The 115,343-nt window shown below is 33.3% G+C and carries 86 protein-coding genes and 1 tRNA gene (2 of these 87 only partly in view); 59 read left to right on the top strand and 28 right to left on the bottom strand.

The window, feature by feature from the left end; translation table 11 throughout:
• The 25 genes from HM992_RS01480 to HM992_RS01360 form a co-directional block, all read left to right on the top strand.
• Window positions 1–294 carry the 3' portion of a hypothetical protein gene (locus HM992_RS01480; RefSeq protein WP_178986759.1) on the top strand. 156 nt of this gene lie to the left of the window's left edge, so the window shows 294 of its 450 coding nt (coding positions 157–450); the start codon falls outside the window, past its left edge; its stop codon occupies window positions 292–294.
• Between the two features lie 3 nt (window positions 295–297).
• On the top strand, window positions 298–1,122 hold the full coding sequence (locus HM992_RS01475; protein ID WP_179318357.1) for a DUF4412 domain-containing protein: 825 nt from the start codon (window positions 298–300) through the stop codon (window positions 1,120–1,122).
• A 27-nt stretch (window positions 1,123–1,149) separates the two neighbouring features.
• Window positions 1,150–1,800 (top strand): hypothetical protein, encoded by a 651-nt coding sequence (locus HM992_RS01470; protein WP_179318355.1) that lies wholly within the window; start codon window positions 1,150–1,152, stop codon window positions 1,798–1,800.
• Between the two features lie 109 nt (window positions 1,801–1,909).
• Window positions 1,910–2,506, top strand: a complete 597-nt coding sequence (locus tag HM992_RS01465; RefSeq protein ID WP_179318353.1) for a hypothetical protein — start codon at window positions 1,910–1,912, stop codon at window positions 2,504–2,506.
• A 79-nt stretch (window positions 2,507–2,585) separates the two neighbouring features.
• Complete coding sequence (locus HM992_RS01460) at window positions 2,586–2,939, top strand: hypothetical protein (RefSeq protein ID WP_179318351.1); 354 nt, start codon at window positions 2,586–2,588, stop codon at window positions 2,937–2,939.
• 84 nt (window positions 2,940–3,023) lie between these two features.
• Window positions 3,024–5,870, top strand: a complete 2,847-nt coding sequence (locus HM992_RS01455; protein WP_179318349.1) for a T9SS type A sorting domain-containing protein — start codon at window positions 3,024–3,026, stop codon at window positions 5,868–5,870.
• Window positions 5,871–5,881: 11 nt separating this feature from the next.
• Window positions 5,882–9,685 carry a DUF7619 domain-containing protein gene (locus HM992_RS01450; RefSeq protein WP_179318347.1) on the top strand — a complete coding sequence of 1,268 codons (3,804 nt, stop codon included), beginning with the start codon at window positions 5,882–5,884 and terminating at the stop codon, window positions 9,683–9,685.
• Between the two features lie 5 nt (window positions 9,686–9,690).
• A complete protein-coding gene (locus HM992_RS01445; protein ID WP_179318345.1) occupies window positions 9,691–10,386 on the top strand; it encodes a hypothetical protein in 696 nt (231 codons plus the stop codon).
• 62 nt (window positions 10,387–10,448) lie between these two features.
• Window positions 10,449–10,808: an MmcQ/YjbR family DNA-binding protein gene (locus HM992_RS01440; RefSeq protein WP_179318343.1), complete on the top strand. Its 360-nt coding sequence runs from the start codon at window positions 10,449–10,451 to the stop codon at window positions 10,806–10,808.
• 126 nt (window positions 10,809–10,934) lie between these two features.
• Window positions 10,935–11,345 carry a response regulator gene (locus HM992_RS01435; RefSeq protein WP_179318341.1) on the top strand — a complete coding sequence of 137 codons (411 nt, stop codon included), beginning with the start codon at window positions 10,935–10,937 and terminating at the stop codon, window positions 11,343–11,345.
• The gene (locus tag HM992_RS01430) at window positions 11,345–11,884 is read left to right on the top strand and encodes a heme NO-binding domain-containing protein (protein WP_179318339.1); all 540 of its coding nucleotides are present in this window, start codon (window positions 11,345–11,347) and stop codon (window positions 11,882–11,884) included. Before HM992_RS01435 ends, HM992_RS01430 begins: the two co-directional genes overlap by 1 nt.
• Window positions 11,884–14,226 carry a PAS domain-containing sensor histidine kinase gene (locus tag HM992_RS01425; RefSeq protein WP_179318338.1) on the top strand — a complete coding sequence of 781 codons (2,343 nt, stop codon included), beginning with the start codon at window positions 11,884–11,886 and terminating at the stop codon, window positions 14,224–14,226. Before HM992_RS01430 ends, HM992_RS01425 begins: the two co-directional genes overlap by 1 nt.
• Before the next feature lie 2 nt (window positions 14,227–14,228).
• Window positions 14,229–15,362, top strand: a complete 1,134-nt coding sequence (locus tag HM992_RS01420; RefSeq protein WP_179318336.1) for an FIST signal transduction protein — start codon at window positions 14,229–14,231, stop codon at window positions 15,360–15,362.
• Complete coding sequence (locus tag HM992_RS01415) at window positions 15,362–16,426, top strand: sensor histidine kinase (RefSeq protein WP_179318334.1); 1,065 nt, start codon at window positions 15,362–15,364, stop codon at window positions 16,424–16,426. Before HM992_RS01420 ends, HM992_RS01415 begins: the two co-directional genes overlap by 1 nt.
• Window positions 16,413–16,730 (top strand): Hpt domain-containing protein, encoded by a 318-nt coding sequence (locus HM992_RS01410; protein ID WP_179318332.1) that lies wholly within the window; start codon window positions 16,413–16,415, stop codon window positions 16,728–16,730. Before HM992_RS01415 ends, HM992_RS01410 begins: the two co-directional genes overlap by 14 nt.
• A gap of 10 nt (window positions 16,731–16,740) precedes the next feature.
• Window positions 16,741–17,457: a LytR/AlgR family response regulator transcription factor gene (locus tag HM992_RS01405; protein WP_179318330.1), complete on the top strand. Its 717-nt coding sequence runs from the start codon at window positions 16,741–16,743 to the stop codon at window positions 17,455–17,457.
• Between the two features lie 353 nt (window positions 17,458–17,810).
• The gene (locus tag HM992_RS01400) at window positions 17,811–20,411 is read left to right on the top strand and encodes a T9SS type A sorting domain-containing protein (RefSeq protein ID WP_179318329.1); all 2,601 of its coding nucleotides are present in this window, start codon (window positions 17,811–17,813) and stop codon (window positions 20,409–20,411) included.
• A gap of 336 nt (window positions 20,412–20,747) precedes the next feature.
• Entirely contained in the window at window positions 20,748–21,284 is a 537-nt protein-coding gene (locus HM992_RS01395; protein WP_179318327.1) for a hypothetical protein, read from the top strand.
• Between the two features lie 193 nt (window positions 21,285–21,477).
• Complete coding sequence (locus HM992_RS01390) at window positions 21,478–21,843, top strand: transposase (protein WP_013869214.1); 366 nt, start codon at window positions 21,478–21,480, stop codon at window positions 21,841–21,843.
• Window positions 21,844–21,848: 5 nt separating this feature from the next.
• Entirely contained in the window at window positions 21,849–22,700 is an 852-nt protein-coding gene (locus HM992_RS01385) for an IS3 family transposase (protein WP_179321011.1), read from the top strand.
• Between the two features lie 145 nt (window positions 22,701–22,845).
• Window positions 22,846–23,814, top strand: coding sequence for a YHYH protein (locus HM992_RS01380; RefSeq protein WP_179318325.1), 969 nt, complete (start codon window positions 22,846–22,848; stop codon window positions 23,812–23,814).
• 26 nt (window positions 23,815–23,840) lie between these two features.
• Window positions 23,841–24,419: a hypothetical protein gene (locus HM992_RS01375; protein WP_179318323.1), complete on the top strand. Its 579-nt coding sequence runs from the start codon at window positions 23,841–23,843 to the stop codon at window positions 24,417–24,419.
• A 300-nt stretch (window positions 24,420–24,719) separates the two neighbouring features.
• Complete coding sequence (locus tag HM992_RS01370; protein ID WP_179318321.1) at window positions 24,720–25,265, top strand: HNH endonuclease; 546 nt, start codon at window positions 24,720–24,722, stop codon at window positions 25,263–25,265.
• Window positions 25,266–25,407: 142 nt separating this feature from the next.
• The gene (locus HM992_RS01365; RefSeq protein WP_179318319.1) at window positions 25,408–25,821 is read left to right on the top strand and encodes a hypothetical protein; all 414 of its coding nucleotides are present in this window, start codon (window positions 25,408–25,410) and stop codon (window positions 25,819–25,821) included.
• 104 nt (window positions 25,822–25,925) lie between these two features.
• Window positions 25,926–28,088 (top strand): hypothetical protein, encoded by a 2,163-nt coding sequence (locus HM992_RS01360; protein ID WP_179318317.1) that lies wholly within the window; start codon window positions 25,926–25,928, stop codon window positions 28,086–28,088.
• Between the two features lie 174 nt (window positions 28,089–28,262).
• Here HM992_RS01360 and HM992_RS01355 read toward each other — a convergent pair whose 3' ends face one another.
• The gene (locus tag HM992_RS01355) at window positions 28,263–30,305 is read right to left on the bottom strand and encodes a tetratricopeptide repeat protein (protein ID WP_179318315.1); all 2,043 of its coding nucleotides are present in this window, start codon (window positions 30,303–30,305) and stop codon (window positions 28,263–28,265) included.
• A 148-nt stretch (window positions 30,306–30,453) separates the two neighbouring features.
• Here HM992_RS01355 and HM992_RS01350 point away from each other — a divergent pair, with 148 nt between their 5' ends.
• Both HM992_RS01350 and HM992_RS01345 read left to right on the top strand, forming a co-directional pair.
• Complete coding sequence (locus HM992_RS01350; protein ID WP_179318313.1) at window positions 30,454–31,716, top strand: oligosaccharide flippase family protein; 1,263 nt, start codon at window positions 30,454–30,456, stop codon at window positions 31,714–31,716.
• A gap of 109 nt (window positions 31,717–31,825) precedes the next feature.
• On the top strand, window positions 31,826–33,052 hold the full coding sequence (locus HM992_RS01345; RefSeq protein ID WP_179318311.1) for a glycosyltransferase: 1,227 nt from the start codon (window positions 31,826–31,828) through the stop codon (window positions 33,050–33,052).
• Here the strand turns inward: HM992_RS01345 and HM992_RS01340 are convergent.
• The 3 genes from HM992_RS01340 to HM992_RS01330 are packed head-to-tail and all read right to left on the bottom strand — an operon-like array spanning window position 33,021 to window position 38,859.
• The gene (locus HM992_RS01340; protein WP_179318309.1) at window positions 33,021–34,559 is read right to left on the bottom strand and encodes a glycoside hydrolase family 2 TIM barrel-domain containing protein; all 1,539 of its coding nucleotides are present in this window, start codon (window positions 34,557–34,559) and stop codon (window positions 33,021–33,023) included. The genes HM992_RS01345 and HM992_RS01340 overlap by 32 nt on opposite strands.
• Window positions 34,553–35,770 (bottom strand): hypothetical protein, encoded by a 1,218-nt coding sequence (locus HM992_RS01335; protein ID WP_179318307.1) that lies wholly within the window; start codon window positions 35,768–35,770, stop codon window positions 34,553–34,555. The genes HM992_RS01340 and HM992_RS01335 overlap by 7 nt, the downstream gene beginning before the upstream one ends.
• Window positions 35,770–38,859, bottom strand: a complete 3,090-nt coding sequence (locus tag HM992_RS01330; protein WP_179318306.1) for a hypothetical protein — start codon at window positions 38,857–38,859, stop codon at window positions 35,770–35,772. Before HM992_RS01330 ends, HM992_RS01335 begins: the two co-directional genes overlap by 1 nt.
• 183 nt (window positions 38,860–39,042) lie before the next feature.
• On the opposite strand from HM992_RS01330, the gene HM992_RS01325 reads away from it, so the two are divergent.
• The 5 genes from HM992_RS01325 to HM992_RS01305 all read left to right on the top strand — a co-directional run bounded on the left by HM992_RS01325 (window position 39,043) and on the right by HM992_RS01305 (window position 43,089).
• The gene (locus HM992_RS01325) at window positions 39,043–40,227 is read left to right on the top strand and encodes a response regulator (protein WP_179318304.1); all 1,185 of its coding nucleotides are present in this window, start codon (window positions 39,043–39,045) and stop codon (window positions 40,225–40,227) included.
• 27 nt (window positions 40,228–40,254) lie between these two features.
• Complete coding sequence (locus tag HM992_RS01320) at window positions 40,255–40,740, top strand: glycosyltransferase (RefSeq protein ID WP_179318302.1); 486 nt, start codon at window positions 40,255–40,257, stop codon at window positions 40,738–40,740.
• A gap of 11 nt (window positions 40,741–40,751) precedes the next feature.
• Complete coding sequence (locus HM992_RS01315) at window positions 40,752–41,717, top strand: type I phosphomannose isomerase catalytic subunit (RefSeq protein ID WP_179318300.1); 966 nt, start codon at window positions 40,752–40,754, stop codon at window positions 41,715–41,717.
• A gap of 89 nt (window positions 41,718–41,806) precedes the next feature.
• Window positions 41,807–42,382: a PhnA domain-containing protein gene (locus tag HM992_RS01310; protein ID WP_178983238.1), complete on the top strand. Its 576-nt coding sequence runs from the start codon at window positions 41,807–41,809 to the stop codon at window positions 42,380–42,382.
• A 410-nt stretch (window positions 42,383–42,792) separates the two neighbouring features.
• Window positions 42,793–43,089 (top strand): STAS domain-containing protein, encoded by a 297-nt coding sequence (locus HM992_RS01305; protein WP_178983239.1) that lies wholly within the window; start codon window positions 42,793–42,795, stop codon window positions 43,087–43,089.
• 105 nt (window positions 43,090–43,194) lie between these two features.
• Here the strand turns inward: HM992_RS01305 and HM992_RS01300 are convergent, their stop codons facing one another.
• From HM992_RS01300 to HM992_RS01280, 5 genes are all read right to left on the bottom strand, one after another.
• Complete coding sequence (locus tag HM992_RS01300) at window positions 43,195–43,662, bottom strand: YybH family protein (protein ID WP_179318298.1); 468 nt, start codon at window positions 43,660–43,662, stop codon at window positions 43,195–43,197.
• Window positions 43,663–43,706: 44 nt separating this feature from the next.
• Complete coding sequence (locus tag HM992_RS01295) at window positions 43,707–44,807, bottom strand: DUF4407 domain-containing protein (protein ID WP_179318296.1); 1,101 nt, start codon at window positions 44,805–44,807, stop codon at window positions 43,707–43,709.
• A gap of 154 nt (window positions 44,808–44,961) precedes the next feature.
• Complete coding sequence (locus tag HM992_RS01290) at window positions 44,962–47,694, bottom strand: M56 family metallopeptidase (protein ID WP_179318294.1); 2,733 nt, start codon at window positions 47,692–47,694, stop codon at window positions 44,962–44,964.
• Between the two features lie 2 nt (window positions 47,695–47,696).
• Window positions 47,697–48,062 carry a BlaI/MecI/CopY family transcriptional regulator gene (locus HM992_RS01285; protein ID WP_179318292.1) on the bottom strand — a complete coding sequence of 122 codons (366 nt, stop codon included), beginning with the start codon at window positions 48,060–48,062 and terminating at the stop codon, window positions 47,697–47,699.
• Window positions 48,063–48,255: 193 nt separating this feature from the next.
• Complete coding sequence (locus HM992_RS01280; protein WP_179318290.1) at window positions 48,256–49,644, bottom strand: dipeptidase; 1,389 nt, start codon at window positions 49,642–49,644, stop codon at window positions 48,256–48,258.
• Between the two features lie 153 nt (window positions 49,645–49,797).
• On the opposite strand from HM992_RS01280, the gene HM992_RS01275 reads away from it, so the two are divergent.
• Window positions 49,798–49,879, top strand: a tRNA-Leu gene (locus tag HM992_RS01275).
• 214 nt (window positions 49,880–50,093) lie between these two features.
• Here HM992_RS01275 and HM992_RS01270 read toward each other — a convergent pair.
• From HM992_RS01270 to HM992_RS01260, 3 genes are read right to left on the bottom strand one after another with little or no spacing between them, the layout of a single operon-like run.
• Entirely contained in the window at window positions 50,094–53,759 is a 3,666-nt protein-coding gene (locus tag HM992_RS01270) for a metallophosphoesterase (RefSeq protein WP_179318289.1), read from the bottom strand.
• Between the two features lie 14 nt (window positions 53,760–53,773).
• Window positions 53,774–56,110, bottom strand: a complete 2,337-nt coding sequence (locus tag HM992_RS01265) for a hypothetical protein (RefSeq protein WP_195806594.1) — start codon at window positions 56,108–56,110, stop codon at window positions 53,774–53,776.
• Between the two features lie 16 nt (window positions 56,111–56,126).
• Window positions 56,127–57,293, bottom strand: a complete 1,167-nt coding sequence (locus HM992_RS01260; RefSeq protein ID WP_178983246.1) for a Pycsar system effector family protein — start codon at window positions 57,291–57,293, stop codon at window positions 56,127–56,129.
• A 458-nt stretch (window positions 57,294–57,751) separates the two neighbouring features.
• On the opposite strand from HM992_RS01260, the gene HM992_RS01255 reads away from it, so the two are divergent.
• Window positions 57,752–58,957 (top strand): MFS transporter, encoded by a 1,206-nt coding sequence (locus HM992_RS01255; protein ID WP_179318287.1) that lies wholly within the window; start codon window positions 57,752–57,754, stop codon window positions 58,955–58,957.
• Window positions 58,958–59,454: 497 nt separating this feature from the next.
• Complete coding sequence (locus tag HM992_RS01250) at window positions 59,455–59,643, top strand: hypothetical protein (RefSeq protein ID WP_178983248.1); 189 nt, start codon at window positions 59,455–59,457, stop codon at window positions 59,641–59,643.
• Window positions 59,644–59,721: 78 nt separating this feature from the next.
• On the opposite strand, the gene HM992_RS01245 is transcribed toward HM992_RS01250, so the two are convergent.
• From HM992_RS01245 to HM992_RS01225, 5 genes are all read right to left on the bottom strand, one after another.
• Window positions 59,722–62,616, bottom strand: a complete 2,895-nt coding sequence (locus HM992_RS01245) for an alpha-amylase family glycosyl hydrolase (RefSeq protein ID WP_179318285.1) — start codon at window positions 62,614–62,616, stop codon at window positions 59,722–59,724.
• 65 nt (window positions 62,617–62,681) lie between these two features.
• Window positions 62,682–64,478: a SusE domain-containing protein gene (locus HM992_RS01240; RefSeq protein WP_179318283.1), complete on the bottom strand. Its 1,797-nt coding sequence runs from the start codon at window positions 64,476–64,478 to the stop codon at window positions 62,682–62,684.
• A gap of 12 nt (window positions 64,479–64,490) precedes the next feature.
• Window positions 64,491–65,633: a SusE domain-containing protein gene (locus HM992_RS01235; protein WP_179318281.1), complete on the bottom strand. Its 1,143-nt coding sequence runs from the start codon at window positions 65,631–65,633 to the stop codon at window positions 64,491–64,493.
• Window positions 65,634–65,644: 11 nt separating this feature from the next.
• Window positions 65,645–67,243: a RagB/SusD family nutrient uptake outer membrane protein gene (locus HM992_RS01230; protein WP_179318279.1), complete on the bottom strand. Its 1,599-nt coding sequence runs from the start codon at window positions 67,241–67,243 to the stop codon at window positions 65,645–65,647.
• 5 nt (window positions 67,244–67,248) lie between these two features.
• Window positions 67,249–70,146, bottom strand: a complete 2,898-nt coding sequence (locus HM992_RS01225) for a SusC/RagA family TonB-linked outer membrane protein (RefSeq protein WP_179318277.1) — start codon at window positions 70,144–70,146, stop codon at window positions 67,249–67,251.
• Between the two features lie 270 nt (window positions 70,147–70,416).
• On the opposite strand from HM992_RS01225, the gene HM992_RS01220 reads away from it, so the two are divergent.
• The 16 genes from HM992_RS01220 (at window position 70,417) to HM992_RS01145 (ending at window position 94,181) form a co-directional block, all read left to right on the top strand.
• Window positions 70,417–71,463, top strand: coding sequence for a LacI family DNA-binding transcriptional regulator (locus HM992_RS01220; protein ID WP_178983254.1), 1,047 nt, complete (start codon window positions 70,417–70,419; stop codon window positions 71,461–71,463).
• Between the two features lie 134 nt (window positions 71,464–71,597).
• Window positions 71,598–72,956, top strand: a complete 1,359-nt coding sequence (locus HM992_RS01215; protein WP_179318275.1) for an MFS transporter — start codon at window positions 71,598–71,600, stop codon at window positions 72,954–72,956.
• A gap of 4 nt (window positions 72,957–72,960) precedes the next feature.
• On the top strand, window positions 72,961–73,617 hold the full coding sequence (pgmB, locus tag HM992_RS01210) for a beta-phosphoglucomutase (protein WP_179318274.1): 657 nt from the start codon (window positions 72,961–72,963) through the stop codon (window positions 73,615–73,617).
• A 45-nt stretch (window positions 73,618–73,662) separates the two neighbouring features.
• Window positions 73,663–75,969: a glycoside hydrolase family 65 protein gene (locus HM992_RS01205; protein ID WP_179318272.1), complete on the top strand. Its 2,307-nt coding sequence runs from the start codon at window positions 73,663–73,665 to the stop codon at window positions 75,967–75,969.
• 180 nt (window positions 75,970–76,149) lie between these two features.
• On the top strand, window positions 76,150–78,090 hold the full coding sequence (locus tag HM992_RS01200) for a glycoside hydrolase family 13 protein (RefSeq protein ID WP_179318270.1): 1,941 nt from the start codon (window positions 76,150–76,152) through the stop codon (window positions 78,088–78,090).
• Between the two features lie 79 nt (window positions 78,091–78,169).
• Window positions 78,170–80,608, top strand: coding sequence for a TIM-barrel domain-containing protein (locus HM992_RS01195; RefSeq protein ID WP_179318268.1), 2,439 nt, complete (start codon window positions 78,170–78,172; stop codon window positions 80,606–80,608).
• Window positions 80,609–80,612: 4 nt separating this feature from the next.
• Entirely contained in the window at window positions 80,613–82,493 is a 1,881-nt protein-coding gene (locus HM992_RS01190; protein WP_179318266.1) for an alpha-amylase family glycosyl hydrolase, read from the top strand.
• 166 nt (window positions 82,494–82,659) lie between these two features.
• Complete coding sequence (locus HM992_RS01185) at window positions 82,660–84,336, top strand: alpha-amylase family glycosyl hydrolase (protein ID WP_179318264.1); 1,677 nt, start codon at window positions 82,660–82,662, stop codon at window positions 84,334–84,336.
• 60 nt (window positions 84,337–84,396) lie between these two features.
• Entirely contained in the window at window positions 84,397–86,517 is a 2,121-nt protein-coding gene (locus HM992_RS01180; RefSeq protein WP_179318263.1) for a glycoside hydrolase family 97 protein, read from the top strand.
• A 248-nt stretch (window positions 86,518–86,765) separates the two neighbouring features.
• Window positions 86,766–88,328: a protein adenylyltransferase SelO gene (locus tag HM992_RS01175; RefSeq protein WP_179318261.1), complete on the top strand. Its 1,563-nt coding sequence runs from the start codon at window positions 86,766–86,768 to the stop codon at window positions 88,326–88,328.
• Window positions 88,329–88,350: 22 nt separating this feature from the next.
• Complete coding sequence (locus HM992_RS01170; protein ID WP_179318259.1) at window positions 88,351–89,076, top strand: flavodoxin family protein; 726 nt, start codon at window positions 88,351–88,353, stop codon at window positions 89,074–89,076.
• Between the two features lie 60 nt (window positions 89,077–89,136).
• Window positions 89,137–89,418, top strand: a complete 282-nt coding sequence (locus HM992_RS01165; protein ID WP_178983266.1) for a DUF427 domain-containing protein — start codon at window positions 89,137–89,139, stop codon at window positions 89,416–89,418.
• Window positions 89,419–89,427: 9 nt separating this feature from the next.
• The gene (locus tag HM992_RS01160; protein ID WP_179318257.1) at window positions 89,428–90,645 is read left to right on the top strand and encodes a bifunctional alpha/beta hydrolase/OsmC family protein; all 1,218 of its coding nucleotides are present in this window, start codon (window positions 89,428–89,430) and stop codon (window positions 90,643–90,645) included.
• 15 nt (window positions 90,646–90,660) lie between these two features.
• A complete protein-coding gene (egtB, locus tag HM992_RS01155; RefSeq protein ID WP_179321009.1) occupies window positions 90,661–91,818 on the top strand; it encodes an ergothioneine biosynthesis protein EgtB in 1,158 nt (385 codons plus the stop codon).
• Window positions 91,819–92,757, top strand: coding sequence for an L-histidine N(alpha)-methyltransferase (locus HM992_RS01150; RefSeq protein WP_179318255.1), 939 nt, complete (start codon window positions 91,819–91,821; stop codon window positions 92,755–92,757).
• Window positions 92,758–92,867: 110 nt separating this feature from the next.
• Window positions 92,868–94,181 (top strand): DUF2254 domain-containing protein, encoded by a 1,314-nt coding sequence (locus tag HM992_RS01145; RefSeq protein ID WP_317167537.1) that lies wholly within the window; start codon window positions 92,868–92,870, stop codon window positions 94,179–94,181.
• A gap of 4 nt (window positions 94,182–94,185) precedes the next feature.
• Here HM992_RS01145 and HM992_RS01140 read toward each other — a convergent pair whose 3' ends face one another.
• Window positions 94,186–94,995 (bottom strand): SdiA-regulated domain-containing protein, encoded by an 810-nt coding sequence (locus HM992_RS01140; protein WP_179318253.1) that lies wholly within the window; start codon window positions 94,993–94,995, stop codon window positions 94,186–94,188.
• 84 nt (window positions 94,996–95,079) lie between these two features.
• Here HM992_RS01140 and HM992_RS01135 point away from each other — a divergent pair, with 84 nt between their 5' ends.
• Entirely contained in the window at window positions 95,080–96,297 is a 1,218-nt protein-coding gene (locus HM992_RS01135) for a BaiN/RdsA family NAD(P)/FAD-dependent oxidoreductase (protein ID WP_179318252.1), read from the top strand.
• Here the strand turns inward: HM992_RS01135 and HM992_RS01130 are convergent.
• Window positions 96,264–98,537 carry a hybrid sensor histidine kinase/response regulator gene (locus tag HM992_RS01130; RefSeq protein ID WP_179318251.1) on the bottom strand — a complete coding sequence of 758 codons (2,274 nt, stop codon included), beginning with the start codon at window positions 98,535–98,537 and terminating at the stop codon, window positions 96,264–96,266. The two genes, HM992_RS01135 and HM992_RS01130, sit on opposite strands and share 34 nt — an antisense overlap.
• Window positions 98,538–98,727: 190 nt before the next feature.
• On the opposite strand from HM992_RS01130, the gene HM992_RS01125 reads away from it, so the two are divergent.
• From HM992_RS01125 to HM992_RS01100, 6 genes are all read left to right on the top strand, one after another.
• On the top strand, window positions 98,728–99,261 hold the full coding sequence (locus HM992_RS01125; RefSeq protein WP_178983272.1) for a DUF1697 domain-containing protein: 534 nt from the start codon (window positions 98,728–98,730) through the stop codon (window positions 99,259–99,261).
• Between the two features lie 6 nt (window positions 99,262–99,267).
• The gene (locus HM992_RS01120; protein WP_179318250.1) at window positions 99,268–100,371 is read left to right on the top strand and encodes a diphosphomevalonate/mevalonate 3,5-bisphosphate decarboxylase family protein; all 1,104 of its coding nucleotides are present in this window, start codon (window positions 99,268–99,270) and stop codon (window positions 100,369–100,371) included.
• 40 nt (window positions 100,372–100,411) lie between these two features.
• Window positions 100,412–101,341: a mevalonate kinase family protein gene (locus tag HM992_RS01115; protein WP_178983274.1), complete on the top strand. Its 930-nt coding sequence runs from the start codon at window positions 100,412–100,414 to the stop codon at window positions 101,339–101,341.
• A gap of 65 nt (window positions 101,342–101,406) precedes the next feature.
• A complete protein-coding gene (locus tag HM992_RS01110) occupies window positions 101,407–102,309 on the top strand; it encodes a geranylgeranylglycerol-phosphate geranylgeranyltransferase (protein ID WP_179318249.1) in 903 nt (300 codons plus the stop codon).
• A 108-nt stretch (window positions 102,310–102,417) separates the two neighbouring features.
• Complete coding sequence (locus HM992_RS01105; RefSeq protein ID WP_178983276.1) at window positions 102,418–103,278, top strand: pseudouridine synthase; 861 nt, start codon at window positions 102,418–102,420, stop codon at window positions 103,276–103,278.
• Between the two features lie 127 nt (window positions 103,279–103,405).
• Window positions 103,406–103,786: a hypothetical protein gene (locus tag HM992_RS01100; protein WP_178983277.1), complete on the top strand. Its 381-nt coding sequence runs from the start codon at window positions 103,406–103,408 to the stop codon at window positions 103,784–103,786.
• 726 nt (window positions 103,787–104,512) lie between these two features.
• On the opposite strand, the gene HM992_RS01095 is transcribed toward HM992_RS01100, so the two are convergent.
• The 9 genes from HM992_RS01095 to HM992_RS01055 all read right to left on the bottom strand — a co-directional run bounded on the left by HM992_RS01095 (window position 104,513) and on the right by HM992_RS01055 (window position 114,381).
• Window positions 104,513–105,409 (bottom strand): hypothetical protein, encoded by an 897-nt coding sequence (locus HM992_RS01095; protein ID WP_179318248.1) that lies wholly within the window; start codon window positions 105,407–105,409, stop codon window positions 104,513–104,515.
• A gap of 129 nt (window positions 105,410–105,538) precedes the next feature.
• The gene (locus tag HM992_RS01090) at window positions 105,539–106,057 is read right to left on the bottom strand and encodes a hypothetical protein (protein WP_179318247.1); all 519 of its coding nucleotides are present in this window, start codon (window positions 106,055–106,057) and stop codon (window positions 105,539–105,541) included.
• Window positions 106,058–106,096: 39 nt separating this feature from the next.
• Window positions 106,097–107,329 carry a hypothetical protein gene (locus HM992_RS01085; RefSeq protein ID WP_179318246.1) on the bottom strand — a complete coding sequence of 411 codons (1,233 nt, stop codon included), beginning with the start codon at window positions 107,327–107,329 and terminating at the stop codon, window positions 106,097–106,099.
• A gap of 167 nt (window positions 107,330–107,496) precedes the next feature.
• Complete coding sequence (locus tag HM992_RS01080; RefSeq protein WP_178983281.1) at window positions 107,497–107,970, bottom strand: hypothetical protein; 474 nt, start codon at window positions 107,968–107,970, stop codon at window positions 107,497–107,499.
• A 93-nt stretch (window positions 107,971–108,063) separates the two neighbouring features.
• Complete coding sequence (locus tag HM992_RS01075) at window positions 108,064–108,618, bottom strand: outer membrane beta-barrel protein (protein WP_178983282.1); 555 nt, start codon at window positions 108,616–108,618, stop codon at window positions 108,064–108,066.
• 22 nt (window positions 108,619–108,640) lie between these two features.
• Window positions 108,641–109,933 carry an OmpA family protein gene (locus tag HM992_RS01070; RefSeq protein ID WP_179318245.1) on the bottom strand — a complete coding sequence of 431 codons (1,293 nt, stop codon included), beginning with the start codon at window positions 109,931–109,933 and terminating at the stop codon, window positions 108,641–108,643.
• Between the two features lie 238 nt (window positions 109,934–110,171).
• Entirely contained in the window at window positions 110,172–110,921 is a 750-nt protein-coding gene (locus HM992_RS01065; RefSeq protein WP_179318243.1) for a LytR/AlgR family response regulator transcription factor, read from the bottom strand.
• A complete protein-coding gene (locus HM992_RS01060) occupies window positions 110,914–112,893 on the bottom strand; it encodes a tetratricopeptide repeat-containing sensor histidine kinase (protein WP_179318241.1) in 1,980 nt (659 codons plus the stop codon). The genes HM992_RS01065 and HM992_RS01060 overlap by 8 nt, the downstream gene beginning before the upstream one ends.
• A 564-nt stretch (window positions 112,894–113,457) precedes the next feature.
• Window positions 113,458–114,381, bottom strand: coding sequence for an AraC family transcriptional regulator (locus tag HM992_RS01055; RefSeq protein ID WP_317167536.1), 924 nt, complete (start codon window positions 114,379–114,381; stop codon window positions 113,458–113,460).
• 71 nt (window positions 114,382–114,452) lie between these two features.
• On the opposite strand from HM992_RS01055, the gene HM992_RS01050 reads away from it, so the two are divergent.
• Window positions 114,453–115,343, top strand: the 5' portion of a protein-coding gene (locus HM992_RS01050; protein WP_178983286.1) for a succinate CoA transferase. It continues 624 nt past the right edge of the window; 891 of the gene's 1,515 nt are visible here — the first part of the coding sequence; its start codon is at window positions 114,453–114,455; the stop codon falls past the right edge of the window.

Here is a 115,343-nt window from a genome sequence, read left to right as displayed (position 1 = left end):
TCTAAAGCGCTCATTAAAAAATATCCAAAAAGTAAATTCTTTCTTGGTTTGTTAAATGGTAAATACAAGATTGAAGACAATTTAATTAAACCTAATAAAGGAGCTGTATTAACGATGTACACTAGTAAAAAAGCAATTCCGGGAGATATGTTCATTCCTGGTGACATGTTTTTGCCAGGAGATCAATTTCTGCCTGGAGATCAATTTCAACCAAGACGTTCCTTTAGTATTAATAAATCAAAATTTAAAGTAAAAAAAATCAATGTGTCCACACTAATTTTTAAGACAGAATAACCTATGAAAACTCAAAATAAACACTTAGGAACAATACGTTTAATTCTTGTTTTGGTGCTTGTGGTCTTTTTAATGCCAAATGCCAATGCTCAATTTTTTAAAAAGCTAAAAAACCGCGTAGAGGAAAAAGTAGAAAATGCAGTTATTGAAAAAGCGGCTAATAAAGCTTCTGAAAAAGCTACAAAATCTATGGATAAGGCTTTTGATACTAATCCTTTTGGCGGCAGCAAAGAAAAAGCAGATGCGTCGCTAGTTGCCGACTCTTATGATTTTACTTGGAAATATTCATTGAAAATGACGACCAAAGAAGGCGAAATGGTTTTTGATTATTATTTAAAACCTGGCGCTTCTTATTTTGGATTTACTACTGCAGTCATGGAAAGTATGTTTACAGTTATGGATAATGAGAACAAGGTAACAGTAATGTTCATGGAATCCGAAGGCAATAATATAGGTATGGTAAACCAAATGCCAGAGTTAGATATTGAAGAAGAAAATAACGAATTAGACCAATTTAAATTTGAAGTGCTACCAGAAAAAACAGTAAATGGTTTTAACTGCAAAGGAGTTAAAGCTACTAATGAGGAGTATGAAATGGTCATGTATTTCACTAACGAAACTGAAGTGAGTTTTGATGATATTTTCAAAAACAAAACCACTAAAATACCAGCACAGCTTAAAGATTATTTTGATCCTAATGAGAAAACACTAATGATTTCTATGGATATGCAAAATTTAAAAAAGAAACAAGAAAGCGCAACGATGGAGTGTATTGGCTTGGAGGACGTGAAACGGAACATGGAAAAGTCGGATTATAAATTCATGTAAAAAAGTGAAAAATTTAAAACATCATCTATGAGAACAGGTCCTAATATATTGAAAACACTATTGCCACTAACGCTTATGATCGTTTTTATGACGTCTTGTAAGGAAGATTCAAAATCTTCTGGTACAACTGAATCTAAGGTTGTTGAGGGATTGTTGAATGAAGTGACTGGTAAAAATGAAAATATAAATGATAAATATGCTGAACTACGTAAAGAACTAGGTACAAAAACACCATTAACGAATAATCAACTAATTGAAGCATTCCCAAGAAGATTAAAAAATCTAAGTATAGATAGGTCAGAAGAACATAAGCTTGAACCTAAAATTATTGGAAGTCAAAACGTTGCAGGACATTTTGGAGATGATACTATAAGAATTGAAATTTTAGACGCAGCTGGCCAGAAAGCTGTTGGTGCGATTATACCTTTAAAAATGTTAGAGCTTAATAAAATAACTTCAGAGAGCAACAACACCATAAGGTATTCAAAAAAAGAGCGAAACGGCATATTAACCTTTGGAACTGATCGCGATGAAAATACTAAAGCAGATTTTCAATCTGAACTGAGATTTCTCTACAACAACCGGTTTTATGTAACGCTAGAAGGCAAAGCCATGGACACTAATGCACTTTGGGATGCCATGGGAATTGAAAATCTACAGAAGTTTAAAAATTTATAGCAATAGGTGAAACCTGTTGTTTATAGTCATTCAGTAGGTTTAAAAATAGAAGTCGGAAGGATAGTTTTCGATTAATTAATAATAAAAAGACAACTCATAAAATTATCTCATGGTCAAATTTCTAAAGAAGCATAAAACGAAAATTGTAAAGACCAATTTACTAATTCTATTGATTTCTATGATGGCATTCGCCTGTAATAGTAAAGATAATAAGGTGGATAGCGCTCAAAATAAGATAGTAGCAAAAAATGAAAACCCTATAAAAAAGGCTGTAGTTGATTCCCCTTGTGAATTGGTTTCATTGCATGAAATAAAAAGCATGTTTGCCATTGAAGAATATCCTATAGAACTGAAGGACGTAGTTTACACCTATCCAACTTGTATTTATAAATGGGAAGACGAAAAGGTGACTACATCAAGATCATTTGGAGGTCAAGAATTTAAAACGGCGAAGCCTAGTGAAGTTTTAGTTGTGATGGTAAAAAAGGCTAACGAAACCATGTTTAAGCAATCCACATCAGTTTACAAACAGCCTCAAGAAATTCCTAATTTAGGAGCTTTGGCAGTTTGGGATTCTAGGATGTCTCAGTTGACGTTTCTTTCAAACCATTATATGTTTCATGTACATGTTAAAGTATCTAATGACGACCATGATAACAAACAAAAAGCCATAGCGGTTGCTCAACTTATTATTGGAAAAATCTAGAAATAAATAATAGAAATCAATTTATAAAATAACAATATCACCTTCAAGTTTTAGAAAAACAATTAAAACCATAAACCAAATGAAAACTCAAAAACACATGACACGTTCAAACACTTTATTAATCACTTTACTCATAACTTTTATCGGAGTAACGGGTTGCGGTGGCTCAGACGATGATGGCAACTTTAATAATACGGATTGTAATGATTGGACGGAACACTATTTAGCTCAAGCCAATGCATATTCGGCAGCATCTAACGCTTATGCTACCGATCCAACCTTAGCCAATTGCCAAAATTATAAATCTGCTGGCTTAAATTTTATAGATGCCTTAGAAGATGTTATCGATTGTGTCCCAAATGCCAATAGAGAAGGGTTTTTGGCAGATATAGAGCAATATAGAGATGAAATTAATACGACGGACTGCAATTAAATAACGGCTTTCCAACAGTCTGATTTTTCTAAATAAACCAGACCGTTTAAAAAAAGAATTACATAACCAATACAATCTTTTATCATGAAAAAACAACTACTAATTCTGGCTTTTATTCAGCTTTCATTTATGTCATTTTCACAAACTACCTATACGGTTAACAGCTCAGCGGATTTGCCAGATATTAATCTCAACGATTCATTTTGTGGAGACTCCCAAGGTAACTGTACGTTGCGTGCAGCCATTCAAAACGCCAATAAAACAAGTAATAAAGATAGTATAGAATTTGATATTTCTGGAAATGCACCATTTGTGATTACGGTTACAGATGTATTACCTCCTATAGAACAACCACTTATTATAGACGGTAGAACACAATTAGATTATATCAACTCACCAATAATTGAAATCGACGGTAGTAACTTGCCGTTAGGTAAAAGTGGTTTGCAACTCATTGGTACTTCTACAGGAAGTGAAATTTACGGTCTAAGCATTGGCGGCTTTAAACGAATATTAGAATATCCATATAGTTTTGGTTTTGGCGTTTATTCAAATACAGGTGATCATATTTTTCAATCCAATTATATAGGGATTAAACCCGATGGTACCACTATTAATACTAATACTGGAGGTGGTTTGTATTTTAATAATACGGGAGGAAATGTGATTGGAGGCACGGAGCCTAATCAAGGCAATGTCATATCAGGAAATGGAGTAGGTGGACTCACTTTTGAAGGGTCTGAAACAAATTCGGCTGCAACAAATAATCTTGTTCAAGGCAATTTAATAGGTACGGATGCCTCCGGAACCTTAAATAAAGGAAATCGTTTTAATGTTCAGTTTTTAGATGCACCCAATAATATATTAGGAGGAAATTCTGCGGGAGCTCGTAATATTATTTCTGGGAGTAGTGCATCTGATGATAACACTGTAGGAACGGGAGTAGCGCTTTCAGGGTCCGAGTCTTATGGTAATTTAATTATAGGAAATTATATAGGTACAGATATTACAGGAACGGAAACTATTTCTAATGTTAGAGCTGGTGTTATGGTATTATTTGGAGCAAATAATAATAGTATTGGAACAGACGAAGTAGGTGAGGGAAATATAATCTCAGGCAATGGACAATACGGCATTTATTTTCAAGGAAACACAGCGGGACCTGTGGTTTCTAATAGTATAAAAGGCAATTATATAGGTGTAGATGTTACAGGTAACTCAGCATTGCCAAATCAAATAGGCATTATGATGCTTACAGGTGAGAATAACAATAATACTATTGGTGGAACAACAGCCAATGCTAAAAATGTGATTTCAGGAAACTCAGTAGATGGAATTACTATTATTAGTGGTGAAAATAATCAAATTCTAGGGAATTATATTGGCACAAATGCTTCAGGTACATCAGCAGTAGCTAATTATGCGGGTATTTATTTACAAGATAGTAATAATAGCATTGGTGGATCAGAAGTGGGTTCTAGAAATATTATTTCTGGTAACTCTATTGGAATAGAGATTTCAGAAAGCACATCGAGTGGGTCTATAGTGCAAGGGAATTATATAGGTTTAAACGCCTCAGGTGATGATGCCATTGGCAATGTTACAGGAATATCTTTATCAACGTCATCAACCAATAGTGTTATTGGTGGAACAGACCTTTTAGAAGGAAATATCATCTCAGGAAACAGCAATATTGGATTGTCTCTTTCGGGAACATCACACACCATTCAGAATAATTATATAGGCTTAAATCCTGCAGGAAATGGAGTCATAAAAAATGCAACGGAAGGATTAAGATTGTCTGGGACTTTAACAGGAACCCTAGTATTAGAAAACACAATTTCTGGTAATGGCACAATTTCAAGTCAATCTAAGAATGTCAACTTCCATGGAGCCAATGACGTTCATTTTATGAGTAATAAGGTAGGGACTTTACCAGATGGAAATACCGACGTCACAAATATTGGAGTTGGTATTTTATTGAATAACAGTAGTAACAACATTATTGGAGGAAGTACCTCTAATGAAGGGAATACTATTGGAGGTCATAATTTGAGTGGAATAAATGTATTCTTTGCCTCAAACAACAACACTTTTGGTTATAATCATATTGGTGCTGGTTTAGATGGAATTACCAATATTGGAAACGGTCTTCATGGGATTTCAATTACAGGTGCAAATACAGGTAATACAATTACAAATAATATCATAACAAACAACCAAAAAGGAGTTGAGCTAAGTCCTATTTTAGGTGTTTCTACTCAAGTAACAATTTCTGAGAATAGTATGTTTAACAATTCGGTTTTAGGAATTGATTTGATCGGCACCACAGAAAATGATGTGGAGGATGCAGATACCGGAGTTAACAATCTTCAAAACACACCAGAAATCAGTGCGATTGTAGATTTAGGTGACGATGCTTTAGAGGTGACATATTCAGTTCCGAGTCCTATAACGAATTCTGTTTATCCTATGGTGATTGAATTTTTTGGAGCAACAAATGGTCAGGGGAAATTTTTCATTGAGGCAGACAACTATCTTGAACCAGGAAATAAAACCGTTACATTAAACCTTCCTACCGGATATGATGTGGATGATTACCTCAATATTGTAGCAACAGCTACTGATGCGAACGGAAACACGTCAGAATTTGGAATTTCCACAGACTCTACATTGTCTATAGTGCAGTTGGCAGATGATACATTCAAACTATATCCAAACCCAGTTTCTGACCGGTTGTTTATTCAATCACCAGCTTCAGGAAGCTATGATTTAGAGTTGGTAAATACTTTGGGGCAGGTGATTTTAAGTCAAAAAAATAATAAGGCTTCAATAGAATTAGAGGTTTCAAAGTTAACTAATGGACTTTATTTTATGAATATTTCATCTGAAAGCGGCAATTCTGAAACCATAAAATTTATTAAAAAATAAATACACTAGCCATGAAATCAAAATTACTTATCAGTATAGGCTTATGTCTTCTAGTTAATGTTTTAGAAGCACAAGTGCAAAAAGTAGAAACTTACCTCGTAGGTACAAAAGTGACCTATTATCCTAACCAATGTGGCAATACGATAGCTGAGGCTCAGGGCAAAGTCACTTTTTGTGACAGTCAGAATAACTTGGGAGTGGTAGAAGCCAGTTACGGGCTTAATTATAGAGCTATTAGAAAAATGGTCCCTAATTACTATAACGATGACGAAGTGTTTGTAACACAAGCGGGAATTTCAATAAAAAAAACCGATGGTACTTGGCAAAACATTCCAAACTTTGTGATACCAAGAACAACAACTAATTCTGCAGACGCTAGAAGAGCAGTTATAGACCATACAGGGAAATTATTCTTTTTTCATGGGTTTAATTTTGGTTTGCATTATTTAGACCTAACCACGAATACATTTCATTTATTATCCTATGATACAGCAACTGGTGGAAGCGTGAGTAATTACACCAATTCATTTGCTTATGATAGTAGTACAAACACCACTTATATTGTTGCAGTATCTGGTGGATCTTATAAAATTTATAAACATGAAAACGATACCTTAAGTCTTCTCGGAAATTTACCAACAACGGTTACTGGAGAAAATAGTGAAAGCACGCTACTCTTTGCTAATGATGCCTTGTATTATGGAACCACTACAGGCTTATATAAATTAAATAAAAGCACGATTGCCATAGAGGAATCCTACTTAACGGATACATCTCAATATATTGTAAATGTACAGGACGTTGCTGATGATGGAAATGGAAATCTATGGTTGGCAAATTTAACAGGTACAAATGGTGTTATATATAAATTTAATATGGCAACTGAAGCTATTGCTGCGTTTCAATTAGCAAAAACACCAACACAAAATTATTCTTTTAACAATTTAGACATTGATAATAATGGAAAGGTTTGGGCAACAGCTCATAATTTATCCGGTTTTGTGGAATTAGAACCTGATGAAACCAATCCTATTTGGACTATAAGAACCTTAGACGATATGGCCGCTTTAGGTTTTAAAATGACCTATTCACCTTCAGAAGTATATAAATACAATAACAAGATTTATATTATGACGACTAGTAATACGTCATCTTCAGCCGATATTAATTACGAAGCTATTGTTGATGATAATGGAGTTTGGATTGGTATAACTGACGACGAGCCCAACAACCTTTCTGATAAAATGTTGAATAGATATTATTTTGCTTATCCAGATGCTGATGGTATGTGGTTTTACGACTATTATGATGGAGGCATATTGAGTTACGTTTCAAACACAGACGAGTTTAGAAAACAATATAATCTGGGAGGGACAAGCTCTTTCATTTTAGATGTTGATGGCAATCCAATAATCAATTACCAAACATTGAAAAAAGTGTATATGCCTTATGTAGCAAATTTACCAAGTCATGGCTCTAGTGCAATTACCCAATATCATAGATACAAAGATCAGATTTGGATGTTTAGTAATTCGGCTAGAAAAATTTTTGTTTATAAATATAATCAGTTGATACAAACATTTAATTTAGATGAAACTACTTATAGTAATTGGTACGATTTTACACCAGATATTAATGGTAATGCTTTTTTCGCAAAAAATGTGGGAAGTGGAATTGAATTTAAAAAGTTCGATACTACGACGCAAACCACAACAACTTTTATAAGTACCGTTAGTTTAGGAAGTGTTAAAGAATTAATACCATTACCAAATGGTAATGTCGCTGTTATTTGTTCAAGCGGTATCTTTTTGTTTGATGGAACAACATTAAAAAATATTGGTGTCAATGACTTTTCTGCATTATATAATATTGTTGCAGGAGTTTCAGACATTAATGGGAAGATTTGGATGTTAACCAATGATTCTGCTCGGTTGATTAGCATTGAAAACCCAGAAGATTCAACTCCTGTTTTTTCATCCATTCAAATAGAAGGTGGTTCAGGATTGATTCCATACAATTCTTTTTACAGACCAAAAGTATTGGCAATTGATGCCAATGGCGCATTTTGGTCGCATGCGTCCACCAAATGGATGAAAATCACAACCGATAATACAGCACCACAGTTTTTAAATGAGGGAGTCACTTATGGTATTACAGGAAATGTATATATGGACATCAATGAAAACAATCAATTTGATGTTGATGAAGGCTATCCGAATCAAAAATTAGCTTTAAAAACAAGTACAGGAGCCATTTATGAACTGTACACACGTGCAGATGGAAGCTATTATTTTCCTTATTTTGAAGGCATAGGAACTTATGATATTACGCTTCCTGTGTTAAGTCCATATGTAGTTGCACCAGAGCGTCAACGTATCTCAAATGTAACCGATTTAAATGCCGACACAAATGTTACTGATATTCAGCTTCAGCCGAAAAACATAGAATCACTTTTAATAAAATCATCAGCAAAACAAGGAGCTTGGGCATTTACACGTTCCAATTTCGAAAACACGTTTACCACGGCCATAGGGAATTTGTCTTATACTAAAGCATTTAATAATGTTGACTTTGATTTTGTCTTTTTCAATATCGAAGAAGGTACTAATAATATATTACCTGCAATTGATGAGGTAAAAATAACACGATTACAACCCTTACAACCGTTTCATATTATAGATAATCTCACCATTGAGCCTAGAAGCCATAAGTGGACACCTAATGTAGATCCAAGTACCTATTCTTCGACCATTTTATCTTTAACTCCAGTTATAACTACAGTTGCCGATACTACAAAAGTGTCTTTCACTTTGCCACAAATAAGCCCATTAGACACGTATGTGCTTGAAATTAAAACCGAATTATTTACACCAGCCAACAATGGGGCTGTGGTGAGTTATGGAGTAGGAAAAACGGCTAGTGATGATTTTGGTGATGGTTCACCAGAAATGAATGTTGTGGAGCTCATTCCAAGAGAGCCTGATGGAGGGCAAGGTTTGCCAGAGTTAGGTGGGCCTTATAGAACACCTGAAGAAATTTATGAAGAGCCACCATACGAGGAAAGAAAAGATATCTATTCCGACGGTCCTTACAATACACCAATCCGTTCTTCTTACGATCCTAATGATAAATTGGTAAATCCTGGGGTGCCAGATGCTATTAATGAAATTCCTTTATACGAAAAATGGTTGACGTATACCATACGTTTTCAAAATGAAGGTAATTTTTCAGCAAAAGATGTTTTTGTAGTAGATTCCTTAGATCAGAAATTTGATAAATATTCATTAACCCTGTTAGAGAGCTCACATCCATTATCTATCGAAACCATAAAATCGGGTGATGAGAATATTGTAAAATTCAACTTTAACGATATTTATTTAGACTACACGGCCAATGATGAATTGGCAAGTCAAGGCTATATAAAATACATGATTAAAGCCAAAGATGATGTTGTTGTCGATGATATTATGGAAAACAGAGCAGCAATTTATTTTGATCAGAATGAGCCTATTATTACCAATTTAACTCAAAACAAATATGTTGAGGTCGTACTAAATGTCAATCAATTTGATAGCGATAATCATAGCGTAAAATTATGGCCAAACCCTGTAGATACAATGGTAAATATTAAATTAACAGAAGCACTTCCGTTTCGTGTTAGTGTCCATAATTTATTAGGTCAAGAGGTACAATCCAATACTAACTTTAAAACAAATCATTTGTTGGATGTGTCAGCTTTAAATACAGGAATTTACCTTTTAACGGCAACTACTGAAAACGGAGATGCTCAATCTATAAAATTCATTAAAAACTAAACTTTATGAAAAACGTACTCTTATGTATTATTAGCATTTTGGTATTCAATTTTGCACAATCTCAAAGCCAGCCGAAAATTGAAGACTATCCCTTTGGAAGTTTAGATGTTGATGTTATGGTACTGCCTTTTGGTATGGAACAGCCTATAAAAATAGGAAGCATGTCAAAATCTGGAGACATAAAATTTGATATTCCTCAAGAGCTTCCTCAATTATCAAAAGAAACGGAAGACAATTTTATGAACGATGTGGCTTATACGCTTTTTGATGTTTGCGATATTAACATGGTTTCTGGAAATGACAATATTAAATCCGTTGAAACCGGAGCGCTTTCACTTTGGACAAAAGACAAGCGTTATGTTGGTGTCATTTTTACAGTTTCGGATGAGAAGCTCTTGCCGTGGATAGAAGATCCAGGTTATAATGAGCCTATTTTAGGATCGTATTTTGAATTGATTTATGTAGCTTCACCTTTTAATTATAAAGGAGAATGTACACAAACACGAATGCTAGACAGCGGTGATGCGGAAATTATATTTAGCTATGATCTCGACTTAAAAGCCGGTTTTAACTTCATTGAATATAAAATAGATCATATTTATAAAACCGACCCTAATGTCATGGCCTCTTTCCCAGATAAAATTTCGGTAACCAACGTCGAAGCCATTCCAAATAGTAAATGGATAGGAAAGTATTTTTAAGACACTATAAAATTCAGTAATTTTAAACACGTTCAACCCCTAAATTTTGAGCGTGTTTTTTTATGAATATAGAGGAGTACAGAAATTACTGTTTAAGCAAGAAAGAAGTCACCGAACATTTTCCTTTTGATGAAGATACGCTTGTGTTTAAAGTTTTAGGCAAGATGTTTGCTCTAGCGTCGTTAAAGCGTTGGGAAAATGGCGAAGCTTTTATTAACTTAAAATGTGATCCAGAATATGCTCAAGAATTAAGAGCAGAATACGAGAATATAAAACCAGGTTACCATATGCACAAAAAGCAATGGAACAGCGTATATGTACATTCTGGAGAGCTCTCTCCAAAACTCATAACAGATTTAATAGACCATTCTTACGATATGGTGGTGAAAGGACTCCCAAAGAAATTGAGAGAAACCTTGTAAAATGGCTTTTCCATTCGTCGACACTTATCGACCATCCGTCTATACTAAATAGCGCTCAACCGAATTATAAAATGCAATCTCGTCAATTGATTTATCTTGCCATGATACATATAAATTTAGTTGTAAATGAAAACCCTCAATATTTTACTTATAGAAGATGATATGATTGAAGTGATGAAGCTTAATAGAGCTTCAAGTTCACTTCAATTAAATCAAAATATTACAGAAGCCAATAATGGTGAAGAAGCTTTAAGTTTACTTGAAAATAAAGATAGTTTACCCGATATTATATTGTTAGATTTAAACATGCCAAAAATTAGTGGTATTGAGTTTTTAAAGATTTTAAAAGCAGACGATAGATTAAGATATATTCCTACTATTATATTAACCACTTCAAATAATCAAAGAGATTTATTAGAGTGTTATAAAATAGGGATTGCTGGTTATGTCTTAAAACCATTAAAATACGAGGATTATGTTTCTAAAATCGAAAAATTATTGTCATATTGGAGTATTAACGAATTAATTACCGCATAATGAAAGGAATCGTATTTACGGAATTTTTAGATCTTGTAGAGGAGAAGTTTGGCTTAGAAATGGTGGATAGAATTATTTCAAGTTCTGAGCTAGAATCCGAAGGAGTTTATACGTCTGTTGGTACGTATAGCTTTTCTGAAATGTTGCAATTACTGCAGCATCTTAGTGAAAATACAGGAATTTCAATAGATAATCTACTTTTAGTATATGCAGAGCACTTTTTTAATGTGATAGAAAATAGTTACCCTGGGCTTTTGGCAACTTATAAAGATCCAATAGAGATGATTTCATCAATAGAAAATCATATTCATGTTGAGGTTAGGAAAATTTATCCAGATGCAGAGTTACCAACGTTTGAAGTCATAGAGAAAACAGAGAACTCATTAATAATGGACTATAAATCGAGCAGAGCTATGCATCACTTTGGACTCGGTTTAATGAATAAAACATTCGAGCACTTCAATTCTACGGCAACGATAGATTTAGAAAAAATAAAAGAAGACGGCACCCAAGTACGATTTACTATTACTAAAAATTAATGAGCCAAGAGCAAGTAGATATACTAAAAAGAGCGCTAGAAAGAGAAAGGAAAGCGAGAAAAGCCGCTGAGAAAATTCTTGAAGAAAAATCAAGAGAGCTCTATTTTACTTCACAACGATTAGAAAGTCTTCTAGATGAAAAGTCCTCTCAACTGCAAGGGGTTTTCGAAAATATTATTGATGCTTTTGTGCTAATGGAAATTAATGGTACCATTTTAAAATTCAATGATGCTGCCACCAAATTATTTGGTTACGATATTAAAAATGATGCTGTTAATGTTTTAAGTCTGGTTCATAAAGATGATTACCAGTATGCCATGGCCTCTTTTGAACAACTTAGAACAAAAGGCTACTTTAAAAACTACGAAGCGAGAATTTACACAAAATCTAAAGAGGTTAAATGGGTACATATCAATGCGAGTTTAGTGTATGATAGAGATAATAAACCCATTGCAGCCCAAGGAATTGTTAGAGATATTACTCAAGAAAAAGCCTTAAAAGAAGAGTTAGAAGAACAAAAAAATCAGTTGAGTATTATTATTAATAACTCACCGATTGGAATCTCACTTTCCAAAACCGGCTACTCAGGTTTACTGCAAATTAATCAGTCATTAATTGATATGTTGGGGTATTCTTCAGAGGAACTCAAAACAATGCGAATTCAAGATATTACGCATCCCGATGATGAAGAAAGGTCTAAAAAAGCAAGGACACAATTAGTTAATGGAGATATTGATAAGTTTCGCTTAGAAAAACGATACATTAAAAAAGATGGTAGCATTTTTTGGGCAAAGACCAATGTTACTGCGGTAAGAAATAGTTCTGGAGCTATCGACTATCAAGTAGCAACTATCGAAGATGTCTCAAAAGAACGCGAAGCCAAAGAAAAATTAATTGAGTCCGAAAATAGATTAGCCACACTAGTTTTAAATCTAGATAGCGGTATTATTTTAGAAGATGAAAATAGAAAAGTGGTACTTACCAATAATAAGTTTTGCGAGCTTTTAAATTTTGATAGACCTGTTGAAGAAATTTATGGTATGGATTGTTCTGATGCTGCACAACAAAATAAAGTGCTCTTTAAAAATCCAGAAGCATTTGTAGAACGAATGAATGCCATTGATGAAGCAAAAGTTGAGGTTATAGGCGATGAGTTAGAGATGCAAGATGGTAGAATTTTAGAGCGAAATTACCTGCCTATTATCATTGGAGAACAATCAAAAGGATTTCTATGGACCTTTACAGACGTTACTTTAAAGCGGACTTACCGTAAACGTTTAGAAGCCCAAAAGCAAAAATATTATAGCATTATTGCCAACATGAATTTAGGATTGGTAGAGGTAGATATCGACGAGAAAATTCTAATGGTGAATCAGAGTTTTACTGAAATGTCAGGTTACGATGAGGCTGAATTGTTAGGGCAATATGCGAGCACTATATTTAATACCGAAGAAGCAAAGGATACTATTGCTAGTGAAAACGAAAAGCGAAAACGAGGCGAATCTAATTCTTACGAAGTTAAAGTTAAAACTAAAACCGGAGACGAAAAGTATTGGTTTGTCAGTGGCGCACCAAACTATGATATGAATGGAAGTGTCGTTGGGTCTATAGGTGTTCATATCGATATAACAGCATTAAAAACCTTAGAGCTTCAAAAAGAAAAATTACTACTAAAATTAGAACGAAGTAATGACGAACTTCAAGAATATGCGCACATTGTTTCTCACGATTTAAAATCACCATTACGAAGTATTGATGCTTTGGTAAGCTGGTTAAAAGAAGACAATAAAGGGAAGTTAGACGATATGAGTATGCGCAACTTTGAACTCATTGAAGCCACACTCGAAAAGATGGAACAGTTGATTTCTGATGTGCTCGATTACTCAAGTGTTGGCACTGAATCAAATCAAAAAGAAGCGGTTGATTTAGAAAAGAAACTGAGCAATATTCTATCTATGCTTTACGTGCCAGAGCATATTCAAATTAAGGTTTTAAAACCACTACCAACCGTACAAGGAGATGCTACCAAGTTGCAGCAGTTGTTTCAAAATTTAATTAGTAATGCCATTAAATTTATTGATAAAGAGGAAGGAAAGATTAGCATAGATTTCGATGATTTAAAAAGTCATTACAAATTCTCAATTACAGACAATGGTATGGGCATTGAGAAAAAATACCATGATAAAATTTTTAAAATCTTCCACGCTTTAAATAAAAGTAAGGATTCTACAGGAATAGGATTATCTATTGTTAAGAAAATTGTGGACTTACATGAAGGTCAAATATGGCTAGAAAGTGAACCAAAAGTTGGCACCACATTTTACTTTACCCTTAAAAAATAACGATGAAAACAGTACAATTAGTTAAACACGCCAATGAAGATTGGGTATATATTGGTGAAAATCAAAAATTACAAAATCCTTTGGTTATCGTTTTTGGGAATCGACTTTTGTTAGAATCGACTTCTATTTATGAAGAGATTAAGGCATTATTTCCAGATGGACATATTGTTTTTGGTTCGGCTTGTGCTGAAATTTCTTCAAATACAGTGAATGAAAATAGCATAACGATAACGGCTATCGAATTTGAGAGAAGTCAATTTACCATTAAGACCAGTAATGTCCTTAATACCGATTTAGACAGCTTTAAAACCGGAAATGATTTAATTCAACAGTTTCCAGAAGACGGTTTAAAATATGTATTTGTTGTTTCGGAAGGGAGTTTTATCAACGGAAGCCAGTTGACCAAAGGCATGAGTGCACCTAGTAATAATAATCTTTTAATTACAGGGGGTTTGTGTGGTGATGACACCCGATTTGAAAAAACCTTAGCGTCCTATAACGAAAATCCTAAAGAAGGCGAGTTGGTTGCTATTGGTTTTTATGGCGACTCTTTAGAAATTACATTCTCTATTCATGGTGGATGGACGCCTTTTGGACCCGAAAGAACCGTAACAAAATCAGAAGGCAACGTGCTTTATGAATTAGATGGCCAGCCAGCTTTAGATTTATATAAAACCTATTTGGGAGATAAAGCCAAGGATTTACCTGGTGCTGCTTTATTGTATCCGTTAAATGTGAAATCTACAGGCGATGAACAATCTATTGTACGTTCTATTTTAAATATAAATGAAGACGACAACGCCGTTATTTTAGCAGGTGATATAAAAGAAAATTCTAAAGTGCAATTAATGATGACTAATGTCGATAATATTGCAAATGCCTCAGAGCGTGCTGCGAGACAGGCCTTAGAATTTAGAAAAAATAAACCCGACATTGCTTTTTTAGTCAGTTGTATTGGTCGTAAGTTAGTTTTAGACCAGCGTGTAGAAGAAGAAATTGATGAGGTCATAGAAATTTTAGGCGAAGGCACAACGGTAACTGGGTTTTATTCTTACGGAGAAATAGCACCTTTTCATGGAGAAACTGCTTGCCAATTGCACAACCAAACTATGACGATAACATTAATAAGTGAATAATGAATTCGTTATTAAAGCGGCAAATACGAAAATATTTAAGTGAAGATTTAAAAGCGAATAAAGACTTAGAAAAATTTCTTTCTGCGGTGGATAGTTCTTACGATAATTTTGATGAACAATCGTCCATGATTCAAAGAGCCATGTCTATCAGCTCTGACGAATTATATGCGGCAAATAAAAAATTACAAAACGAAGCTAAAGAACAAAAAGAACTTATAGATAAATTAAAAGACGTTATTAATACTCTAAAGTTTTATAATCTTAAGGATGATGAAAAAGCAGATGCCGTACAGTTAACGGGCTCTGAATTGGTTGATTTTATTGATGATCAAACCAAAGAAATCATTGAGATGAATAAACAAAAGGAATCGCTTTTAAATGAACTTGCGCATCAGAATCAAGAGCTTAGTGATTATGCGCACATGGTTTCCCACGATTTAAAATCCCCTTTACGAAGTATAGATACTTTGACGGCTTGGTTAAAAGCCGATTATAAAGATGCTTTTGATGCGCATGGCGAAAACACACTGAATCTTATTAGAACGAATGTCGAAAAAATGGACACCTTAATTAACGGTATCTTAGAATATTCGACCATTGGCAAAGATCAGATGGAAGTTTACGATGTGGATTTGAATAAGTTGGTCGATAATATTTTAAGCATCATTCAAGTTCCTAGACATATAAAAGTGACAAGGACAGATTTACCCATTATTAAAGGAGATAAACACCGATTACAACAATTATTTCAAAATTTAATAGGAAATGCTATTGCTTACAATGATAAAGACCAAGGTACGGTAGACGTAAGCTTTGCAGATAAAGGTGAGTTTTGGGAATTTCAGATTAAAGATAACGGCAAAGGTATTGAAGATATCTACTTTGAGAAAATCTTTAAAACATTCGAAAAGCTTGAAAACAATATAGAATCGACTGGAATTGGTTTATCTATCGTTAAAAAAATTGTAGATTTATATGGTGGTAAAATCTGGCTAAACTCAAAAATAAATGAGGGTACTACTTTTTACTTCACATTAAAAAAACAACCTCATGGAGCAGCCTAATTTATCGTATATTCATAGTATGTCTGAAGGAGACAAAGCCTTTGAACAAAAGTTAATTGCTATTATAAATGCAGAGTTTCCAGAAGAAAAGAAGGAGTACTTTAAAAATCTTGCCGCTAAAAACTACAAACTTACTGCAGGAAACGTTCATAAACTTAAACATAAAATTAGTATTTTAGGCCTTGAGAAAAGTTATGAGACTGCAGTAGCATTCGAAACTAATTTACTAGAAGGCAGTACAACACTTCAAGACGAATTCGAATCTATTCTAACGACCATGACTAATTATTTACAACAGTTATAATTAGGAACGCATGAATTGTATTATTATTGATGATGAGGCTACAGCAAGAGCAATCATAGGGCAGCTGTGCTCTAACGTAGATAGCTTAACTGTTTTAGAAGAATTTCCTAATGCCATGCAAGCCATAAAATATTTAAATCAGAATGAAATTGATTTAATATTTTTGGACATTCATATGCCCGATTTTACCGGCTTCGATTTTATTGAAACTTTAAAAAATCCACCAAAAATAATTCTAACCACTTCAGATCCTAATTTTGCGATTCAGGCGTTTGAGTACGATTGTATTGTGGACTATCTAGTAAAACCCATAACACCAGCACGTTTTCAAAAAGCCATTCAAAAAGCGGAAGCAACACCCAATAAATCTTCTCATACTGATGAGTCGTCTTCAGAAAAAGTAGAAAGCAGTTCTGGTAACGATTTGTATGTGAATATTGATAGACGTTTAATAAAAATTGATATTCCAAGTATTTATCTGGTAGAAGCAAAGGGAGATTATATTCATGTGAAAACTGAAGATAAAAATTACACGGTGCATTCAACCTTAAAAAAGATAGCCGATAAACTTCCTGATAATATCTTTTTAAAAGTACATCGTTCTTACATTATTAATGTCGATAAAATTATTGATATCGAAGATAATAGTGTGCTAATAAAGAAAGATGTTATTCCTGTGAGTCGTTCTAACCGACCAGAACTTATGAAACGTTTAAACTTGCTGTAATCTTAATAGTTACAGATTTTAAATAACCATTGGTCGTCACAAAAACGTCATCCGACGACCTTAAGATTTCAGTCAACGAAATAATAAAATTATATAAACAATAGTCCATAATTTTGACCCATGTTCATCAGATACGTGGTTAATAAATGATGATTAATTGATGGTTTAGTTTTAAGAGCAAAAGAGCAATCCTTTGCTCTTTTTTTATGCTCATTTTTTTGAAAAACACCATAAAAACCACTCGTCGATAGTAAATAGCAAACCAACGTGCTAGCGTTTGTAACAATCGAAAAATAAAATTTAAGGGAGCTTAATCCTTTAATTTTGTTTCAGAATCTAATAAGAAACAGAATATGAAAACTTTTTACACTTTTAAAAATCAATTACTTCTTATCGTTTTAGCGGTATTTAGTTTGAATAGTCAAGCACAAGATATTCCTTTTGATTGCGATTATAATGCTTATTTATTTCAGTATAATGATGTCTATGCAATTGATTTAGCATCTGGTAACTCGTATATGGTAGCAGAAGATATTATGCCAGGTAATATTAATGGTACAGCCTATAACCCTGCCGATGGTTTTATTTGGGGGTATTTAAAGTCTCCGTCAAAAACAATTGTTAAAATTGGTAAAAACTTTTCAACCACATCGTATTATATAGATGAATTATCTGATGGTAGCAAGTATATCGGTGATATTAGTGCTGATGGTATTTATTATTTAAAAGGTGGTGGTGCATCGTATTTTAAAATAGATTTAAACCCAGAATCAGAAAACTATACGCAATACCAATCCACTGCGACCTTATCTCAGAATATTACTATTCACGATTGGGCATTTAATGCTGTAGATGGTCAATTATATGCCGTAGAAAAAACAAGTAATATTCTATACCGTATTAATCCAGAAACAAGTGCGGTTACCGCTTTAGGTGTCGTACCAATCTTATCGGGATTATCATATACTTATGGAGCGGTATACTTTGATAATGAAGGTCGTTTCTATGTTTCGGCTAACGAAACGGGAACTATATATGCAATACAAGCCGTTCAAGATTTAACAGGACTAAATGTGATTGATGCTAATTTATTCGCTTTCGGACCGTCTAGTTCTAGTAATGATGGAGCACGTTGCCCAACAGCACCAGTATTACAAGAAATTTGTGATAACGGGATTGATGATGATGGCGACGGACTTATAGATTGTGAAGATCCTTCATGTTCTGGTTTTGGAATGTGTGATGTGATTGAAGCACCAACATCGAGTTCAAATTCTGGTGGATTAGAAAGTAACAGCAGATTGTCTGAGCAAATTAATGCACGTAACTTTAAAAGAGCAAAAACAGGGTATAAATTTAATGCGGCAAAAGCACCTAAAGTAAGACGTAGTCTTACGTATGCTAGCAAAAATGCTAATTCTAGTTTTACATTACAAGATTTTGTGCCATTGACAAGTATTAATGAAGATGAAGCTGTTGAAGCATCACCATCAGATTTAATAGGTATTACGAATGCGACTGAAATTTACGCAGTAGATTACTTAAAAAACAATAGTGCTGTGGCTTCAGTTTTAGCTTTAAAAACAGAAAACGGTGTTTACGAACATACCAAATACATTTGCGACCGTTTGTTAGGAGCCGAATTAATTTCAGTATCTACCATAGATATCAACGAACAACAATTTATTAAATCTATAATTAAAAATGCAGATGGCACCTATGAATTTGTATTAAGCCTATCTGCCAAAGTGGTGAATAATGATGCTAATTTTGCTGTAGAGAGCCATTGGAATTTAGACCAATACGAAGCCGATGTGACCTTCTATAATTTCCAGATTTGGTCTAATACCATCGATGATTTATATACGCTAGGACAAGAAGTGTTAAACTTATTAGACATTCAAAAACCTATTGAAAGTTATAACAACTCAACACCACCAACTGTGTTTGTGAGAAAAGGAAGTTATACCAATGGAGGTTTAGATTTACAGATCATTAATACCAATGCTACAGAGAGCGTGACTTTAGACGCAGGTTACCGCAACACGGAAACAGAGGATTTTGATAATCTTAACGCAACTATCGATTTAAACGGAAACTATATTACCAACATCAGAGTTGATACTGGAAGCCTTTTTGATATCGGGTTTAGAATTGGAGATGGTATGGCAACACCAGATGATTTATTTATGTCTGATGGCCCTTGGGGAGTTGATGATTCTCAAGACGGAACTGAGGTTAGCTTATACAATGTGACGAGCAATGACTTTGATTTTGAAAACACAGATTACCCGATAGAACGTAATGTAGAATTAAATGCAACAACCAATACTTATGTTGGGGTCTACAGAGCATTAACACCACGCTTTAAGGCTGTAGATGTTACCGATTATAACAGTTTTAAATTTAGTGCAAGTGGTACAGGAAATCTTGAAATCACATTTGTAAAAGAGAGTATAACCGATTGGGAAGCGCAGTATAAAACAACGGTGGCTTTGACCAACGCCCAGCAAGAGTTTACCATTAATATTGAAGACTTACAAAACAACACCACGAGTGCAGCTAACTTAAATGATGTCGTTACCTTAGTCTTTACTATGGTGTCAGATGATGGCACAACAGCATCTAAAGTATTAGATTTGAGAAATATCCGTTTCTCACAAACTAGTGCGTTATCGGTGAGCGATTACCAACAAGATGTTGCTACGCTGACGGCGTATCCTAATCCAATGACCACGCAGACGACAATACAGTTTACTGCAAATCAAAGTGAAACTGTACAGTTTGTAATGTACGATCAGTTAGGGAAGCAAGTTTATAAGCAATCTTATAGCGCTGTAACAGGAAAAAACAATATAGAAGTGACACGAAATCAGCTAACTTCAGGCTTATATTTCTGTAGAATTATAAGTAGTCAGTTTAACTATGATACGTTTAAATTAATTATTAAATAACCCTTAGATTTAATAGTTCGGCATTAGGCAAAAGCGAAAGCTTTTGCCTTTTGTTTTTTGTGGTGGTTTGGTTTTTATTGGTATATTTAGGAATCAAGTTTCATTTAAATTAGTATTTTACATGAATTTGAAACAATTAAAAAAAACCGCATATATAAGAAGGATATAGACAATTGATTATATCTAATTGTTGGCAAACATTTGATGAAAAAATCGCATTCAAACATATTGATAATACTAATTCTATTTCTTAGTTGTAATAACAATGAAAATATTGAATTGAATTGTACTTCTTCATTGAATTACATTGAGAGAAATGGGAAAGTCGATAGCACTATGATTGATTATATTAAAAAAGATTATTCCAGAACTTACAATATTGAATTTATTTCCAAAAATGATACATTATTCGCTTTTGGCTCAACTTTAGAAGAAAATAATAAGAATTATCGTTTGGGACCTAATTTAACTTCTAAGATACGTTCGAATTTTGAGTTAAATTGTACTAAAAAAATTATAATTCATCAGAATGAAATTAAATATTCATTTTGTTACTCAGATGTTATTAATTTTCTTGACAAACAAATTAAAAAGAGTGAAAAAGATGTGTATTATATAAATCATATAGGACAAAAAGAAAATTTATTTAACCAAATAAAGGAAAGTGAATCAATTTTCTACTGCGATTCCTTTATATATGACTTACTAATGAATTTACCTTATAATGCATATGATAAATACACTAAAATGCAAATTCCAAAAATCATTTTAAGTGATTATTATTCTGGTTGGTCTGGAGGAAGCGAATATTTTTTGTTAGATTATAAAAATGACACTATTGCTAATCACGAATTTCAAAGATGGGTAAGGTAATAAAAAACGATTTGCCAACACCGTGTATAATTAATTGCTTTTTAAGTGCTTACTTGCGAAAATTCCTGCGGAATTTTCACAGGTTCGTAAATGTTTATTAACTTAGTTGCTTAACCACGTAACTAACCATACACAAAACCGTTATATGCTATTTTGACCCGTCCTGAATAAAGGCTACATAATTTTAAACATTATGTACAAAAATGACAAAGTAATTAGACGGTATTCAGAACCATTTAAACTGAAAATTTTAGCGGAACTTACAACCGGAAAACACACAAAGAGCGAACTTTGTAAACTATACTCTATTGCACCTACAACAGTCAATGAGTGGATTAAAAAGTATAATCGTAAAGACTTAATGAACACCAGAGTAAAAGTGGAAACGAAAGACGAAATATCTAGAATCAAAGCATTGCAAAAAGAGAATGAAAAACTTAAAAAGCTACTGCTTAAAAAGGATCTGGATGCAATGGTAGAGGAATCTTATCTTGAAGTAGCTGCAGAAAAATTAGGATATAAAAATGTTCAGCAACTTAAAAAAAAACTCAATATCTAGCTTTTATTAAAACTAGAAATAGAGCTAAGGGATTTGCTTCTTTATCTACTATAGCAAGTTGTTTTGGACTTAAACGTGATGCGTATTATAAATACAAATCTAGAGCTGATAAGCGTTTAAAACTAGAACAACAGATTATAAACATAGTCAGTAAAAAACGCAAATCCCTTCCTCGAGAAGGCGTACGTAAACTCATGAAATCATTAGATGATGAGTTTACAAAAGCCAACATTAAAGTTGGTAGAGATATGCTATTTAATGTCCTTAGAAAACATAATATGCTAACACTTAGAAAGAAAACTAGTGCAAGAACAACGAACTCGTATCATCGTTTTTATAAATATAAGAACATTATAAAAGACTTAGAAGTTACTAGAGCTAACCAAGTTTGGGTATCTGATATTACATACATCAGAACCGTAAAAGGGTTTTGTTATCTAGCCTTAATAACAGATATGTATTCTAGGAAAATTGTTGGTTATGATCTTAGTGATAGTTTGGAACTAAAAGGGTGTGTAAGAGCACTAAATAAGGCCATATATCAAGCCAAAAACATTAAACAACTTATTCATCATTCAGACAGAGGCATACAGTATTGTAGCAATCAATACACGCAAATACTAAAGAGAAAAAAGATAGATATCAGTATGACTGAAGAAAATCATTGTTACGAAAATGCCATGGCTGAGCGTGTAAACGGTATCTTAAAAGACGAGTTTTATCTCGACCAGACCTTTGATAACGTAGCACACGCTAAAAGAGCTGCAAAAAATGCAATTAATTTATACAACGAAATAAGATTACATTTATCTTTAGACTATAAAACACCAAATATGGTATATCAATTATCAGCGTAAATTCAATTTTTAACCTGTAGCCATATTTCAGGACAAGACATTTTAAAAACGAAAACCTCGTAAAATGTAAAAAAAACTAACTTGCACAAGTTCTTTAGAGAAAGGACATCTAAAAGAATAATATATATAATTAAAAAATAAACTTATGAAAATTAAACTAATATCAATGCGCTTTATTACATTAGTCTTATCATTTTTTGTGATATCTTTAGGTATGGTATCTTGTAATACTGATGATGACTCGGATACAGATACAGACATTACTGATTGTGTTCAACAAGACTTGGCAGAAGGAAGTGGTGTTTGTGATACACAATTAGCTTTTGATTCATCTGTATCAATTAGTATTGATGGATCTGATAGGATTATCACAACTAATAGTATTCCTGATCATTTAGTAGGGACCTTTATTAATGGAGATATTACCGAACAGAATGAAACTTATACAATAACTACAAATCCTGTACTTACGGGAAATTTAACTTCGCTAGAGGGCAATAATGGTCCTGAATATATTTTTGGAATCTTGTTAGACGGTGTAGAATTAGACCCTATTGCAGCTGAACCTTGGCCACATAGTAATCTTGGAGTTATGGATCCTGATGTAAATTGGGATTGGAATTTAGAAGCATTAAATGTTCCTATAGGTTTAGACTGTAACTACTCGCATGTTCAACCTACTGGTAAATATCATCATCATGGTACACCAACATTATATGATTTAGTTGCAGATGCAGACGGAACTGAAATGGTACAAGTTGGATGGGCAGCTGATGGATATCCTATTTATTATAAATACGCATATACAGATGCTGATGATAGTAGCTCTGCTGTTATAGAAATGACCTCAAGTTATGAATTATTAACAGGTGATAGACCTGGAGATGGTGTATCGGCACCTTGCTCTGAGTACAATGGTGCATATTCTGCAGATTACGAGTATGTTGATGGACTTGGAACTCTTGATGAGGCGAATGGAAGAACAGGTGTAACCCCTGAGTTTCCTAATGGTACATTTTATTATATATTGACTGATGGTGATTCTTTTCCAAGTATCCCAAGATACTTTAGAGGAACACCTTCTGATGACTTCCAACAAGGGCCAGGGAATTAAAAAAAATCTTAAAAAACGAATCAAATATGTATAAATTATATTTATCATGTTTATTCTTTATCATGTGTATACCTTTTACGTATGCACATGATTCTGATATAGCTTATTTTGATATCACAACAGAAGGTACTCAAACTATAATTCATGCTGAATTTTCATGGAGTATTAGAAATGCTTTAATTGCATTCGATTCTAATTATAATAATGCTAAAACAATAGAAGAAATTAATGACATATTTTTGCGTTACACCAAAGAAAAGTTAAAAATTTTTGACACAAAAGACAAACAATTACATTTATTAAAAGTTGTTCTTGAAAAGAATAATGAAGAACATAACCATGCCACACGTTACACATTAATATTCGAGGGTTCAGATATTAGTAAAGTTTCAAACACCATGATGTTTGAACAGAATAACTCTCAAAAAAACTATCATTGGTATTTAAACAAAGACGGAAAAAAGGAAGAAGCAATTACAGACAACACTACTTCATCTTTTAATATCACCACAGAAACTAGTAGTTATTTAAAATATTATTTAATTATTGGTGCAATACTGTTGTTAGGTTTACTGATTTTTTCTTTTAAAAGAAAGACAGCATAAATTGTAATAAAATAGAATTTGTGCTAATTATAGTAAAAGATTCTATTAATTTTTAAGAACCAAATTAGATTGAAAGTTGTACTTGTGGAAAAAAATTATGTTATGATATCTGTGAAATTGAATAAACTACTGATTAAACAGCATATAACACCGTGTATAATTAATTGCTATGTTCTTCCCTACTTGCGAATATTCCTGCGGAATATTCACGGGTTCGTGAAAGTTTACTAAATTAGTTGCTTAACCACGCAACAAACCATATACAACAACGTTACCCAACATTTAAGACAAACATCGAGAATGATACGAAATTATTGGAATGAAGAATGGAAAGAGATCGTATTTGATGACAAGATTTCTGAAAATGAAAAATTTAAAATATCAAATTACGGCAGAATTATAAATTGTAAAACTGACGAGGAATTTTTGGTTAAAAAATACTTTATAAACGGATATCAGAATTTACCAGTAAAACAAAAAAAGAACGGAAAACAGACCAGCAGATACGTACACAAACTTGTTGCGGAACATTTTCTGAAAAAAAATGACGGAGTCTGTGTTATTCATCTGAATTATGATAAAACCGACAATCGAATGGAAAATTTAAAATGGGCTACGAAAAGAGAAAAGGAATTGCATCAATTCAGCCATCCAGATTGGAACGAAATTGTAAAAAAAAGAAGTAAAAATATTGGTAAACTGAACGCGGGAAAAGTAAAAATTATCAAACGCCAATTAAAAAATAAAAATAACAGGCTTAAAATGATTGCCAAACGTTTTGGAGTTTCTGATATGCAAATACATAGAATAAAAACAGGCGAAAATTGGAGTTCTGTAACTGAATAAAAAACGTTGGGTAACACCGTGTATAATTAATTGCTTGGTCACTGCCGACTTACGAACATTCCTGCGGAATATTCTATCTGTGATTTATTTGCTAAATTAGTTGCTTAACCACGCAGCTAACTATCACAAACACGTTGCACACATGCGAACAACCCACTCAAAATTGATAAAAAAGATATTAATTGGACTTCTAATAATCGGATTTTTTATTTTTATGACAAACTTTGATGTTTTTGGCGAACCAACAGGAACTGTATTGAAAGTGGAATGTGATTATAAAGGGTTGCGTAAAATTAAATTGACTGAAATCAGTGGAAATGCAACCACGAATAGGTCGTTGCATATTTATGCAACTGATTGCAATAATAACAATGCTATACCTGAACCAATCTTCGTTGTTGATGTTCCTTTTGTAAATCGAAATGATGTGAGTTTTAAATGGAAAAACTTTGATACGTTAACTATCAAATATGATAAAAGATTAAAAATCATCAAGCAAAAAACGGTATCGGAATCAATAAATCCAAAAATAATATTTGAATATATAACTAAATAAAGGGCTAGTCTACAGCACAGTATATAGCAAATATTGCGTTCGGTGGTTTAAGAAAGTTTAGTGCGATTTACCAACACCTCTAAATTTTTAATTTGGCTTTTAAGATGAATAAAATGAAAAAAAGCGAGAAAATTCTAATTATTGTTATTCTATTTCTTTTTCTCGGAGTTTTAGTATTCGGGCATCATTTTACTACACCTCTATTAATTAGCACCTTTATTCTAAGTATTTGCTACATATTAGGTGGCTTTTATTTTTTAAATTATCAAAATGATAAAGACAAACTAAAGATATTAGCAGGAATAATTATAGGATCTGCTCTAGGTGTTTTTACATTTACATTATGGCTTCCCGTCTCTATATTTAGAAAGATTTTAGTCTCTATAAATATCATATTTTCAATTATATTAATTGGATTATGGATTTACAATAAAAATAATTTTAACAAAAACTTTAAACATATTTTTTTTAGGTCTGTAGTTATAGCTGTTTTTACTTCATTTTTTTCTTTTTCTAGCATTCATTTTAATACTTACAGGGATTTCTTATTAAGAATGCTAAAACCTGATTCTAGTTTATCGAACAACTTATTAATGTTTGAAAAAATTGATGAGTATGAAGACTTTATGAATTTAAAAAAATATGACCTTGCTATTGTTAAAGCCAATGAAGCAATAATATATGGAAAAAAATGGAGAGATTACGACACTTTGTATTATCAAGATTTTTCTGGTGCATATGAATTTTTGTCAGATGCTTATATAGATTATGGAGATGAGTTTTTTAATAAAAATGATTTTAAGGATGCCTTATCTAATTATATAAAAGCAGATAGTATTTTAACACATAAAGAATTTAAACCTAAATATGTAGAATCTACAGAAGGTGATATATATTGGAATCGTTATAATCTATTATTAACATATAATAAACTTTTAGATTATGACGCTTATGATTCTGAACTTGATTATTTAGTTGATAATTATTTAAAAGTAAAAGATTCTTTTGATATCGACTATCATTACATATTAGAAAGTGCGTCTAATAATTATTATACACGTTCATATTACAGTGATGCAATAGTACTAAATAAAGCCTCTTTAACGATCTTAAATCAAGACAGCATTAATAATATAAATTTATTTAAGAGCACCTATGTTCGATTAATTAAAAATTATTTGATAACAGATAGCACGGAATTGGCAAAAACATATTTAAAAAAATATGAAAAAATTACTTCAAATAACGACTGTCAATATTTATTTTACAAAACTAGAATTCTACAGAAAGAGAATATCAAAGAAGCTTTAGAGTTTGCTGAAAAAACTTGCATATGTTTTGAGCAAGAAAATAAAAAATTAAGTTTATTTTTTTCAAATTTATTATTATTAACATTAGAACTTGAAAACTCAAATTATAAGAACTTTGAAAAGCAAATAAAAATTACTCAAGATTTAGTTTCTCAAACTGATAATAAAAGCTATAATCAGTCATTTATAGATGAACTTTTAGGTTATTATAATTTTATAAAAGGTAATTATATTGACTCAAAAAAGTATTATGTAAAAGCTCTTAATAATCCTAAAAACAATGAAGAAGTCCGAAATAATTCAATCGAATTAAAAATAGCCCAAATAAATGACGAGCTAGATATTAATTATGATAGAAGTAATCTTAACTTAAAGATTATCAAATTTTTGTCAGAGTTTGAGAGCAATTACCCAGGGACTACAACTTTTCATAACGATTTAGGGAATATTAACATTGGATTTAATACAAAACTATCTGACTCTGTTTTTAAAGTAACAATTGAATGCTATAAAAATTTCGGAATAAGTAAATCTTCTAACTTAGGAGTTGCTTACAATGGTTTAGCAACAAATCAATTTCATCTTAAAAATTATAAAAAAGCGGATTCATTATATACCATTGCACTAAAAAAGCTCAATGAATTTTATGGCAAACAACAGAATGTAAATCAACTTATATGTTATTCTAATATTGTTGAATTAAAATTAAATGAAGAAAAATATGACCAAGGTTTAGATTTCTTAAACAAAGCCCGCTTAACGAAAATAAATTGTTTCAATAAAGAAGTTACAATATATGATGCATTTTTACTAAATTTAGAAGGAGACCTAATTAAAGGGAGTACAAAAGACATATCTCTATCAACTGAAAAATATAATCAAGCATTGAATATCGCAAAAAATTATTTTGATGATAATCATAGATTTATAAAAAAACTCAAGAATAAAATAGAATAATAATGCACTAAAACACCGTGTGTAATTAATTACTAGATCACGCCTACTTATTAACATTCCTGCGGAATATTGCTTCGCCAGTTCGCTGCGCTCAGGTTTATCTATGATTTATTTGTTAAATTAGTTAATTTATCAGGCAACTAACCATACACAAAACCATTTCCCAAAACCAACTTACTTCATAAACTGCCATTTAAAACGTAAGCCAACTTCAGTAAATGTGAAACCTGCAGCCGTTGCAGAGGCAATATTACTATGGGTGCCATACACATTTAATAAACTACGTTCTGAGAATTTATAACCAAATGCTCCTTGAAAACGATACGTGCTTTGTTTTTCATCGTCTTCAATAAATTGGTAACCATAAGCCGCCGTTAAATTGTAAAACCATGATTTAGGTTTTGAGCTGTCTTCATTCTTAATCACGTTCATAAACACCTCATACACATTAAATTTTTCTGGGCTAAAGTAAATGGTTGGTACTTGTTCTTTAAACGTAATGTGTTGATAATTCACACCCACTTTTAATGCTGGTTTTGGCAGTAAGTTATAATACAATGAGGTAAATAATAAGTTTCTTTTGTTCCCGTCATTTTGTGACGTGTGCATGAGTTGTGTAAACCAACCTAAGTTAAAATTAGTACTTAAGTTATAGTTAGCGTAGTAGTTGTTTTGTACCAATTCTTGATCTAGTAATTCGGCATTAAAACTTTCAACCTGACGTTTGTAACCAATATCTAAGGTCTGACGTTTAAAAGACTTGATATTAAAAGAAATGTCAGTCAACAGTTGTGTGTAATCGGTGCTTTCTGCTTTTGCAGCGGTAATGCCTGCGGTACCCTTAAATGTAATACTTGGTAAAAGTTGGTAACCTAACCCTAAGGATAAATTGTTAGAATTGGCGCTGACATCCGTTACAGTATTGCTCGTAGTTCTGTAATTGTAATTTCCTAAAAGCTTAAACTTAGTAGATAAAGGAAATTCTACAGCGTTAGAAAAAGCGAAGGCTTTGTTATCACCATTATCATAGGTATGTGATGCGCTAGATTCTAAAACGGGCGCAAAGTTGTTATCTAATTTACTGATAAAGTTAACCGCATCCTTTTGGTTGTCGTAAAATTTTAAGGTGTTTTCTGCTGAGGTATAGGCATCATCATAATATCCTAAGGCTTTTAACACGTTGGCTTTTCCTAAGTTACCATCAAACGACGTGCTATCGTTAGCCAAGATTGTATTGTAATCCTTTAAACTTTCTTTAAAATTACTTTTATAAATGTTTAAAGTGGCACGTAAGGCCAATGCCCAATTTTCATTGGAGTGTTCTGTATTTAAAGTGTCTATTAAAGTGGTTGCCGCTTTGAATTTTTTATTCCAGATTAAAGCTTGTGCATAACGTTCTGTGGTTTGTTGCGTAATATTACTGTCTGTAGTTGCGGTTAAACTCTTATAGGCTTCAGTACTTAATTCTAAAGCTTTCTTTTCTTTACCATTTAAGTGTTCTACTAAAGCCAAACCGTTTAAAGCAATAATTTTATGCTCTGGTTGTTCAGCCAAACGGTTGTACATGGTTTTCGCACTGTCGAGTTTATTCCATATTAAATAGAGATTTGCTAAGTTTAATAAAGTGTCTTTATCATCACCAAATAATTCAAGATTTTTGGTTAAAAGTAGTTCAGCCTTATCATAATTTTGAGCTTGTTGGTTTTGGTACGCATAGCCTAAATAGATATACTTTTTAGAGACTAAAGCATTTGGGTTGCCTGGTGAAACTTCTAAAGCGTTATTCACCATGGTTAAAGCCGCTTCATATTCTTTTAAGTTAGAAAGGGTGTTGGCAAAACCTAATAACGCAGCAAAACTCTTTGGGTCTTCATTCACTAAACCTTGGTAATACACTTTAGCATCGGTAAAGTTGCTATTCCATAATAAGGACTCACCATAATTTAGTTTTACTTCAAAATCATTTGGATAATCCGCAAGTAAGTCAGTGAATAAGGTATAGGCTTCTTCGGGTTGTCCATTCAGTCCAATAGCACGACCATAACACAAACGTGCCGTCTTATTATTAGGATAGTCCTTTAATATGGTATTAAAAAATGTTTCGGCCTGCTTGTATTTTCCGGTTTCTAAATAGGTAAAACCCTCTTGCATGTTTTGTGCTGACGCACTACATACGATAAAAAATAAGGCTACATTAATAAGTGATTTCAAAGTCATAATTTCTCTTTGTTTAACTAAGTGCAAGTTACGGCGCATATGTCCTCCATTCATCTACAGCAACATGCCATCCATCGAAATATAAAGAACATACATGGAAATACCTTGGATATTTGCGTCAGATTTAAACGAATAACCATTAAAAATTATGCAATTATTAACTTTAATCAAGTCTAGAAAATTAACGCCAGAACAGTTATTTATGGTCAGTGTTTTGGCCGTTAATGGTGGTAACTATCTATACAATCTTATATTGGGTCGTGTATTAGGACCAGCACAATTTGCAGATGCTGCAGTGCTCATTACATTTTTATTGGTACTCTCTTTTATGGCCATGACGTTTCAATTGGTGACGGCAAAATTTTCCGTGTTGTTCGAGAATGCGGTGTTTACAAACTTTATAGCTAAAGTGTACCAGCAGGCCTTTGTTGTTGGCGTATTATTAGGACTCTTGATTATTATGTTTTCATCGCAATTAATGGCCTTGTTTAATACCTCATCGTCTACCATGTTTATCATTTTTGGTTGTGGTGTACCACTTTACTTTTTAATGAGCGTGAATAGAGGCGCCTTTCAGGGGAAAAAATCATATAAATCCTTATCGATAACCTATCAAGGTGAAATGTTAAGTAGACTGATCATAACCTTGGGTTTAATATTTCTATTTAATATACAATCATCAGCAGTCATTGCTATAGGTATTGTAATCTCTTTTGTTTTTGGAATGTTTCCTTTTAAAATGAAAGACATCACGCTAAAGAAAACAAAACCATTAGCGCAAGATTATAGCAAACAAATTAAAAACTTCTTTTTGTTAACAGCGTTCTATGAGCTAACACAGATCATTATTAACAACAGTGATATCTTATTAGTAAAACATTATTTTGAATCTTACGAAGCCGGTTTATATGCATCATTAGCCTTAATTGGTCGTATTGTATATTTTATAGCTTGGATGTTTGTGATGTTATTATTGCCAGCTGTCGTTGAGTTGAAAAAAGAAGGCAAAGAAACGGCTTCCGTTTTATTTAAGTATGTTGGTTACATTGCTGTGATCTCTATCATTATTGTATTAACCTGTTTAAGTTTTCCAGAATTAATAATTAAAATACTTTTTGGTGAGCACTATATTGCCATGGCACCACTTTTATGGAAATATGCCATTGCCACGTCTATGTTCGCTATATCTAACATCTTCGCGTATTATTATTTGTCTTTAGATAAATACGTGCCAGTGATTATTTCTGGTGTCTTCGGTATGCTACAAATGCTATTAGTCATCTTTTTTCATGATAGTTTAGAACAAGTAGTGCATATGCAAATTGTTGCAATGACTTTGTTGTTAATCATACAGTTAGGGTTTTTTAAGCTTGAAGTATCGACTCAGAAAAAAGCTTTATCTAAGGATTAATTCCATTCGTCTACACTAAAAGTCGCCCTATCGAAACTCTCAAAAATCTGCCGAATAAAACCTCAAATTTGCATTGTAATTAATTAAAACATTTAAAAATACCATTATTATGAAACTAGCAATTGTAACCGCATATCCACCAAGTAAAGTCACTTTAAACGAGTATGCTTATCATTTAGTAAAGCAGTTTAGACAAAAGGAAGCTGTTACAGAATTAATCTTATTAACCGACAGAACTGAAGGAGCAAAGGATATAGAATTTACGGAAGAAGGTTGTAAGATTACTATAAAAGAATGCTGGTCGTTTAATAGCTACAAAAATTTGTTTTCAGTAACAAAAGCCATCAATACCACAAAGCCAGACGCTGTATTATTCAATCTACAGTTTATGAAGTTTGGTGACAAAAAGATTGCAGCAGCCTTAGGATTAATGTTACCATTAGTATGCAAGTTGAAAAAGATTCCTAACATCGTGTTACTACATAATATTTTAGAGGAAGTCGATTTAGGAAGTGCAGGGTTTACCTCAAATAAAATCATGCAGAAGATCTACGGATTTATTGGCACAAGTTTGACAAAGCTAATTTTAAAAGCTGATATCGTTGCAGTAACCATGCAAAAGTATGTGAATATTTTAGAGATAAAATATTTGTCACCTAATGTAAAATTAATTCCACACGGCACCTTTGAAATACCAGAAGAACCAAATTATAGGTTACCAAAAGGACCATTACAAATTATGACTTTCGGAAAATTTGGAACCTACAAAAAAGTAGAAGGTATGATTGAAGCTGTTGAAAAGGTGAGAGCTAAAACAGGTTTAGATTTAGAAGTGGTAATTGCCGGAACAGATAACCCAAATGTACCAGGATATTTAGCTAAAGTAGAAGAAGATTATAAGCATGTGCCTCAAGTCCGTTTTACGGGTTATGTTGAAGAACATGAAGTCCCAACCTTATTTAACGAAAGTGCTGTGGTAGTTTTCCCTTATACGGCTACCACAGGAAGCTCAGGTGTGTTGCATCAAGCCGGAAGTTATGGTAAAGCCGTAGTCATGCCAGATTTAGGTGACTTAGCCTTATTAGTAAAAGACGAAGGTTATCGAGGTGAGTTTTTTGAACCTACAAGTGTTGAAAGTTTAGCGTCTGCTATAGAAGCGATAGTAACGGATGAAGCATATAGAGTTAAGCTTTCTAAAATTAATTACGATGCTGCAACAGCGCATCCAATGTCTCAAATTGCAGATATGTATTTACAGAATTTTCAAGATATCATAGATAAAAAACGCATAACATTCCCTAATGTTAATGCTGCTGCGCAGAAGCCTTCTTATTAGTAATAAATAAAAAAGAAGGTTTTCTAATTCCATTTTTATCTATAAATCCGAAGTGCTTTTGAGCATTTTGGCGCCAAGGAAGTCTCCCTACGACTTCCTTTGGTATTTTACCAAAGTCGTAAAGTGTCCAAGACATAAATTGCAAATTATTTGCCACAATATGTTCTTGTATTTTTTTATGATAATTAGCTTGATCTTCGTCTGAAGCTCCATAAGGTTTCCATAATCCAGAATAAGAGGACAGCCCGAATTCCTGCAATACTAAAGGTTTATTCGGGATTTCGGTTTTCAGGTTTTTTATAGCGTCATTTAAGAGCTCTAAATTTTCGTAATAATGAAAGGAAACGATATCAACTTTATCTTTTAAAATTGGTGCGCTTTGGGTATTAGACCAACCAATGGTTACAGGGTGCGAAGCATCTACAGATTTTACAAAATCTATCATATTATCTAACCACGCAATAACATTAGGTTTACCTCTCGATTCAAAATCTAAATTGGGTTCGTTTTTAATGTCCCAAGCAAGAAGTGCCTTGTGGTTCTTAAATGTCGATACAATAGCTTCGGCATGATGCTGATTTAATGTCCAATCCATCACCGAATAATCCCCATAAAAATCGAATAAGGTTAAGACAACTTTTAAACTATGAGCTTCAGCTAAATCTAAAGTTTGTTTTAGTTTTTCTAGTTTTTCGGGTTTTACGTTTGCTTTGCCGAAATCTTCGTATTGTACAAAAATACGCACCGAGTTTAGTCCAGCATTTTTAATAATGTCAAAATCTTTTGATAGGATTGATGTCGAAAAATCGTCGCCAAACATATCCCAAGGATTGGCTTGCGGATAGTAATTTATACCTTTAATATCTAAATTAGCCGTATTGATTGGTTGGGTGTCAAACGTGTAAGGTTCACTGTGTTCTTTAACCAAATGCCGAATGCGCCAAAAACCATCTTCTAGTAAAAACACCATTTTATAGGTCGAAGTTTCTGTGGTTTCCAAAACCAATTGTTCCGCTTTAAACACGCGTTTGTATTCTACTACATTTCTATCTGTAATTACGGCTAATTGACCATCTTCACTAAAAAATTCTAAAGTCGGATGATGCTTTAAAGTGGTAGCATAAATTGTGATGTCTTCCGCTTTATTTAAGGCTATAAAATCGAAAAGGTTTTTTCGTGCACTATCGGTATAATAGTCTTTGATGCCTGCTGTTTTATTGGTTTTATAAGCAATTTGTTTTACATACCACGCATCTAAATAATCGTTTTGTAAAGCATTTAAGTTTTCGTTATCCATGGGACGACCTTCGTTTTGTAAGGGTTCCCACACCAGTTGAGGCATGTATTGTTCTACTTTCTGAATTTCGGTATGTAACATGCTGCTTCGGTCTGCACCTGTATTGAGGTAGCTAAATACAGCGCTAAGGCCCGAAATAATTAAGGCAATAACCATAATATAAGAGATAATTAAAATGGTACGTAGTATGTTTTTATTAAGACCTACCATAGTTTTTTAGTGTTGAATTGTTTTGTTATTCCAGCCGTTTCTACACTGAAATTATAGTTGCCATTACTGTAAATAGCGGGTTTTAAATTGAAATTGACATACCCATTAAATGATGTTTTGGTCAGAGTTTCAATGTGTTTATTTGCTTTATAGATATGAAGTTTTACATGTAAACCATCCGGAATCATTTGTCCCATAAAACTTTGTAAAGGCCCAACCGTAATGCTTCTGTTTTGCTCTGAAAATTTTACATTATAATCTTCAATAACAGATTTGTATTGTAATGCAATACTTTCGCTTTCTGCCATACCATCGACGTAGGCTTTAACAGTCCAAGCATCTTTATAATCTGGATGAATAATTTTTGCTTGGGCAATACCATCAATAGTTGTTCCTGTGGTTTTTAGAATATTTTGTTTTTGATTGGTGATAAAAAACGTAACAAATGTACCATCACTTACCACATTATTCTGTTTATCTTTAATAATAGATGTTGAAAATGTTGTAATCTGATTACCATCGGCATAGGCATGAGGACGTGTTGCCGAAATGGTAAAATCTGTAGGAATGGCAGCAGAAACATTAATCGTGAATTCTTTAGAGTTGATGCCTAAACTTTCTGAAGACACTAACATACGTCCGCTTTCTTGTTTAGAATATATGTTTTTATACGCAATTAGATTCTTAGTGAAAATGTCTGTAGTTTCTTCTGATGCTAAAAATTGATGCTTAGCATTTACCAAAGTATTTGTCGGCACTGGATTGTCTAAGGAATCGGTAGGAATGACGACCAACATGGTATAATCTGTACCACCAGCTTCTATACTTGGCGGTCCAATATAGGTTTCCATAGTTGCCACTTCAGCTTTTGGATTCATGGTAAACGTTCCTGATAGCGACGTTGTTTTATCTAGTAATTTCCAACTTACAGCACCTATCTTTTTAGTAACGTTTTCTGGAATTTTATATTGAAGGGTATTTGCATTTAATTCGGCAGTCACCAAAGTAGACCCATAACTGTTAGAACAATAGAGTAGTGGTTGTTCGCCTTCCGATATAGAGAATTTTAAAACAACACTTTCACCAACGTTATAATCGGTTTGTGTGGTAATCAATTGGATAGGTTGAGTCGTTTCACTGTCTTGTACAACAGCAAAAGATGATAATAGTATCAAGCCTAAAAGGAACAAATATGTGTGTTTAAATGGCATTAATTCGGACTTCCTATATATGTGTTTATTTCTATTTTAATATAACTAAAATCGGGATGTTCAATTTTTTGTAATTGCGATGCCGAATGATTGTCAATTCTATTGGGTACTATTTTACTAGCAATAGCAGCGTTGGGTAAGCCATTGACAAAAATATTAGTCATATCATCATTTATCAATGTCACTTTACCTGCATGCAATATCGGATATTCAAAATCTTGTTTCCGTTGTTGTCGTACACCTTCTTTTATAAAAGCATGGTCTACCCAAAGCATGTTTTTCTGCTCATCGTAATACGTAATTAATAGCTGAGGTATCGTAATTTCTTGAATGCCGCTATTAAATAAGTTTCCGCTTACAGTTCTATCTTTAATATTGATAGCGCTTAATACGACACTCTTATATAAATCGGAACCAGAGACATTTCCAGCCGCTTGTAAGTTAAATTTGGTAGGTTGTTCTTCAAACTCTATAGGTGTAAATTCATCTGGATTAAACGTATCTGGAATAGAATCTTGTGTTTTAGACCAGGCAATACCTTCAAAATTAATACGAAAACTGGTCGACTCTTTAGGCATCAACTTATGTTTCATATGGTATTTAGCATTGTAAGTCGCCAGTTCTTTATTATCGTCGTTATATAAGGTGCCTTTTAAAATCACGTCTGCTGGCACAATATCTATATTTTGAACTTCACCAATAATGGCATAATGCCCATCGTATTGCACCAATTTAGCCGAAACGACTTCTAAAACTGGTTGTTTTAAAATGTCTTCGTGATGGGTTTGTTCGGTGGTAATACGGCGTCGCCCTTGATTAAAATATTTAGTAGCATTAGCCGAGTACAATTGGTCTGGTGGTAAATCGTTATTTAAATCGTCGGGGTGTAAATACCATTTTTTACGATGTTTAGATAGGGTTTTATAATCTATCTTTTCAATTTTTTCTAAGGGTGTTATCCATTGGGTGGTCACTTTTGCAGAAGCCGTACTATCGTTAAGTTGAGTGATTTCTGTTTCAATGGCATCCATTTTAGCATAACTGCTTAATAAACCATCCGTCACCGAAATTTCCAACATATACTGTGCAATTGGCAAATTACTATTGGGATCTATCAATTGGTGAGCTTTTTCAAATTCCTTATAATCTAAAGCGTCATAATAGGCGATAATGGCATTTTCAGGACTGCGTTGTGAGTCATTTTTAAGGTAGAATATATAGAGGCCATAACATAATATAATCGCCAAAAACACCGACCAAATATGCGTGACACGCAGAACGTTCCTGTTAAATTTATGGTAGCTCACCGAGTATTTTAAAAAATCTGGAATAGGTTTAAAGCGCGTTTTTAGCATGTTTACCCATAGCATTTGTATGTTTAACATAAAAGCGATTAATACGGTTAAAAATGGCACAATGCCCCAATGAATTTTAAGCCATTTAGCCACATCTTCTTTGGGTAAAATAGAGGATACTGGCGGAATATTAAGCCGTTCCCAAACCATGATGCCGTTTTCTAATTGGCGTAACCGTTGCCAACCACAGAAGTAGAGGATCGGGTCGTAAAACTTATCGTTAGAAAAAATGTATTTGAGATTGTATTTTTCAGGCGTCGTTAAAAATTGTTGTAGGGACCCAATGCCGGCTACGCCTTTAAACTTCGAGTTCTCTAAACGTTCAATAGGTCGAGTGGTGAGTTCTGGTAATCGTCTTGCTGAGTGGTAGTTACCATCTACTGTCATGGCATTGGTTTGTGCACTAAGCCAAGCCATTTGGTCGCCAAAACCTAAGGTTAAAAAACGCCATTTATCATGGTCATCTTGGTTTAAGAAATTCACAATAGGTAACATCTCAATTTTCTGTGGTTGCGATGGCCTGAAGTAATTTAAGCTCATGGTAAACACCACCATAAATACAGCTAATCCGGCTAAAATACCACCAATAATTCGGTGATATACCGCGCCAAATTTAGACTGAATCAATTCTTTTAAATCACCTTCAACAAAGCGATAGGTAAATTCACCCATTAAAGGGATAGATAGAATAGACGCCCAAAGTGTAAATCGGTCTAAAGTCAAAATATTAAAAGCGGTTTCGCCTAACATCTTTAAAGGAATAGGCGTGGTGCCACCAGTACCTAAAATGGTACAAATGGTAACTGATAAACCAAAAAACAGATAGCGTTTGCTGTAATATCTGTAAAAGATATAAGGTAATAAGACTAACAATATTCCCCAAGGAATTAAAAAGAACACGAGTCCTGAAGAAGTGATTTCTAAAAAATTATCGCGAGAACCATGCGGAATCGGAACTTGCGTTATAGGATTGGCTTTTGAGTTTAACCAATACGGAAAAATACAACCAATAATTAAAACCAAAGACAACATGCCGAAGCTTACAATCCGTTTAAAAAGTTTGAAAAAGCTATTTAAAAAGAGTTTGAAGGTGACCTCTTTCATAGAGTTCACTTGCGCTCTCGAGACATCCATAATTACCATACCTATTAACGGAAAGATAAAAAAGACCATCCCAAAAATAGGGGTCACATGGTGGGATGTTACGGTAACAGCAATGAGTGACAAACTGGTTGCTAAATACCATTTTTTGCCCGTTGTTAACCATAAATAAATTTCGGGTAAGGCATGCATTAACACCGAGACACCAACAATACTAGGCAATTGCCCAAAAATATGAAGGGTTTCTACAAAAGAAGATGAGAATACAGCCAAAAGAGCGGCATAACCCGCTACGGTTTTGTTCCCCGTCATGAGTAATGAAAAGCGATAAGCACCAGTAATAAATAAGACTATTGCAATTAAGGCGACACTAAACATTCCAAACTTTAAGCCACCAATCATAGAAAGTAAGGCAATAGATTGATGTACTAATGGCGGATAGCTTTGCACTGTAAAACCCGTATACCATTCGTAGTTCCAAGGTTCAAACCAACTATGTGCATAATGGTCTGCAAAGAACAAATGGATTAAGGCATCATAAGTAGTTTCCAAAGTAAAAAATATGGAGCTGCCATGAAAAGCCAATCCTAAAAGTAGGGCTGCAATTAAGTATTTATTTGAGGTTTCCTTCATTTTAAAGCCTAAGCGATAACGATATGGTAAAGATATATAATTTAAATAGGGCTTCGTTTTTTAATTAACTACAGAAAACTTCCATTCGTCTACACTAAGCATGAGCTTCAGCTAAATTTAATTTTTACAAGCGTCTTGTTAGGTAATTTTGACCTGTAAATAAGAAATAAAAACGCATTCATTATGAAAATATTAGCCATCGACGATCAACAATTAGTTTTATTGCCTTTAGAGAAAAGATTATTAGAACTGGGTTATGATGTAAAAATTGAAACCAATGCTACTAAAGGTATAGAATTATATGAAACTTTTAGTCCAGATTTAGTAATTGTTGACATTAATATGCCTGGCGTAACAGGTTTAGATGTGGTAAAACACATTAGAGCTTCTAAAAATCCAGAAACGCCAATCATGGTTTTATCAGGAAATACACAAGATGATATCATAACAGAAGGTTTTGAATTAGGAATTAATGATTATATGAAAAAACCTTTGAGTCTTAATGAAATTAGTGCTCGCGTTAAACGATTAATTGGTGCACCCGAAGTTGTAAACAGCATTACAAATAGTGATGTAATGATTCAAGAACGTTGTGTTGGTGTTGTGATTCCTTGTTATAATGAAGAAGAGCGTTTGTTGAGTGATGAGTTTTTAACCTATATCGATAAAAATTCAGGATATCACTTATGTTTTGTAAACGATGGTAGTAAGGATAAAACCTTAAGTGTTTTGAAAAACCTTCAAAAAGGAAGAGAGGATTTTATTACGGTTTTCGATTGTGAAAAAAATGGAGGTAAGGCTGAAGCGGTTCGTTTAGGCATGTTGCATATGGCTAAAAAAGAAGATTTAGATTATATAGGCTTTTTAGATGCCGATTTATCTACTGACTTAGCCGATTTTGATGACTTAGTTAAAACCATTGAGACATCAGATTTTAAAATTGTAAGTGGTTCGCGTATTTCTAGAATGGGAGCAAACATTACGAAAGAATCCGCTAGAAAGATAATTAGTTTAACCATCAACTTTATCATTAGAAAAATCTTAAGAATGGATTTTAAAGACACACAGTGTGGTGCAAAAATCTTTAGTAAGGATGTTATTGATGTTGCGTTCAGTGAAAAATTTGTAACCCAATGGATTTTTGATGTCGAAATATTTAAACGAATGAGTATTCATTTCGGACTTAAAAAAGCAAAGGCTATGTTATGTGAGCAACCTTTAAAACGTTGGATTCATGCGGATGGTTCTAAATTATCGATGAAGGATTCAGTGAGAATTGTTTTTCAACTAGGACAAATTGCTTGGGTTTACGGTGGAAAAAAGCAAAGTAAAAAAGTAGCTGTTTCAAACCATTTAGAAGTAGTTTAATTACGGCCTTTATCAAATCTATACGTCATGAAAGCAGGTATCATTATAATATTTCATAATAATGAAAACGATATGGACACGACTTATTTTATTGAACAAATTCAACAGACGCCTAAATTAGAATTATGTCTGGTTAATAATGATAGTAAAGATGCTACTTATGACATGTTGAAAGAAGTCAAAGAAGAGTGTAGTAATGTCTCTGTCGTTAATGTAAGAAAATTTAAATCAGATATTGCCGCTGTAAAAGCTGGAGCAAGATTTATGTATAATGAATTTGATTTAAAGCACTTAAGTTATGTTTCCGTGAACTTATTAAATCTTAAAGAACATGGATTAAATGGTTTAATTGAACTTATTACCGAAAATCAAAATGCTATTTTAAATTATAAAATCAAGACTTTAAACAAGAGGCCAACGTTGTTTCAGAGTATATTCTCATTACTAGATTATCTCAAAAAAATTATAGAAGACAACCATTTTGTGAATCTTCAATTTCAAAAACAGCTTTAAATAAAAACATCATGCAAGCATATCCTATAAAATTCGCACCTATACTTAAAGAAAAAATTTGGGGAGGTGAAAAGTTGTCTAAACTATTACATAAAAAAACCAATTTAAATAATGTTGGTGAAAGCTGGGAGATTTCTGGTGTTGAAGACAATATTTCTACAGTTTCAAACGGACGTTACAAAGGTCAATCGTTAAACCATCTAATTGCATCGCATAAAAGTGAATTTTTAGGAAAAAAGAATATTGCCGTTTTCGGTGAAAACTTCCCTTTACTTATTAAGTTTTTAGATGCTAAAACCAATTTATCTGTGCAAGTACATCCAGATGATGACATGGCAAAAGCACAACATAATTCTTTTGGCAAAACAGAAATGTGGTACATTATGAATAGCGATAAAGATGCCGAGATTGTATTAGGTTTAAAAGATAATGATGTAGATAAAAATGTGTTGAATACTATCAATGCATCTAATGTTGATGCTGTTTTTAATACAGAAAAAGTAAAACAAGGAGATAGTTATTTTATTCCAGCCGGAAAAATTCATGCTATCGGAGCAGGTGTTTTAGCTGCCGAAATCCAACAAACAAGTGATATAACTTATCGTGTTTACGATTGGGATAGAACGGATACTAATGGTCATCAAAGAGAATTACATACGGATTTTGCAATAGCCGCAACAAAATCATTTCCGTCTAATGGAAAACGTAATTACCAATTAAAGGCAGATCAAACGAGTAATTTGGTGGATTGTGATTTTTTCACGACTAATATTTTTGAAGTTAAGTCAAATCAAAAACGAGATTATCGCAGTTTAGATTCTTTTGTTATATTTATGTGTGTTGAAGGTACTGCGGAGGTTACCATAAATAATGTGACTGAAATTGTAGACATGGGAGAAACCATTTTAATACCAGCAAATACAGATTCAGTAATATTTAATTCTAAAAGCGCAAAACTACTTGAAGTCTATATTTAAGAAAATTGTATCATAGTTTGAAAGCCTTTCTGAAAAAATGATAATAAGTCTTAATTAATTTTACATTTGCACTATAATTATACTTTATTATGTCATTAGAAAGAGAACTACAAAAACGCAGTGGCTCCAAATGTGAGCTTTGCGGTAACGAAGAAAAACTATCTGAATATGCAGTTTCAGATATTAAGGAAAACGGATTAAAAACTGTTTTATATGCATGTAATGTGTGTACTGAACAAATGAACGATTCAGATGCTATTGATGATAACCATTGGAGGTGTCTTAATGATAGTATGTGGAGTGAGCACGATGCCGTGAAAATTATGGCTTGGAGAATGCTTAACAGGATTAAAGCTGACTGGACGCGTGATTTATTAGGAATGATGTATATGGAAGAAGATACATTAGAACTCGCCAAAGCTTCTGGTGATGGTGAACCTGAAGCAGATAAAGTAATTCATCGTGATGTTAATGGTGTTATTTTAGAGAACGGAGATTCTGTTGTTTTAATAAAAGATTTAAAAGTGAAGGGTTCTAGCATGGTTGCCAAACAAGGCGTTGCTGTTAGAAATATTAGACTAGATCGTGATAATGCGGAATATATTGAAGGGAAAGTAGGCCCTACTCTAACTGTAATTATTACCAAGTTTGTAAAGAAATTATAATTTACTTACAACGCGTGTTTCTAGTTTTGATTTGAATTTGCACGCTGCAACGATTGTATATGTAGTTTTGAAAAAAGACCAATATAATCAATCGACCATACCATCTAGAAAGCATCAATTTTTAAAACATAAGTATCAACATAAAGTTGGTAATATATAATATTTCAAAGACCTGATTCTTAATTGATTCAGGTTTTATTTTTCCTACAAATCAATGGTTTTAAAACGTGTTGTTAGTCGAAAAAATAAACAAAGTATCTCAAGTTATCTAAGCAAATTAACGCTTTGTCGAATATATGTCAAAATAAATGCATAAATGTCTGATATTGTGGTTATCCCTCTAAATAATATTGAAAAAGTATACTGATTAATAGCCTCAAATTAGTATGAACACTTAAACATTATTTATTATGGACTTAGAAATTACAAATTACAACAATCGTTTTCAAATTAAGGGAGCTTTAAATAAGCTGAACTTAAAAACGTTCAATGCTCATTTTTCTAACATTTTTGATGAACTAGATAGTATTCTAGTAGATATTGAACATGTTAATAGTATTGATAGAGCAGGTGTAATGGCATTAGCTAAATTACATAATGAATCAATTACAAAATCAAAAAAATTATCTATAATTGGCTTTGGTTGTAAAGAGTTATACGAGCATTTTAAATCTGAAGAACCAAAAGAAACAATGGTTGCTGCTTAATCCAAGTTATTTCTACCCAACAATATGAATAAAGTGTTTTCAAAATATCTGTGATAAATAGTTATTTTGGGTACACTTTTATTTTAAAATCTGGTGGTTTCAATTTTAACAAGACATGTCAGCAACTATTTTCCATTCACCATGGATCTTTTTAAAGATAATGATGAAAACACCATTGGCATCTCCAACTTCACGTTTTAGATGGTATTCACCCATCACCCAATAATTATCACCTTCAATTTTTGAAATATCATTAATCACAAACTTTAAGGTGCCGCTTTCTGCTTTTGTCGGATAGCCTTTCTTGTAATTAGCTAAAGTCTGGTTCCAGCCACGAGTTAGGCCTTTGCTACCATAAAATTTAAGCGAGTCACTTTTCCAATAGCCTTGCATAAAACCTTCTAAATCATGATTATTCCAGGCAATCTCTTGTGCTTCCATTACTAAGCGTATGCCTGCCTCAGCAAGTTCGTTAGATTCACTTTTGTGCGTTGTTTCTGTAGTAACATCAGCCTTAATACTAATACAGCTAAAACACGATAAGGCTATGGCAATGGCGAGAATATATTTCATAAGAATTGGTTGTTGTTTATCATCTAAAAATAACAACTAATTTTCTAAAGAATACCCTTTTGTTGTTTTAAAAACGCATCGGCTTGATTTTGCATAAGAATTCTTGCCTGCTTTCGCTTATAGTTCATCACGTCTTCTTCATCTGCAATTTCAGTGTAGACTTTATTATTAATTTCATTATCAGTTTTTAAAAGGAGTTGACGCTCAGCAACCTTTTGCATGGTCCAAGTTTGAATAGTGGTTTCTTGGTCTTGTAGTTTATAATCAAACTCGCCTTTTGGTGCTAATAATTTTGCAATGATTGGCGAGGTTTCAATCGCTAAAAACAATAGAAAAATAAAGAATGATGGTAGCCACGGTAATTCACCCAAAGCGGTAATGCGAGCCATTAAGCCATCAAAATTATCAATAATGGGTTGTGAGGTATCAACGTTAGCAGTATAATCGTCTTGAAGCGTTGTTATTTGGGTTTCAAGCGCTTCGATTTTAGTTTTAGTATCAGATTTTAATTCTTGTAACTCGGCTAATCCAGCATCATGTTTGTCGCGCTTTTCCTTATATACTGGACCTTTGCCCAAAAGTTTAGAACCCGCTGTGCCTTCAGCTTCTGAAATATAAATGTCATATAAACCATTGACTTCCGCTTCTTTGGCATCAACTTGAGCATTTAAGCCTGAAATTTCATTGTCAAGCGCAGCAATTTTAGGACTAAACTGCTCGGCAATTTGGTTCTGATTCGCTAAGGTTAAATCATTTTTTTGTTCTAATAACACTTGATTAATTTCCTTTTCAAAAATCTTCAATTCTAATGGTTTTGAAATGACTACAGCAATAATAAGTGCTAAAAAAAGTCGTGGAGTCGCTTGAAGGATTTCATCTAAAATATTGTCGCGCTTTTTAATCGTTGATACAATATAGCGATCGAGATTAAAAATGAGTAAACCCCAAATGAGTCCAAAGAAAATTGAAGTATAGAGATTGTCAAATACGGTAAAAAGTGCATAACTAGCTGCAATGGTTGCCATAACAGCGGTAAAGAAAACGGTAGCTCCAATACCAGCATATTTGTTCTGTTCGCCAATGGAGCAGTCATTTAAAATGTCGGTGTCAGCGCCAGAGCAAAGGATAAAGAATTGCTTTAACATAAGTGTTTGTTTTTTGATTGACCTAAAATTTAGGCTGATTGATTGACTATTAGAACGCTAAAACATACTTTTTGTTACATGTTTAGATGAAAAAAGCCTCAATTAAGAGGCTTTAGTCATGAAAATTTTAAAATTAGTGGTACTGTAATTATATTTAATCTGTGACAGTAATAACTATAGGTGCTATCTCTGAGTTAGAACCATCTTTGAGCGCAAACAGCACAAGCTGATCATCTTTTTTTGCACTTTCAAGATGTTTTATAGCATCCATATCTAGCATATCACTCTTTATAAACTGCGTTGGTTGACCAGGAATTTTAAACTTAAATTCAGTTACTTTTCCATTTTTAGTGCTGAGTATTATATCCTTAATCTCATTTCTTGTTAAAGCTATTTTTCCTGTTTTAATTGTTTTAGCATTAACCATTGGTAAGATGCTTTCTTGTTTTTCTGGCTGAGGGTCTTCCACCACTTCTATAATTTCACCCTTATCATTGGTATTGGTAAATGATTGGTTTAGTTTTGTTGGCGGAGGTGGAGGTGGAAATTTTAAGCCCGTAGTCTTTAGTTCATCATCCGCAATTGGTAATTCTACAGAATTTTCTTTCTGGGTTGAAGTCATACGTTTGTAGATTCCAACATATTTAATTAAGTCTTTTTGTTTTACAATAGGATAGTTGGCAGTTTTGCCATTACGTTCGTCTTCTTGAGCGGCCAGCGTTTCTTTTTTTAGTTGTTTAGCCCAATCATTGTATTCTGCAACTTCTTTTGCTGTTGGTTTATCTTGAATAGAAACGTGACTTTCAATGGCAAAAGGCGTATTACCCTTCGCTCTATTTATTTCTTGATTAGGCGCTACAATACGATAAAATCCGTAATCCTGAAGCGAATTAAATATAAACCAAACTTCCTTATTCGAAATTTCTTTGGAAGATTTCACATGAATATTCATATAATTTTTACGCTGCTCTGGAGTAATATCTTGATGTAATTGATTAAATACATCTACAAATGTTTCTTTTGTTGCTTTTATGCCATCTATCACATATGAATTTTCATTTAAAACTCTTAACTCAATACTTCTTGCGTAGATCTTTTTTTTCTCAGCACTTGAAAGTTTAACTAAATAGTTGCCGTCAGCATCTTTTTGAGTTGTCATATTGGTGCGTTTGCCACTGTTGTTTGTGGCAATAGCTTTTGCTTCTTTAGCAGAAATTTTTTCATCATCTAAATAGAACGTGGCATCTTCGTTTTCCATTTCAATAATATATTCTAAAAACGAAGGATTATATACACTTTGCATGTCACCAGCGTTTGGACCTCCTTTAGATGTTTGTTTTACAGGCGGTGGAGGAGGTGCTATTAAGGGTGCATCAGCTTGAATAATCTTAAAGTCATATTTTCTAACCAAAGCGATTACGTTTTTTAATGTCTTTTCTGAAGCATCACTTTTATCGATTCTGACGAAAACTGAGTTAGAATCATCAAAGGACTTCGATAATGTTTTTAGTTTCGACTCAATATTCTCCAAAGAAGTGTAATTGTTCTTTACCAATAATTCTCCGTTTCTATTAATTAGAATTACCATAATTGGTTCTTCTTTTAAATTATAATTAGTGTTTTGAATAGATAAAGGAGGTGGAGGAGGTGGTGGTAAAGTTGCTCTTTCTTCAGCTGTTAATTCACTTTGCTTTTTGAAATATGTTTCACCATTGAGTGTGATTTTTGCATAGGGTGAAATGCTAGCAATAGGGCGTTTAACTTTCGCTTTATTTTCTTTCGACATTCTATAATATAACCCTCCTAAATCTGAAAACAGATCATCTAACTCTTCTTGTTGTTGCTTTGATTTGTTAATGTAATGTGGTTCAGTAGTTCTAAGCGCTTCATAAGTGTCGTATTTTTTTAAATAGATTTCAACAGCGTTTTGGTCTACATAATGAATTTGCAACTCCTCCGCTTTTTTTAATTCATCTTTAATGTGTTCAACATGTTCAATAGTGGATGATTCTTCTTTTTCAACATATTCCTTTTCTGCAAAACTGTAAAAAAGAATCGCAATAATCGGCAATACTAATAAAGTACTTAGCCAAACTCTGGTTTTTGAGGTTTGTGTTTTCATAACTGTAAATCGTTTTTTGATTGATGAATAATTGATGGCACTCGAGAATTGATAATCTTGAGTGTTTGATGAAAATTGTAATAATATATTTTGATAGGTTTTAGTGTTCACACCTTGCCTTAAAACGGCTTGGTCTGCTAAAAACTCATGATTTAATTTAACATGATGTTTCAGAATGTATATTAATGGATGAAACCAAAATACAATTTGTAATACTTCTAAAATAATAATATCTAAACTGTGTAATTGCTTGGCATGGGTTTCTTCATGTAACAATACTTCTTTTGGAATGTGATTAGATTCATATCTGATTTTATTAAGAAAGATATATCTAAAAAAGGAATGTGGAATCAGATTTTCCTGCAGCAACACATAAATGAAAGATTGGTTTTTTACGGTTTCATTCTTAGAAATCCGATGTTGCATTTTAAATAGATTAATAACAAAACGTAATGTGAATAATAAGACACCAAAGCCGTAAATGAACCAAAGTGTCGTTTCTAAATCGAAAAAGGAAGGTTCTTCAGTCGGGATTTCAATTAAGTCAGGATCAATATTGATGAATATTGGTGCCGTTTCATAAGTGGTGTCAATAGGTTCAACATATTCGGTTATGGTTAGTTTTGGAATGATTAAAGCTAAAGTCAATGCGCCTAATAAATAGAAACGTTTAAAATGATGCCTATTCTGACGTTCTAAAAAAAGAACGTAGACCAACCAAAATATACCTAAGCAAACCGAAAATTTAAATATGTACGTTTCCATAATTATCGGTTTTTAATTTCTGTGTCTATAATTTTTTTAAGCGCTTCTAATTCGTCTTTAGTTAAATCCGTTTTACGTGTAAAAAAGGACGCAAACTGCGAAGCACTATCATTAAAAAAGGTTTTAATGAGTCCGTTAACATGCTTAGAGAAATAATCTTCTTTTTTTACTAATGGAAAATACTCTCTGGATTTACCAAAGGTTTTATAATCAATAAAACCTTTACCAATCATTCGTTTTAGTAAGGTCGCTACGGTTGTAGTGGCAGGTTTTGGTTCCGGGTAACTCTCTAGCAAATCTTTCATAAATGCTTTGTCGAGTTTCCAGAGGTACTGCATTAATTGTTCTTCGGTTTTTGAAAGTTGCATGCTTTACATATTTAGAATTAACTCTACAAATGTAGAGTATATATTTTGATTCTACAAGTGTAGAGTTTAAATTTAGTGTGTGAATAGTTTTATTAAGTGATTAGTTTTGGGTGATTTAAAATGAAAAAGCCTTATGATTAGTGCTAATCATAAGGCTTTTTTGAAATTAAATAAGTGTTTTTAAATCACTTAATTATTTTGATAATTCTGTAAAATATTTATAAAACCATGGAATAGTTTCAATGCCTTTTAGGTAATTCCATACTCCAAAATGTTCGTTTGGTGAGTGAATCGCATCGCTATCTAAGCCAAAGCCCATTAAGATTGTTTTACTATTTAATTCTTGTTCAAAAAGCGACACAATTGGAATACTTCCTCCACTTCGTTGAGGGATCGGTGTTTTTCCAAAGGTTTCTTCATAGGCTTTAGATGCCGCTTTGTAACCTAAACTATCAATTGGCGTTACGTAACCTTGGCCACCATGATGAGGCGTTACTTTTACAGTCACACCTTTTGGAGCGATACTCTCAAAATGTGTTTTAAACAATTCTGTAATCTCTTCCCATTCTTGGTTAGGCACTAAACGCATTGATATTTTAGCAAAAGCTTGACTTGCAATTACTGTTTTGGCACCTTCACCTGTATATCCTCCCCAAATACCGTTAACATCTAATGTTGGTCTAATGGAGTTACGCTCGTTAGTAGAATAGCCTGCTTCACCATAAACAGCATCGATATCCAAAGATTTTTTATATGCGTCTAATGAAAATGGAGCTTTTGCCATTTCAGTACGTTCATCATCTGATAGATCTTCAACCTTATCATAAAAGCCAGGAATGGTAATATGATTGTTTTCATCGTGAAGCGACGCAATCATTTTAGTTAACACGTTAATCGGATTGGCGACAGCTCCACCGTATAGTCCAGAATGTAAATCACGGTTTGGTCCTGTAACTTCAACTTCAACATAACTTAAACCTCTTAAGCCGGTAGTAATTGATGGTACATCTGGAGCTATCATTCCAGTATCTGAAATCAAAATGACATCATTGGCTAATTTTTCTCTGTTATTTGCTACAAATTTTGCCAAGTTTACACTTCCAACTTCTTCTTCACCTTCAATCATAAATTTTACATTACAAGGCAACTCGTTATTAGTTGTCATGTATTCCATGGCTTTCACATGCATATACATTTGACCTTTATCGTCACAAGCTCCTCTGGCAAAAATGGCACCTTCCGGATGTAATTCTGTTTTCTGAATGATAGGATCAAAAGGAGGTGAATTCCATAAGTCTAATGGATCTGGTGGTTGCACGTCATAATGACCATATACCAATATAGTTGGTAAATTTTTATCAATTATTTTTTCTCCATAAACAATTGGGTAGCCTTCAGTTTCACAAATTTCCACATGGTCGCAGCCTGCTTTTTCTAGGCTTATTTTTACGGCATCTGCTGTTTTTAGGACATCTCCTTTATACGCTGAATCTGCACTGATGGATGGGATTTTTAGTAAATCGATAAGCTCGGAAAGAAAACGATCCTTATTATCATTGATATAAGATTTTATAGATTGCATAATAGTATTTGATTTTAATCAAAAATAGGAATTTAAAGAGGAATAAATTAATCAACTGGAAAATTTAAGAAATGATTTAGAATTCTTTAAAATTTCCTATTTGTATATTCAAACTATTGATTATATTTGCAACCCAATAATTATTGGAAAGTTGCAGGCGTGGTGGAATTGGTAGACACGCTAGACTTAGGATCTAGTGCCGCGAGGTGTGAGAGTTCGAGTCTCTCCGCCTGTACAATTAGAATAAAACGTTTCTTTTTTAAAGGGACGTTTTTTTTATGCCATAAGGTTTTTGGCGAGAAGTTTATGCTGAGGACAGTCGATGTAAGTCTTTTCGCCTGTACAGAATAAGAAAAGCTAACTTTATGGAGTTAGCTTTTTTTTGTTTTTATAACAGTAATGAAATATTGTAATTTTTAATATAAGTTAGTGACTCCGATTAATACACTTTAAAAATCAAAACCCAAACCAAATGCCACTCTAACACCATCAGCAGAATTAAATACGCCTAAATTCGCTGAGACTAAATCAATGGCGTTTATAAAAAATCCTCCACCATAGGCGTTATGCCATTTTTTAGATGTGTCGTCATCAACCCATACGCGTCCATAATCAAAACCACCATAAACCCCTAATTTAATAGGAATCAACTTTGTTTTCATGCGGCTAAAACTATATCTCAAATCGGTATTTTGATAAAACGCATTCTTGCCGGTAAAACGTTCATTTCTGTAACCTCTTAAACCATTAAGCCCTCCAATTGAAGCGGCTTGATAAAACTCAAACCCGTCTCCAAAATTTAAATGGCTTTTTAATTTTGTGGCGAAAACCAAACGTCCGGATGGATTTAGTTTTCTTGCAAAGCCTAAATCTGTTATCAGATATCCAAAACTGCGATCGCTAACTTCTAAGTTATTTTTATAACCTGTTTCAATTGAGATATGCATGCCATTGGTTGGATAGGTGTTATTATCGTAATTAGCATAGTTATACGCTGCATTTATACCACCAAAATGTTCTTCGTCAAAAATGTTTTCAGGTAATAAGTTGTTGTCCGATACAAAACGATTATCGGTGTTATGAATTTCATTCACTTCATAACTGACTCCAAAATGGATTATACTTCCGCGTTTAGAATTCCAGATCAGTTGTGGGCTTAATCTAAAAATTCTAGTTTTTACGCGATTGTAATCTAAACCTAGATCGTCATCAGAATTTTCAGTTTCATTGCCATAACCAAAGAAATTTATACTGTAATTAGGGCTTTGAAAATGCGCTTGAAATCCAAAATTTAAGCTCCCAATTACATTCGCAAATTCACTTTTATAATTTAATTCATAACCATCTGTTGCAAAATAATAAGCTGCTTTTAATTGGTGTTGTGATGTAAATGGATTGCGTTCAAATCCGTAAACCGTATAGGTATTTGTAACTCCTAATTTTAAACCATCATCTGGATTGGCACCAATTGTTGGAATAATTTGATTGACATTATTCTTTATTTTTCTGTAATCATAAACGTTAGTGTCATAATCGTCGGTTAATTTAATTCTCGCTTTTTTGGCTTGTGTTACATCGTTTTTCTTCGATTTATAATCGTAAATAACAATGTTTTTACCGTTTTCTAATTTGTAATCATCATTGTTTTGTCCGCCAATAAAACGCACTTTGATTTTAGAAATTTTACCTTCAACTTCAAAACTATCTTTATCATCTAAGCCATAAATCCATATTTCCTTAGTTATTTTTGGATCGTAAATTTTATGATGGAAGCGATCTTTTATGGTATCATCCTTTTTGCGATAAAGTGAGACTTCTACCGCACCATTTTTTAAAGCCGTAACATTAATATAGTCATCCTTATTCGTCCCTGTGATAACAGCATATTTGCTAACTAATTTTACGTAGCGATCTGATATTTTTTGAAGGTTAGCGCGTCTGTTTTTTAAAATCTTTTTAATGTCAGTTTTATTAATTGCATCGACTTCTTTTGGTATATTTTCAAATGCTTTATCAATGACCTCATCTGTTATTTGAGCTTGAATAAATTGTACTTGTTCATCCCAATCAGCCTTATTAGCTTCTGAAATAAAGGCAACATCTAAGGAAAATCCAGATACATTAAAGCCTTTTACATCTTTTAGGTCTGGTTCATATTTTCTAAATTTTCTAGCTTCTGGAATAAGTTTTACGGCAGCTCCAAATAAAAAGCCGTCAGATACTTTTGAAAAAGTGAAGTCTCTATCTCGTGGTAGAGGTTTGTATATTGTTTTGTCATTCTCTTCAAATACGAGCCAACGCCATTGGTCTTGATGCCTGTCTGCATCGCCAATAAGCATATCGAACAATCGGGCTTTTATAAATTCTTTTTCATCTATAATTTTAGATTCGTCACTTAATACCTCCTGCAACATATCTACGGTACTCACAATGTCTCCCGTAAAATTTCCAGAGGCTAATGATTCATGTCCATCAGAGGGATGTTCTTCAAAGAGATAAAGTTCATCTCCAAAATCTTCATTGTATAAGCCTAAGGCATTCTGTTTTGGGATGTAATATAATTTAGGGTTTAAATGCGCTAGGTTTATGGCATCAGAAAGTATTCCGGTGGTAAACGGAGCATAAGGATAGGCACCTGCGAAAATATCTTCTATTATAGCTTCTGACGCTGTTTCTGTAAATTGCCCTTCCACATATTGATCTTTAAAAATAGCAGCCTGCATAAATTGATCGGCTTGCTTTTTCATGGCTCGCATCACATAGCGTTTTCCATCTGAAGCCTTTAAATGAAGGGTTTTAGATTGGGTTCCACCTCCTTTTCTGAATGGTGCTAAACCTCCCATCAACGTGTCTAAGTTAACGACCTTTGCTTTAACATCTGTACTATAGTCTTCGCGATAGCGTTCTCCCCATAAAAATTCATAAAACCCTGTTTTTTTTGTGTCTTCTTTTGAATAAATAGAAGTGCTTACCGAGTCTAAAACTATTTTTGGATATGTAATCTCAGAAACAAATTCAGGTTGTTTTATCTGCTTATAAAATTCAACTTCCTCAGATACAGAATTAAAAAATTGAACATCTACAGCCTTATTATTTCCAATATTTAATACCGCATAACCAGGAACTGCATGTCCGAAACTATTAGGATTACGCATTCGTACTGGCGTAGTCTTAGAACCTGAACCACTAACGATTTGAGCGATGTTATCAGATTCTATATATTGTAAATTATGTTCATGACCTGATAAGAAAATGACATTTTCATTTTGTTGCGCTGCTACAACTAGATTCTTTTTAAGATCATTGTAAAATTGATTTGATAAGTCGGCATTTACAATACCTGTAGAAGTTCTTAAAATATTTTTTATTGTTCCAAGAACAGGTATCGGACTCATGTTTTCTTTTACTCCATAACGACCGTTGTGTGGACCATTACTAAACATTGGGTGATGTATGGCAACTAAAGTTACTTTTCCGCGCGCTTTTTTGATCTCACCTCTAAATTCATCCAAGAAATCGGCTCTTGTTTTTATCTCACAGTCATCATTAATTGTAGGATGATTATTCCAATTGGTAATGTACCAATGTGAGTCTACAATTAATAAAATCGTGTTATCATTCAATTCTATTTTTTCAATAGGGCAGCCGTTTTCTGGTTGAAATGTATTTTTACCTAAAGCGGCTTCTACCATTTTTTCTTGCCGTTTTAAGCCTTCTAATCCGCTATACCAATCATGATTTCCCGGAATAAAATAAACGCTACCAGGAAATGTTTTAGCAACTTCCAATTGAAGATCTAAGGCATGCTCTGCTGCTTTAATAGCTTTTTTATTTTTTAATGGAATTCCTCTAGGGTAAATATTATCTCCAAGAAATAACAGCACATCATCTTTATTGGTTTTACTAAATTGCTCTTGTAATTTTAATAATGATTTTGGGGCTGTACCATCAGCTTCGGGTTTACCAACATCTCCGATTAAAAAAACATTTGTGGTGTTGTTATCAATTTGTTTGAGGTTTTTGGCGCTCGAATTGGCATTGTAGGAATTGAAAGTCGCACAGCTACTGACTATTAGTGCTGTAATAATTAAACCAATGTATAGTTTTGTATTCATGTCATCATCCTTTTTTACACTGATTGAAAATCTTCTATTGTAAAAATATCAGATACTTTTTTAAGTTTTCTGTTTATACTTACTCTTAGCGCTTTCATGCCACTTGCTCCTTGAAGTTCTTCTAACTCTACGATTTCGACATCATTTTGAATATAATTTTTGGCTTGTAAAAACTCGAAATACGCTAAATATTCTTTTTCTACGGCATTACTAGAATACACCACGGAAATTTTGTGTGGATGTGTTAAACGCTCATTCGTATTTTTAATATGAGCTTTATCAATACGTTTTTTTATCATTTCGTAACGTACGTTATAGGCTCCGTCGACATCAAATTGCTTTTCATCTATGCGATAGCGAATGGTGATAGGAACGTCATAAGCAAGTATTAATGATGCCACTTCTAATTGTAAAGGAAATTCCTTTTGCTTTTCATAATACATCGCTTCCATTTCGCAAGTCACTTGAAGCTGCCATAAACGCAAGTTGTACAAAACGGTTGGATGATAGTTTAAATGCTTTGCAATAGATTGCCCAATATATAAATTATGTTCAATCCCATCTGTTTTAAATTTTTCGAAATAATGTGGGAATATTTCTTGGGCCTTAAGTTGCTGTTGATCTAAGAATGAAGACAGGGCTTTATTTCCTTTTTCAATAGTTACATCATAGGCTTTTCGGGCTTCATAGAAACTACTTGTTGTTTTATCTATCGTTTTGAGAAATGTTGTTATGTCTAAATTGCTTTTAGAATTATTCTGAAAATATTCAAATAAAGGGAAGAGTTGCTTTTCAAAAAAGAGATTAATTTCTTGTTCTGAATTGGTGTGAAAATGTTCTTTTAATTCTAACAGATAATTATCGATTTGAAAAATTAATTGCTCGTAGAACGGTAAATTAATTTTAATTCTATTAACTAAAATGTCTTTACTATTTTCTAGTTGCGTTGTTAAGTCTAGTCTAATAGCTTCGTTTCTAGCATTGGATGAGCCAACAACATCGATTTGACCATAAAGTGGCACGACATCTTGGAATACAATTTCTTGAAAAACGGGATTTTCTCCATAATTGCGTTCTTGTATGTATTTATTGGCTTCTTCTTCAAAACGCCATTGCACAGAAGGGTGTATGGCTGTACATTCTTGTTGTATAATCGCACTAATTTCATTTTGATGTTCCGAAAAAGTCCGTTTTGAGTAGCTTAAAATAAATGGCAAAATGGTGTCTAATTTCACCATGTTAATAGCATTAAGTTCATTAGGTTTAAACGCAGCTAATTCTATAATAAAACCTAATTCCCCATTAATTGGAACAGGAATCAGCGCTGCACTTTTTAAACCTTTTTTTAATAAATTTTCACTTAATCTGTTGCCTTTAGTTTTTTTGTGATACGTTTCTACATTTGAAATAATGACAGGCTTACAATCTTTAAATAGTTGACAGTTAATGTGGTCGCAAGCATATTCCTTTATGCTAACATCTTCGTCTGGTACTAACGTTAACATTTTGAAATTTCGATCAAAAGGCGAGATGATTTTGTCATGCTCTACACTATAACTTCCTAATTGTAAATCCGGATTGTTAAATATGCGTCTAATGTCTTGTATGAGATATTGAAAACTTTCACTATTAGGTTGTATTAAATGCGTTTTAAAGTCATCTATTCGTTCGTCTAGTGAGGTATCTATGAGGTTTATAATTCCGAAGCCTTCAATAGTCCAAGAATCTTCTGGAAAGTATTTTTTCCAAATCTTAATATTGGTAGCATTACTTAGTAATTCATCTAAAATATCATCCGTAATTTCAATGGCATTTCCGTTAGGATAAATGTCTAAAAAGTCGGCATTAAAAGTAACGCGATAACGCTTGCTTTCACCATTTTTATCAGTAATAGATAATGTTTTTGGTCTTTCAAAATCGACATTAAATTTATAATAAACATTTAATATGATAGCATAGGTCAATAAATCGAAAGAGTCTTCGTAATCCTTGTAAAGATTATTGAAAATATTTTCCTGTGTGTTAGCATCAGTTATAATATGTTCTAATCGCGAGCTGCAATATAAAATTTCGCTAGTATATGGTGTTACAGCAGCTTTGATTTCATTCTCCGTTAAAGCAGGTGGAAAAATATAGGACATTAGCTGATCTACAACAGGTTTGTTATTTAAAAAATCTTCAGTAGAAGATGTTCCAGTTAATAATATAGGATGCTCGTCAAATAATTCTAAAGCTTGCTTAGCTTGTAGTTGAACCGCAACATTATTAGATTTTAATAAATCTTCAAACCTATCCTTTAATAAACGCAATGATATATTTACCTTGAAGGGTCCTGTAGTTTTATTCTTCATATAATTTAAATTAAAATTACAAAGGCATGTTTATATAATAACTATAGATAAACGATGCTGCCGATATAATGATTCCGAACATAAAAACGGTATAAGTGATTCGTAATAATTTATATTTTCTATTAAGCACCAATCCTAAATAATACAAATCTTTAGTAAGCGAGTTGTATAATGTTTCTTCATTGTCCATTAAGTAGTCGATTCCCCATTCAAAATCTTTCAAACTCATCTTATGAAAATTTCCAAAAAAGAGAATATTTGTTTTTTTCTCCTTAATCATATCTTTTGTAATGGCAACATTAGATATTTTTGGACGCGTAGATAATACTGATAGCACGACAGAAGCTACACTAAAAAGCATTAAAATTAACGTAGGGTAAACTAAAAATAAATTTGAAGGATTATCTAGTTTTGGAATTAGGTTAGATAAGGCTACCGAGATAATTATAGCGTTTACAGAGAGTAGTATATTGGCTTTGGTATCTGCAATGGCACTTAGTTCTATGTGGTTTTTTAATTGTACGCGATACATCGTTTCTACACCTCTGCCAAATCTTGATTTTTTATCTTTTTTGTTTTTCTTTTGAGATAGCTTGTATAATTTTTTTTGAATTTCTAATTGGTTGATCTCCTTTTTAGGTTGCCAAAGTTGTTTAGCCGAATCAGAATAAAAGGAATGATTTTTAAGAAACTCTAGGTTTTGTTCCATCCATTCCTTATCAGAAAGAAGATTACCATTTTTAGCATTCAGTTCTTTTAGTAGATTTTCTGAAATGTCTAAATAATTATCAGAGGTGATATGACCACAATCAGCATCCCTTATAATATATTCTAGTTTACTAGTCGGTTTTAATCCTGTTTTTGTTGCTAAAATCAATCGCTCAACTTGATCTAATGTTTCTTGAGGTACATTTTTTTCCTTTAAATAGGCATGCGCAACCTTAACACTTTCTTCTTCATGACCAGTATCTATAAAAATAAATCCAGTATCATGAAACCATCCGGCTAATAGTAATACCAAAGTTTCCTGTTCTGTACAGTTTTCGCTATTCGCTAATTCTTTAATACTAGCAACGACTCTTCTAGTATGAATAGCGTTGTGGTAATAGTTTATTGGGGCGAGCTGTTTGGTTAACAGTTCTGCAACATATATTTCCACATCGAGTAAAAGCTTTTCTTTCATATTACAAATTTACATTGTTTTTGACATTTGAAATCATTTTAAAGATACGAAGGCTATTTCAATGACACTAAATAATTGTATGATTGCTGCTCTTATGAAATTAAATGCAACTGGAGCACCAACTGAAGAGTAACTAATTTTATATGAAAAAGGTGCGTAGTGTGATAATACAATATTATTAGTGGGTACAATATTTAAGAGCTATGGAATAATGATATTTCATTTGCTTGATGATCTAATAGTTAATAAAATGTACGAAAATAATTATTGTATTTAATGACTTTCAGTTATCTAGATGATGATAAAAAAAGTAATGTTATTTACTAAATTAACTCAGGCCTTTAAATATGAAATTAATAAAGGTAATTTCGTATAGATATAAGATAAACAACGACTAGTAAGATAAAGCTTTTGTTCGGAAATTTGCATTTTAAAATTGAGGTTATTAATAGCAATTTATGAAGGTTGAATTTTCTAATAAAAAAGCTTTACTGTCTTTAGCAATAGGTGGCTTTGGGATAGGGCTTACCGAGTTTGTAATCATGGGTATTTTACCAAATGTTGCTAACTCTTTAGGGATTACGATTCCAGAAGCAGGTCACTTTATTTCGGCTTATGCTTTAGGTGTCGTAGTTGGTGCTCCGTTATTAACCAGTTTTAGTCATAAGTTATCTCCAAACCGTATGCTGTTGTCCCTTATGGTGTGGTTTACTATTTTTAATACATTATCTGCTTTTGCAACAAACTACAATATGTTGTTGGTAATGCGTTTTTTATCCGGACTTCCACATGGTGCGTTTTTTGGTGTTGGAGCTGTTATAGCTGGTAAATTAGCAAAAGAAGGTAAGTCGGCTCAAGCAATTGCTACTATGTTTTCGGGACTTACAATAGCTAATGTTATAGGTGTGCCAATAGGAACTTATCTAGGAAATCAATACCATTGGAGTGCTTCTTTTTTAATGGTTGGTGTTGTAGGTGTGTGTACCCTGGCGAGCATTTTTTATTGGATGCCGCAATTTAAAAAGGAAGAGAAACAGCCTTTAAATGAAGATAATAAAGGGCTTAAAAATCCTGAGCTTTGGGGTTTAATAGCGCTCACAACTATAGGAACTGGTGGATTTTTTGCATGGTACAGTTACATTGCACCATTATTAACTGATGTGGCATTATTTTCTGATAATGTTGTGAGTTATGCTATGATTATTGCAGGATTAGGCATGTTTGTAGGAAACTTTTTAGGAGCAAAAATGGCCAATATTTTCACACCGTTACGTTCGGTTATGATTAGTCTTTTGGCTATGGCAGTTGTACTTATTGTTAATGCATTCTTGGCGTCAAACGGTATATTGGCATTAGCATTAACATTTATAATAGGTTTAATTGCTTTTAGTATATCCACTCCTATACAAATGGCGATAATTAATACTGCTAAAGGTGCTGAGATGCTAGGGTCTTCTATGAATCAGAGTGCATTTAATATGGGAAATGCTATGGGTGCTTACTTGGCAGGATTGCCAATTGCATACGGTTATAGCGTAACCTCTTCTTCATTGGTTGGTGCATCGCTTGCTTTTTCAGGATCTCTAATTGCCATATCAATATTGGTCTATAGAAAGCAAAAACTAAAGAAAATTAGTGAACCGTCAGTTTGTACTGAAACATAGTTTTACACTATTTGATGTAAAACGAAAGTTAGTTATGTTTAGAAAATCATCATAATGAAAGCTCCATGAGCTCCATTAACTGAAGATTACTCAATATCTGAGGTTTTTTAATGGTTTCTAAACTAATAGTGTTTAAGTATTACGTGTTTTCTATATGCGAAAAGTTAACTTTTGTATCTATGAAAATAGATCGAATCTGAGAAATAACATTCAGGTTAAAGTGGTATGTATCACATGGAGACTAGCAACCTCTACTTTTTATAAGGTTTTGTATGTTGCTTTCTAAATGAAAGAATTCTGAATCTCAAATCAACTTATTTTTACATAATTACCATAAAAGTATGTTATATTAACCTGTGTATGTGTTGGTGTTTTGGAATGCTGTTAAAATAGCATATATATGTGATAAAGGGGTAATGTTTGCATAACGTTTTTCTTCCGAATTTTGTACCAGAGATATTTAACAAGTCTCTTTGAATAATTTAAAACGAAACACTATGAAAAATACAGCAATAAATCCAACAATTTGGCAGCCGATTTCTTATTCAGCTTATAGAGCAGAAAAATCAGAAAATTCTAATCGTAAAAATAGACAGACTTCATTATTTAATTCCCTTCGTAATTATAAACCATTCAAAGGTTTTTATAGTGAATCAACAGTTTTCACAAATACATTTAACGTGTAATTTAGAAATTGACTTAAAGTTGAAATGATATTAAAAAAGGTGCTCAATTGAGCACCTTTTTTAATATCATTTCACTAATTAAAGTTTTATTAGTTTAGTTGTGAGTGTTTGGTTATTAGTATTTTGAACTTTAACCATATACATTCCAGAGTTCAATGAAGATACATCAAAAGTATCAACTCTATTAAAATTGCCTTTAAATGACTTCACTAATTTTCCTGTTAAGTCGTAAACTTCAACATTTGAAACATTAACGTTAATACTGAATGTTGTTTGTGAAGGATTAGGATAAATACTAAATCCTAATAATGCTTCATCAGCAACACTTAGCACATCTGAAGCTTTGTTTCCTAAGATTCTAAATTGACCAGCAGGAATAGTAATTGCTGAGGTCGAATTACTAACTGTTGTGTTTCCTGTTGCATCCATAAGATCATACCATGTTGATGTTACACCTGCCGGAAAATTTGTGTCTATACTTCGTGTTGTTATATCAAAGTTAGCAAGAATAATTACATTTTTTAATTCGGAGTTTGGTATAGAGTTGTCAAAAACATCAATTCTTGGAGTTAAGTTTCCAGAAGTGATTTCATAATCTCCCTCAAAAACAGGTTCATCAATTTTAAGTTTGTGAAGTTTAGACCAGTCGTCATAAATCTGACCTCTAATGGCATCGGTTAACCAATTGTTTGTCCATTGTGGTTGCGGTTTAGTATCTAATTTGCAACCATCATTGTCATAGCTTCCATCGTTACAAGTGAAAATTGAAGTATCCATTCCTAATTCTCCAAAATGCCAAATCATTTTTGGTCCAGGCACCATTACCGAAACGGCTCCTAAAGCAGACATTCTAGATAATGCGATATTTAAATCTTGTACATTATGACTGCTATTGCTAGTGTTACCAAATGCTACATTTTTATACATTAAACGTTCTTCATCATGGCTCTCTGCATAACCTACAACTCTTGGTCCATTAAAACTAACATGCCCTTTATGTCCCATTCTGCTAATATTTTTATCGCCACCTTGGCCCATTGTAAGTTCACTATATGGTGAATTCATAATGCCCCACATCATTACACCTTTACCTTCGCTAAGTTTGTAATTCGCCCATTCCTTTTCTTCATTGTCAGATCCTAAATGTTCAAAAATCACATAATGATTTGGGTCTACTGACCATGAATGATCTGCATATTCTTTTAAAACATCCACACGATCTTGTTGGTAACTGCCAGTACAGCCTTCATCTCCTCCATAAGTACCATTACCACAATTTTGTGTAAATCCTTTTGTTAAATCCCAACGGAAACCATCAATTTTATACTCTTCTATCCAATAACCAACGACTTGTTTAACGTAATCTTTTGTGTAATCTGAACTGTGATTAAAATCGTTACCAACACTATATGAGTGTGTCGGATAAACATTAAAGTACGGGTTGTCTGTTGACGGACCTCCCCAACCATCACCATCTGGATCATCCATCCACATTCTCACCATTGGGTTTCTTCCAAAAGCATGATTAAAGGCAATATCTAAAATAACGGCAATACCGTTTTGATGACAAATGTCAACGAGTTCTTTGAATTTTTCTTGTGTGCCATAAAACTTATCTATTGCCATATGAAAAGAGGTGTTATAGCCCCAACTTTCATTGCCTTCATATTCCATAATTGGTAATAATTCTATAGCATTAATGTTTAAGTTTTTGAAATAATCAATTCTATCAATAATGTCTTGAAAATTACGGTCAGCATCAAAATCTCGTATTAAAACTTCATAAATTATTAAGTCTTCTTCAACAGGCTTTGTGAAATTAGCAACTTGCCAATTGTATGGTGTTTGGCCAGTTTGTAATACCGTTACTTCGCGTTCTTGGTCTGCTGGATAGGTTGGCATATTAGGATATGTAGTGGCAGAAATATAAGGATCATCAAAAGGAGACAAAACTAGGGGAGAGTAAGGGTCTGCAACTTTAACCAAAGCAGGTGAGTTCGCAATAGGATTGGTGTCAAAAACCCAATATTGGTAAGTTTCAATAGTACCAGATGTTAAACCAGATACTTCTAACCAATATTTTCCAGTAGAAGGATCACGTTTCATCACATCACTATTTGATGGTTCATAGTTGTTCCAGCTTCCTGCAACTTGTATAAACTCTTTTCCTGGAGCTGTTAAAACCAAAGTAGCCTTGGTAGCATCGGTATGGTAATTAATACCGTCAATCATGTTTGCTGGTAGTGCTTCTTCTGTTACCGTTGGTACAACGATAATATCAAAGCTAGCTTCGCCGGTATCCGTAGAGCTTGGAGGAGTTCCAACAAATTTTACAGTACCACTTTCAGTAATATTTGTAAGTGTTGAATTACATGCCGGAAAACCACAGTTTCCAGTAGATACAGAAACGTTGTTGTAAAAAATTTCGAAACTTCCCATAACTGTTGTGGAACCTTGATATGTAATGGTTGCACTTACTGATAGATCATCTCCAGAATTAAGAACTACAACTTCACTAGTAGGTTGTGTGATATTGATTAGTACTTTTCCAACAGGAAAAATAAAATCAATACAACCGTCATCTTTTAACTCTTGGTCTCCAGTTTCATTTCTAAATACCATTCCTATTTGTGTAGCACTATCAGCTTCAGCTTGTGTAATACCATAATACGTTTGTGGAGTAATGGTAATACTAAACGTTCCATCACCATTATTGGTCATTTCTCCAACTCCATCATCTTGTCCCCAATTACCAACAACACCATATCCAAAGGCATCAGAATTGTTTCCAATACCAGAATGTATATATACTTTTGTTGGGTTATTTAAGCCATTACAATTACTATCCGTGCTATTAGCATCAACAGTTATCGTTACAGGCTGATCAACTTCAATTGCACTTACACTAAGACTAACTTGTGCATAAGCGAAATATGAAAACACTGTAAAAAGTGTAAGTAATATTTTCTTCATAGTTAAAATTTTTAATAAAAAAAGCTATGTATTAAACATAGCTCTTTTTTATGAATATAAGTTAGTTAATTTAATGTTATAGTTAAATTAACGGTATCAACTGTTAGTGTATACGTACCAGGTGTACCATCAAAAGAGAAGTTACTGTCACCATCCATAGCGTTACTAAAGTTGCTATCTATAGTGTATCCTTCACCTTCATAAGTTGGGTAATTGATTCCTGTTCCCCAATCACCATTAACGGTAAAGAATCTGAAAGCGTCATTAGTAAATTCCACTTCACCAGAATAGATGCCTGCTCCAGTACATGCTAAAGCTGCAGGAGTTGCCCAATCCCATCCAGTTCCAACAACTCCAGCACCAACTAAATATAATTGTTCATATTCACATTGTAATTGTTCAGGTCCTAATGTAATTGTCTTGTTGATATCATCTACAGTTAAGAAATATGTGCCAGGCGTACCGTCAAAAGAGAAGTTACTGTCACCGTCCATAGCATTACTAAAATTGCTATCTATAGTATAACCAGCTTCTTCATAAGTAGGATAGTTAGTACCTGTTCCCCAATCACCATTTACGTTAAAGAATCTAAATGAATCATTGATTAATGCTACATTTCCTGCATATGTTCCATTTCCTGTACAAGGTAAAGCAACAGGCGTATCCCAAGCCCAACCTGCATCAGCAATACCAGCGCCAACTAACCAGAGTTGATCAAAGTTACAGTTTGGTCCTACGATAGCTGGGCCCAAAGTAATTGTTTTAGCTGCCGTATCAACTTCTATAAAGTATTCTCCAGGTGTTCCGGTAAACTGGAAGTTGCTATCTCCATCTAAAGCATTTACTAAGTTAGAATCTATGGTGTAACCAACAGCTTCATAATAAGGATAGTTTAGCCCAGTTCCCCAATCTGCAGCTACAGTAAAAAATCTAAATGCATCGTTAATTAAATTAATGTTTCCAGAATATTTAGTGCCTTGTAAAGGTAATTCTACTGGAGTTGCCCAGTCCCATCCTGCATCTACGGCACCCGCACCAACAACATATAGTATTGGAGCTAATTCTACACTATATGGAGTTACAGTAATGGTAACAGCGTCAGAGTAACGTTCCATGTTACCACCATCCATTTCTATAGTAGCTTTGATTCTAATATCTAAACTAGCAGCTTCTTCTGCAGTAAGACCTGCATTAAGAACAATTTCGTTGAAGGCTTCGTGAGTGCTTGAAAAAGTCATTCCTTCTGCGCTTTCAGCTACTGCTCCAGCAAAGTCTGTTCCTGCTTGTGCAAATTGTACTTCATAGTTAACAGTTACAGTACTATTTTCACCAAAGTCTGGATCTTCCCAAGACACAGCAATAGCTTCATCATTAGGAGTGGTTTCGAGTAATACAACGCCAAAGGTGTTATCAGGACTTAAAATAACAGGAATAGCTTCTGAATATGATGATACACTAAAGCTTACGCTATTAGTCATATTTGATCCTGAAGTCACTCTCATAAACACAGTGAATGGTTCAAAAGCATCTGCTCCCGCACCTAATAACGTATTGTTAAATTCAGCAACAGTCATGGTAAATCGGTCTGTATTAGACGATCCGATTACCGTTGGACTTTCAAATAAGGCATCTGGTGATAATTCAACTATGTAGTTATCTCCAGAATTTAATTGGTCATTCCATACAATAGTGAAAGCCTCATTATTTGGAAGATTATAGTTTAAATTAATATTAGATATCGCTGGCTCCAAAAGTTTAAATGAAGCGTCAGGAGTCGTAATATCAATACTTTCTTCTGTTTCGCACGCCACAAAAACTAAGAATAAACTTAATATAAGCGCACTAATTTTATTGAATTTCATAGTGTTATTTTTTTATAAGTTAAGTGGGATTAAGATATAATCTCCAGTTAAGTCGTTAAACCAAACCTCATAATCATCTTGTACAATAACCGGAATTGATCCTCCTCCATCAGTTGCAACACCAGAGAATGATGTTGACCCTGCCCAAGAACTACCCGTGTCAGTTACAATTTGAAAATCTCCAGATTGAAGATTTACACTACTTATATACCATAAGTGACTATCAAAAGTAGATTGTGTTAACGCAGTATCAGCACTTAAGGCAGAACCTTGAAGTGTCATACTTGTATAACTAGCAGCTCCTGAAGCGTCATATGTTTCTGTAGTGTATGTGTTTGTTGAGAAATTAATTGTAAAGGTATAGTAACCGTCACTTGGTACACCAAAACGTCCTGGGTCACTATCTTGAGTTCCTGGGTTTCCAGCTATAGCTTCAGCAGTAGATAATATAATATCATCACTACCTTCAGGTGTTAAAGTTCCCCATTGTGGTTGCCATTGTCCTCTTTCTTCTAACAGTTTAAATCTACCTTCATCAAAACCACCAGCACCTTTAGTAAAGAAACCAGTATATCGATGAATGTTAGTGTTTTCACCATCTCTAAATAATGGTGTATTATTAGCATTGTTGTTCCAATTATCTGGTGTTGCATTTCCAACTAAATAAAACTCTTCAAACACATAATTGAAGTAAGGTTGCACTTCAAAGCTGATAATATTAGAGCTTACAGGAAGACCATTTTGAGTTCCAATAGAACTTTCTACCTTAGCGTACAAGGTGTTAAAGAAAAAAGGAGGTAATCCCGCAGCGCCAGCAGAAGAATTTAATTCATTAACCGATAAGGTTGCTGATGTTGTTCCTGTGATAGTTGTAGCAATTACAGGGTTTGTAAACGCTTCATCAGCAGCAAAAATTACAGCATAATTTTCGGATGCTTGTTGTCCATAATCAGCTTCATTCCAATTAAGGGTTAGTGCAGGATTACCAGGATTGGTAGCGTCCAACTCAATAACTGTAATAGGAAGTTCAGCAAGTGTAATGGGGTCTGTTTCTGTAGCTGTAAATACGGAGGTGTCATCTTCACAAGAATTCATTAAGAATCCTAGAGAGAGCACGGTTAATAGTACAACTTTAAATTTTAATATTTTTTTCATTGCTTTATTTTTTAGTATCCAGGATTTTGTGAAAGATTAGGGTTAGATGACATACTTAAACTAGGAATTGGAAAAAGGTTTAAGTGTGCTGGTATAGCGATACCGTTGCTTCCGTTTCCTTTCCATGCCCAATTGTAATTTCCACCAGTAAATAATCCAAAACGAATTAAATCTTGTCTTCTGTGTGCTTCCCAATGTAATTCTCTAGCTCTTTCATCTAGTATAAATGGTAGTGTTAAATCACCTGTAGAAATTGTATTAGGGTTATTTGCACGAGTTCTTAATGCATTAACCAAATTAACAGCTTCAGTGATAGTTCCACCTCCACCACGAAGATGAGCTTCAGCATACATTAAATGGACATCAGCTAATCTAAATAGTGGAAAATCCGTATCCACAAAAGTTTGATCTACACCAGCTACTCCATCAGAGCTTACATTAGAAAATTTTTGAATAATATACCCTTGATTAGGATCTGATATATCTGTAATACCAATTGGTCTCTCGGCAGAAATGATAGTATTTCTATCATCATCGATAAAGTTTCCACCTTCCCAAAGTTGAGCAAATTCTTTTCTAACGCGTATAGCTCCTCCCCAAGCAGCTTCTGATACACCAACTTCTGCACCATTAACTTCAAGACTTCCTACTGAACCATTAATCATAACGGTTGTTGGTCCGTAGTTTTGAGTTGTAGATCCATCAGAAATAATAGGGAAAATAACTTCGCCAGTTGCAGAATTTAAGTTGTTATCCGCTTGGAAATTATGTTTATATTCAGTTGCAAGGACATAACCAGAACTTAATAATTGTTGGCAGTAATTCATACAGTCGGTATATCTTGGTGTTCCTGTATAAACTTCTGCATTAAGATATATTTTTGCAAGAATCATATAAGCTACTCCTTTGTCAGCTCTTCCGTATTGGTTTTGACCAGCATCTACTAAATCCGATTCGATATCTAATAATTCACTTTCAATAAATTCAAAAAGTTCAGCGCGCTCGGCAACTGGTAAAACAGTATTTATAGCATTTGCTTCGGTACCAAAATTTGCTTTTCCAAAGAGGTCCATCATATAATAGTAAGATAAAGCTCTTAATAATCTTGCTTCTGCACGGTATTCAATTATATCTGCGCGTGTACTTTCAGATACTCCTCTAGAATCTAACTTGTCTGCAGTTGTTTCTCTTAAAAAGTTATTTGCAAGTGCAATAGTTAGATGTGTTCTACTGTACATTCCTAGAATCATAGGGTTTTGAGCGGTCCAAATATTACGTTGAAGCTCTCTAGTTCCTGGATCATTTTCGTAAGACCAAATCATTTGATCTGCTGTTAAAGTCTGTAGGTATAGTAATACACGACCAAATTGACTCGTACCTGCATCAATACCTTCAATATTAGAAGATTCTGGGCCACTTGTTCCTGTTAGAGCAAGATTAGCATAAACACCAGCAATTACACGTTCGTAGGCTGCTTCATCTTCGTAAAGTTCTGAGCCTAATAAAGTGTCGTCGTCATTTGGTATAATATTTAAGTCTTCTGTACAAGACGTCAATGTAAACACCATTAATACGGCAATGACACTAATATTTTTTATTATTCTTTTCATAGTTGTTAAAATTTGAAATTAGCACCAATTAATATATTTCTTGGTCTAGGATAAATTGTATTATCAATGCCATTAAATACTTCTGGGTCTAAACCACTGTATTCTGTTATTGTAAATACATTTTGGATACCTCCCCAAAGTCTTATCGACGATATAAATTTTGATAAGTCTTTAAACGTATACCCTAAAGTAATGTTATCCATTTTTAAGAATGAAGCATTTTCAACATATACATCAGAGATGATAACATCAGATGTGGTTTGAAAATTAGTGTCTAACACAGATGTTGGTATGTTACCCAATACAGCGTTACTACGTAATAAATCATATTGAGCACGTGCGGAATTTACGTTGTTATAAACGTAATTTCCGATGTTAGCTCTTAAGTTAAATGAAAAATCAAACCCTTTATATTCTAAATTCGTTTGAAATCCTAAAATAACATCGGCATCTGGGTTTTCTTTAAGGTAACGATCTTCATCATTAATAATGTTATCTCCATTTAAATCGACATAAGCACCTTCGATATAATTACCTTCAGTATCTCTTAGTTGTTTAAATACGTAGAAAGAGTTTGGTGATTCCCCTTCTCTAAATAATTGAACAAAGTTTCCGGTTCCACCTGCAATACCTCCAGTAGTGACATCTTGACCAAAAGCTAATTCAGTGATTTCTCTGTCTAGGAGCGTTGCGTTAAAGTTGAAATTTAAGTTGAAATCTTCTTTTCTAATAACATCTGTATTAATTGTAAATTCTAAACCTTGAATTCTAAGATTTCCAATATTTTGAACGACACTGTTAGAGAAGTTACTTCCATCTGGCACAGGAGCGTTAAATAATAAGTCTTCTGAATCTTTCTGGAAGACGTTTAAGCTACCTGTAATACGCTCATCAAATAAGCCGTAATCAACACCTATTTCTAAAGTTTTTGTTTCCTCCCATTTTAAATCAGGATTAATTTCAGAAGGAATTAAAGACGATATAACACCATTTCCAAATTGGTACTGAGAGTTATCCTGTCCTGCTTGGTAACGGCTTAAATATAAATCGCGTTCCCCAATTTCTTGTTGCCCTGTAATACCATAACCAGCTCTTAATTTTAAGCTAGAAATTGTTTTAGAATCTTTAAGAAAATCTTCATCACTTATTTTCCATGCTAAAGCACCAGCGTAGAAATCTCCCCATCTGTTGTCTTCACTAAAACGCGATGTTCCATCTCTTCTATAAGTCAATGTCATTAAGTATTTTTCAGCGACTGTAAAGTTAGCTCTTCCAAAAAATCCAATTAAGACAATATCCGGATCAGCAAACGTATCACCAAAACTATTTGGGTCTATCTGATTTCCGGTATAATAACCTTCATTAGTGAATTTTTGGTACGAATAACCAGCGGTTAAATCTGTACCTATTATACCAAAGTCTTTCTTATAGTTTAAGAACCCATCTAAAGATTGATTTGTTCTTTCTTGGTAACTAAATGAACTATTTCCTTTAATAGGATCATTTGTTGCATACACTGAGTTGTTTCGAGAGATACCTTCAGTTTTATCATAACCTAAGTTCAATACAAACTTCATCTCTGGTAAGAAATGGAACTTATAATCGAAATTAAGATTACCATAGAAACGTTCAGAATCACCAATATTATTAGTTTGTAGTAATGAAGCTACTGGATTTGAACCTCCTAATAAAAGTGTGTTACCATTTCGGTGCTGGTAAAAGCCTCCAAAAGGTGATGTTGGGTCGTAAACCGGTTGTGTTGGGTCATAACCAAGTGCAGCACCAATTTGTCCTGAATCTGCAAATCTGTTATCCTCATAAGAGAGGTTCGTATTTAAGTTAACCTTAAGGTGGTTATCTAAAAAGGTTGGATTTAAAGATAAAGACAGGTTACGTCTATCAAATTCAGAAGTTAATAAAGCACCTTCTTGTTCAGTTACACCAAAAGAAAAACGTGCAGGTATAGTTTTAAATAAAGAACCTCTTAACGTAATGTTGTGGTTCACTGATACCGTTTTTCTGAAAATTTCATCTTGCCAATTCGTATTAGCATCTCCTAATTGAGAGATAAAATTATTTGGTAAATTTTGAGCGGCTACTAGCGCACGGTATTTCTCTGCAGAAAACACTTCAATTTGCTCGTCTATATCACCTAAAGTATATTGAACATCATAATCGACACTAAATTCTGATTTTCCTTTTTTAGTGACTATAATAATAACACCGTTTGATGCTCTAGAACCGTAAATAGCAGTTGCTGAAGCATCTTTTAAAACGGTAAAAGAGTCAATATCGTTAGGGTTAATGCTCGCTAAAACCCCTCTAGAACCTCCGACGTTATCATTAGAGATTGGTAATCCATCAATAACAATTAAAGGATTATTAGAAGCGTTAATAGAAGAACCACCTCTAATTTTAATTTCAGAGCCCGATCCTGGAGCACCACTAGTATTGACGGTAACACCGGCAACACGTCCACTTAATAAGTTTTCTGGTGTTACAATGTTTCCACGTGTAAAATCCTTTGATGTTACAGCGTCAACAGAACCTGTGGCATCTTTTTTAGTGGTAGTACCATAACCAATAAGTATAACCTCGTCCAATTGAGAAGCATCCTCCTCAATAACTATATCTATACTTGCTTGTCCTGTAAACTCAATTTCTTGTGTTGTATAACCAAGATAAGAGATTACAATAATTTCACCTTGACTTACTTCTAAGGTATACTTACCATCGAAATCCGTAGCGGTTCCTCTGGCAGTACCTTTAATAATAACATTTACACCTGGTAGAGGCATGGCGTTTGCTTTATCTGTAACAGTACCCGTGACGGTAGATTGCGCCAGCAAAGTTGCCGGCAGCATAATGAGACAGAATAGTAAAGCATTTAAAACTGTTTTCATAAAATGTTTTTAAATTAATTGCTTAGTTATTTGATTTATATTTTCACTTCTCGGGATAAATCTATGTAAATTTAGCGTGATTTAACATTAAAATAACATGACGAAAGTCACGAAAACGTTTTCGTGTTAAGAACTTTTTGAGAAACCGTAACATTATCATTAAAATAATGAAAAATTACGCTTTTTTCAATAATGCTACGCGAAAATTATGAAGTTAGAAATTATGAATCTATTTTTTGACTTATATTCGTCCTACATTTAGAATCTATTATGAAGAGAAAAATTACCCTAAAACAAATCGCTAGAGAGCTCGATGTATCTATTTCTACAGTTTCTAAAGCATTACGAAATAGTGCAGAGATTAGCGATGATACGAAGCAGAAGATTCAGGCTTTTGCTAAGCTTTATAACTATAGGCCTAATAATATAGCGTTAAGTCTTAAGAATAGAAGAACAAATACAATAGGAATTATTATTCCGGAAATTGTACACCACTTTTTTTCTGAAGTGATTAGAGGTGCGGAGTTAGAGGCTAATAAGAGAGGTTATAATGTGATTATTGGTTTGTCTAACGAGTCGTTTTCTAAAGAGGTTATAAATATGGAAATGCTAGCTAATGGTAGTATCGATGGTTTTATTCTTTCCATGTCTAAAGAAACTCTATTACAGCAAGATTATCATCATTTCAATGAAACGATGAGCCAAGGGATGCCAATTGTAATGTTCGATAGGGTAGTGTCTGAAATAAAATGCGATAAAGTAATTGTCGATGATTTTAATGGTGCTAAAAATGCAGTCGAAAAATTAATAGCAAACCAGTGTAAGTCTATTGCTTTAATAAGTACCCAAGATTATGTTAGTGTTGGTAAGTTGAGAACACAAGGTTATCTTGAAGCTCTACAAGAAAACAATATCACTGCAGAAGCAAAATTAATATTAAAAGTAGATGACGCTTTAGATTATGAAGTTCATTTAGAAGCTTTAGAGGCTGAGATCGAGCAACTTTTTAAATCGAATGAAAAAATAGATGGTGTTTTTGCAGTCAATGAATTGTATGCCATAACAGCCATGAAAGTCGTTAGGAAATTAGGATTAAATGTACCTAACGATGTACAGGTCATTGGATTTACAGACGGAGTGCTTTCTAAACATGCGACGCCGAGTCTTACTACTGTACGCCAACATGCACAGCTTATGGGAGAAAAGGCAGCTCAACTACTCATAGATAAATTAGAAAGCGAATTTAATAGTGCAGACGAAGAGTTTCAAACGGTTGTTATCGCAACCGATTTAGTAGAGCGAGAATCCACCAAATAAAAATTTGTCATTGTTGTTCTAAAATCTTTTTTATCTTTGTACCATATTCAAAACTTATATTTTCACTTCTCAACGAAAATAAGTTTTGATAAGCTAAGCTTGTCAGAATAGTATCAACTCTAATATACTATTTCATGGAAAAGCGTAGAATGAGTTTCTGGCAAATCTGGAACATGAGTTTTGGATTTCTAGGAATACAGATGGGTTTCGCCCTTCAAAATGCCAACGCAAGTAGAATTCTTCAAATTTTTGGAGCTGATGTTCACGAACTATCATGGTTTTGGATCATTGCACCCTTAATGGGTCTAATTGTTCAACCTATTGTTGGATATTATAGCGATAGAACTTGGGGGAAATTAGGACGAAGAAAACCTTACTTTTTAGTAGGTGCTATTTTGTCCTCTATAGGTCTTGTGCTTATGCCACAAGCAGACATGTTTATTGCATTTTTACCAGCACTATGGGTTGGAGCAGGAATGCTAATGATTATGGATGCTTCTTTTAATATTGCGATGGAGCCTTTTAGGGCTTTAGTTGGTGATAATTTAAGAACAGATCAGCGTACAGCAGGTTTTAGTATTCAAACGGCTTTAATAGGTTTCGGAGCCGTTATAGGTTCGTGGTTGCCTTATGCTTTAACCAATTGGTTTGGCGTTTCAAACGAAACGGTTGCAGGTGTCGTGCCAACAAATTTAATTTTGTCTTTTATAATAGGAGCAATTATCTTAATTATTTCTATTCTAGTTACAGTAATAACTACTAAGGAGTATTCCCCAGAAGAACTAAACAGTTTTGAAGATCAACACGAAGGTTCTGATAGTTCATTATTAGGTGATGAAAAAAAATCAAGTCTTTTCGATATTTTCGATGATTTTAGAAAAATGCCAACAACTATGCGTCAATTAAGTTGGGTGCAATTCTTTTCTTGGTTTGGGCTTTTTGGTATGTGGGTTTTTGCAACACCAGCAATAGCACAACATATTTATGGTTTGCCTTATACGGATAGCAGCAGTTCTACATATCAAGATGCTGGAGATTGGATTGGTATTCTTTTTGGTGTTTATAACCTTATTTCCGCATTTTACGCATTTGCACTTCCTTATATCGCTAAGAAGATTGGAAGGAAACGTACGCATGCAATTTCATTAGTGATTGGTGGATTAGGATTACTATCAATCTATATTATGCCAGACAAAAACTGGCTTATTGTTTCAATGATAGGTATCGGAATTGCTTGGGCAAGCATTCTTGCTATGCCTTATGCTATTTTAGCAGGTTCTATTTCACCTAAAAAGATGGGTGTTTATATGGGGATTTTTAATTTCTTCATTGTAATTCCTCAAATAATCAATGCCTTAATTGGCGGACCACTGGTTAAGTATGCTTATGGAAATCAAGCCATATTTGCTTTAATGATGAGCGGTCTTAGTTTTTTAATTGCAGCGGCATTAGTATCAAAAGTTAAAGACGTTGATGACGTTATTCAAAAATAAATAAATGAACAAAAAAGGATTCATATTCGATCTTGATGGTGTTATCGTAGACACTGCAAAATATCACTTTTTAGCATGGCAGAGACTGGCTAAAGGTTTAGATATTGATTTTACAGAAGAAGAAAACGAACAATTAAAAGGAGTAAGCCGCGTGCGCTCTTTAGAAAAAATATTGGCGTGGGGAAATAAAACGATTTCTCAAGATTTGTTCAATGAACTCATGGGTAAAAAGAACGAAGAGTACTTGAGCTTTATTGCTGAAATGAACGAAAACGAAATCTTACCAGATGTTCCTCGAGTTTTGAATCTTTTAAAAGATATGGAGCAACCGATTTCTTTAGGTTCTGCAAGTAAAAATGCACGTACAATTTTAGAACGTGTGAATCTCATGGCAGATTTTGATGCTATTGTAGATGGTAACGATGTTACAAAAGCAAAGCCAGATCCAGAGGTATTTCTTATTGCAGCAAAAGAAATAAATATAGAGCCAGAAGATTGTATCGTTTTTGAAGATTCAGTCGCAGGAGTTACTGCGGCTAATACAGCAAATATGATTTCAATAGGTATAGGAAGTAAAGATGTTTTAGGACATGCAACATATGTATTTAATGATTTTACAGAAATCTCTGATGATTTTATAAAATCTTTAATCGAAAACTAAACAGAAGTAAAACGTCTCGTATTGAGATTTTTAAATAACATTATCATGAACCTAGATTACATCATCCCAAACAATTGGTCAATTATAGAAGAAGGATTTGACCCAAGTCAGGTTAAGGCATCAGAAAGTTTATTCAGCATCGGAAATGGAGCGATGGGACAACGCGCTAATTTTGAAGAAAAATATTCAGGCCCAACATTTCAAGGAAGCTACATTGCTGGAGTTTATTATCCAGATAAAACAAGAGTAGGTTGGTGGAAAAATGGGTATCCAGAATATTTTGCTAAAGTATTAAACGCGCCCAGTTGGATAGGTATAAACGTCACTATCAATAACGAGCAACTCGATTTATTTGCTTGTAAAAATGTGAAGGACTTCCGTAGAGAATTAAACATGAAAGAAGGTTGGTTGTCGCGAAGTTTCGTTGCAACACTTCAAAATGATATTGACGTTGAGGTTAAAACAAAACGTTTTTTAAGTTTAGATTTGGATGAAGTTGGTGCGATTGAATTTAATATTACGCCTTTAAATTCGGATGCCGAAATTACTTTCGAACCGTATTTAGATTCAGGTATTACCAATGAAGATACCAATTGGGACGATAAGTTTTGGGATACTTTAAAAGTCAGTCATGAGAATCATCAAGCCTTTATTCAGGCTAAAACCATGAAAACAGATTTTTATACTTGTACGTTTATGGAATCTGAGGTTTTTATTGACGGGAAATCGGTTTTAATAGAACCAGATTTTACTTCAGATGCCAATTTAGCGTCTTTTAAATATTCGTTTAACGTAAAGCAAAATGAAACCTATACCATTCACAAATTTGGTGGTTACACTGTAGATCGCGATCACGATAAAAATGAATTAGTGTCCGCTGCAAAAACGACCTTAGATAAAGCGAAAACAGCTGGCTTTTCAAAGTTATTAGACGATCAAAAGCAAGCTTGGGCTCAAATTTGGGACATGGCAGATATTACTATCGAAGGAGATGTCAAAGCGCAACAAGGTATACGTTTTAATATTTTCCATCTGAACCAAACGTATTTAGGTACTGATGAAACGTTGAACATCGGTCCAAAAGGATTTACTGGAGAAAAATACGGAGGAAGTACGTATTGGGATACGGAAGCCTATTGTATTCCATTTTACATGGCTACAAAAGACCAAAGTGTAGCTAGAAAATTATTGGCATACCGATATAATCATTTACCAAAAGCGATTGAAAATGCTGAGAAATTAGGCTTTACCAATGGAGCAGCATTATATCCAATGGTGACTATGAATGGTGAAGAATGCCATAACGAATGGGAAATTACGTTTGAAGAAATCCATAGAAATGGTGCCATAGCATTTGCCATTTTCAACTATTACAGATACACAGGTGACTTTAGTTATATTCCAGAAATGGGACTTGAAGTTTTAATCGGAATTTCACGTTTTTGGCATCAAAGAGCAAATTTCTCTACCAATAAGAATAAATACATGATTCTTGGTGTTACCGGACCTAATGAATATGAAAACAACATCAACAATAATTGGTACACTAACTATATCGCCAAATGGTGTATTGATTATACGCTGGAAACTATTGAAAAAGTAAAAGAAGGTCATAGTGATGATTATGCGAGAATTTCAGGTAAAACAAAAATTACACATGAAGAGTTAGCACTTTGGAAAGAGGTAGCTGATAATATGTATTTCCCGTACTCAGAAGAACATAATGTATATCTTCAACAAGATGGTTTCTTAGATAAAGAATTAATTACAGTTGCCGATTTAGATAAATCACAACGCCCAATTAATCAAAAATGGTCTTGGGACAGAATTTTACGTTCACCTTATATTAAGCAAGCCGATTTACTTCAAGGCATGTATTTCTTTGAAGATCAATTTACAACCGAAGAATTAGAACGTCATTTCGATTTTTATGAGCCATTCACAGTTCACGAAAGTTCATTGTCACCTTGTGTACATAGTATTCAGGCAGCGAAGTTAGACCGAATGGATCAAGCGTACACCTTTTATTTAAGAACATCACGTTTAGATTTAGATGATTATAATCACGAAGTTCATGAAGGTTTACACATCACCTCAATGGCTGGTACTTGGATGAGTATTGTTGAAGGTTTCGGAGGTATGCGTATTAAAAATGACACCTTATCTTTTGAGCCTAAGATTCCAGCACAATGGGAATGCTATTCATTTAAGGTGAATTTTAGACATCAAATTATCACAGTAAGTGTTAGTCAGAATGAAACACAATTTGAATTGGAAGGAGATGCTGATTTAGATATTTTGGTTAATGGAAAAGCAGTTACTATTAGTGCTAATAATTTAGTAACGGTTTGATTAAATTTTAATAAAAACACCCCTAAAGTCCGCTCAAGGTGGACATTCCACTCAGTTGAATCAAAGGATTGTCCCCTTGAGGGGACTTTAGGGGTGTAAGACATAATAAAAACGAAAATACTCTTCCAAATACCAACGTTTCAAAAACCTTTGATGTAAAGTAATAATAGTATAAATAAAATGAAAGCACTAAAACAAATCCTAATAGTTTTGCTCGTTACAACTGTGTTTTCATGCAAAAAAACGACTTCAGAAGAGAAAGTCGTTTTCGAAACCATCACAGAAATTAGAAACGACATTCAACGTGTTGAACCGCCAAATTGGTGGATTGGCTTCAAAAATCAAGACTTACAATTATTGGTAAAGCATCCAAATATTGGAAATGCGACACCTAAAATGTCTTATCAAGGTGTTTCTATAACTAAAGTTCATCAAGCAGACAGTCCAAATTATCTTTTCCTAGATTTAGAGATTTCGGAAACCGCAAAAGCAGGACAATTTAATATTACATTTCAGCGCGAAGACGGTTCAGAATTAATTCAAACTTACGAACTAAAATCACGCGAAAAATCAGCTGAGGATTTCATTGGGTTCAATAGTTCAGATGCCATTTATTTAATCACACCAGATCGTTTTGCGAATGCCAATCCTCAAAATGATAGCGTCGAAGGATTACTTCAACAAGGTATCGATAGAACGAACGATTATGCTAGACATGGTGGAGATATTCAAGGCATCACTAATCACTTAGATTATATTGATGATTTAGGCTTTACAGCGGTTTGGCCTTGTCCAGTTGTAATTAACGATATGCCAAGTGGCTCATATCATGGTTATGCGATGACGGATTTCTATAACGTAGATCCTCGGTTTGGGACCTTAGATGAATACCGAAAATTAGCTGATGATTTAAGATCGCGAGATATGAAACTCATCATGGATCAAGTCGCTAATCATTGTGGTTTGGAGCATTGGTGGATGAAAGATTTACCTTTTAAAGATTGGGTTAATTACCAAGAATTATACGAAGAGAATATTGATAATTGGGATTGGAAAGTGACTAAAACCTCCAATCACAGACGGACTACAAATCAAGATCCTTATGCGTCTAAAAAAGATCATCAGGAAATGGCAGATGGTTGGTTTGTATCTGGTATGCCAGATTTAAATCAACGTAATCCGTTTATGGCCAACTATATTATTCAGAATAGTATTTGGTGGGTAGAAACTTTAGGTTTAGGAGGCATTCGTCAAGACACCTATCCGTATTCAGACAAAACATTTATGAGTTATTGGGCAGGAGCGATCATGACTGAATATCCTAATTTTTCAATCGTAGGAGAAGAATGGAGTTATAATCCATTGTTAATTGGGTATTGGCAAGACGGTCAGAAAAATAAAGATGGCTACGAATCTAACTTAAAATCAACTATGGATTTTGCCATGCAAAAAAATATAGTTGATGCACTAAATGAAGAAGAATCTTGGGATCAAGGACTCGTAAAAATGTATGAGGGTTTAGCTAATGATTTTGCGTATGCATCACCAAAAGATATTATGGCATTTTTAGATAATCATGATAAGAGTCGGATTTTTACAGAATTTAATGGTGATGTTGCGAACACGAAAATGGCACTGAGCTATTTATTAATGCTACCAAGAATTCCACAAATTTACTACGGAACTGAAATCTTAATGGACGATTTTGATAATCCTGGAGACCATGGGTTAATAAGAACTGATTTCCCTGGCGGATGGGAAGGTGATACAATTAATGCTTTTACAGGGGAAGGACTTTCAGATGCTCAAAAAGAGATACAGTCTTTTCTCAAAAAAATATTGAATTACAGAAAAACGAGTGAAGCCATTCACAATGGTAAAACGGTACATTTTGCACCACAAGATGGAGTTTATGTTTTAGCCAGGATTTTTGAAAATGAAACTATTGTTCATGTGATTAATAAAAATGAGAATCCGATAGAACTCGGTTTGGAACGGTTTCAAGAATTAGAACTTAACGGAAAAACGTTGAAAAATATCATTTCCGATGAAACACTAATTTGGAATAATAGTCTGTCTTTACCTACTAAAGGCAGTTTAATATTGACTACTAAATTTTAAAAAGACTTAACAGGTCTAAAAAGTTGAATTAAACATATCCTGCAAGGTTTCAAAAACCTTGTAGGTATAAAAGCTAAATATGAAAAAATATATTTTCTTAATCATAAGTTTAATATTTGCGATTTCAATCACTGCTCAAAACGAGGAAAGAAAGTTCAAAAGTGTAAAGAAAACAGACTTTACGGTTGAAATAGAAGTAAGTGATGGAACTTATCAATTCTTAATTTATAATCCATCTATTATAGAAACAACTTTCATTCCTATAGGTGAAAAATTAAAACCTATTTCTCATGCTGTTACTTTAAAACCCGAAAACATGAAGCATATGGTTTCAGCGCATGGAGATATGATTTTCAATGGTACAGATTATTTAAAGGAGTTTAAAGAAGATGAAAATAATATTGTTTTGTTAACTGAAGGGGTGCAAATTGATATCCAAAAACAACCTTTTCAAATATCTTATTATTATAAAGGCAAACCAATTATTTCCGAAAAAGCAGGTTACGTTAAAAACGACAGTCTAGAAACTATAGAATTCAATCTTACCAAAGATGAAGTTTTATACGGAGGAGGCGCAAGGGCTTTAGGAATGAACCGTCGTGGACACCGTTTGCAATTATACAATAGAGCACATTACGGTTATGAAACACACAGTGAATTAATGAACTTTACATTACCAATTGTGTTGTCGTCTAACAAGTACATGATTCACTTCGACAACGCACCTATCGGTTTTTTAGATTTAGATAGCAAAGGGGATAATACCTTAAAGTACGAAACCATTTCTGGCAGAAAAACATATCAAGTGATTGTCGGAGATTCTTGGTACGACATTACTAATAATTACACCGACTTAACCGGAAAGCAACCTATGTTACCACGTTGGGCGTTGGGGAATTTTTCAAGCCGTTTCGGATACCATTCTCAGGAAGAAGTAGAAATGACCATCGCTAAATTTAAAGAAGAAGAAATTCCCGTCGATGCCATTATTCTCGATTTATATTGGTTCGGAAAAGACTTAAAAGGCACCATGGGAAATCTGGAAGTGTTTAGAGATTCCTTTCCAGATTTTGAAGGCATGGTAAAACGGCTAAATGATAAAGGTGTAAAAACCATCACCATCACAGAACCGTTTGTTTTAACCACGTCTAAAAAATGGGATGAAGGTGTTGAAAAAGATGTGTTGGCTAAAGATTCTATCGGAAATCCTGCCAAATACGATTTCTATTTTGGCAACACTGGACTCATAGATATTTATAAACCTGAAGGCGAAAAGTGGTTCTGGAATATTTATAAAGATATCGCCAATATGGGAGTTGCAGGTATTTGGGGAGATTTAGGAGAACCCGAAGTACATCCAAGTTGGGTACAACATCACACAGGTTCTGCAGACGAAGTTCATAATATCTATGGTCACGATTGGGCACGGTTAATTCACGAAGGTTATCAACGTGATTTCCCAAACACAAGACCATTTATTTTAATGCGTGCTGGATATTCTGGCTCACAACGCTATGGTATGATTCCATGGTCTGGAGATGTGAATAGAACTTGGGGAGGTTTACAATCTCAACCAGAAATTGCCTTACAAATGGGAATGCAAGGTTTGGCTTATATGCATTCCGATTTAGGCGGATTTGCAGGAGATAATTTAGATGATGAATTGTATGTGCGTTGGTTGCAATATGGTGTGTTCAATCCTATTTTTAGACCACATGCACAAGAAGATGTACCTAGCGAGCCTATTTTTAGAAGTACGAAAGCAAAAGCTTTAGCAAAGCAAGCTATTGAATTACGTTACAAATTATTGCCTTACAATTACAATTTGGTTTATGAAAATAACCAATCCGGGAAACCGTTGATGAGACCATTATTTTTTGAAGAATCTGATAACCCTGAATTATTCAATTACTCAAAAACTTATTTATGGGGAAATGATATTTTGGTGTCGCCTGTTTTGGAAGCTGGTAAAAGAGAGCAGGAGGTTTATTTTCCGAAGGATAATGTGTGGTTCGATTTTTATACTCATAAGAGAATTGAAGGTGGACAAACAAAAACGGTTCAACTCAAAGAAAATTCTATTCCGACGTATGTTAGAGCTGGTGCTTTTATCCCGGAAGCTGAGTTGGTGCAAACCACCTTAGATTATAAGGATACGTATTACCATGTGCATTATTACTATGATGAATCTGTAACTGCGAGTTCAGCTCAAATTTATACAGATAATGGGATGTCTTCAAATCCAATTCAAAATAAAAATTATGAATTGCTTTCATTTGATATGACTAAAAATGGAAGGCAATTAGAATTTAATATTAACGATACCATAGGTGAAAAACTTGAAACAAAAGGTCGCGTATTTTATTTATTAATTCATGGACTAGATAAAAAACCAAAAAGCGTGATTGTTGGACCAAGTCGTCGATTTGAATGGGATGAAAATTCAAAAGTGCTTAAAATCCCAGTTGAGCGCAATCCAAGGGAACATTCTTTAATCAAAATCAAACTAAAAAAATAATGCAATGCACATAAAAAATCTTATCTTAATTGCTTTAGTTTTTACAGTGTTTATGAGTTGTAAAAACGACATAAAAGAGTTGCCAAAAACAAAAGAAATTAAAACTCAAATGAAGAAAAAAGAAGTCGTTTATCAAGTTTTTACACGTCTATTCGGAAACACAAATACGACTAACAAACCTTGGGGAACTTTAGAAGAAAATGGGGTTGGGAAATTCAACGATTTTACGGATAAAGCCTTAAAAGAAATCAAGGACTTAGGCGTAACACATATTTGGTATACAGGAGTGCCGCATCACGATGTCATTACAGATTATACGGAATTCGGCATCTCAAATGATGATCCAGATATCGTAAAAGGTAGAGCTGGTTCACCATATGCTGTAAAGGATTATTATAATGTGAATCCAGATTTAGCAGTCAATGTTGAAAACCGATTAGAAGAGTTTGAAGCCTTAATTGAACGTTCTCACAACGCAGGATTAAAAGTCATTATAGATATCGTTCCTAATCACGTGGCACGTAATTACGAAAGTTTAACTAATCCTGAAGGGATAACCGATTTTGGTGCAGACGATGATAAAACTAAGACTTACGACGTTAACAATAATTTTTACTACAATCCGGGTGAAGCCTTTAAAGTACCAGAGTGGAAAAACGGTTACCAACCTTTAGGTGGAGAACAACAGCCTTTAGCAGATAGTAAGTTCGAAGAAGTTCCAGCCAAATGGACAGGTAATGGCTCAAGAGCATCGCAACCAGACATCAACGATTGGTACGAAACGGTAAAAGTTAATTACGGAGTTTCACCAGAAGGTAGAAAAGATTTTGACGAGTTACCAGATGGTTTTGATAATGAAGATTATAAAAAGCATTTCGAGTTTTGGAACGGTAAAACAGTTCCAAGTTCTTGGATAAAATTCAAAGAGATCGCTTTGTATTGGACCGAAAAAGGCGTGGATGGATTCCGTTATGATATGGCAGAAATGGTGCCAGTTGAATTTTGGAGTTATATGAATTCAGCTATAAAAATGGAAAATCCAGATGCGTTTTTATTAGCGGAGGTGTACAATCCAAGTTTATATAGAGATTACATCCGAAAAGGGAAAATGGATTATTTATATGACAAAGTTCAGTTATACGATACCTTAAAACATGTGATGCAAGGGCATGGAAGTACAGATAATGTGCCACCAATTTTAGATGATTTACGAGATATTGAGCACAACATGCTTCTCTTTTTAGAAAATCATGATGAGCAACGTATTGCAAGTCCAGATTTTGCAGGAAGCGCAGAAAAAGGAAAACCTGCAATGGTCGTTTCTGCAACGTCATCCACAGCACCAACCATGATTTATTTTGGTCAAGAATTCGGAGAACCAGGCGCTGAAGATTTAGGCTTTGGAGATCCAACGAGAACGTCAATTTTTGATTATGGTTCAGTGCCTAGTCAGGTGCGTTGGGTAAACGATAAAAAGTTTGATGGTGGGCAATCCACAGAAGCAGAAAAAGAACTTCGTGATTTTTATAAACGACTGTTGAATTTTACGATAAATAGTTCGGCTTTGATGGGCGACTATCAAGATATTCAACATTACAACCATCAACATACGGAATGGTATAATGATAAAGTATTGTCATTTGTACGTTGGAGTGACGACGAGAAGTTGATTATTATTTCAAATTTCAATGCAGAAAACACCTATGGCTTCGAATTGCAATTACCAGAAGATTTGGTTCAGAAATTAGGACTTATAGGTGGCGAATATGAGGTAAAAGACGAGTTGTATAATGCTTATTCATCAACATTAAAAGTAGAAAATGGTAAGGCTGAAGTGAGAATTGATATCAAACCTTTAGAGTCGTTTATTTTAAAAATTAACTAAGTCCTAGCAGGTTTTACAAACCTAGCAGGACGCACAATAATAAAATAATCAATCGTCACTTCGAGTGAATTTGCGAAGTATGATCAAATTTGTATCGAGAAGTCATTAAAAAAAATTATAAGTCTTTGTTGGTTTTAAAAACCTAGCAAGTCTAAAACTATAAAACATGAAGAAACTATTTTTATTCACCTTTATACTAATCACTTTGAGCTGTAAAAATAAGGACAAGGAACACATGGTTGCTGTTGCAGAGACAGAACAAACTATTGAAACACCTTTCGTTTGGGAAGGTGCAAATCTCTATTTCTTATTAACAGATCGTTTCAATAATGCTGACCCTTCAAACGATATTAATTTTGACAGAACCAAAGAAACGGCTAAACTCAGAGGGTTTAAAGGAGGAGACATCAAGGGTGTTACGCAAAAAATTAAAGAAGGGTATTTTACCGATTTAGGAATTAACGCCATTTGGATGACACCAATTGTTGAGCAAATTCATGGCGGAACCAATGAAGGCACAGGAGTTACTTATGGTTTTCATGGCTATTGGACCAAAGATTGGACAGCGATTGACCCCAACTTTGGAACCAAAGCAGATTTACATGAATTGGTGAAAGAAGCACATGCTAAAGGTATTAGAATTGTGTTAGACGCGGTGATTAATCACACAGGACCTGTAACTGATAAAGATCCGGTTTGGCCAGGAGAATGGGTGAGAACTGATAAACAATGTTCTTACGATAATTATGAAAATACAGTAAGTTGTACCTTAGTTGCTAATCTTCCAGATATTAGAACGGAAAGTAATGACAATGTAGACTTGCCACCACAATTAGTAGAAAAGTGGAAAGCAGAGGGGCGTTACGAACAAGAAGTTAAAGAGCTCGATGCATTTTTTGAACGTACTGGCCATCCAAGAGCTCCTCGTTTTTACATCATGAAATGGCTGACGGATTACATCACAGAATTTGGGGTTGATGGTTATAGAGTAGATACGGTAAAACATGTAGAAGAATATGTTTGGACGGAATTTAAAGTGGAATGTGATTTTGCCTTTGCCGAATACAAAAAGAATAATCTTGAACAAGTGTTAGATGATAACAATTTTTATCTGCTTGGTGAAGTCTATAATTATGGAGTTAGTACAGGTCAGGAATTTGATTTTGGAGACAGAAAAGTCAATTATTTTGATCCACCAAGTTTTCAAAGTTTGATAAATTTTGAGTTCAAATACAATTCAAAAGACAAAGGTTATGAAGATTTATTCACGCATTACAATGCCATTCTACATGATGAATTAAAAGGTTTCGGAACCGTAAACTATTTAAGCTCGCATGATGATGGTCAACCTTTTGATGCCCAAAGAAAAAAACCATTTGAAACGGCTAATAAACTATTGTTGTCACCAGGAACGTCGCAAGTTTATTATGGAGATGAATCTTCGCGTTCACTTGTTGTACCAGGAACGGAAGGTGATGCGACATTGCGTTCAATGATGAATTGGGATTCTATTGCTAAACGAAAACGAACAAAAGAAGTCTTATCGCATTGGAAAAAATTAGGTCAATTTAGAGCTAAGCATCCTGCAATTGGAGCAGGAACTCATCAAATGATTACAGAACAACCTTATTACTTTTATAGAAGTTACCAAAATGGAAATTTTAAAGATTTAGTCGTTGTTGGTTTAGATCTCGAAAAAGGTAAAAAAGTAATCGATGTCTCTGAAGTTTTTGAAGAACGCGTAATGCTTCGTGACGCCTATTCTGGAGAAACAGCAACTGTAGAAAATGGAAAAATTATTTTAGATACAGACTTTGAAGTCGTTCTATTAGAAAGAAAGTAAGCTATAAAATTGACCTGTAAGGTTTCCAAAACCTGACAGGTCTTAAATATTATAAATATTATGAAAGTATACATTTTAGTTTTTGCAATCGCATTGGCATTATTCTCATGCAATTCAGAAAAAAAACAAACCACACAAATCAGTTCACCAGACGAAAAAGTGGTAATTGATTTTAATATCAATAATGAAGGACGACCATTTTATACGGTTCAGTTCAATAATAAAACGGTTGTTGATACCTCTTATTTAGGTTTTGAATTTAAAGATGTTCCGGCTTTTAATAAGAATTTCATAATTAAAAATACAAGTAGTTCAACCTTCAATGAAACTTGGCAAATGCCTTGGGGAGAACAATTAGATGTGGTTAACCATTATAATGAACTAAAGATTGAGCTTCAAGAAAAAACAAGTCCAGAACGTTTTTTAAATATCGTGTTTAAAGCTTATGATGATGGTATTGGATTTAGATACGAATTCCCACAACAAGCTCGATTAAAAGGGGATGTTTTTATAACAGAAGAGCATACTGAATTCAACCTTACAGAAGATTATAAAACCTTTTGGATTCCAGGAGATTGGGATATCTACGAACATTTATACAATACAACAAAATTGTCTGAAATTGATGCTTTGCAATTTGCAAATCATAAAAATTTAGCACAAACTTACATTCCTGAAAATGCTGTAAATACACCGGTTACTATGGTGGGAAGTGATGGAACACATTTAAGTTTTCATGAAGCTGCTTTAGTAGATTATTCTGGAATGACCTTAAAAGTTGATACTGAAAATTTGAACCTGAAAAGTAATTTAGTAGGTTCAGAAAATACAGATTACAAGGTGAAACGCACGATGCCTTTCAATACCCCTTGGAGAACGATTCAAATTACGGATAACGCTCCCGATTTAATTGAATCTAAGCTTATTGTTAATCTAAACGAGCCGAACAAACTAGGTGATGTGTCTTGGTTTAAGCCGATGAAATATACAGGGGTTTGGTGGGAAATGCACTTAGGGAAATCGTCTTGGGATTACGGAATGACTCAAGATATGAGTACATGGACAGATGGTGGAACATCTAATGGAACTCATGGCGCCAATACCGAAAATGTAAAACGATTTATTGATTTTTCAGCTAAAAATAATATAGGTGGCGTTTTAGTGGAAGGCTGGAATACCGGTTGGGAACATTGGATTGGTTTTGAGGACCGTGAAGGTGTTTTCGATTTTGTAACCACATATCCAGATTACGATATTGAAGAAGTTGTGCGTTATGGAAAGGAAAAAGGCGTAGATATTATCATGCACCATGAAACCTCTGCAGCAACGGAAACATACACTAAGCAACAAGATACGGCTTTCGCTTTGATGCAGAAATACGGTATGCATACCGTTAAAACAGGTTATGTTGGAAAAATACTACCCAAAGGAGAATACCATCATGGCCAATATATGGTGAATCATTATAACAATACCGTTGAAAAAGCAGCGAAATATGAAGTGGCTATCAACGCACATGAACCGATTAAAGCAACAGGTCTAAGACGAACCTATCCAAATACAATTTCGAGAGAAGGGTTAAGAGGGCAAGAATTTAACGCGTGGGCAACAGATGGAGGTAACCCACCAGAGCATCTACCAATTGTAGCTTTTACAAGAATGCTGTCTGGACCAATTGATTTTACTCCTGGTATTTTTAATATAAAATTTGACGAATACAAAAAGGACAATCAAGTGAATACAACCATTGCGCAGCAATTAGCCTTGTATGTGGTTATTTACAGTCCGGTACAGATGGCTGCCGATTTAGTAGAGCATTACGAAGCGAATCCAGAACCTTTGCAATTTATCAAAGATGTTGGTGTCGATTGGGAAACCACTAAAGTTTTAAATGGTGAAGTTGGAGATTATGTCACCATTGCTAGAAAAGAAAGAGAGACTGGGAATTGGTTTGTTGGTGGTATAACGGATGAAAATTCTAGAAATATTGATGTTGTTTTTGACTTTTTAGATGAGAACCAAATTTATGAAGTGATTATCTATAAAGATGGAGACAAGGCGCATTGGGATAACAATCCATTAGATATTTCTATTGAAAAAATTGAAGTTAAAAAGGGTTCGACATTAAGCGTACAACTAGCCGAAGGTGGTGGGTTTGCAATTAGTCTGATGAAGAAGTAGTTTAAAATCGAAGCTATACTGTTGTTCAATATTTTAATCATTTTGTAGCGTAACTTACGCTCTCAGTATGGTCTTTTTTGCTTCATAATTTTAGAATTTTAACTAAAATTTGCAGAGCTCAATCCGTTGACTTAGCATTTGAGTTAATATGAAATCGTATTTTTATAAACAATTGTAATATTAAATGGTTTATTGCAATGCTAAAATTACTTACCATATTTAAGTCACTCAAATGCTAAATTAGATAGATGAAGTTACACATAAAAGATACATTTAGTAAAGAGTTACCTTCAGATTCTAATACGGATAATAGCAGACGCCAAGTCTCTGAAGCCACACATTCGTTTGTTAATCCTAGAATACCATCGCAGCCTAAATTAATTCATGCTTCAATAGAGATGGCTAATGCCATTGGTTTAGAGGAAGAAGATATCAATTCAAAAGACTTTTTAGAGGTTTTTTCGGGCTCTAAAGTTTATCCAAAAACAAAACCTTATGCTATGGCCTATGCTGGTCATCAATTTGGCAATTGGGCTGGACAATTAGGCGATGGAAGAGCAATAAATCTATTCGAAATTGAGCAAAATAATAAACGGTGGGCCATTCAACTAAAAGGGTCTGGCGAAACACCATACTCAAGGCAAGGTGATGGGTTGGCGGTTTTACGTTCTTCTATTCGCGAGTATTTATGTAGCGAAGCCATGTGTCATTTGGGTGTGCCCACTACCAGAGCGCTGAGTTTAATATTGTCTGGTGATGATGTTTTGCGAGATATGCTTTATAACGGTAATGCCGATTATGAAAAAGGAGCTATCGTCGCTAGAGTAGCACCGACTTTTATTCGGTTTGGTAATTTCGAGTTATTTGCAGCACGAAACGATATTAAAAACCTCAAAAAACTAACCGATTATACTATAAAATACTTTTATCCAGAATTGGGTAAACCTTCAAAAGAGACATACATTAAATTTTTTGAAGCGGTGACACAACGCACTTTAGATATGATTATCCACTGGCAACGCGTTGGTTTTGTTCATGGAGTGATGAATACCGATAACATGTCCATTCTAGGCTTAACCATAGATTATGGGCCTTATGGATGGCTAGAAGATTTTGATTTTGGCTGGACACCAAACACCACAGACAAACAGAACAAACGTTACCGTTTTGGTAATCAGCCCAATATTGGACTTTGGAATTTATTACAACTCGCCAATGCCTTATATCCGTTAATTGAAGAAGCCGAACCTATAGAAGCTATTTTAAATCAGTATCAGGTTGATTTTGAAAAGCAATCACTTCAAATGATGCGCTCTAAATTAGGGTTGCAAGTAGAACTTGAGGACGATGCCAAATTGATACAAGATTTTGAAGATTGTTTATTGTTGTCTGAAACCGATATGACGATAGCATTCCGATTATTAGCGAACTACAAAAAAGATAATCCGGACAATGGCATAGAAATCATAGAAAACGCATTCTATAAACCTGAAGAATTAACCGAAGATAATTTAATGCAATGGAAAGTTTGGTTCAAAGCTTACGACCAACGCTTGCAGAAGGAGACAATTACAGATTCAGAACGTCAACAAAACATGAATGCTGTAAACCCAAAATATGTGCTTAGAAATTATATGGCGCAGTTAGCTATCGATAAAGCGGATGAGGGTGATTATGGTTTGGTAGATGAATTATTTCAACTACTTAAAAAACCTTACGATGAGCAGCCAGAGCACGAAAAGTGGTTTGCCAAACGCCCAGAGTGGGCACGACATAAAGTAGGTTGCTCTATGTTGAGTTGCAGCTCTTAATTTTTAATAAAAAAACAGAACAATGGATTTTTCAAAACTTAAAGTATTATACATCAATTGCACATTAAAGAAATCACCTGCAGTAAGTCATACCGAAACGCTTATGGAGGTCTCTCAAAATATTTTAAAAAAGGAGAACGTATCTTTTGAAACGATTCGACTTATAGATTTAGATGTCGCTGTTGGTGTGTATCCAAATATGACAGAACACGGTTGGGTGAAAGATGACTGGCCAAGTATTTATAAAAAAGTGAGTGAAGCCGATGTCTTAATCGTAGGAACACCAATTTGGTTAGGTGAAAAATCTTCTGAAGCGCAAAAGTTAATTGAACGTTTGTATGCTATGAGCGGAGAAACCAACGATAAAGGACAATATGTTTTCTATGGTAAAGTAGGAGGATGTATGGTAACGGGTAATGAAGACGGCGTAAAACATTGTGCTATGGGAATATTGTATTCGCTGCAGCATGTCGGTTATTCTATTCCGCCGCAAGCCGATTGTGGATGGATTGGCGAAGTAGGACCAGGACCAAGTTATGGTGATACTAAATGGAAAGATAAAAGCATCAATCCCCCAGTAGGTTTTGATTCAGAATTCACCAATAGAAACACCACATTTATGACTTACAACCTTTTACATTTAGCAAAGCTATTGAAAGAAAATAAAGGATATAGTAATTACGGTAATTCTCGAGAAGCATGGGACAGTGGTACACATTGGTCTTTTGAAAATCCAGAATACAGATAGAAATTAAGCATCCACAAATGGAGCGAGATTAAAGTTTCTGTTTGATAAAAAACAATAAAGATGAAAGCAATTTGGAATAATAAAGTCATAGCAGAAAGTAATGACACTATAGTAATAGAAAGAAATCATTATTTTCCTCACGAAAGTATAAAAAAGGAATTTTTTAAACCAAGTGACTTAAACTCTGTATGCCCATGGAAAGGCACAGCATCGTACTATACGATAGAGGTTGATGGTAAGGAAAATAAGGATGCAGCTTGGTTTTATCCAGAAGTATCAGAATTGGCAAAGGGGATTAAAAACCATGTCGCTTTTTGGAGAGGTGTAACAATTGAAGATTAAAATTAGGTTATGAAAAGCACAAAACTCAAGATAAAAAATAGAAAAGGCCTTATTCTCAATGCCAATTTAGAATTACCAGCCAATCAGAAACCAAATTACTATGCCATTTTTGCACATTGTTTTACATGTAGCAGTAGCTTAAGTGCTGTTAGAAATGTGAGTAGAGCATTAACTCAAAATGGCTTTGCGGTGTTGCGTTTCGATTTTACAGGCTTAGGTCGTAGTGAAGGCGAATTTGCTGATAGTCATTTTTCTGCAAATGTAGATGATTTGTTAGATGTCCATAAATACATGGAAGAACACTACCAAGCGCCAAGCTTATTGGTTGGGCATTCATTAGGTGGAGCAGCCGTATTAGTGGCGGCTTCAAAGCTTGAAACAGTAAAAGCAGTTGCTACTGTAGGTGCGCCATCAACAGTAAATCATGTAAAGCATTTATTTTCGCATCAGGTTGAAGACTCTGCAGAAAAAGGCGATGTAGAAGTAAATATTGGTGGTCGTCCATTTGTTATCAACCAAGATTTTGTTGAAGAATTTGATAAAACGGACTTGCCTACAATAGTTAAAGATTTACGCAAACCGCTATTGATTATGCATGCGCCTTTCGATAAAATAGTGGGTATTGAAAACGCTGAGAAATTATACAAAAAGGCACACCATCCAAAGAGTTTTGTAACTTTAGATAATGCGGATCATTTACTAACTAAAGAAGAAGATAGTCAATATGTTGGTGAAATTATAGGAACTTGGGCTAAGCGTTATTTCCCTAAGGCTAAAAATAAAATGTTAAGTACCGAAGGTGAGCAACTAGTTGGTCATTTAAATATTGTCGAAAACAACTTTACCACGGAAATCCAAACTAAAAATCACGCGTTCATTGCCGATGAACCTGCAAGTGTTGGTGGAAGTGATTTTGGCCCTTCACCATACGAATATCTCAATGCCGCATTAGCAGCTTGTACGGTAATGACCTTAAAAATGTATGCCGAACGAAAAAAATGGGATTTAAGAGAAGTCTATGTTTATATATCACACTCTAGAAAACATAGTGATGATTTAAATCTTGTTACAGAGCAGCCAAAATACTTAGACCACATTAGCAAAAAGTTAAAATTGATTGGTGATTTGACAACAGAACAAAAAGACCGTTTAAAAGAAATTTCCTCGCGTTGCCCTGTGCACAAAACCATTGCAAGCGAAGTCGTTTTTGAAACTGAAATATTATAAATTAGCGTGGAAACAATAACAAACCATACCATAACTAAAGAACGCTTCTTAGAAGTTAGGCATCAAACAGAACTGATTTGTAAATCGCTTCAGGCGGAAGATGTATCTATTCAGCCAGCAGAATTTGTGTCACCACCCAAATGGCATTTGGCACATACAACTTGGTTTTTTGAGCAATTTATACTTTCTGAATATAAAGCAGATTATGAATTGTTTAACGATGATTTCGCCTATTACTTTAATAGTTATTACAATAACGTTGGCAAACGTGTAATGAGAGCTGAGCGTGGCTTAATGACACGGCCAACATTACAGGAAGTTCTCGATTATAGAGCTTATGTAAATGCACAACTTTCAGAATTTATTTCTAATGGAACTTCTGAGGACATTTCTAATATTATAGAGATTGGTTTACAGCACGAGCAACAGCATCAAGAATTATTAATTTACGATATCAAATATATTTTTGGGAATCAACCTTCATTTCCTGTTTTAGGTTATAAAATTCAGTTGCAAGCCGACAATGAACCACAAGAATTCCTTCAAATTAAAGAAGGCGTTTACGAAATTGGTCATAAAGGTGAAGGCTTTTGTTTTGATAATGAATTAGGAAGGCACAAAGTGTATCTTCATGATTTTGAAATCTCAAATCAACTCGTCACCAATTCAGAGTATATTGAATTTATAGATGCAGGTGGTTATAAAGATTTTAATCATTGGCATGCTGAGGGTTGGGATTATGTTCAAAATAACAATTTAGAAGCACCTTTATATTGGCATCATGTCGATGGAAAATGGATGCAATACACACTCAATGGTTTCGTTGAGGTAGATGGTGATTTGCCGGTAACCCATATCACATTTTACGAAGCATATGCCTTTGCACAATGGAAAGGGATGCGTTTACCAACCGAGTTTGAATGGGAAGTAGCCTCACATAAATTTAGTTTTGGCCAGCTGTGGGAATGGACTAATAGTGCGTACTTACCTTATCCTAATTATACCAAGGTAGACGGTGCGCTTGGTGAATATAATGGTAAATTTATGGTGAATCAAATGGTATTGCGAGGTGGCTCAGTAGCGACTTCAAAAAACCATTGCAGACCAACTTATAGAAACTTTTTTCAGCCAGACATGCGTTGGCTATTTTCAGGAATTAGATTAGCAAGATAAATGACAGATAACTTCGCAAATGATGTGCTTAAGGGCTTAACTGCCAAAAATAAACACTTGCCATCTAAGTATTTTTACGACGATAATGGCAGTCGCATATTTCAAGAAATAATGAATATGCCAGAATATTATCCAACCAATTCAGAGTTTGAGATTTTGTCTATGCAATCCAAACAAATTATTGAAGCCTTAAAGTTTTCAGGGCCTTTTAATATTGTAGAATTGGGTGCAGGTGATGGTTTTAAAACATTTAAACTTTTAGAATATTTAGTGAATAACAACGTGGACTTCCATTATATCCCTATCGATATATCTCAAGAGGCCATTGATATTCTCACACAGCGCTTAAAAGAAAAATTACCAGCTCTAAAAATTCATCCAAAAGTGGGTGATTATTTTGAAATATTGAAAGATAACAGACAAAGTGATTATCCTAGTCTATTATTGTTTTTGGGTGGTAATATTGGAAACTATTTGCAGGATAAGGCTGAGGAATTATTACAGCTTTTTAATAAAAACATGAAAACTGGTGACAAGCTGTTAATCGGTTTTGACTTAAAGAAAAATCCAATTATTATTCATAATGCCTATTATGATAAGCATGGGATTACAAAGCGCTTTAATCTCAACTTATTGGTGAGAATAAACCGTGAATTAGATGCCGATTTTAAAATTGATGATTTTGATTTTTACTGCTATTACAATCCAACCACTGGAAATGTAAAAAGCTACATCGTTAGTCTTAGAAAACAAACGGTGCATCTTAAGGCCATAAACGAGGTTGTTCATTTGGATTATGATGAATTAATCTGGACCGAATTGTCTAAAAAATATGCCTTAGAAGAGATTAGCGAGTTAGCAAACCATGCCGATTTTACTGTAGAAAATAACTTCTTAGATTGTAAACATTACTTCACAGATAGTTTGTGGACAAAATGATACCGATTAAAACCTAATGCGTTTGGGTTAAGTGATTCACTTATAAAGGTGTTTCTTGAGGCTGAATTGAAAATTTTTTTCAATGATGACTAGTGTTATAACTCTTAAGCGTGAAGAAGTACATTTACAAAATCCTAAAATCATTAGATAAGTTAGAAAGTAATATTGCTTTTTATCCCTCAATTATTAGTCTTTTTGGGATGCTTTTTGCATTCTTCATGATTTATTTAGAAAGTAAGGGTATCTCTAAATACCTCGTTGAACATGCACCAATTTTAGTGGTTAATAATACGGAAACCGCTAGAAGTTTACTCACCACATTTATTGCAGGCCTAATTTCAATAATGGTGTTTAGTTTTTCAATGGTAATGATTTTATTGAATCAGGCGTCAAGTAACTTTTCACCTCGATTGCTTCCGGGATTGATTTCCAATAGACGACATCAAATTATTTTAGGGATTTATAATTCCACATTATTGTATTGCATTTTCACCCTGGTGTCCATAACACCTCAAGGTGACAAATACCAACTGCCTGGTTTTTCGGTGTTGCTAAGCATTGTATTTATGACTTTGAGTTTGGGGTCTTTTATTTATTTTATCCATTCTATTTCTCAAGAAATTCAGGTAAATACCATTATGGATAAAATCTTTAAGAAAGCTAAGGTCCGATTAGACAAATTGATTGAAGACGAAAAACATAATGACACAGCGTTTGAAGATACTTCAAATTGGAACCATGTTATGGCAGATTCAACAGGTTATATGCAAGATGTAGGTTTAAATTCTTTAGCTGATTTAGCAGAAGAGCATCAGTTAAAAATTGAGATTGTGCCTATTAAAGGAGCTTATGTTTTAAAAGGCATCCCGATTCTAAAATATAAAGGTCATAGCGATGATAACTTAGAAAAACAATTAGCTAAAACCATAACATTTTCTAATAGTGAACTAATAGAAGATAATTACGTGCTTGCTTTTAAACAAATCACTGAAATTGCTCTAAAAGCCATGTCGCCTGGTATTAACGATCCTGGAACTTGTATTAATTGTATTGATTATCTCACTGAATTATTCGCATTGCGGATGACTAAGAAAGATAAAAGTTATTATTTTAATGAGGGTGATACCGCGCTTATATCTATTAAAACGGTAAGTTTTGAGCAGTTGCTCTATAACGTAATGGCATCGCTTAGAACCTATTGTAAGCACGATATTATTATTGTACAGAAGCTCTTTTTAATGCTACAATACCTACTACAAAACAATGATGTATTAATTGAAAACTACAATGAAATCATCGTTAACGAAATACAGAATCTCGAAAAAGATGCATTAGATAATCACAAAAATGAAGCAGATATTAGAGTTATAAAAGCGAGTGTAAAAAAGCTGCAGCAAGTTAACAATTCAGCGTTTGAAATTTAAGACGCTAATTCAAATTGAAAGAATAGATATAGCCTCCTTCAGAATTTTTTCTTTCATCTGTAATAATAATGGTTGAGTTTGTCTTAAAGCATATGCCTTCTTTTTGTGAATCATGACCAAATGCAGCTTCAGTGATCTCGCCAGAGAAAAAATCATCATGCTCAAAATTGGTGATTTTCCATAATTTATCGTGATTTAAAAGAATAACGGTTTTACCATCTTCGCTAATATCGGCTGAGGTAATTTTATTGTTTTTACCTTTCAATTTATATTCAGAATGTACTTCAGCAACATGCTTTCCTACGCTATTTTTAACTTTTAAAACAACAAACTTTTTATTCTCTTTACTAAAAATATAGAAGTAGTTATTGTAAATAAAAAAGGACTCGAAATCTTCAGATTTTTGATTTTTAGGAAGAGAGAATTCAATGACTGCGGCGACAGCAGAACTTGCATTTAAATCGTTGTCATTAACCTTATAGATTTTAAATGTTTTGCGTTTTTTATTGTTGTTTCCAAAATCGCCTATGTAAATATGACCTTGGTTATCTGACGTTAAATCTTCCCAGTCTTTGTTTTTGGCATTGCTGATATAAATGTTCCTAACGATCTGTCCGTTGTTATCTAATCCTATGAGGTTATTGTCGTTTCCTGCATCTTGAATCACCCAAATGATGTCAGAATCTTTAGCCATTTCAGCAGCAGATACTTCCTTTAATTCGTTAGTAATACGGTTCTCAATTTTTAGCTGTCCTATAGATTGACAAGAGTTCACAATAAATAATAGAAATATTAGTCTTTTGATGTATATCATTGTAATTTTATACTTTGACTCAAAGTAGTGCTCGTCATTAAATAACACAAATTAATAATCACAAAATCTTCTTAAGATAATAGTTTGAATACACAAAAAGATATTATAATTATTGGTGGAGGTGCCGCAGGTTTTTTTGCAGCCATTAACATCGCAGAAAAGCATCCGGAATTATCGGTTGCCATTTTGGAACGTGGGAAAGAAGGCTTACAAAAAGTGAAAATTTCTGGTGGAGGACGCTGTAATGTAACGCATGCTGAATTTATACCATCAGAATTAGTATTAAATTATCCAAGAGGTGAAAAGGAACTTTTAGGCCCTTTTCATAGTTTTATGACGGGTGATACTATTGCTTGGTTTGAAGAACGTGGAGTGGAATTAAAGATAGAAGAAGATGGTCGCATGTTTCCGGTTTCAAATTCATCGCAAACGATTATTGATTGTTTTTTGAAAGAAGCTGAGAAACATAATGTTGAAGTGCTTTATAACCATTCCGTAAAGTCAATTCAGGCCTTTGAAAATAATTTTATAATTGAAACATCACAAGGGGAATTTCAATCTCAAAAACTATTAATTGCCACAGGAAGCAATCCTAAAATCTGGAATTTACTCGAAGATTTAGGTCATAATATCATTCAACCTGTTCCATCTCTTTTTACGTTTGATATTAAAGATAAACGTATCAAGGATATTCCTGGTGTTGTTGCAAAAAATGTAGACATTAAAGTGGTTGGAACCGATTTAGAATCTAATGGTCCAGTGTTAATTACACATGTCGGTATGAGTGCACCAGTCATTTTAAAATTGTCCGCATTTGGCGCTGTAGAATTGGCGAGGTTGAATTATAATTTTAAAATTGAAATTAATTTTATTCAGTTAGATTTTGAGTCTTGTTTAGAAGAACTGAAAAATCTTAAGCAAGACTTTGCAAAAAAGACAGTCGTTAAATTAGCGCAATTTGATTTGCCAAAACGCCTATGGAAACAATTGGTTTTAGCTTCAGATATAAGTGAGACAATGCGATGGGCAGATTTGAATAAACAGCAATTAGAGGCTTTAGCTAATCAATTGACTAACGCTATTTTTCAAGTTACAGGAAAAAGTACCTTTAAGGATGAGTTTGTTACTGCAGGAGGCGTAGATTTAAAAGAAGTGAATTTTAAAACATTTGAAAGTAAACGTATTCCTAATCTATATTTTGCAGGTGAGGTTATTGATGTAGATGCTGTAACGGGTGGTTTTAACTTTCAAAATGCTTGGACTAGTGCTTATATTGCTTCTGCATCTATAATGCCTCTCTGATTTTGTTTATTGCCATAAGACGTAATAATGGCTTTAAAATCGTCGAAAATATAAGGTTTTGTAATAATCTGATCTATACCAGCAGTTTCTGCTTTTGTAGAAATTTCATTAGAATTTAATGCTGTCAAAGCTAAAATAGGAATATTTGGATTAAACATTCTTATATGTTTAGTGACATCGTAACCATCCATATCTGGCATGTTGATATCCATTAAAATTAGATCGAAATCTTTTTCCTTAACAATAGATATCGCTTCTTTACCATTAGAAATTGTTTGACAAGTATAACCTTCAATTTTTTCAATATTCTTTTTAGTGATTAAAAGGTTGATTTTATTGTCATCAACGATTAAAACATGCATATCTCTTTTCGGTAGTACGGGTATTTTAATTTGATTTTCTAACACCATTGAAAGCTGAAAAGTTATTTCAAAGAAAAAACAGGTCCCTTCATTTGGGGTGGAAACGAAATCGATATCAGAATTATGACTTTTTAATAAGGTCTTTACGATATATAAGCCCAAGCCAGAGCCACTACTATTTTTGTTTAAAAATGTTTTGTTTTCAAAAGCACTAAAAACAACAGAGCGATGTTCTTCTTTTATGCCAATACCAGTATCTTTAACTTCAAAGCGTAAAGTAATATTCTTGCCATCTCTACTTTTTTCAAAAACATTAATTAAAATATGACCTTTCTTTGTATAGCGAATTGCGTTGTAGGCTAAATTGATTAATATTTGGCTAAAGGCCACTTTGTCTATTAAGACATGTTCATTTTCGTTTGAAGCATCAATATGAACTTTTAGTTCTAAATCTTTGTTTTTAGCAGCTATTGCAACCGTACTCATAACATGACGAACAATATTGTCTATTTTACCTGGTTTTAATCTAAGGTTTCTTTTTTCAAACTTTAGTCTATTGGCTTGTAGAATATTGTCTATTAGTATAGATAAATAGTTGCTTGAGGATATCAATGAATCCAAATATGATTGCTTTTTTGCATCATCATTTTCTTGGTTTATAAGTGTAGCTAATCCACTAATGCCATAAATAGGTGTACGTAATTCATGACTTAATATTGAGAAAAATTCTAATCGATCTTTATCTATAGCAATCAGTTTGGAGTTAGAATCTTTTAAAGCTTCATTAACCTTTACAATGTTTTTTCTGGCTTTAAAGTAGAAGTAAAATACGGTAAGGATTATAATTAAAGTAATACTCGTAATAATGGTGCTTACTAAGAATATCTGAGAGTTTAATGCTTCTTTTTTGCGCGTTTCATTCGCTAATGCTAGCTTTTGTTCCGCATTTATAATTTTATTTACCAACTCACCATTTCGAATATTCTTTTGCTCTATATTATTAAGTGCTCTGTACTTGTAAGTGTCAGATTTTAAAAGATATTTGGTGGCAGAATCTAAATTTTTATTGCTATTGGTATAATAGAGGTATTTATAGTAATTTAACGAGGCTAATTTTCTGTATGAATTAAAGTCTGTAGAAATAGAAGCTGCAAGTTTATCTTCATCTATTAAAAATAGAGCTTCGTAATCTGAAGATTTAAAGTCTGATATCTTTATGCGTGCTATAGCATTATAGTATTTAAAAGATTGATATAAATTCTGTTTAAGATTTTCTATTCGGTAACTTTTAGAATAATTTAGGCGATTAAAATCTGTGTTTTTTAAATCAATTAAAGCAATATTACTAGATGTAAGCATATTCGCATTATCAAAACTGTAGTATTCTTTTTTTATTTTATACTCAAGATTTATAAAGTATATTTCGCTATTGAGTTTCTTAGAAATGTCTTGAGCTTTTGGGTATAGACTATCGAATTTTGAATAGTTTTTTCCCATAACATAACTATTAAGTAAGCCAGAGTACGAGAGGTTTCTGCCTTTGTCTATGTTAAGTGAATCGTAAATTTTTAATGCTTTCTTGTGGTATTTTTCTGCTTTAGTAAAATTAGACATCTTAGTCATTACGCTTCCAAAAGCATTGTAAGATTTAGCCTCAGTTTCTTTTGAATTGTATTGTTTTGAAAATCTTAAAGCATCGTTAATGAGAACCGTTGCCTCATAAAGGCTATCGTTTCTTACGAGTATATCTAACTTTTGACTGTTAAAAGTGCAAGTACTGCTACCGGTATTTATAAGGGACTCTTGTGCTTGTGCAAAAGAGTTGGTAATTAGGGTTATAAATAAAACAATAACAGTGTTCAATTTGGGAAAACACATGTAATATTACTATTAGTGCCGTAAAACTACATTTTTTTATAAGACCAGAGTTGTTTTAACGGATTTATTTGCATTTTGTGGGCGCTTTTTATGGCGTTTCTAAATTGAGGAAATTTATGCTTTTGCCATTTTATTAATTAAATAGTAATTAGATATTACTTTTGAGTAATTAATCTCAGTATTTTTAATTATGATTACATATATAACACTTTTAAGAGGTATTAATGTTGGTGGACACAAAAAAGTACCAATGGCAGAATTAAGAGAATTATTGACAAATTCTGGATTAGAACATGTGAAAACCTATATTCAAAGTGGGAATGTTATTTTTCAGTCCTCTACAAATGATGCTAAAGTTTTAGAAAAAGAAATTAAAAAGTTGATTAGTGATCAATTTGGTTTTGAGGTTCCGGTTATCATAAAGACGCAGCAAGAATTAAAAACTATATATAGTAATTGTCCTTTTTCAGAGGACAAAAAAGTAGACAGTTATTTTGTAATGTTAAGTGAAATACCAGATCAACAATTGGTAGAAGAAGCGTCTCAAAAAGTGTATCCTAATGATATATATGTAATTCTTAACGACTGTATTTATTTGTATTGTGAAAAAGGTTACGGCCAATCTAAATTCAACCTGAATTTTTTTGAAAAGAAACTTAATGTCAATGCTACGGCAAGAAATTATAAAACAATAGTAAAACTCTTATCTTTGTCAGATATTTAAAATGCAATGACAGAACAAGACTTTATTCTCAAATCCTACCACACCAATGTTGAAAATGATTCCATAAAATGGGAATCTCCAAGTAATATTGCTTTGGTAAAATATTGGGGAAAAAAGGAACATCAAATTCCAGAGAATCCTTCTATTAGTTTTACACTTTCAAACTGTAAAACAATCACAGAAATCACTTACACTAAAAAGGAAGAGAAGGGTTTTAGTTTCGATATTTATTTCGAAGGTGAAAAAAACGAAGCCTTCAAACCTAAAATTCAAACCTTTTTTGAGCGTATTGAAATGTATATGCCTTTTCTAAAGGATTATCATTTTAAGATTGAAACCTCAAATACATTTCCGCATAGTTCAGGTATCGCTTCTTCTGCGTCTGGAATGAGTGCCATTGCTTTGTGTTTAATGAGTATTGAACAATCATTAAGTTTGGAAACTGAGCGAGGTCGAAGTGATAGTGAAGAATCGATATCTTATTTCCACCAAAAGGCATCATTTCTAGCTAGGTTAGGTTCAGGAAGCGCTTGCCGAAGCATAGAAGGCGAACTTGTAGTTTGGGGAAGAAATGAAATTATTGAAGCAAGTTCAGATTTATATGGAGTAAAATTTGAAGGAAATGTACATTCAAACTTTAAAAATTACCAAGACACTATATTATTAGTCGATAAAGGTGAAAAACAGGTCAGCAGTACAGTGGGTCATCAATTAATGTTTGGTCATCCATTTGCAAAAGAACGTTTTTCGCAAGCGCATGATAATTTAGCGAAGTTGAATACCATCTTAGCTTCTGGTGATTTAGACGAATTTGTAAAAATTGTAGAAAGTGAAGCCTTAACACTTCACGCTATGATGATGACTAGCATGCCGTATTTCATATTAATGAAACCAAACACCTTAGAAATTATCAATAAAATTTGGGCTTATAGATTAAAAACGGATTCTAAAGTGTGTTTTACACTTGATGCAGGAGCCAATGTTCATGTTTTATATCCGGAAAATGAAACTGAAACTGTTCTACAATTCATTAAGAATGAATTAGCTAACTATTGCCAAAATGAACATTATATTTGCGACCAAATCGGTCATGGTGCGAACCAATTATGATTTTAATACGTATATTTGTTAAAGCTATTACTAATATTACATGAAGGGACCACTATTTTATTCTAAAATACTTTTATTTGGTGAATACGGAATTATCAAAGATTCTAAAGGCTTATCTATTCCTTATAATTTTTATAATGGAGCTTTAAAGAGAGATGAAAACCCAAGTAAAGAAGCGCTAAGTTCTAACGAAAGTTTAAAGCGTTTTGCTACGTATTTAAAAGGTTTAGATACTAAGTTAGTAGTTTTTAATACTAATAAACTGCAAGAAGATGTTGATGCAGGTATGTATTTTGATTCTTCAATTCCGCAAGGCTATGGAGTAGGAAGTAGTGGCGCTTTAGTTGCTGCTATTTACGATAAATATGCAAGTGATAAAATTACGGTTTTAGAGAATTTAACTCGTGAAAAACTATTAAAGTTAAAGACTATTTTTTCTGAAATGGAATCGTTTTTTCATGGTAAATCTTCAGGTTTAGATCCCTTAAATAGTTATTTGAGTCTTCCAATTTTAATAAATTCTAAAGATAATATTGAAGCAACAGGTATTCCTTCTCAAAAAGCAGAGGGAAAAGGAGCTGTGTTTTTATTAGACAGTGGTATTGTTGGAGAAACGGCACCAATGGTGAGTATTTTTATGGAAAGCATGAAAAATGAAGGTTTCCGTAGCATGCTTAAAGATCAATTTATAAAACATACAGATGCTTGTGTAGATGATTTCTTAAAAGGCGACATGAAATCACTATTTAAAAACACTAAGCAATTATCTAAAGTTGTACTTAATAACTTTAAACCTATGATTCCTGCTCAGTTTCATGAGTTATGGAAAAAAGGATTAGATACTAACGATTATTACCTAAAACTTTGTGGTTCTGGTGGTGGAGGTTACATCTTAGGATTTACTGAAAACATTGACATAGCAAGAGAAGCTCTTAAAGGTCAGAAGTTAGAGGTAGTTTATAATTTCTAATTTTTTTTGTTTAAAGCGCTGCGTTGAGTCTCAGTGTTGTTTCAGAATTTTACAGATTCAAAATCATGTTATCAAGACGGCAGAAACATATTCTTCTAAAATTTTTCAGCCTATTTTCAGTAGTCAGAGGTTATAACATTTTAGTTGTTGTTATTGCCCAATATTTAGCTTCAATTTATATTTTTGCTCACGATAAGCCGGTAAAATCAGTGCTTTTAGACCTCAATCTTTTAATGTTGGTTTTAGCATCTTCGGCAACTATAGCAGGTGGTTATATTATTAACAATTTCTACGATTCTGAGAAAGATTTAATTAATAAGCCTAGAAAAACAATGCTAGATCGTTTGGTGAGTCAAAACACAAAACTTTCATGCTACTTTGTGTTAAATTTTTTAGCGGTTGTATTTGCTAGCTATGTATCCTTTAAGGCAGTAATATTTTTTTCAATCTATATTTTTGCAATTTGGTTTTACTCGCATCGCTTAAAGAAACAGCCAATCGTGGGTAATATGGTGTCTGCAGTTTTAACAGTAACTCCGTTTTTTGCTATTTTTATTTATTATAAAAATTTTGAAACCGTTGTTTTTGCCCATGGTATATTTCTGTTTTTGCTAATTTCTATGCGAGAGCTCACTAAAGATTTAGAGAATTTAAAAGGAGATTTGGCGCTGAACTACAGGACTATTCCTGTTGTTTATGGAGAAAAGGTATCTAAGTTAATGCTAACGATTGTAGGAGTTTTTACCATTATTTCGGCAATTATACTTATTCTGTTTTTTAAGATTGGTCATATGTATTATTTCTTCTATCTCAGTATTGTGTTATTGTTACTTTACCTCATTGTTTTACTGAAATCGAATAAAAAAAACCACTATCTTATACTTCATAACATCTTAAAATTTATCATTGTAGTTGGTGTGTTTTCTATTCTTTTGATTGATGTTTCTATTGTTTTAAACCGTATTTAATTGTAGTCCGCACCATTTTCTAACGTATTGAAAATCTATAGTGTTAAACAACTCAAATAATTAAGCACTAGATATAAACTATTGCTTACCTTTGCAAAAAACTGAAACATGAGCAGAAATCAAGAAAGCAAAGGAAAAGGAAAGACTTCAGGAAGAGGAAATGCTAATAGTAAAACTAATAGCTTTGCTAGAGGTAATGCTCCTTTTAAAAAGAATTCGTCATCTATAAAGAAGACATCGCAACCATCAAAATCATCCAATCCAGATGAGATGCGTTTAAATAAATACATAGCCAATAGTGGTATGTGTTCACGTCGCGAAGCGGATGAGAATATAGCCATTGGTTTAGTTATGGTAAACGGTAAAGTGGTTACCGAAATGGGTTACAAAGTAAAACGCACAGACGAAGTTCGTTTTGATGGCCAACGCATTACACCAGAACTTCCTGTTTATGTTTTATTAAATAAACCAAAAGGTTTTGCAACGACAACTGCTGAAGGTAAAGGTAGAACGGTTATGGATTTAGTTGCCAATGCAACTAGTGCAAACATTAAACCAATTGGTCGTTTAGGTAGAAATTCATTAGGGTTACTTTTGTTTACTAATGATGATGTAGTAGTTCAAAAATTCACAAATTCTAAAAGTGGAGTGGCTCGATTATTTCAAATAGAACTTGATAAGAATTTAAAATTTGAAGATTTAAAAAAGATTCAAGAGGGTTTTAAAATAGAAGGTAAACTCGTTGCTGTAGAGGAAATAAGCTACATTCAAGGAGAATCTAAAAACCAAGTAGGTATTAAAATTAAAAATACTGGAAATACTATTCTACGTACTATATTTGAGGAACTTAACTACGATATCGTGAAAATTGATTGCGTAGCGATTGGTCATTTAACTAAAAAAGACATTCCTCGTGGTCACTGGAAGCACCTTACTGAGCAAGAGGTAAATACCTTGAAGATGTTATAGTTCTTGGGCTAGTCAACAATTTTTATATTTTCCAAAAATTACCGTTCGTCGAATAAATACACTTTTTATCGAGCTTTTGTTTGTTTTTTCTATATTGCAGTCCCAAATAGATAAAAATAACCTACTTATGAAAAATGTAACACTCATTTTAGTGCTTTTACTTATGGTAAATTGTACAGCTGATTCTTCTGATGTGCAAGAAATTCAAGACGATTTAAGTCCTCAAACGCTTAATTGCGTTGATGATTTACCTCAAATTAAGTTTACGAACAATGGAACGGACAGTTTTGATTTTATAGTTTACGGACAAGATTATAGCCTATTGCATTCACAAACATTATCCATAGCGGAAAATACGGATTGGCTCGAATTGTCTAATAACGAAATCATTGTAGTCGCATCAAACAACATTGTTTACAGTCAAAAAATGGAATTAAGTATTTTTCCCTGTGAAAGCGTTGAATTAGAAATTGACGAGTTCAATAACTTCTTAATTATCGGGATATAAAGAAAACTACTTTATATTTAACGGTATGATTTTGTAGCTTTATATAATGTGAAAGTGCCTTGAAATATAAGAGTGCTTTCACATTATTATAAACAGATGTTTTTTTAAGCTGAAGAATTAATTTTTAACGAACTTTAGAGCATGTTCATTAAAAAAAATATCTAATCTTTTGATATGCATTATTTAAGGGTTTGTTTTTAGAGCTAAAATATGTATTGCAGAATAATAAGAGCTAAACGATTTTTTAAATTTTTTTAGGACTTTAGTGTTGAATATTAATGCACACAAGCATTCTAAGTTAATATTGAGGCAATAATGAACGGTTTTTTACAACGTATTAATAACTTAAACTAAATCTGCATTTAACATAAATCATAAAGGTGTCTGCTATTTTTGAAGTGTAAAGTTTTGTAAGGCACACCTTCACATTGACTTGGTACGGAGCAGCATGCCATACAAAATATTAGAAATCTAGCATCCAGATCGTGGATGCTTTTTTTTATTAAATTAATTTGTATTTAACTCCTGTCCTAGGTCGTAATATGAAATGAATAATGAAATATAGGTGTAAAAAATATAAAAATTTTTACATGTGAAAATTATATTTTAATTGAAAATCGGAGCTCATAATATAAATTAAAACTCCGATTTTGTTCTCATAGTTTAATGTCAAATATTTTATTAGGAAGTTATTGAAATTAAAACCATAACATTTCTATATGCTTATTAGCCTCTCATTTTAATCATTTTTTGAATCATGTCGTAAGTTTCACGTAACTCGGCTTCACTCATTTCTCCTAGTTCTTCATCATTTAGTGTAGCCTTCTTTTTCCATTCTTCAAAAGACATGTTTTTAATTTTACTTAAGTCGTAGTCTGTGTCTTCAAGGTTTGAATTGAAATCTGTATCAATTTCAACATCTCCAAATAATTCATCTTGCTCTACAATTGTATAATCAGGAAGTTTGAAATGACTTTCTGAGACATCAATATTAAACGCAATATTTGTAGCTTCTTTGGTGGTTTTAATTCCCATTAATGTGCCAACAGATTTTAAGGTAACCCCTTTGTAAATCCATTGTTTAATTCCCATTGCTTCCCAAATGTCGCATTCGAAATCTTTATAGGTTTCATTGCCTATTTTTTTTCCACCTATAGCTGTGAGCATGTCTTCTCCTACTTCTCCGGCATCTGCATTAGGTTCATATGTTTTAGTTAGTTGCATTGCAGGATCTTGTATTTTATAGATTTTTTTCTGTTTAAAATCTACACTATAGCTATCACCATTATCAAGTTTTTTCATGGTGTGTGTTTCAGTTGTTTTTGTAGATTTATTCCCAAATACATTTACTGCTGTAGTCTGAGAAGTTATTTCTTCAACTAATTCTAAAGCTCCATAGTTTGTAAAATAGAGACTTTCTGTACCGCTACCAGTAATTTTACTTCCCATGACATCACCTGTTATAGTGATTTTATATGTTATGATGCCAGACTTTACTTTATAGCGTTTTAGCATGGTATCTTGTTGTGGTGTATTGGCCAAAGTATCAATATATGTATTGCTTTGGCTCTCGTTGCAGCTCAATAACATTAAGGCAACGACGAAGAGGCTAAATGTTTTCATGTGTTTTTAATTATTTTTTTTTAAGGTATTATTTCAACGTCATTCAGTATAGGCATGCAATTTTCTGTTTATCATTTTTATAGATGACAAAATTTTGAACATGCGCATTTCATGAGGATAGTTATACGGTTACAAAGGATTTGCAGTGATTTCTAAATCGGCTGTGACTTCAATATTAAAATTCATTGCGTCATCAGTAGCAATTGTGCTTCCTTTTATACCAACAGTTGTTTTATTATTGGATTTAAGTAAATCTGCCATTAAATTTAGTTTACTGACGTCTGTAATTTCAAAAATAGTAGAAGCGTTATAAGCATCTTTTACAACAAATGCTTCAGTTTTTAATGTAACGTTATCGGCATAAAAATCTATATCCACCGAGCCTTCCGAATACCCGGAAAAACTAATGATTTTATAGGTTAATTTTTTAATTGTAACACCTTTGATGTTGTCTAAGTAATCGTGGGTGTCGTTATTGTCTAAGCTTAAAATAACGGACTCATCTATGGTTTCTTGACCTTGGTTAACGTGTGCGACAATGGTAGATTTTACTGTGGTGTCAAAATCGACATCTAAGAGATCGGATTCGCAAGATGTACCTACGAAACACATAAGTAATACGGATAAAATTTTTGCTGTAGTTTTCATAATATTTTTAATTTAAGGGTTCATATTCTTAAAAATGGATTAATCCTTATATATTATCTTTTGTAAGGTGTAGAGGTGATAGTAAGGGTGAATTTCGCTAGTGTTTTCATCTATTATTTTAGCGTAAATACCAATTTTATCAGATATCATCCATAATTTTTTATTCATGTCATAGTCATTTGAAACTTCGATTATTGTGCAATCAAAAGTACCAGCAGGTGTTGTTATTTGCTCATTTCCTACGATTCTATACATATATTCTTGTAAGGGATACAAAGGGTGGTTTGCATCCGTATTTGGCCCTGGTTCTGGGTTGCCTGATGTGTCATAGCTACTAAAAATGTTTTCAATAATGAAACCTTCGTATTCTAAATTTGCTATCACATCTGTTGTTAATATTTCGGTTTCAAATACGGCATTAGCATCGTTGTTAAATTCGTAACTGTAAACTAGTTGGTGAACATTTAGTAGGTCTTTTTTCATGATCTTCCAATTGTTCCATGGTAATTTTTCTTTATCTGCTGCGTATTTCTCATCACCATTTTCTGTGAAGAAATCTTCGTAATAGAATGTGAGATGTTCACGTTCCACAGTGCTTTCTTCTTTTGTAGTCATTTCTACTATTTTATGGGCTTTAAATGTTTTATTATAGTTTTCTAACTCAAAATTATTTTCATTTAATTGAATAACCTTACTTTCTCTAATTGGTAAGGTTTCATCCCTAAGGCCAATCATAATAAGTGTCATCTTTTTGGGGTTAAAAATCCATGTGCCTTTTAGCTTGGTTTCCATATATTCTTTTTTCTGAATTATTACATAACCGTCAGGTGATTTAAAAGTAATACGTGATGTTATATCTGGATTTTCGTTGTTTTCAAATTCCCATTCACCTATAAGCCCAGACTTTTTATTGGCCATTGCAACTTTTTCTAAATTCAGTTTTTGGTAGGTTATTTTAGTGCCATCTTTTTCAACAATTAGTTGGTTTTTAGTGAGAATTAAGATTTTTGCGTTACCATTAAAATCCTTATCAAATTCTGATGTCATTACAATTTCATTTGTCTTTTTGTTATAGTGCCATCTGGCGATTTCCATTCCCATTAGTATCATTTTTCCGTCTTTTGTATAATCAAAAAGGAGATAAGGATTTTCAATTGCACCTTGGGTTTCAACTTGTGTTGCCAGCCAATTCCCTATAAGTTCTTTTTTTTGAGCATTAGATGGCCCAACGACGAGCAAAATTGTGGTTATAATGACATATATTTTTTTCATGATAAAGCTGTAATAGGTAATAAGTAAATTCTAAAATAATATTTAGATTAAAAAAGCAAGAGCGCATACGGATTGATTAATAGCCCCAAAAATTATAAGTATGCACTCTTGCATTGCTCTAATAAATAAGCGTTACGTCATATTTTTCCAAAAGAGCTTTTGTTTTATTAATCTATAACTTCCCAAGCGGTAGATTCTACAAAACCGGTTATGCTATAAGATTGTAAATTAGGCCAATCTGTACATGTGCCGTCAAATGATATTCTGCTGGCTGATGTACGTGTTAACGTTCCTGATCTTGTATCATAAAGGTTTTGTCCTGCAATTATATTAACTCCAGGGTCTCCGTCTGAATCCATATTGGATTCACCACTAATTGATGTTGGAAAACCAGAAACTATAATCGCGGTTTCAGTTCCCGTACCAATAGTAACGGTGTTTACGTAGTTGCCTTGGTCGTCTTTAATTAGACCTACATCTGCATTTGTTCCTTCCAAGAAAAGTACTCCGTCCAAATAAATTTCATAACTTCCAGTTGCTAGTGTTGGTTTTGAGTCTGAGTCATCGTCGCTACTACATGAGCTTAGCGTTAGACTTAACGCACTTAATAAAATGACGATTACTACAATAGATTTTTTCATGATTTGTTTGTTTTGTGATTATTATTTAATCTTCTTAATTTTTTAGGTCTGTAAAATGAAGTTGAATTCACTTTCGTTTCAGCGATATTGTTTTTAAAATCCAAACAAAACACCTGCGCATACTTGTAAGTATCCACCATTATTTATAGCATATTTAGCTTCTCCTAAACCGTATAAATTATCAGATAGTTTATATCGTGCACCTGCACCTAAATTGATACCGGTCTCTGTATTACTTATTGTGCTAGTTGATGTGGTAGGTTCATCATCATAAGGGAAATCATAATCACCATAATCAATATCATAACTTGGTATGCTAACACGCATAACATTTAATCCTGCAATGCCATAGAAATCAAGATTGTCCGTTTTTGAAAATACATAATGTGCATCTAAATCAAATCCTAACCATTTTATTTCATACGCTCCTTCTCCTTTTGGGAAGAAATAGTTGATACCTAGAGAAGCTTCCCATTCATCGTTAATTTGATAAACGCCTTTGGCAAAAATGGCTGCTGAATTTATTTCAGTTGCATAGGCAATACCAGCTCCTGCTAAAATTTTAGAGTCTTGAGCTTCTAATTGTTGTGTTGTAAATGCAATCAATATTATAATTGCTGATGCGAAAAATAGCTTTACTTTTTTCATGATAGTTTGGTTTTATATTAGTTTAAAATTTCACAAATTCTACGCGTCTGTTGTTGGCTTTTCCCTCTGGTGAACTATTGTTATCAATAGGCAGGCTTTCTCCATACCCATTAGATTTAAGTCGGTTTGCTGATATTCCCATTTCTATTAATTTAGTCATTACGGCTCTTCCCCTTTCTTTAGATAATTCCATGTTGGCTTCGTCTCCACCGTCACTATCTGTATGGCCTTCTACACTAAAGTTTAGTTCTGGTTGTTTTTGCATTAAGTCGAAAATAGTATTAATTGGACCCATACTTTCTGCTTTTAAGGTGGCTTTATTTACATCGAATTTTATACCGTTTACTATGATTTTTCCTTCAGATAAAACTCTGTCATAGTATTTAACTCCACCTTTAGCAATACGAATGTTTTTGATATATGTATATGAGCCTGACTCAGATTCAATTGTGATTCCGGTCGGATTTCCCTCGAGATGAGGAATGTTAATCAAACGAGTATCATCCATATAAGCTTTAAATTTACCTTTTGTATATGCTATAGATATATGTCTCCAAGCAGGTTCAACTATTACTCCCCAGTTTACATTTTCTCTGCCTGGATATCTTTTATTTGAAGATCCATATTCTAATCCATTTGGGTATAATTCTAAATCGGTAGTTTCACCACGTCTTTGATTTTTTTTATCAAAAAACTCGATCCAATATCTCTTAAAAGCTTGTTCTTCACCAAACCATACATCCATTTCTATTGTAAAAACTTCGGGTAAATAATCTTCGCTTGAATTTTTTAAATACGGAATTATTTCAGCACCATCGTCTAGAAACATTATAACTGGTGTTCCATTAAATTCAGCAACTTCAGTCCCTCCTTCAATTAAATCCCAGCGACTCGGAAACTCACCGTTTTCTTCATTTATACTTGGGCCATCCTCAAAAATCACAGTATCTCCAGGTATAAAATCAAACTTACTCCAAGCCACATTTGGTTTTTCATTTTTTGTTTCTGCACTAGTTTTTTTGTTTTGATTAGAGTCAGTTTTTTTAGACTTTGTTTCTTCTGAAGCACTATCTGTTTTCTTTTTGTCTTTGCCATCTATAGCATCTTCGGCTTTGTCATATTCGTTATCAATTTTAGTATTGATACGTTTTTCGGCTCTCTTTTCAGCTTCGCGTTCTATTTTATCTTCGGCTTTCTTTTTAAGTCGTTTTAAAATTTGTCCGTTAGAAAATTGTGGAATGGTAATGAGTAAACTAAAAACCAATAGGATCTTAAACAGATGTTTAGAGCTTGTTTTTATGTGTAAAGTTTTCATGACTCTCGTTGTTTGTCATATAAATTTACAATAGATATTTAGTTGTTTTTCAGTGAATTTGATTGCGTTGTAAGGCACTTTGAATTCGCTAGTTTTTGAATGGAATTTGCAACACAATTTTATGTTTTTCTAGTGGAAATGAATGTTAAATGCATCAAATGAAGCGAATAGATAAGTGTTTCACCTAGATTAGCTTAGGCGAATAGATGTTTAAATTGTTTGAAGTAGTAAAGTTTACTTATAAATGATCTAACAAGTCAATTAGATTTTTCTTTTGGCGCGTAGAAATAGGAATTTCTTTTTTGTTTTTCATGATAATAAAGCCATGATCCGTTTTGTCTACCTTTTTAATGTGATTGAGGTTTACTAAGTAGGATTGATGAGGTCTGAAAAAACCGTACTCCTTAAGTAAGCTTTCGTATTCTTTTAGGCTTTTTGAAACGAGTATTTTTTCGTTATCATCAAAATAAAAGGTGGTGTAACTGTTATCACTTTTACAAAAGTGAATATCGCTAATGTCAACAACATGTATGGAGTTTTGAGTACGTAAAACGAGCTTTTTGTTCTGCAATTCTTTTTTAAACGAATCCATTAAAACATTGAATTGAGATTCTGTGTGCTCTTTTTTTTCGATTAGCTCAATAGCGCGCTGTATGGCTTGTTGAAATTCAATTTCATTTATCGGTTTTAAAATATAATCTATAGCACTAAATTTTATGGCTTTTATGGCAAACGAATCAAATGCAGTAATAAAAACGACCTTAAAATCATAGGATGGTAATTTTTGTAATAGCTGAAACCCAGAACCATCAGACAATTGTATGTCTAATAAAACCAAATCGGGATTTTCCTTATGTATTAAATCAATACCTGATTTAATACAACTCGCTGTGCCTACTTGTTTTATTTCTGGAAAATATTCAGATAATAATTGGCTATTAACTGCTCTCATGGCAGTTTCGTCGTCTATAATAATGGCTTTAATCATTTATAATGGGTATATATATAGTTATTCGTACACCAGTTTGGCTTGGATATTCGTCTTGTAAGTTTAAAATTTGGAACTTAAAATCTTTTTTATATTTCTGTTTTATAAGTTTTCTTCTGTTTTCAAAAATGGACATCGCCATAGATTTATGATTTCCTTTTGGTGATTCTTTTGGGAATCCCTCTCCATTATCTTCAATAATAAATTCAATCCAATCTTTTTTGTCTGTTATATTGATGGTTAAAACACCTCCTTTATTAATATGTTTAAAGCCATGTTTTATAGCGTTTTCAATAAAAGGTTGATTGAGCATTGGTGGAATTCTAATAAAATCTAGATCTAAATTTTCATCGTAATTAATAGAATAATCAAACCTGTCTTGTTTTCGCATTTTTTCTAATGCCATATAGTTTTCTAACATGCCAATTTCATCAGCTAAAGAGATGGATTCTGCTGTGGAATAACTTAAAGTAGCACGTGTTAACGACGCAAATTGCGATAGATATTGCGAAGCTTTCCGAGCATCGTTTTTCAACATGTAATTTTGAATAGAACCCAAAGCATTGAATATAAAGTGCGGATTCATTTGAGTTCTTAATACTTGTAAGCGTAAATTATTTTGCTTTAATTCGGCTTGCTTGTTTCTAATATTAAGGATGTAAAGAATAAGCAGTACAATAACAATTAGAATTATAACAATAACAAATCCTGCTTTAATTCTTTGGTTTTTAAGTTCGTTTTCTGTGGTTAGTAAGTCAATTTGCTGTTCCTTTTTTTCGGTTTCATATTTAGTTTCTAATTCTTCAATCCCTTTACGAACTTTATCGTCGCGTAGTTTGTTTTCAAGAATTCTTAAGGAGTCATTCCACTTATAAGCTGTTTTGTAATCTTGTAAATCAGCACTCAGTTGCGATAATAAACTCAAGGTTTTTTCGTGCTCCATTGAGTAAAATCTTAAGTCATTTAAAGTGGTGTTTTTTAACACCAAATCTAGTGCTGTTTTCTTTTGACCTAATAAGCTGTAAAGTTCAGCTTTGCTGTTATTGTTAGAAATGATTTCATAAGGGTCGCTAAAATACTGTTCAGATTCTAGTAATAACTCTAAGGCTTTTTGGGTTTGGTTAAGGCTTTTGTATATGTCAGAACTGTTTCCCAAAGCAGCACTTATACCTTTGTTAAAACTGACTTCTTTACTTAAAACTAAAAGGGAATCGAAATATGCGAGTGCTTTTTGGTTATCACCTTTTCTTACAGACAGAGAGCCTAGGTTATTGTAAATCTTTGCTATATCTCCAAACGAAGCACAATGCTCTACATCTTTTAATTTGTAGGCTTTATTAATGTAGTAGTCCCATTTTTCAATATTATTGGTTTCCTTAAAAATGGTTGCCATAGCGACATAATGGTAACAAATGCGTTCCCAGTCTTTGGCTGTTTCTTTAATTTTTAAGGCATTGAGTGCATATTTTATGGCTTGGTCGTAATCTCCTAAATAGTTATAATTGGAGGCTAAATTCATGCTCACTTTTGCCATTTGGCTACTGTCATTTGTTTTTTTAGCACTTTGATAGGCGAGTATGAAGGTGTCTGTTGACGATTGATATTTACCAGCTTGCCAATAAACGTTGGCGAGGTAGTTGCCAATTTCTGCAGTTTTTTTATCATTGTTTATTTGTTCAGCAAGTTTTATGGCAATGTTTAAGTTAATTAGAGACGCCTCGTTATCTCCAATGGTATGTAGATATTGTCCGTATTCAAAATAAGCTGTTACGATTCTCAGAGAGTCATTAGAAGCTTTAACTATTTTGTTTTTAAACGCAATTTTGGCTGAGTCTTTTGCAATAACAATGACTTCGTTTTTGTAATAAATAGAGGTGTTAGCAGGTTCTAATTTGGCAATATTGATACTGTATGAACTTGTTAAGGCAAGAGGATAGATTATATAAATCGCTAAGTGAGATAGATACGTCATAATACGTATGTCTTTCTATCTCAAATTTAAGGATTTAATGCCTTAAAATTTAATTTTTGTAGGATTATTATTGCGTTTATTGTGCTTTTTTTAATCTTCAAAATTTGCATTATAGAATAGTCAGTTTGATTTGTTTAAGTTGTTGTTTCTGCGTATTTTATTTGTGATTTAAAAATAAAAATCGTCATTCCAAGCTTTAAACCTACTACTATACGTTTTAGACCGCTCTCGCTTGCGTTTATTTCTTAAATACTAACCGTAATAATAATCTTTTTGTTTCGCAAAACCCTTCCATTATCAGTTAGTTGTTCTCTAAAATTCAATGTGCACTTTAAGCCTTTTACGTTCTGAAAATTATTCCTATTTCGTCTTTTACCGTTTACCTTTTTAGATTTCACTTCTATATATAGTGATTGATTACCTTTTTCATTTATTAAATAAAAACCTTCTTCTAATGCTATAAGATTATCGTTTAATTCAATGTTCGAGTTTACTATATTAAGTATTGGTTCATCAATTAAACTGAAAGAAATGATGACTATTGAATAAATTCATTTATAACGTTTAGGATTTTAAATAAACACCTTTAGATTTTCTATATTCAGAAGGTCGTTTATCCATAATTTTTCTAAAAGTATCACTAAAAGTAGGTAAGCTATTATAACCAACTCTGTTGGCAATTTCTGAAATGTTATAATCTGAATTCATTAAGAATTCTAAAGATTTGAATATACGAAGTTTAGTGTAATACTTAATAAACGACATGCCAACATCCTTTTTAAATAATCGATATAATGTTTTGTTAGTCATACTAAACTTTGATGCGAGTTGAGGCAATAAATGCTCTTCGTGAATTTGTTTGTTGAGATAATTTATAATAGCAATTAACCGCCTGTCTTTAGGATGTGGCAGTTCAAAATGTAATGACTTTGATGTGGTTTGCTCTAAAAGGGCCTTAAATGCAATGGCAATGGCATATTTGTTTTTTTGTGAATTTGTAACATCACCATTCCAGTTTTTTGTATGTAATAATAACTCTAAAAGTAGGTTGTTAATTGGGTAAATAGCTTCATTTTTATAAAAATTAGATGTCATTGCGTCCAAAGGAAAATATAGATTTCTCATAATAACCTTTGGTGAATTTGGGTAAATAGCATGCTTTGTTTTTGGAGGAATCCACATATAATGTCGTGCAGGTAAATAGTAAGTGCGACTATCAGTTTTAATATGTACTACACCTCCTTCAGTATATAAAAATTGACCTTTGTTATGGCTATGTGATTCAATAAAATTTTCACCCATTAAATTGTGATAACAAAAGATGCTATCTGGAATTTTATCAACCTCTGTCAAGTAATATTTTGTGTCCATAATATTTACAATTTTAACTTCAATAGTTGCTATTTTACCATTTATGTCCGAAATTAATAATTTAAAGTCTTTTTTAGATAAAAAGACAATTAATATCTTATATAAATTGCTTTTCACTTTTATTGAAAAATATAATAGAAACTAAAACAGTAATTTTTTCACTTATAATAGATAAAATAATCAGGACTATGCAGAGAGTTAAGTATTCAGCTTATTTAGATAAAATTCAGAGCCCAGAAAAGGCTGCTTTATTAATTAAAAATCAACATATATTAGGTGTTAGTGGTTTTACCAAAGCAGGTGATAGTAAAGCGGTATTACCACAAGTGGCAAAGCGAGCACTTTTTGAAGATCTAAAGGTTACTGTAATAAGTGGTGCTTCATTAGGATATAATACTGATGCCGACTTAGCAAAAAATGGTGCTTTATATAAAAGAATGCCGTTTCAAGCAGATCCTACCTTAAGAAAGAGTATCAATAATCATGAGGTACTTTATGTAGATCAGCATTTAGGGCAAACGGCAGACATGTTTCAGAAAATTGATAAATTTAAAATTGATATTGCCATTATTGAAGCGGTATCAATAACAGAAGAAGGTTATATTGTGCCAACAACATCTATTGGAAATTCACCAATTTTTGCTGAAAACGCAGATAAGATTATTATTGAAATCAATACAACATTTCCTGAGAGTCTCGAGGGTATTCATGATGTAAAAGTTCTTAAAAAACAACCTAATCGTGAGGTTATTTCTGTTTTAGAGTCTGATACTAGAATTGGAGATCCTTTTATTAAAATTGATCCAGCCAAAGTTGTTGCTGTTGTTTATACTGAGCTTCCAGATAGTCCTGCTGTGATTGCCGCACCAGACGAAAAAACTAAGGCAATTTCTGAACATATTCTTAAATTCTTAGAAAAGGAAGTAGAAGAAGGACGTTTAACAGAATCACTTTTGCCTTTACAAGCTGGTATAGGCAAAACAGCTAATGCTATTTTATCTGGTTTTACTAACAGTAAGTTTAAAAATTTAACCATGTATTCAGAGGTGCTTCAAGATAGTACTTTTGAGCTTTTTGAC

Source organism: Winogradskyella helgolandensis, from assembly GCF_013404085.1.
GTDB lineage: Bacteria > Bacteroidota > Bacteroidia > Flavobacteriales > Flavobacteriaceae > Winogradskyella > Winogradskyella helgolandensis.
Note: the sequence above shows the minus strand (reverse complement) of the source record. Positions and strands in the feature narration are given on the sequence as shown.

Coding starts and splice junctions, on each gene's coding strand:
- HM992_RS01095 (WP_179318248.1), bottom strand. CDS start 105,409: ATGAAAACATTTAGCCTCTTCGTCGTTGCCTTAATGTTATTGAGCTGC.
- HM992_RS01200 (WP_179318270.1), top strand. CDS start 76,150: ATGAAAGCACTAAAACAAATCCTAATAGTTTTGCTCGTTACAACTGTG.
- HM992_RS01330 (WP_179318306.1), bottom strand. CDS start 38,859: ATGAAGGAAACCTCAAATAAATACTTAATTGCAGCCCTACTTTTAGGA.
- HM992_RS01160 (WP_179318257.1), top strand. CDS start 89,428: ATGAAAAGCACAAAACTCAAGATAAAAAATAGAAAAGGCCTTATTCTC.
- HM992_RS01335 (WP_179318307.1), bottom strand. CDS start 35,770: ATGCCATTTAAACACACATATTTGTTCCTTTTAGGCTTGATACTATTA.
- HM992_RS01185 (WP_179318264.1), top strand. CDS start 82,660: ATGAAGAAACTATTTTTATTCACCTTTATACTAATCACTTTGAGCTGT.
- HM992_RS01075 (WP_178983282.1), bottom strand. CDS start 108,618: ATGAAAAAAGTAAAGCTATTTTTCGCATCAGCAATTATAATATTGATT.
- HM992_RS01315 (WP_179318300.1), top strand. CDS start 40,752: ATGCAAGCATATCCTATAAAATTCGCACCTATACTTAAAGAAAAAATT.
- HM992_RS01175 (WP_179318261.1), top strand. CDS start 86,766: ATGAAGTTACACATAAAAGATACATTTAGTAAAGAGTTACCTTCAGAT.
- HM992_RS01460 (WP_179318351.1), top strand. CDS start 2,586: ATGAAAACTCAAAAACACATGACACGTTCAAACACTTTATTAATCACT.
- HM992_RS01070 (WP_179318245.1), bottom strand. CDS start 109,933: ATGAAAACTTTACACATAAAAACAAGCTCTAAACATCTGTTTAAGATC.
- HM992_RS01165 (WP_178983266.1), top strand. CDS start 89,137: ATGAAAGCAATTTGGAATAATAAAGTCATAGCAGAAAGTAATGACACT.
- HM992_RS01260 (WP_178983246.1), bottom strand. CDS start 57,293: ATGAAAGAAAAGCTTTTACTCGATGTGGAAATATATGTTGCAGAACTG.
- HM992_RS01215 (WP_179318275.1), top strand. CDS start 71,598: ATGGAAAAGCGTAGAATGAGTTTCTGGCAAATCTGGAACATGAGTTTT.
- HM992_RS01450 (WP_179318347.1), top strand. CDS start 5,882: ATGAAATCAAAATTACTTATCAGTATAGGCTTATGTCTTCTAGTTAAT.
- HM992_RS01305 (WP_178983239.1), top strand. CDS start 42,793: ATGGACTTAGAAATTACAAATTACAACAATCGTTTTCAAATTAAGGGA.
- HM992_RS01230 (WP_179318279.1), bottom strand. CDS start 67,243: ATGAAAAGAATAATAAAAAATATTAGTGTCATTGCCGTATTAATGGTG.
- HM992_RS01420 (WP_179318336.1), top strand. CDS start 14,229: ATGAAAACAGTACAATTAGTTAAACACGCCAATGAAGATTGGGTATAT.
- HM992_RS01180 (WP_179318263.1), top strand. CDS start 84,397: ATGAAAGTATACATTTTAGTTTTTGCAATCGCATTGGCATTATTCTCA.
- HM992_RS01455 (WP_179318349.1), top strand. CDS start 3,024: ATGAAAAAACAACTACTAATTCTGGCTTTTATTCAGCTTTCATTTATG.
- HM992_RS01150 (WP_179318255.1), top strand. CDS start 91,819: ATGACAGATAACTTCGCAAATGATGTGCTTAAGGGCTTAACTGCCAAA.
- HM992_RS01400 (WP_179318329.1), top strand. CDS start 17,811: ATGAAAACTTTTTACACTTTTAAAAATCAATTACTTCTTATCGTTTTA.
- HM992_RS01125 (WP_178983272.1), top strand. CDS start 98,728: ATGATTACATATATAACACTTTTAAGAGGTATTAATGTTGGTGGACAC.
- HM992_RS01225 (WP_179318277.1), bottom strand. CDS start 70,146: ATGAAAACAGTTTTAAATGCTTTACTATTCTGTCTCATTATGCTGCCG.
- pgmB (WP_179318274.1), top strand. CDS start 72,961: ATGAACAAAAAAGGATTCATATTCGATCTTGATGGTGTTATCGTAGAC.
- HM992_RS01350 (WP_179318313.1), top strand. CDS start 30,454: ATGCAATTATTAACTTTAATCAAGTCTAGAAAATTAACGCCAGAACAG.
- HM992_RS01425 (WP_179318338.1), top strand. CDS start 11,884: ATGAGCCAAGAGCAAGTAGATATACTAAAAAGAGCGCTAGAAAGAGAA.
- HM992_RS01100 (WP_178983277.1), top strand. CDS start 103,406: ATGAAAAATGTAACACTCATTTTAGTGCTTTTACTTATGGTAAATTGT.
- HM992_RS01085 (WP_179318246.1), bottom strand. CDS start 107,329: ATGAAAAAAATATATGTCATTATAACCACAATTTTGCTCGTCGTTGGG.
- HM992_RS01375 (WP_179318323.1), top strand. CDS start 23,841: ATGTATAAATTATATTTATCATGTTTATTCTTTATCATGTGTATACCT.
- HM992_RS01115 (WP_178983274.1), top strand. CDS start 100,412: ATGAAGGGACCACTATTTTATTCTAAAATACTTTTATTTGGTGAATAC.
- HM992_RS01140 (WP_179318253.1), bottom strand. CDS start 94,995: ATGATATACATCAAAAGACTAATATTTCTATTATTTATTGTGAACTCT.
- HM992_RS01250 (WP_178983248.1), top strand. CDS start 59,455: ATGAAAAATACAGCAATAAATCCAACAATTTGGCAGCCGATTTCTTAT.
- HM992_RS01080 (WP_178983281.1), bottom strand. CDS start 107,970: ATGAAAAAATCTATTGTAGTAATCGTCATTTTATTAAGTGCGTTAAGT.
- HM992_RS01470 (WP_179318355.1), top strand. CDS start 1,150: ATGAGAACAGGTCCTAATATATTGAAAACACTATTGCCACTAACGCTT.
- HM992_RS01325 (WP_179318304.1), top strand. CDS start 39,043: ATGAAAATATTAGCCATCGACGATCAACAATTAGTTTTATTGCCTTTA.
- HM992_RS01415 (WP_179318334.1), top strand. CDS start 15,362: ATGAATTCGTTATTAAAGCGGCAAATACGAAAATATTTAAGTGAAGAT.
- HM992_RS01440 (WP_179318343.1), top strand. CDS start 10,449: ATGAATATAGAGGAGTACAGAAATTACTGTTTAAGCAAGAAAGAAGTC.
- HM992_RS01280 (WP_179318290.1), bottom strand. CDS start 49,644: ATGCAATCTATAAAATCTTATATCAATGATAATAAGGATCGTTTTCTT.
- HM992_RS01410 (WP_179318332.1), top strand. CDS start 16,413: ATGGAGCAGCCTAATTTATCGTATATTCATAGTATGTCTGAAGGAGAC.
- HM992_RS01110 (WP_179318249.1), top strand. CDS start 101,407: ATGTTATCAAGACGGCAGAAACATATTCTTCTAAAATTTTTCAGCCTA.
- HM992_RS01320 (WP_179318302.1), top strand. CDS start 40,255: ATGAAAGCAGGTATCATTATAATATTTCATAATAATGAAAACGATATG.
- HM992_RS01205 (WP_179318272.1), top strand. CDS start 73,663: ATGAACCTAGATTACATCATCCCAAACAATTGGTCAATTATAGAAGAA.
- HM992_RS01380 (WP_179318325.1), top strand. CDS start 22,846: ATGAAAATTAAACTAATATCAATGCGCTTTATTACATTAGTCTTATCA.
- HM992_RS01340 (WP_179318309.1), bottom strand. CDS start 34,559: ATGGTAGGTCTTAATAAAAACATACTACGTACCATTTTAATTATCTCT.
- HM992_RS01465 (WP_179318353.1), top strand. CDS start 1,910: ATGGTCAAATTTCTAAAGAAGCATAAAACGAAAATTGTAAAGACCAAT.
- HM992_RS01190 (WP_179318266.1), top strand. CDS start 80,613: ATGCACATAAAAAATCTTATCTTAATTGCTTTAGTTTTTACAGTGTTT.
- HM992_RS01170 (WP_179318259.1), top strand. CDS start 88,351: ATGGATTTTTCAAAACTTAAAGTATTATACATCAATTGCACATTAAAG.
- HM992_RS01265 (WP_195806594.1), bottom strand. CDS start 56,110: ATGAAGAATAAAACTACAGGACCCTTCAAGGTAAATATATCATTGCGT.
- HM992_RS01090 (WP_179318247.1), bottom strand. CDS start 106,057: ATGAAAACTACAGCAAAAATTTTATCCGTATTACTTATGTGTTTCGTA.
- HM992_RS01220 (WP_178983254.1), top strand. CDS start 70,417: ATGAAGAGAAAAATTACCCTAAAACAAATCGCTAGAGAGCTCGATGTA.
- HM992_RS01300 (WP_179318298.1), bottom strand. CDS start 43,662: ATGAAATATATTCTCGCCATTGCCATAGCCTTATCGTGTTTTAGCTGT.
- HM992_RS01345 (WP_179318311.1), top strand. CDS start 31,826: ATGAAACTAGCAATTGTAACCGCATATCCACCAAGTAAAGTCACTTTA.
- HM992_RS01105 (WP_178983276.1), top strand. CDS start 102,418: ATGAGCAGAAATCAAGAAAGCAAAGGAAAAGGAAAGACTTCAGGAAGA.
- HM992_RS01310 (WP_178983238.1), top strand. CDS start 41,807: ATGTCATTAGAAAGAGAACTACAAAAACGCAGTGGCTCCAAATGTGAG.
- HM992_RS01285 (WP_179318292.1), bottom strand. CDS start 48,062: ATGCAACTTTCAAAAACCGAAGAACAATTAATGCAGTACCTCTGGAAA.
- HM992_RS01355 (WP_179318315.1), bottom strand. CDS start 30,305: ATGACTTTGAAATCACTTATTAATGTAGCCTTATTTTTTATCGTATGT.
- HM992_RS01390 (WP_013869214.1), top strand. CDS start 21,478: ATGTACAAAAATGACAAAGTAATTAGACGGTATTCAGAACCATTTAAA.
- HM992_RS01405 (WP_179318330.1), top strand. CDS start 16,741: ATGAATTGTATTATTATTGATGATGAGGCTACAGCAAGAGCAATCATA.
- HM992_RS01065 (WP_179318243.1), bottom strand. CDS start 110,921: ATGATTAAAGCCATTATTATAGACGACGAAACTGCCATGAGAGCAGTT.
- HM992_RS01435 (WP_179318341.1), top strand. CDS start 10,935: ATGAAAACCCTCAATATTTTACTTATAGAAGATGATATGATTGAAGTG.
- HM992_RS01195 (WP_179318268.1), top strand. CDS start 78,170: ATGAAAAAATATATTTTCTTAATCATAAGTTTAATATTTGCGATTTCA.
- HM992_RS01060 (WP_179318241.1), bottom strand. CDS start 112,893: ATGACGTATCTATCTCACTTAGCGATTTATATAATCTATCCTCTTGCC.
- HM992_RS01290 (WP_179318294.1), bottom strand. CDS start 47,694: ATGGAAACGTACATATTTAAATTTTCGGTTTGCTTAGGTATATTTTGG.
- HM992_RS01360 (WP_179318317.1), top strand. CDS start 25,926: ATGAATAAAATGAAAAAAAGCGAGAAAATTCTAATTATTGTTATTCTA.
- HM992_RS01240 (WP_179318283.1), bottom strand. CDS start 64,478: ATGAAATTCAATAAAATTAGTGCGCTTATATTAAGTTTATTCTTAGTT.
- HM992_RS01430 (WP_179318339.1), top strand. CDS start 11,345: ATGAAAGGAATCGTATTTACGGAATTTTTAGATCTTGTAGAGGAGAAG.
- HM992_RS01245 (WP_179318285.1), bottom strand. CDS start 62,616: ATGAAGAAAATATTACTTACACTTTTTACAGTGTTTTCATATTTCGCT.
- HM992_RS01475 (WP_179318357.1), top strand. CDS start 298: ATGAAAACTCAAAATAAACACTTAGGAACAATACGTTTAATTCTTGTT.
- HM992_RS01235 (WP_179318281.1), bottom strand. CDS start 65,633: ATGAAAAAAATATTAAAATTTAAAGTTGTACTATTAACCGTGCTCTCT.
- HM992_RS01255 (WP_179318287.1), top strand. CDS start 57,752: ATGAAGGTTGAATTTTCTAATAAAAAAGCTTTACTGTCTTTAGCAATA.
- HM992_RS01295 (WP_179318296.1), bottom strand. CDS start 44,807: ATGTTAAAGCAATTCTTTATCCTTTGCTCTGGCGCTGACACCGACATT.
- HM992_RS01130 (WP_179318251.1), bottom strand. CDS start 98,537: ATGTGTTTTCCCAAATTGAACACTGTTATTGTTTTATTTATAACCCTA.
- HM992_RS01445 (WP_179318345.1), top strand. CDS start 9,691: ATGAAAAACGTACTCTTATGTATTATTAGCATTTTGGTATTCAATTTT.
- HM992_RS01120 (WP_179318250.1), top strand. CDS start 99,268: ATGACAGAACAAGACTTTATTCTCAAATCCTACCACACCAATGTTGAA.
- HM992_RS01395 (WP_179318327.1), top strand. CDS start 20,748: ATGATTGATTATATTAAAAAAGATTATTCCAGAACTTACAATATTGAA.
- HM992_RS01365 (WP_179318319.1), top strand. CDS start 25,408: ATGCGAACAACCCACTCAAAATTGATAAAAAAGATATTAATTGGACTT.
- HM992_RS01370 (WP_179318321.1), top strand. CDS start 24,720: ATGATACGAAATTATTGGAATGAAGAATGGAAAGAGATCGTATTTGAT.
- HM992_RS01270 (WP_179318289.1), bottom strand. CDS start 53,759: ATGAATACAAAACTATACATTGGTTTAATTATTACAGCACTAATAGTC.